Below are 107650 nucleotides of genomic sequence, written 5' to 3' on the forward strand. Positions count from 1 at the left end.
AGGTGTCGATGTCGTGGCTGCCGTCCATGAGCACTTCCGGCTCCACGATCGGAACGATCTTCGCCTCCTGGCACAGGGCCGCGTAGCGGGCGAGCGCATGGGCGTTGGCGCGCAGGGAGGTATAGGACGGGATGTGCCTGGTGGTGTCGATGTCGATCACCGCGCGCCACTTCGCGAAGCGGGCGCCGAGATCGTAATATTCCTTCAGGCGGCCGCCGAGGCCGTCGAGGCCCTCGGTGATGGTCTCGCCCGGGCAGAAGGGCTGGGGCTTGGCGCCCGCGTCCACCTTGATGCCGGGGATGGAGCCGGCCTGCTGGATGAGCGACACCAGCGGGGTGCCGTCCTTGGCCTTCTGGCGGATGGTCTCGTCATAGAGGATCACGCCGGAGATGTACTTGGCCATGGCATCCGAGCGGAACAGCAGCTCGCGGTAGTCGCGGCGGTTGTCCTCGGTGGACTCGACGCCGATGGCGTCGAACCTCTTCTTGATGGTGCCGCTGCTCTCGTCTGCCGCCAGGATGCCCTTGCCGTCGGCCACCATTTTCTGCGCGATCGCGTCGAGCTCAGCCGTCATTGCTTCACCTGCCTTTTTGCCGCCCCTCGGCGGGGATTGAAACCGGAGCGTGGCACCCCGGCCGGATCTTTGAGCGTCTTCGAGCGGACCGGCCCCCGCGGTGCGCTGTAGGCCGCGCTCCTGCAAGTGCCGAAATCGTCCCCCGGTTCCCGACGGGGGCCTCGCTCGAAAGCGCCCGCCGCGGCGGACCGGGCGGGCGCAGTTTTCGTCATTTCATCATGCAGTGCAACATCAGCGCCGCAGGGCCTCCACGCCCGGTAGCGCCTTGCCTTCGAGCCACTCGAGGAAGGCGCCGCCGGCCGTCGACACGTAGGAGAAGTCGTTGGCGGTGCCCGCATGGTTGAGGGCCGCCACCGTATCGCCGCCGCCGGCCACCGAGAGCACCTTCCCCTTGCGGGTCAGGTCGCCCACGTAGCGGGCCACCGCCACCGTGGCGGCATCGAAGGGCGTCATCTCGAACGCGCCGAACGGGCCGTTCCAGACCACGGTCTTCGCGCCGTCGAGCTTCTGCCGCACCACGGCGACCGTCTCCGGGCCGGCGTCGAGGATCATCTCGTCGTCGGCCACCTCGTCGACGCCCACCACGCGGTGCGCGGCGTTGGCCTTGAACTCCCTGGCCACCACCGCGTCCACCGGCAGCACGATCTCGCAGCCGGCCGCCTTGGCCTTCCCGAGGATGTCGCGGGCGGTGTCGGCAAGGTCGTGCTCGCACAGCGACTTGCCCACCTTCTTGCCGAGGGCGGCGAGGAAGGTGTTGGCCATGCCGCCGCCGATCACCAGGACATCCACCTTCTTCACGAGATTGCCGAGCAATTCGAGCTTGGTGGACACCTTGGAGCCGCCCACCACGGCGAGCACGGGGCGCTGCGGCGCCTCGAGAGCCTTGGTGAGCGCCACGATCTCGCCTTCCATGGAGCGGCCGGCATAGGCCGGCAGCCGGTGGGCGAGGCCCTCGGTGGAGGCGTGGGCGCGATGGGCGGTGGAGAAGGCGTCGTTCACATAGACGTCGCCAAGGCGCGCGAGGGCCTCGACGAAATCGGGGGCGTTCTTCTCCTCGCCCGCGTGGAAGCGGGTGTTCTCCAGCACGATCACCTCGCCGGAGGCGAGGCGGGAGATGGCGGTGGAGGCCTCGTCGCCGACGCAGTCGGCGGCGAAGGCGACCTTGCACCCGAGCTGGCCTTCCAGGGCCTTGGCCACGGGGGCGAGCGACTGGCTCTCGTCGCGGCCCTTGGGCCGCCCGAAGTGGGCCAGCAGCACGGCCTTGCCGCCCCTGTCCGTGATGGCACGGATGGTGGGCAGGATGGCCTTGAGGCGGGTGTCGTCGGTGACGCGCCCGCTCTCCATGGGGACATTCAGGTCGACACGGACGAGGACCCGCTTTTCAGCAAGGTCCGCGTCGTCGAGCGTGCGGAAGGCGGACATGGTGGCGCCTCCTCTTCCCGCTCAACCGAGCTTGCCCATGGCGACGGCGGTGTCGCTCATGCGGTTGGAGAAGCCCCATTCGTTATCGTACCACGACAGCACCCGCACCAGCGTGCCTTCCATGACCTTGGTCTGGTCGAGGTGGAAGGTGGAGGAGTTGGGGTTGTGGTTGAAGTCGATGGAGACGTTGGGCTGGTCGGTGAAGCCGAGGATGCCCTTCAGCTCCTGCGACGCCGCGGCGATGATCGCCGCGTTGATCTCCTCCTTGGAGGTCGTGCGCTTGGCCACGAACTTCAGGTCGATCACCGAGACGTTCGGGGTCGGCACGCGGATGGAGGTGCCGTCCAGCTTGCCGGCGAGCTCGGGAAGCACCAGGCCCACCGCCTTGGCCGCGCCGGTGGAGGTGGGGATCATGGACATGGCCGCCGCGCGGGCGCGGTAGAGGTCCTTGTGCATGGTGTCCAGCGTGGGCTGGTCGCCGGTATAGGCGTGGATGGTGGTCATGAAGCCCTTCTCGATGCCTACCGCATCGTTGAGGACCTTGGCCACCGGGGCGAGGCAGTTGGTGGTGCAGGAGGCGTTGGAGACGACGAGGTGCTCGGGGGAAAGCTTCTCGTGGTTCACGCCGTACACGACCGTGAGGTCGGCGCCGTCGGCCGGGGCCGAGACCAGCACGCGCTTCGCGCCGGCCGTGAGGTGCGCGGCGGCCTTGTCGCGGGACGTGAAGATGCCGGTGCACTCGAGCGCGATGTCCACGCCCAGCTCCTTGTGGGGCAGCTCGGCGGGATTGCGCACCGCAGTGACCTTGATGGGGCCGCGGCCCACGTCGATGGTATCTCCGGCGACCTTGACCTCGCCGGGGAAGCGGCCATGCACGCTGTCGAAGCGGAAGAGGTGGGCGTTCGTCTCCACCGGGCCGAGGTCGTTGATCGCCACCACCTCGATATCGGTGCGGCCCGATTCGATGATCGCGCGCAGCACGTTACGACCGATGCGACCGAAACCGTTGATGGCCACCTTGACGCTCATAATGGGTCCTCCTTGAGCCGGCTTGAAGCCCGGCCTCTTAAGAATAGCGATCCGCGCGCGGGCCAATCCCGCAGCGCAGCTTCCTCGCGCCCCGCCGTGCGCCGGTGATCAGTCCTGCCGCAGGAGGTCGAGCGCGCGCGCCGCAACCTTGTCCGCGGTAATGCCGAAATGGGCGTAAAGCTCCTTTGCGGGCGCGCTGGCGCCGAACGAGGTCATTCCCACGAAGGCGGCATCCGAACCGACGATGGCGTCCCACCCCATGCGGATGGCGGCTTCCACCGCCACCTTGGCCGGAGCGTCCCCGATCACCTTTGCCCGCTCTGCGGCGGGCCTTTCGAGGAACAGTTCGAACGAAGGGATGGAGACGACGCGGGTGGGCACACCCTGCGCCTCCAGAAGCTTTGCGGCCTCCACCGCGATGGACACTTCCGAGCCGGTGGCGAACAGGCTGGCCTGCGCCTTCGCGGAGGCCGCGACGATCTCATACGCGCCGCCCGCCGCGAGGTTCTCGTCCGTCGCCGCGCCGCGCAGCAGCGGCAGGTTCTGGCGCGAGAGGATCAGCGCGGAGGGCCGATCCGCGGACTGTAGCGCAATCTGCCAGCATTCCGCCGTCTCCACCGTGTCGCAGGGGCGCAGCACGAGAAGGCCGGGAATGGCGCGCAGAGCGGCCAGGTGCTCCACCGGCTGGTGGGTGGGGCCGTCCTCGCCGAGGCCGATGGAATCGTGGGTCAGCACGTGGACCACCCGCTCGCCCATCAGCGCCGCGAGGCGGATGGAGGGACGGCAGTAGTCCGAGAACACCAGGAAGCCGCCGGAGAAGGGGATGACACCCCTGTGCAGGGCCATGCCGTTCATGGCGGCGGCCATGCCGTGCTCGCGCACGCCGTAGTGCACGAAGGTGCCGGAGAAATCGTCCGGCGTGATGGACTTCGCGCCCTTGGCCTTGGTGTTGTTGGAGCCGGTGAGGTCGGCCGAGCCGCCGATCATCTCCGGCACCGCTTCCGTGATGACGTCCAGCACCAGCTCGGAGGACTTGCGGGTCGCAACCGCCCCGCCGTCCTTCACGGCCTTTTCCTTCACGGCGAGGATGGCGGCGCCGAGCGCCTGCGGCAGGGCGCCGGCCATGCGGCGCTCGAACTCGGCGCGGTCGGCGGCGGGCAGGGCGGCGAGCCGTGCGTCCCATGCGGCGCGGGCCTCGGCGCCGGCGGCGCCGGCGGCGCGCCAGCCGGTGAGCACGTCGGAGGGGATCTCGAACGGCGCCGCTTCCCAGCCGAGGGCGGCGCGGGTGGCGGCGATCTCCTCGGCGCCGAGGGGCGAGCCGTGCACCTTCTCCGAGCCCGCCTTCTTGGGCGAGCCGAAGCCGATGGTGGTGCGGCAGGCGATCAGCGTCGGCCGGTCGGACGCCTTGGCGGCCTCGATGGCGGCGAGGATGGCCTCCGGATCGTGCCCGTCGATGCGGGTGGTGGCCCAGCCGGAGGCGGCGAAGCGCGCGAGCTGGTCGGTGGAGCCGGAGATGGAGGTGGCGCCGTCGATGGAGATCTTGTTGTCGTCCCACATCACCACGAGCTTGGAGAGCTTCAGGTGGCCGGCGAGGTCCGCCGCCTCCTGGCTGATGCCCTCCATGAGGTCGCCGTCGGAGCAGAGCACGTAGGTGTGGTGGTCCACCACGTCCGTGCCGAAGCGGGCGGCGAGCAGGCGCTCGGCCATGGCCATGCCCACGGCGGTGGCGATGCCCTGGCCCAGCGGGCCGGTGGTGGTCTCGATGCCTTCGGTGACGAAGTTCTCGGGATGGCCGGGGGTCAGCGATCCGAGCTTCCGGAAGCGCTTGATCTCCTCGATCGTCACCTTCTCGTACCCCGCCAGGTGGAGCACGGAATAAAGCAGCATGGAGCCGTGGCCGGCGGAGAGCACGAAGCGGTCGCGATCGGGCCAGAAGGGGCGGGTGGGATCGAACTTCAGCACCTTGGTGAACAGCACCGTGGCGATGTCCGCAGCGCCCATGGGCAGCCCGGGATGCCCGCTGTTGGCGGCTTCCACGGCGTCCATCGAGAGGAACCGGATGGCGTTGGCCATGCGGTCATGGCTGGTGCGGCTCAGCATGAATTCGGTGTCTCCAGCGCCGGTTGCGGACGCTCGGCCCCGCTGCAGGAGGGTCTGCGCGGTGGCGGCAGCGACCGTGGCGGCCGCCTTGATATCAAGCCCCATGGGGCTGTCAAACCTGCCCTGTGGCCGAAGGTCAAGCGGAGCCGGCGCCTGCCGGGCGCGCTGCATCGTCGCGGCGCGGCGGTGGCTGCTGCGCTGCGGCAAATCCAAAACGTTTCAGTGCAACCGGGCCGTGTCGCACGCGCCGATAACGATCTGTTGGGCATGGAGCCATCACGCCTGTGTTGACAGCCGCTGAGGCAGTGGCGCATCCGCGTCCGACTCGGCTACACTTTTGCGATGTACGCGCTGAAGCACCGCCCGCCGTTGCAGGACGCCCCCATCGAGGCCGCGACCCGTCGGCTTCATGCGGCCATCGACGCCCTCACCGACGCGATCGAGCGCCGGCGTGACGCCGATCGCCACCAGGAGGCGCTCCTCGCCCAACTCCACGCCCTCGGGAACGACCGGGCGCGGCTTGCCGCCGAGCTGGATATGGCGAAGGCCGAGGCTGGCGACGTGGAGGAAGCCGGCCGCGAGGTCATGCGCCGCCTCGACGTGGCCATGGGCACCATCCGCGACGTGCTCGCGACCCACGGCGGCTGAGCCATGCCGCACGTTTCCGTGACCATCGCCGGGCGCCAGTACCGGATGGCCTGCGACGAGGGGCAGGAAGAGCACCTCATCCGCCTCGCCCACGACATCGACAGCCGCATTTCCCAGCTGCGCACCGCCTTCGGCGAGATCGGCGACCAGCGGCTCGTGGTCATGGCCGCCATCACCATCGCCGACGAGCTGGCCGAGGCGCGCTCGCGCATCCGCGCGCTGGAAAGCGACATCGAGAGCCAGCGGGATGCCCGCGCCTCCGCCATCGCCCGCATCGAGGCGAGCGAGGAGGAGGTGGCCCGCACCATCGACGCCGTGGCCGAGCGGATCGAGCAGCTGGTCTCCCATCTCGCGCCCAAGGAGCGCGGCACGGTGGGCATGGGCTGACGGGGCTGAAGGGGGGGCGACCGCGCCCAGCGGGGCATGCCCTCTTCCGGCTGACCCTCCCTCGCGCCCCGGCGTCTTTCCTTCGTGCTCCGGCTGCGCCGTCGCTTGTCCGGGGCACGAGGTGCCTTTGTCGCCGACGCCCGCCTTTTCAGGCCAGGCCAAGGCAGGACCGGCCGCACGGAATGCGCCGCGGCGGACAGAAGCGCCATCCATCCACAGGCACGGGGCTGGCGCCGGAGCGTCATCGCCCCTACATTGGGAGAGCGGGGCTGCGGGGCTCGTTAGGAGACATTTCCCCGGGGCCTTATCGATCCTTAAGGGAGCTGTCCCTGACCTCGCCTCTGGGCTTGGACACACGGCGCCCACCTACGTTGTAGGTTTCCCGGGATCGACCTCCGACGGCTACTGTGGCTCCGCACGTCCCTTTCCTCCCTGCATGCCCTTCCTCTCTCCTGTTCCGCCGATGGATCTGGCTGCCGAAAAAAGGCGCCTGCGCGCCGAGGCGCTGGGGCGCCGCACCGCCATGGGCGATGAGGCCCGCGCCGAGGCCTCCCGCCGCGCGGCGGCCAATGCCCTTTCCGCCATCGGCCCCGTGGACGGGCGCACCATCGCCTTGTTCGCCTCCTTCCGGGACGAGATCGACACCGCCCCGCTGGCCGACGCCCTGCGCCGGGCCGGCGCCCGTCTCGCCTTGCCGGTGATCGTCGCGCGCGGCCAGCCGCTGCGGTTCCGCCTGTGGGAGAGCCATGCGACGCTCGCCCCCGCCGGCGCCTATCGCATCCCCGAGCCGGGCCCGGAGGCGCCGCAGGTGACGCCCGACGTGGTGCTGGTGCCGCTCGCCGCTTTCGACCGCCGCGGCTTCCGCATCGGCTACGGCGCCGGCTTCTATGACCGCACCCTCCAGATCCTGCGGCAAGAAAATACCGTCCAGGCCATCGGCTTCGCCCTCGCGTGCCAGGAAGTGAGCGCGGCGCCCGCCGAGCCCCATGACGAGCCGGTGGACATGATGGTAACGGAGAGCGAGATCATCTCCTGCGCCCGCGCGCGCTGACGCCATTGCGTTGCGTCGCCTACCCGGATTTTCCCATGCGTATTCTGTTCCTCGGTGATGTGGTCGGCCGCCAGGGCCGGGAGATCGTCACCTCGCGCCTGCCCGGCCTCGTCGCGGCCTGGAAGCTGGACCTGGTGGTGGTGAACGGGGAGAACGCCGCGGGCGGCTTCGGCATCACGGAAGCCATCTACGAGGACCTGCGCGCCGCCGGCGCCGATGCGGTGACGCTGGGCAACCATGCCTTCGACCAGCGCGACGCCCTCGTCTTCATCGAGCGCGCGCCGGCTTTGGTGCGGCCCATGAACTATCCCGCCGGCACACCTGGCCGCGGCGCCGCCCTGGTGGAGGCCAAGAACGGCGCGCGGGTGCTGGTGCTCAACGTCATGGGCCGGGTGTTCATGGACCCGCTGGACGATCCCTTCGCGGCGCTGGACCGGGCGCTGGACGCGGCCGCGCTGGGCGAGATGGTGGATGCGGTGATCGTCGACGTGCACGCCGAGACCACCAGCGAGAAGCAGGCCATCGGCCATCATTGCGACGGCCGCGCCTCCCTCGTGGTGGGCACCCACACCCATGTGCCCACCGCCGACCATCGCATCCTCGCCGGCGGCACCGCCTACATGACGGATGCCGGCATGTGCGGCGCCTATGACGGGGTGATCGGCATGGACAAGGAGGAGCCGCTGCGGCGCTTCACCCGCAAGCTCGCCTCGGGCCGGTTCGAGCCGGCGGCGGGGCCGGCGGCGCTGTCCGGCGTGGCGGTGGAGACGGACGACCGCACCGGCCTTGCCCGGCGCGTCGCCGCCGTGCGCCTCGGCGCGGGGCTGGAGGAGGCGCGGCCGGCGTTCTGGGAATAGGCCGCGGGGCGGGGCGCCCGCCCCATGCTGCACCCGCTTCCTTGCACTTTTTCCTTCCTCCCGCCTATAAGGCCGGCATCAGTCAACAACCCCCGGTCCGGGCGGCGCTGCAGCGGCAGCGCGCGGGGCCGGCTTCAAGGAACGGTGGCGGCCATGGCCGGGCATTCGCAATTCAAGAACATCATGCACCGCAAGGGCCGGCAGGATGCGGTGCGCTCCAAGCTGTTCTCCAAGCTGGCGCGCGAGATCACGGTCTCGGCCAAGATGGGCCTGCCCGATCCGAACATGAACGCGCGCCTGCGCGCCGCCATCCTCGCGGCCCGCGCCGAGAACATGCCGAAGGACAATATCGAGCGCGCCATCAAGAAGGCGGCCGGGGCCGACACGGAGAATTACGAGGAGATCCGCTACGAGGGCTATGGCCCGGGCGGCGTGGCGGTGATCGTCGAGGCGCTGACCGACAACCGCAACCGCACCGCCTCGGAGGTGCGCTCCTATTTCACCAAGTCCGGCGGCAACCTCGCCGAGACGGGCGCGGTGTCCTTCATGTTCGACCGCGTGGGCGTGATCGAGTTCGCGCCCGAGAAGGCGGATGCCGACGCCATGATGGAAGCCGCCATCGAGGCCGGCGCCGACGACGTGACGTCCTCCGAGGACGGCCATGAGGTGGTGTGCGCCGCCGAGAACCTCTCGGAGGTGCAGCGCGCCCTGGAAGCCAAGTTCGGCGAGCCGAAGAAGGCCGCCCTGGTGTGGCGGCCGCAAAATACCATCGCCGTGGACGACGACACGGGCGAGAAGCTGCTGCGCCTCGTGGAGACGCTGGAAGACAATGACGACGTGCAGAACGTCACCGCCAATTTCGAGCTGTCGGACGCCCTGCTTGCCAAGATGAGCGCCTGAGGCCGCGGGCCGGGGCGCCGGCGCCCCGCGGGCCCGGACGGGGCAAAGAAAAAGGCGGCCCTCGGGCCGCCTTTGTCATGTCCGGTCGGCTTCGGCCCGGCTCAGGCGGCCAGCGCGGTGGCCATGGACTTCAGCTCCTCGATGGCGGCGTCGATCTCGGCCCGCTGGCGCTCAAGCTGGGCGAGCTGGGTCAGGCAGCGGTCCCGCGACAGGGACAGGCCGGCTTCCTCGCCTTCATGGGCGGCGACGAGCGCGCGGATCTCGGCAAGGGTGAAGCCGAGGTGCTTGCCCTTCAGGATCACGGCGAGGCGGCGGCGGTCGGCCTCGGAATACAGGCGGGTCATGCCGTCGCGGCGGGGGGAGATGAGGCCCTTGTCCTCATAGAAGCGCAGCGCGCGCAGCGTGATGCTGAACTCGCGCGAAAGATCGCCGATGGTGAACATCACCTCCCGCGTCGCGTCGCCCACCGGCGTGGTCGCTACGGCGTGGGAAGAACCGAAGCCCTGCTCGAACGAATTTGCATCCATTCCCGTTTTCCCCTGCAGTCCGCCGCCTTCAGGCATGCGGCAAACGGTTTCATCGTGGGTGAAGGCGGCGGAGTGGACAGGGTCCGCTCTGCATGCCGCTAGGTCCACATGCCTAGCTGGCCCACCGCCGCGGCGGCAGGTTCGAGGGGCTACCGTTGGGGAAAGTAACAGTTACGAGGCCTCTGGAATCAGCACTTTAACGGCCTGTTTACCAACTTCCGAAAGTCTCTGTTCAGTGAATCATCGCAGGACGAGCATGGTAAATAGGCACCGTGAGTGCTGGGCCATGCTGCAGGGAGGCCGGTATGGAGCGGATGGAGCGCACGGCCCAGGCAGGTGGCGCAGCAGGCGCGGCGGCCCGCGTGACGACCATGCGGCCGCGTCAGGAGCCGGCCATTCCTGACGTTCCGGCATGGGATGTGGTGGACATTCCGGTGGCGGCCATCGAGGCGCTGCGCGATGAGGTGAGCGCGCTGCGGGCGCGCCTCTCGGACGCGGCCCCCCGCCGCGCCGTGGTGGAGATGGACAGGGCCATCACCCTGCTCAACCGCCGGGTGGAGGACATTCGCGAGGCCGGGACGGCCGGCGCGCAGGGCCGGGAGGAGGCGCTCGCCCACGAGCTCGCGGAGCTGAAGGCGGCCGTCGGGACCTTGCTGCGCAACGATCGGCTGAAGGCTGTCGACGCCGGCCTCGAGGCCTTGTCCCGCAAGATCGACCTCATGGGCGCGAAGGCGGTGGACCCGGTGGAGATCGCCCGCCTGCACACCCAGCTCGCCGAGCTGACCGACCTGGTGGCCCGGGCGGTGACCGGCCCGGGCGGCACCCGCGCCCTGCATCTGCTGTCCGAGCGCCTCGCCGCCTGCGCCGAGGACATCGCCCGTGCCAGCGAGGCCGCGGCCCGGCGCATGGCCGACGCCGCCGGGACCTTCGAGCGCAATGCCGCGGCTCTGCTCGACCGGGTGGAGCACCTGGAAGCCCGCGCCCGCGCGGGTGATTCGGCCGCGGCGGAGGATCTCCAGCATTCGCTGCTCTTGGCCCTGGAGCAGGTGCACCGGCGCCTTGATTCGGTGTCCAGCGAGGTGGGCCGGCAGGTGGCTGCCCTCTCCCCCGCCATCGCCGCCGAGCTGACCGGGCGGCTCGACGCCCTTCTGGCGCGAATCACCGCAGCGGAGGCTGCCGGCAAGGCTGCTGTGGCGCCGCTTGCGGACGTGGTCGAACGCCATCTTCTCGCGCTCACCGAGCAATTCCGCGACACCCACGCCCGCCTCGGCCGGCTGGACACCATCGAAACCTCGCTCCAGCGCATGGTGGAGGAGATGCGGCAGGTGCGCGAGACCACCCACAGCGCCGCCACCGAGGCGGTGCGGGCGGTGACGGCCAAGGTCTCGGAGGATTCCGCCGGCCCGGCGGTGGTCGGCCTCAAGCGCGGCCTTGCCGCCCTGGAGGCCCGGCAGGACGAGATCGAGCGCCGCGCCGGCGAGTTTCTCGCCGGTGAGCTGGAGCTGGAGCTTCAGGACGTGGCCGTGTCCCTTGGCCGCGACGGGGACGGCAGCTTTGCCCCCCGGACGGCGAGCCACGCCCCCCGTTCCACCCCGCAGCCCGAGGCGCGTGAGGATCCGGCCCTCTGGGCGGAGGCGATCCGCCCCGCCGAGCAGAAGGCCGCTCCCGCCTTCGAGGCGGGGGAGCTGCGCGCCGCCCAGGCCGCCCCCTCCGGGCCGGGCGACGTTCCGTGGCCCCGCGCCCGCAGGGCGCCCGCCGAAGGGCCGGGCGGCGCCGATCCGCGCCCCCGCGTCAACGAGCGCAAGGGCGCGAAGCCCAGGCGGGAGCGCCGCGCCCAGAAGGGCGGCTTCCTGTCCGGCCGGCTCGCCAGCAAGCGGCAGGTGGCCATGGTGGCCCTGATCGCCGGCGCCACCACCGTCTTTGCCGGCACGGCCGTGGGCCTTGCCTGGCGGAACGGGCCGGATCTGGTCGCCAGCATGAATTCGGCGGTGCGCCGCCTGGCCGCGCCAGCGGTCGCCGGGGTGAGCAGCACCGAGCTTCCCGCCGCCACCGGCTCGGCCGCGCTGCAGAGCGCCGCCCGTGCCGGCGACCCCGCCGCCGCCTTCGCGGTGGCGAATCGATTTGCCGATGCCGGCGACCTCGACGCGGCAGTGAAGTGGCTGGCCCAGGCCATGGCCCAGGGCTCCGCCCCCGCCGCTTACCGGCTCGGCGCGCTCTACGAGGCGGCCGGCCGCGACCTCGGCGAGGCGCGGCGCTTCTATGAATGGGCGGCGACGCAGGGCAACGTGCGCGCCATGCACGCCCTCGCCATGCTGCTGTCCGAAGGCCGCGGGTCCCTCGCCCCCGGCAAGCCCGACTGGGACGGGGCGGTCCGCTGGTTCCGCATCGCCGCGGAGCTCGGCCACCGCGACAGCCAGTACAATCTCGGCGTGGTCTACGCCCGCGGCCTCGGCGTCGCGGCGGACCTGGGCGAGGCCTGGAAGTGGCTGTGCCTCGCCGCCAACCAGGGCGACGACGACAGCGCCTCCAAGCGCGACATCATTGCCCGCGACGCGGACCCCGAAACCCTCGCCCGCGCCCAGAAGGCGGTGGCCGCCTTCGTGCCCGGCAAGCCGAGCCCGGCCGCCAACCAGGTAGAGCTGCGCCCCGAATGGACGGACGTCGCGCCGGCGCCGGGCGTCGCCTCTTCCTCCGCCGCGCCGAGCAAGCCCCTGCGGGTGGCGAGCCGGACCACCCCGGCCGCCAATGAGGCGCCCGCCAAATGAGCCGCCGGCCAGGTGAGACGCGGGCCAACCGAAGCGCCAGCCGCGTCAGCCGCCATCCCCGTGGACCACGCTGCAGCCTGACCTTGGCCGCAGTCTTCCCCGGTCCAGGCGGCCGCCCCTTTCGCCGCCGGGCCGGCTGACGCACCCTGCCGCCATGGAACCCAACGCGATTCGCATCATCGGCCTCGACCCGGGACTGCGGCGCACCGGCTGGGGCGTCATCGACGTCTGCGGCTCGCGCCTCGCCTTCGTCGGCTGCGGCACCATCCTGCCGCCCGAGGATGCGCCCATGGGCGAGCGGCTCGCCACGTTGCACCGCCAGCTCGCGGCCGTGCTCGAGCGCTTCACTCCCCACGAGGCGGCGGTGGAGGAAACCTTCGTGAACATGAACCCCTCCTCCACCCTCAAGCTCGGGCAGGCGCGCGGGGTGGTCATGCTGGCCCCCGCGCAGTTCGGGCTGAGTGTGGCGGAATATGCGCCGCTGCTGGTGAAGAAGAGCGTGGTCGGCGCCGGGCGCGCGGAGAAGGCGCAGGTGCGCATGATGGTCTCCATCCTCCTGCCCAAGGCGACGCCGGAGACCGAGGATGCCTCTGACGCCCTCGCCGTCGCCATTACCCATGCCCATCACCGCGGCGCGGCTGCGCGGGCGCGCGCTGCGCTGTAGGATGGCGCGCGGGTTTCTTTTCCGGTTTCGGGGCGGGCATGATCGAGGGATATCTGGCGCTGGTGGCGGCCGCGGCCTTCACCGGGATCGCCTTCTACATCAACGCGGTGGAGCAGCCGGCGCGGCTCGCCTTGGGGGATGCGGCGGCGCTGCGCCAATGGGTGGCGGCCTACCGGCGCGGCTTCATCCTGATGGCCGGCCTGACGGTGACGGGCGCGCTGTTCGGGGCGGCGGCCTTCGGCAGCGAGGGCGACTGGCACTGGCTGGCCGGCGCGGTGCTGCTCATCGCCAACTGGCCCTATACCCATATCGGGGTGGCGCCCACCAACCAGCGCCTCCTCGCCACCGCGGAGGCCGCGGCCGGCGGCGACACGCGGCGGCTGATCGAGAACTGGGGGCAGCTGCATATGGTGCGCACGGGCCTCGGCGCCCTCGCCACCCTCGTGTTCTTCTGGGCCGCGATCACCTAGAGCGCGATCCGATCATCCGGAACCGCGGAGCGGTTCCGCCCTCTAACTTATGGAATAGAGACGGATTGATTGCTCCTATTGAAGCGCCCCGGCGACGCGATAGGGGCAAATCCGGCTCTCGCATGAAGCAAGAGAACGCGTTCGTCCGGCCGCCTCGCGATGCGGACGCAGATGCGCGGGCCCTGAAAGGCGTCTCATGATCGGCAAGCTCAAGGGCGTCGTGGACGCGATCTACGATGACCACCTCATCCTCGACGTGCACGGCGTCGGCTATCTGGTGCACTGCTCCACCCGCACCCTCTCGGGCCTCAAGGGCGAGGGCGAGGCAGCGGTGCTGTTTATCGAGACCCATGTGCGGGAGGACCAGATCCGCCTGTTCGGCTTCACCTCGGAGGCGGAGCGGGACTGGTTCCGCCTGCTGCAGGGGGTGCAGGGCATCGGCACCAAGACCGCGCTCGCCGTGCTCTCCACGCTCAACCCCTCGGAGCTGGGGCAGGCCATCGCGCTCGGGGACAAGACCACCGTGGCCCGCGCCCCCGGGGTCGGCCCGCGGGTGGCGATGCGCATCGTCACCGAGTTGAAGGACAAGATGCCGGCGTTCGGTTCCGGCAGCGTGTCGCTGGCCGACATCGGCGGCGCACCTGTCGCCCCGGCCACGGGCGGCGCGGCGGCGGATGCAGTCTCGGCCCTGGTGAATCTCGGCTATGGCGCGCCCCAGGCCAATGCCGCCATCGCCGCGGCCTTGCGTGCCGCAGGGGAGGGGGCGGCGACGGAGACGCTCATCCGCCTCGGCCTGAAGGAACTGGCCAAGTAGGTTGCGGGTTTGGGATGCGTGTCGTATTTAAAGCGACACGTGTCGCACGGGATGGAATGAGATGGATCCGGTGGGAATGGGAGCGGAAGCGCCGGAGGAGGTCGTTCGGGTCGCAGAGCTTCTGGGAGGGGAGCAGGTGCTCCATCGTCAGGTCGTGACACCCCTCGATGCCCATTGGACGCTCCGCGCAGGACTGCCGAGCGAGGCGTTGTCGCATGTGATGGGAAACCTGTCGGTCGTGAACCGGGAGACCTTCCTGGACATGGGGGTGGGCATTCACGAGCGTACCATGCAGCGCAAGCAGCGCATGCAGGCGATGCTGGATCCGGAGCAGAGCCGGCGGCTGTGGACGTTCGCCGATATCCTTGCCAGGGCCACCGACGTGCTCGGCTCGCAGGAAGAGGCCGAGCGTTGGCTGCTGCGCCCGGCGCTTGCACTCGAGCAGAACCGGCCCATCGACCTCATCTCCACGCCGGCGGGCGAAGCCCTGGTTCAGGATCTGCTCGGGCGCATGGAATACGGTGTCTACACGTGATGAGCCTGCCGGAGGCCCTCGGGGGGACGGGGCTCGTCGTCTGGCGTCTCGACCAGAACAAGCATGCATCTTCCTGGAACACGGGGCAGGGGGCCTTCCTGAACGGAGGGCGATGGAACCGCCCGGGGACGCGGGCGGTCTATTGCGCCTTCAGTGCCGCCACCGCCGTTCTGGAGGTGGCCGTGCACAAGGGGTTCGGCGCTCTGGACGCCGTGCGGCATACGCTCACTGCCCTCCAGATCCTGGATGCCGCCTCCATAAGGGTCGTTCGGCCCGAGGAGGTGCCCAATGCCAATTGGCTCAGGCCGGGGATGCCGAGTGCGGCGCAGCAGGCGTTCGGCGACGATCTGCTCAACACGCACGCCTTCGTCGCCCTACCCAGCGCCGTCGCACAACGCAGCTGGAACCTGATCTTCGTGGATACCCGCGCGGCAAGCGCCTATCGCTTCCTGCACCAGGAAGATTTCGCCCTCGATACACGCCTCAATCCGCCATCCGCCTGATCGCCCCCTACGGCATGCGGGAGGGCAGGCGCAGTTCCTCTCCGTCCACCGCGAAGCTGCCGTAGCCCTTGTGGTGGATCGTCCGGGGCGCCTTCTGCGCCGGGTCCCGCCAGGCCTTGACCACTTCCAGCACGAACAGGTTGAAGCGGTTGACCAGCCTTGTGTCGATGACCCGGCATTCGAGGTTCGCGAAGCATTCGCGAACCAGCGGCGCGCCGACCATGGCCGCCGGCTGCGGCGTCAGGCCGATGGTGGCGAACTTGTCCACGTCCCGGCCGGAGCAATTGCCCACCGCCACCACCTTCTGCGCCAGCTCCACGGCGGGAATGGCGATCACGCACTCCTTCGTGGCGCGCAGGGCGGCAAAGGAGTGGTCGGCGCCGGAGACGATGCAGGCGATGAGCGGCGGCGTGAACTCCACCATCATGTGCCAGGACATGGTCATGACGTTTGCGTGCCCGTTATGCGCGGTGGTGAGCAGGACCACCGGGCCGGGCTCGATGAGGGTGTAGACCTCGGAGAGCGGCAAATCCTGAAGCTTCGGCTCCTTCATGGGAACCTCCCATTGGCCGCGGCGCATCGGCGGGGCGGTCGGCGGCAGATGCGATCAATATAGGCGCGTTCTGCGCCTTGGGGCCTTGCGGCAGGTCAGGGGAGGGAGCGGGTCGCCGTTCCCCTTCCGTACCGCGGCGGCGCGCTCTACAGTCGCGCGAGTCGCGAGGCCGAAGGAGGCCGCCCCTTTTCCATGAACGCCCGGCCATGAGCACCCGCCTTCTCTCCGGCGAAAAGCGCAGCGAGGATGTCGACACCACCCTGCGCCCCCAGCTCCTGTCGGAGTTCGTGGGGCAGGCGCAGGCGCGCGCCAATCTGGAAGTGTTCATCAAGGCCGCCCGCGCCCGGGGCGAGGCGCTGGACCATGTGCTGTTCGTGGGCCCTCCCGGCCTCGGCAAGACCACGCTGGCGCAGATCATGTCGCGGGAGATGGGGGTGGGCTTCCGCTCCACCTCCGGCCCGGTGATCGCCAAGGCGGGCGACCTCGCCGCCATCCTCACCAATCTGGAAGAGCGGGACGTGCTCTTCATCGACGAGATCCACCGGCTTTCCCCGGCGGTGGAGGAAATCCTCTATCCGGCCATGGAGGATTACGAGCTGGATCTCGTCATCGGCGAGGGGCCGGCCGCCCGCTCGGTGAAGATCTCCTTGCCGAAGTTCACGCTGGTGGGCGCCACCACCCGTTCCGGCCTCCTCACCACGCCGCTGCGCGACCGCTTCGGCATTCCCGTGCGGCTCCAGTTCTACACGGTGGAGGAACTGGAGAAGATCGTGGTGCGCGGCGCGAAGGTGATGGGCATCGCCATCGCCCCGGACGGCGCCACCGAGATCGCCCGCCGCGCGCGGGGCACGCCGCGCATCGCCGGGCGGCTGCTGCGCCGGGTGCGCGACTTCGCCCTCGTGGCCGAGGCGGAGCGGATCGACCGCAAGATCGCCGACCGGGCGTTGTCCGCGCTGGAGGTGGACGCCGCCGGGCTCGACGCCATGGACCGGCGCTATCTCACCGTCATCGCCGAATTCTACGGCGGCGGCCCGGTGGGGGTGGACACGCTGGCGGCGGCGCTTTCCGAGCCGCGCGACGCCATCGAGGAGATTGTGGAACCCTTCCTGGTGCAGCAGGGCTTCATCCAGCGGACGCCGCGCGGACGCCTGCTTACCGCCACCGCCTTCCGCCACCTGGGCCTGCCGGAGCCGCAGGCGGTGCGGCAGATGCCCCTGTTCGACCCGGGCGAGGCGGCGGACGAATAGGGATTTGTCCCTCGCCGCCTTATCCTGCGCGCCCCTGTCCCTCCCGGCGGCCGAAAAGACTTCCGGCCGCTGCCGCCCCAATGTAAATCAAATTCACATGAGCTGGACCCGAAACGGCGAGACGCGCTCCTACCATCACGGCAACCTCAAGGAAGCCCTGATGCGGGCGACGCTCGACCTCATCGTCGAGAAGGGCATCGCCGGCGTCACCTTCGCCGAGGCGGCGCGGCGCGCCGGCGTGAGCGCGGCGGCGCCCTACCGCCATTTCCGCGACCGGGACGAGATGCTGGCGGCGGTGGCCACCGTCGGGTTCGAGCGGCTCGCCGATGCCCTCGCCGCCGCCTGGCAGGGCGGCCGCCCGCGGCCGGCCGCGGCCTATGAGCGGGTGGGGCGCGCCTATCTCGATTTTGCCCGCCGCAACCCCGCCGAATACGTCGCCATGTTCGAATCCGGCCTGCCGGCGGAAGCGCACGAGGGGCTGAAGCAGGCGGGCGACCGCGCCTTCGGCGTGCTGCGCGAGGCGGCGGAAGTTCTGGTCTCGCACATTCCCGGGCCGGGCCGCCCGCCGGCGCTGATGGTGGCGCTCCACACCTGGTCGCTGGCCCATGGCGTCGCCTCCCTGTTCGGCCGGGCAGACACCTCCCGCCGCAAGCTGCCCATGGGCCCCGAGGAGCTGCTGGAAGCCGGCTTCCTGGTCTATCTGAAGGGCCTCGGCGCCCCCTCCGACTGATCCGCTGCAACCGGTGGCATTGACAACGGGCGGACCCGGGCCCATATATGTGAATGTTATTAACATTAACCGGGACGGCAGCCATGGAGCTCGCTTACAAGGTCGACAGCTACGGCAAGCCGGCGTGGATCGTGCTCACGGTTCTGGCCTTCATGGCCTGGTGGCCGCTGGGTCTCGCGCTCCTCGCCTTCGCCATCGGGAGCGGGAGGTTCGGATGCGGCCGGCGCGGTTTCAGCCGCTGGCAGGAGCAGGGAGCAGATGCGATGAGGAACGGTTTCGGGCATGGCTTCGGCTGCTGGACGCGCCCCACGCCCTCCAGCGGCAACCGCGCCTTCGACGAGTACCGGCAGGACACGCTCCGCCGCCTCGAGGAGGAGCAGAAGGAGTTCAAGGACTTCCTCGAGCGACTCCGGCAGGCCAAGGACAAGGCCGAGTTCGACCAGTTCATGGCCGACCGCCGCCGCCGCTCCGGCGAGCCGGACGCCGAGGCCCCCAGCGGCAACTGAGCGCGGGGCGCCCCGGCAACGCCCCCCAGCCGGCCCCCGCTTCAGCCGCCGCCGCGCCCCGGATCCCCTCCGGGGCGCGGCTTTCTCGTTTCGGTCCGGCGGGAGGGGCGGCCGGCGGGATCGTCATTTGCGCCGTTCGGCGCGGTTCACTTGCCGCCCGGCCTCGGTTATGAGGGCGGCATGATCGAGCGCCCAAATCCCTCTTCGTCCGATCCGCACCTCCATCTCGCCGGCCGGCTCGTCCCCGGCGGGCATTCCATGCATGTGCGCGTCTATTACGAGGACACGGACTTCTCCGGCATCGTCTACCACGCCAACTACCTGCGCTTCATGGAGCGCGGCCGCTCGGACTACATGCGGCTCCTCGGCGTGTTCCAGGGCGAGCTGTTCGAGCAGGCGGCGGCGGAGGCCCCCGGCTTCCATTTCGTCGTGCGCTCCATGCAGATCGACTTCCTCAAGCCCGCCCGCATCGACGACGTGCTGGAGGTGGTCACCCTCTCCAAGGACGTGGCGGGCGCCTCCATCACCCTGTTGCAGCAGGTGAAGCGGGACGGGGAGCTCCTGATCTCCGCGCTGGTGCGCGTGGCCTTCGTGTCCGAGGGCCGGGCCAAGCGCATTCCCGACGCCCTGCGCAAGGTGACGCAGGACCACGCCCGCGAGACGGAAGCCCTCGCGCCGGAACGGCGCTGAATCCGCGCCTTCTTTGGCCGGCGAAGGCCGGCGCTAACCGGTCATTAAGCCTGATCGTGCACAGGTTCTCCCGTGTGCTGCGGCACTGTTGCATCGCAGCGGGGATCGGCGCGCCCGTCAAAGTTTGGACAGACTCGGTGGTTCAAAGAGCCTTCCAAACCTGAACGGCGGCGCGGTTTCCTCGCGCGGCGACGGGCCGGGCCGGGAGCCGGCGGCCTGAAGCACGGCCGTTTCCGGCGGATCGAAGAACGCAAGCCCGTCTCTCCCGCGAGAGAGGCAGCGGAGCCGAGAATGACAGACCAGACGCGCCGTTCCGGCATCGTGTCCCATCCTCGGGCAGCCCGTTCCGGGGCGCCCCGGCGGGCCCTTGCGCGCGGTGTCGCGGCGGCGATGCTGATGCTCGCCGTGTCCGCGCCGGCCCTGGCGCAGGACGTGGCTCCCGCCGCTGTGCCGTCCACCGACATCTCCTTCCTCGGCCTGTTCCTGCAGGCCCATTTCGTCGTGAAGCTGGTGATGCTGGGCCTGATCGCCGCCTCGGTGTGGGTGTGGGCCATCGTCGTCGACAAATGGATGCTGTTCGCCCGCAACAAGCGGGAGATGGACCGGTTCGAGCAGGTGTTCTGGTCCGGCCAGAGCCTGGAGGACCTCTACCGCACCATCGCCGGGCGCTCGAATCATGGCATGGCGGCCATCTTCGTCGCCGCCATGCGCGAGTGGAAGCGCACCTACGAGGGCGGCGCCCGGTCGCTGGGCGGCCTCAACCAGCGCCTCGACAAGGTAATGAACGTGACCATCACCCGCGAGGTGGAGCGGCTGGAGAAGGGTCTCCTGGTGCTGGCCACCGTGGGCTCGGCGGGCCCGTTCATCGGCCTGTTCGGCACGGTGTGGGGCATCATGACCAGCTTCCAGTCCATCGCCGCCTCGAAGAACACGTCCCTGGCCGTGGTGGCGCCGGGCATCGCGGAAGCCCTGTTCGCGACCGCGATGGGCCTCATTGCCGCCATCCCCGCGACGATTTTCTACAACAAGTTCATTTCCCAGGTCGGGCGTCAGGCGCAGAGGCTGGAAGGATTCTCGGACGAGTTCTCCGCCATTCTCTCGCGCCAGATCGACGAGCAGCGGGGCTGATCCATGGGCATGGCGGGAGGAGGCGCGGGAGGGTGGCAGAGCCGGCGCTCGCGCCGCAAGTCCACGCCCGTGATGGCCGAGATCAACGTGACGCCCATGGTGGACGTCATGCTGGTGCTGCTCATCATCTTCATGGTGGCGGCGCCGCTTTTGACGGTGGGCGTGCCGGTGGACCTGCCGCAGACCCAGGCGGGCGCGGTGAACCAGGACAACAAGGAACCCATCGTCCTCACGGTGAACGACAAGGGCCTCATCTTCCTCGGCGGCAACACCAACGAGATCAAGTATGAGGATCTGGTCCCGAAGTTGCAGGCGATGACGCAGGCGCGCGGCAATCCCGACGAGCGGATCTTCGTGCGCGGCGACAAGCAGGCGAACTACGGGCAGGTGATGAAGATCATGGGCCGCCTTTCCGGCGCCGGCTTCAAGCACGTGGCCCTCGTGACCGAGGTGGAGCAGGGAGGCTGATGGTCCAGATTCGTCCCGGCCTTGTGGCATCGACGCTCGCCCATGGGGGCGTGCTGCTGCTTACCCTGGTGTCCTTCACCGGGGCGAAGCCGTTCGAGCCCATGACCGAGACGGTGCCGGTGGACGTGGTTTCCGCCACCGACCTGTCGAAGATGATGCGCGGCACCAAGAGCGCCCCCAAGGCCGACAAGCCCAAGCAGGTGGCCGAGAAGGTGGACCCCACCCCGACGCCGGTGGAGGACCCCAAGCTCAAGGTGAGCGACAAGCCGCCGGTGGAGGCCACCGCCCCGCCGCCGCCGCCTCCGCCCCCGCCGCCGAAGGTGGACACGCCCGCCCCGCCGAAGGCCGAGCAGGCGCCCCCCAAGGAACTGGCGGACGTCTCCCTGAAGCAGGAGCAGAAGAAGGAGGAGAAGCCCAAGGAGGAGGCCAAGGCCGAGCCCGCGGCCGCCCCGCTGCCCCCGCGCAAGCCGGCCCCGCCGAAGGAGCAGCCCAAGCCCTTGGACTCCAACGCGCAGCCGCGCGACGTCTCCACCGACGAGATCAAGCAGCTGCTGGACAAGCGCACGCCCCAGCGCCAGGCCTCCGCCGCGCCCACCCCCTCGACCACCGGGTCGCTGGGCAGCCAGACCGGGTCTTCGGCCACGCTGAGCGCCAGCATCATCGACGCGCTCAAGAGCCGCATCAATTCCTGCTGGGCGCCGCCGCAGATCCCGTTCGACCAGTCGGTGGCGGTGGTGGTCCGCTTCAGCCTGGGCCGGGATGGTGCCGTCTCCGTCCGGCCGCGCATCGTCAGCACCGATCCGGCCGGCTCGCCTTACGCCCAGGCCTATGGCGAGAGCGGCATCCGCGCCATTGTCGCATGCGCGCCCTATACCTTCCTGCCTGTCGCCCAATATGACCTGTGGTCGGAGATCGACTTCCGGTTCACGTCGGACGACGCCCGCCAGCTCACCGCCCGCCGATGACCGGCCGCCGCCGCCCGGCGCGCCCGTGCATCCATCAAGATTTCTGAGAGGACCAATGACCCCGCCCGCGCAGCCCTTCCGCCTGGATCGCCGGCGCTTCATCGCCGCCGGCGCAACCTGCCTCGCCGGGCTCGCCACCCCGGCGGGAGCGGCGCCGCTGCAGCTGGACCTGAAGGCCGGCGCGCCCACCCCCATCCCCATCGCCGTCACCGATTTCATCGGCGAGGCGGAGCAGGGGCGGGCGATCTCCGGCGTCATCTCCGCCAACCTCAAGCGCTGCGGCCTGTTCGCCCCCATCGATCCCAAGGCGTTCGTGGAGCAGATCAGCAATCCCGACACGCCCCGCTTCCAGGACTGGCGCGTCATCAATGCCCAGGCCCTCGTCACCGGCCGCGTCACCCGCCAGTCGGACGGGCGCTTCCAGGTGGTGTTCCGCCTGTGGGACGTGGTGGGCGGCCAGCAGCTCGCCGCCCAGCAGTTCGTGGCCCAGCCCGACAACTGGCGGCGTATCGCCCACATCATCTCCGATGCGGTCTATGAGCGGCTCACCGGCGAAAAGGGCTATTTCGACACCCGCATCGTGTTCGTCGACGAGAGCGGGCAGAAGGAGCGCCGCGTCAAGCGTCTCGCCATCATGGACCAGGACGGCGCCAACGTGAGCTATCTCAGCCGCGGCGATTCGCTGGTGCTGACCCCGCGCTTCTCGCCGACGAGCCAGGAAATCACCTACATGTCCTACGGGCAGACCGACCCGCGGGTCTTCCTGCTCAACATCGAGACCGGCCAGCGCGAGATCGTCGGCAACTTCCCGGGCATGAGCTTCTCGCCGCGCTTCGCCCCCGACGGGCAGCGGGTGATCATGAGCCTGCAGCAGGGCGGCAATTCCAACATCTTCGTCATGGACCTGCGCTCGCGCGCCACGACGCGGCTCACCGACACCGCCGCCATCGACACCGCGCCCTGCTATTCGCCGGACGGCCGGCAGATCTGCTTCGAGAGCGACCGCGGCGGCTCCTCGCAGATCTACATCATGAATGCCGACGGCTCGAACCAGCGGCGCATCTCGTTCGGCAATGCCCGCTACTCGACGCCCGTGTGGTCGCCGCGCGGCGACTGGATCGCCTTCACCCGCCAGGCGGAAGGCCGCTTCGCCATCGGCGTCATGCGCACCGACGGCTCGGGCGAGCGCGTGCTGACCGAGGGCTATCACAACGAGGGGCCGACCTTCTGCCCCAACGGCCGTGTCATCATGTTCTTCCGCGATCCGGGCGGCGCCGCCGGCCCCTCGCTCTATACGGTGGACGTCACCGGCTACAACGAGCAGCGCCTGCCGACCCCCGGCTACGCCTCCGACCCGGCCTGGTCGCCCCTGCGCTCCTGAGCCGGTTTGCTGCACGGAAAAGATCGGGCGCGCGGCGAGATCCGCGCGCCCTTTTTCTTTGCCCGCATGGCGTCCTGTTGCGCCTGAGCAACACCCTAGACCCGAGTGGCCTGCCCCGAGGCCTGCCCTCAGCCCTGCACCCCCTCGCCATGATGACGCCACGAGACGGCATCAGTGAAGGTGCGCCGGACGGGTCGACATCGTCCCTTCGTCCGGCAGCCCCGAACCGTCGCGCGGTTCCCTCCCGGGTCCGGGAGGGCGGTGGCGCATGCGCCGCGGCGGGCACGACACTAACGGCTCGGAAACCATGGCGCGCGCGAATGGATGCGCGCCGCGCCTTTCGGGCTCCATACGGCGGCTTCGGGCCGTGCACGGAACGTTCGCTTAACCGGACGGCTGCTAGACGAAAGCCTCCGGTCCAGCGTTGAGAAGGGAGATACCGGAATGCGTTTCCTCAGGTTTGCTCGCGGCTTCCGGTTCGCGGCTCTTTTCGGCTTCGCGCTGGCGCTCGCCGCGTGCTCGAACAATCCGAACCAGAATGCGGCCGGCCTCAACGGCGCGGGCGGTCCTCCCGGTTCGCCGCAGGAATTCGTGGTGGCGGTGGGCGACCGCGTGTTCTTCGAGAGCGACCAGACCGACCTCACCCCCCAGGCCCGCGCGACCCTCGATCGCCAGGCCCAGTGGCTGCAGCAGTGGAACCGCTACACCTTCACCATCGAAGGCCATGCGGACGAGCGCGGCACTCGCGAATACAACATCGCCCTCGGCGCCCGCCGCGCCCAGTCGGTGCGCGACTATCTGGCGGCCCGCGGCATCGACCCCGCCCGCATGCGCACCATCTCCTACGGCAAGGAGCGCCCGGTGGCGGTTTGCAACGACATCTCCTGCTGGTCGCAGAACCGTCGCGCCGTCACCGTGCTGAACGCCGGCGGCGCCTGATCCTGCGCCCCTGCGGGGGCGGGACTTCGGGAACGAGAGGGCCGGTGCCGTTCGCGGTCACCGGCCCTCTCGTTTTCGTGTTTGCCCGCCGCGCCGCGCGGGTGGGCCCCGCCACCGGGACGCGCCTTGTGCGTGCCTTCGCCAAACCCTTGCGGAGTCACACTTTGGACGCGATCGCCGCTCTATTCTGATCGGGCCCGGGACACCGTCCCGGCGCGCTTGCCCCAACTCCCATTTCGAGCCACAAGCCTTCGCTCATGACGATCCGCCCGCCGCTGATGGGAGCCCTTGCTCTCCTCATGAGTGTTCTCAGCCTGCCGGCTGCCGCCCAGAATGACGGCGGCCTGTTCGGCAACATCTTCAAGCCACCGGCGGCGACGCAGGAACCGGCCAATGCCGCCGCGGAGACGGAGCTGGTCGCGCGGATGGACCGGCTGGAAGCCACCATCCGCCAGCTCACCGGCCAGGTGGAGCAGCTGCAGTTCCGCAACCAGCAGCTGGAGGAAAAGGTCCGCCGCCTGGAGGAGGGCGGGGCGGCCGCAGCCGCCGCCCCCGCCGGTGCCCGCGCCCCGGCGGTTCTTCCCCCCGCCGGCCGGCCCCCGGCCGCACCCCCGGGCAAGAGGTCCGACGCCTTTGACCCGGCGGTGGATCCTGCGGCGCCGGGGGCGCCCCAGCCCCTCGGCTCGCCCGCCAGCGCTTCCGTCACCGCGCCGCGGGTGGATGTGCCGGGGGCGACGCGTCCCGCTTCGACCGGCGCCCCGGCGGGCGCCCAGCCGGGGATCCAGGCTGGCGCCCCCCTCGGCACGCAGGTGGCGGCGCTGCCGTCGGGCGGCGGCACCGCCCGCGATCTCTACGAGGCGGGGCAGGCCCAGCTCCAGCGCCAGGACTATGCCGGCGCGGAGCAGACCTTCCGCCAGCTGCTCCAGGCCCACGCCAGCGACCGGCTGGTGCCGGACGCCACCTTCATGGTGGGGGAGACCCTGTTCCTGCGGCAGAACTACAAGGATGCCGCGGACTTCTTCCTGGACGTGACCACCAAATTCCCCAATTCCACCCGCGCGCCCGAGGCGCTTCTGCGCGTGGGCCAGTCGCTGGCGATCCTCGGTGAGAAGGAAACCGCCTGCGTGACCTTCCAGCAGGTGGACCGCAAGTATCCGCGCGCGCCGTCGCCCATCCGCCAGGCGGTGGAGCAGGAAATCAAGCGTGTGGGATGCTGAAGGCTCCGGCCCCGTCCGCGATGATGCGCTCCCGTCCCTGTTCACCGGCTTCGCAGCTTATCCCCGCATCCTGATCGCAGTGTCCGGTGGACCGGATTCCACCGCGCTCCTGCATCTGGCCGCCCGCTGGCGCGGGTCCCGCGCCGCCGGCCCCGACCTTCTCGCCGCCACCGTGGACCACGGCCTGCGCCCCGCTTCCGCCGCCGAAGCCGCGGCGGTGGCGGAGGTGGCGGCACACCTCGGCATTCCCCACCGCATCCTTCCGTGGACCGGGGCCAAGCCCCTGCGGGGCATTCAGGAAGCCGCGCGGGAGGCCCGCTACGCTCTGCTGCTGGAGGCCGCGCGCGCGGCCGGCGCCCCCGCCGTGGCCCTTGCCCATACCCTCGACGACCAGGCGGAAACGGTGCTGTTCCGCCTCGCCCGCGGCTCCGGCCTCACCGGCCTCGCCGGCATGCGGGCGGTGACGGCGCGCGACGGGGTCGCCCTGCTGCGGCCGCTGCTGTCCCTCCCCAAGGCGCGCCTCGTGGCGACGGTGGAAGCCGCCGGCCTGCCCTACATGAGCGACCCCTCCAATACCGATTCCCGCTTCGCCCGGCCGCGCCTGCGCACCTTCATGCCCGCGCTGGCCGCCGAGGGGCTTGATGCGCGCCGCCTCGCCACCTTCGCCCGCAGGGCGGCGCGGGCCGACGCGGCGCTGGAGGCGGCCGCCGACGCGGCCATGGCCAGCCTTTCCGCCGACCCCGGCCCGCGAGGAGGGCTGGCCTTCGAGCTCGCCGGCTTCTCCCGCCTGCCGGCGGAGATCGCCCTGCGCCTCCTCGGCCGGGCCATCGCCGCGGCGGGGACGGAGGGGCCGGTCGAGCTCGCCAAGCTCGAAGCTCTGCTGGAGGCCGTTCCGGCGGGATTGAACGGCGCAACTGCTCCATTTCGCCGCACCCTGGCGGGGGCGCTGGTGGCGATCCGTGGTCGCACCCTCGTGGTAACCGCGGCGCCGCCCCGGCGGGCAAAGGAAGGAACAGTGCCAATTTCAGGGGTCGAGGCGCCGCCTGTCCTTGGCAAGAAGGGGCCTCGCACCTAAATTAGGGGCCGGACGGTGAGGCAGGCCCCGCCGACGGCGACCGTGTGCGGAGGCATCCCCTTCCTTATGGTAAGGCGTCGAAACGGGCCGGCTCTGGCCGTCCCCACGAGGGTTCAATGAACGCCAATCTACGCAATTTCGCCCTTTGGGTGATCATCGTCCTGCTGCTTCTGGCGCTGTTCTCGCTGTTCAACAGCCCTGGACAGCGGTCGAACGCGAACGAGATTTCCTTCTCGCAGCTTCTGAACGACGTCGACGCCGGCAAGGTGCGCGAAGTTGTGATTGAGGGGCCGAACATCACCGGCACCTATTCCGACCGCTCGGGCACGTTCCAGACCTACGCGCCGAACGATCCGTCCCTCGTGCAGCGGCTCTACGGCAAGGGCGTGCAGATCACCGCGCGCGCCCCGTCGGATACCGTGCCGTGGTTCGTGAGCCTGCTGGTCTCCTGGCTGCCTTTCCTGGCGCTGATCGGCGTGTGGATCTTCGTCTCGCGGCAGATGCAGGGCACCGGCGGCAAGGCCATGGGCTTCGGCAAGAGCCGCGCGAAGCTGCTCACCGAGGCGCACGGCCGGGTGACCTTCGACGACGTGGCCGGCATCGACGAGGCCAAGAGCGACCTCACCGAGATCGTGGAATTCCTGCGCGACCCGCAGAAGTTCCAGCGCCTCGGCGGGCGCATTCCGCGCGGCGTGCTGCTGGTCGGCCCGCCCGGCACCGGCAAGACGCTGCTCGCCCGCGCCATCGCCGGCGAGGCCAACGTGCCCTTCTTCACCATCTCGGGCTCCGACTTCGTGGAGATGTTCGTGGGCGTCGGCGCGAGCCGCGTGCGCGACATGTTCGAGCAGGCGAAGAAGAACGCCCCGTGCATCATCTTCATCGACGAGATCGACGCGGTGGGCCGCCACCGCGGCGCCGGCCTCGGCGGCGGCAATGACGAGCGCGAGCAGACCCTCAACCAGCTGCTGGTGGAGATGGACGGCTTCGAGGCGAACGAGGGCATCATCCTCATCGCCGCCACCAACCGTCCCGACGTGCTCGACCCGGCGCTGCTGCGTCCCGGCCGCTTCGACCGCCAGGTCATCGTGCCGAACCCGGACGTGGTGGGTCGCGAGCAGATCTTGAAGGTGCATGCCCGCAAGATCCCGGTCGCTCCCGACGTGAACCTGAAGGTGATCGCCCGCGGCACCCCCGGCTTCTCCGGCGCGGACCTCGCCAACCTCTGCAACGAGGCGGCGCTGATGGCGGCCCGGCGCAACAAGCGCATGGTCACCATGGCCGAGTTCGAGGACGCCAAGGACAAGGTGATGATGGGCGCCGAGCGTCGCTCCCTCGTGATGACCGAGGAAGAGAAGATGCTCACCGCCTATCACGAGGGCGGCCATGCGGTGGTGGCGCTGAACGTCCCGGCCACCGATCCGGTGCACAAGGCCACCATCATCCCGCGCGGCCGCGCGCTGGGCATGGTCATGCAGCTTCCGGAGCGCGACAAGCTCTCCATGAGCTACGAGCAGATGACCTCGCGCCTCGCCATCATGATGGGCGGGCGCGTGGCGGAGGAACTGGTGTTCGGTCCCGAAAAGGTGACCTCGGGCGCCGCCTCCGACATCGAGCAGGCCACCCGCCTCGCCAAGATGATGGTGACGCGCTGGGGCTTCTCGGACCTGCTCGGCCAGGTGGCCTATGGCGAGAACAACGAAGACGTGTTTCTCGGCATGTCCATGCAGCGTCACCAGAACGTGTCGGAAGCCACGGCCCAGACCATCGACAAGGAGGTCCGGCGCCTGGTGGACGAGGGCTACGCGGAGGCCAAGCGCATCCTCACCGAGAAGTATGAGGGCCTGGAGACCCTCGCGCGCGGGCTGCTCGAATACGAGACCCTCTCGGGTGACGAGATCATCGACCTGCTCGACGGCAAGACGCCCAACCGGGAAAGCGTGATCGAGCCCTCGAACCCCCGCGGCTCGGCCATTCCCACCACCAAGCGCCCCCGTCCCGGCGGCGCCGGCGGCTCCATCGAGCCCCAGCCGCAGGCCTGAGGGCTCGCGACGGACGCAATGAGGAAACGCCCGCGTATGCGGGCGTTTTCTTTTTGGGCCGCGGCGGGGCAAGCATGAGCCGGCGCGGGATGCGCGCGGAAGTGCGGCGCGTATCCGGAAGCCACCCGGCAGCCTTCGCTCGCTTGTCTTCAAATCGGACGGGGGAGGGGCCGGTCGACGGTGGTCGCCGCGCGTGCCGTGCCGCCCCTCCATCTCCGAGGCCGAGGTGGGGCAGGGCCCTGGCCTCGCCGGGCGGCGGCTTCATCCCCGCAACCCGGGCCCCTGGCTCGCAAGGGGCGAGGGGAGGTGCCGGGAGGTCGGCGCCCCGCGACACCGGAGCCATCGACAGCGCAAGCGGGGCGAGGCAGAACCGATCCATGTCCCTCCTCGCCCGCACCTCCATTGTCTCGGCGGCGACGCTGGCCTCGCGCGTGCTTGGCTTCGTGCGCGATGCCGCCACCGCCGCCGTGCTCGGCGTGGGGCCGGTGGCGGATGCGCTGGTGGCGGCGCTGGCGTTGCCGTTGCTCGCCCGGCGGCTGCTGGCCGAGGGGGCCTTCAACCTCGCCTTCATCCCCGCCCTCGCCCGCGCGGAGGGGGAGGGGCATGACGGGCCCCGCCGCCTCGCCGCGGCGACCCTGCTGCTGCTGCTGGGCGCGCTGGTCGCCTTCGCCGTCGTGGCGGCCGTCTTCATGCCGCAGGTGATCGGCGTGCTCGCGCCCGGCTTCGAGCGCGGCGGGGAGCGGGCGGATGTCGCCATATGGTGCGGCCGGGTGGCGGTGCTCTATCTGCCGCTGGCGGGGCTCGCCGCCGTCTACGGCGGGGTGGCCAACGGCGCCCATCGCGTGCTGCTGCCGGCGCTGGCGCCGGTGGCGGCCAACCTTACCGTGCTCGCCGTCATCGCCGCCTTGGTGCGCGACGGGCTGGTGGCGAGCGACCTGGCTGCCCTGGCCATCGCCGCCGCCACGGTGGCGGCCGGCGTCGCGCAGCTGGCGCTGATGATGATCGCCGCGCGCGCCTGTCCGGCCGGGCCGGCCCTGGCGGCCAGCCTGCCCTGGCGTGCAGCCCTGGGGGTCATGCGCGCGGCCTTTCCGGCGCTGCTGCTGGCGGGCATGAGCCAGTTCCGGCTCATCCTCGTGGCCGCCGCCGTCTCCGTCAGCCCGGGCGCGGTGGCGGCCCTCAATTACGCCCAGCGGCTGATGGACCTGCCCCTCGGCCTGGTGGGCGCCAGCGCGGGGGCGGTGCTGGTGCCGGCGCTGATGCGGCGCGGCGCGCAGGATGCGCCGGAAGCGGCCGGCCGCGCGCTGGTGGCGGCGCTCGCCTTCGCCCTGCCGGCGGCGGTGGGGCTGGCGGTGCTGGCCCATCCCATCGTGGTCGTCTTGTTCCAGCGCGGCAGCTTCGATGCGCAGGATGCGCAGCTCACCGGCGCGCTGCTCGCGGTGCTTGCCCTGTCGCTTCCGGCACAGGGGCTGGAGCGTATCCTCTCCGCCACCGCCTCGACCTCCGGCCACATGGCCGCGGCGGAACGCATTGCCCTGGGCTCGCTCGGCGTCTGCCTTGTGGCGGCGTTCGGGCTCGGCGCCTTGTTCGGGCCTCTGGCGGCGGCGGGGGCGGTGGCCCTTTCCGCTTTTTCCTCCCTTCTGATGCTCGGCGGCGTGCTGGTGCGCGCCGGCGCGCTTGCCTTTTCGGCGCCGGCGCTGGGCCTCGCCGGCGGGCTGTTCGTGGCGAGCCTGACGATGGGCGGGGGCGTGACGCTGCTGGCGGGAGCATGGCCGGTGCCCGAGGCCGGCCTCGCCGCGCTGGTGCGCCTTGGTGCCCTCATCGGCGGCGGAATGGCGCTCTATGGCGGGGCGGCGCTGGCCCTGAAGGCGCTGCTGCCGAAGACGACGCCCGCCCGATAAGGCGCGATCCGGGCAAGGAGCGCGATTTGCCCGGTGAATCGCCCTTCGCCTTCCGGCGAGCGCGCGTGTGCTCCAGGCACCCCCGGCCCCTTGCGTCGTCAGGCGGGGGGTGGCATGACGCGGCCCATCGTCTTCCCCCGGTCCGGCCGTGTCGCGGCCTCCGGAATCCACCCCTGCGGAGGGCCGTGCGGGGCCGGGCGTTCTGTCCGGCCGTGGACCGGCTTGCCGCAAGGCCTGTTCGAGCGGCGGGCCCGCTCATGTTGGAGGTCGCCATGGCGGCGGTCGCAGAACGCGTGTTTTCCGGCGTGCAGCCCACGGGCAATCTGCACCTCGGCAATTATCTCGGCGCCATCAAGCGCTTCGTGGAGCTGCAGAAGAGCCACGAGTGCATCTATTGCGTGGTGGACCTCCACGCCATCACCGTCTGGCAGGATCCCGAGGAGCTGAAGCGCCACACCCGCGAGGTGACGGCCGCCTTCATCGCCTGCGGCATCGATCCGGAAGCCCATGTGGTGTTCAACCAGAGCCAGGTGTCCGGCCATGCGGAACTGGCGTGGATCTTCAATTGCGTGGCCCGCATGGGCTGGCTCAACCGCATGACGCAGTTCAAGGAAAAGGCCGGCAAGGACCGCGAGAACGTCTCGGTGGGCCTGTTCGCCTATCCGGACCTCATGGCGGCCGACATCCTGCTCTACCGCGCCACCCATGTGCCGGTGGGCGAGGACCAGAAGCAGCACCTCGAGCTGACGCGGGACATCGCGCAGAAGTTCAACACGGATTTCGCCCCCTCCATCGCTGCCGGCGGCCACGGCGAGGGCTATTTCCCGCTGACCGAGCCGCTCATCGCCGGCCCCGCCACCCGCGTGATGAGCCTGCGCGACGGCTCGAAGAAGATGTCGAAGTCCGACGCCTCCGACTTCTCCCGCATCAACCTGACCGACGACCGCGACGCCATCGCCTCCAAGGTGCGCAAGGCGAAGACCGATCCCGAACCCCTTCCCTCCGAAGAGGAAGGGCTGAAGGGCCGGCCCGAGGCAGACAATCTCGTGGGCATCTTCGCGGCCCTGTCGGATACGGCGAAGGCTGATGTGCTCAACACCTTCGGCGGCTCCCAGTTCTCCGCCTTCAAGGGGGCGCTGGTGGACCTCGCGGTGGACAAGCTCGGGCCCATCGGCGGCGAGATGCAGCGCCTGATGGCCGACCCCGCCGCCATCGACGCCATCCTCATCGACGGCGCCGACCGGGCGCGGGTGATCGCCGACCAGACCATCGCCGACGTGAAGGACATCATGGGCATGGTGCGCGGCTGAGGCTCCCGCCCGCCGGGCTGTCACAAACAAAAGGACCGCCGTGCGGAATGCACGGCGGTCTTTTTCGTTTCAGCGGTCCGCGCGGACGATCACGTCCATCAGCTCCGCCACCTTGCGGCGCTGGTCCTCCGCGTCGCCGGAGCGGATGGCGTGCTCCACGCAATGGGCCACATGGTCCCGCAGCACCTCCTCCTCCACCCGCTTCAGGGCGGCGCGGGCGGCGGACAGCTGGGTGATGACATCGATGCAGTAACGGTCCTCCTCCACCATGCGGGAGAGGCCGCGCACCTGGCCCTCGATGCGGCTCAGGCGCCTGAGAACCTGTTCTTTGGTCGGGCTGCGCATGGCTTGCCATATACCCCCACTGGGTATATTTAACAAGCCAGATACCCCCCGGGGGTTATTTTGCCGTCTTGAAGATGAGCCAACGCAAGGCCATTTCGCGCAAAATGGCCTTCTGCTGGCGCCACCTGTTTGCGGAGCTGCCCCATGGCCCACGATCCTTCGTCCCATGATCATTCTTCCCACGATCATGCTGGCGCGTCCGACTGCTGCGGCGGCAAGGCTCCGCCCCCGCTCGACCTCTCGGCTGCGCCGGCCGCCGCCGCAGGCTCGTGCTGCGGCTCGGAGCCCCCGCCGCTGGATCTTTCCGCGGCGCCCGCCGCCGTCGCGCTGCCCGAGACGGTGAAGGACCCCGTCTGCGGCATGGACGTGAAGACGGACCCGGCGGCAGGCAAGCCCTCGACCACCTACAAGGGCCAGACGTTCTTCTTCTGCTGCAACGGCTGCAAGACCAAGTTCGAGGCCGAGCCGGAGACCTATCTGGCACCGGTGAAGGACCCCGTCTGCGGCATGATGGTGGAGCCGGGCAAGGCGAAGTATTCCGCCCGCCACGAGAAGAAGCCCTATTTCTTCTGCTCCTCCTCCTGCGAGACCAAGTTCAAGGCCGACCCCGTGCGCTACGTGGGCGGGGAGGCGCCACCCCCGCCGCCGGCAGACGTACCGGAAGGCACCATCTACACCTGCCCCATGGACCCGCAGATCCGGCAGATCGGCCCCGGCATCTGCCCCATCTGCGGCATGGCGCTGGAGCCGGAGATCGTCACCCTCGACGAAGGGCCGAACGAAGAGCTCGCGGACATGACGCGGCGCTTCTGGATCGGCCTGGTGCTGACCCTGCCCGTGTTCGCGCTGGAGATGGGCCAGCATCTGCTCGGCCTGCACCTGCTGCCGCAGCAAACCTCCAACTACGTGCAGTTCCTGCTCGCGACGCCGGTGGTGCTGTGGGTGGGCAAGCCCTTCTTCGAGCGCGGCTGGCTGTCGCTGAAGACGCGCAACCTCAACATGTTCACCCTCATCGCCATGGGCACGGGGGTGGCCTATCTCTATTCGCTGGTGGGCACTTTCGCCCCCGGCCTGTTCCCGCACGATTTCCAAGCCCATGAGGGCGGCATGCCGGTCTATTTCGAGGCGGCCGCCGTCATCACGGTCCTGGTGGCGCTCGGGCAGGTGCTGGAATTGCGCGCCCGCGAGCAGACCTCCGGGGCCATCAAGGCGCTCCTCTCGCTGGCGCCCAAGACCGCGCTGCGCATCCGCGCCGACGGCACGGACGAGGAGATCGACCTCGGCCTCGTCGCCCCCGGCGACCTGCTGCGCGTGCGCCCCGGCGAGAAGGTGCCGGTGGACGGCACCGTCGCCGAAGGCCGCGCCGTGGTGGACGAGAGCCTCGTCACCGGCGAGTCGCTCCCCGTCAGCAAGGAGAAGGGCGAGAAGGTCATCGGCGGCACGGTGAATTCCTCCGGCGCCTTCACCCTGAAGGCGGAGAAGGTGGGCCGCGACACCCTGCTCGCGCAGATCGTGCAGATGGTGGCCCAGGCCCAGCGCTCCCGCGCGCCCATCCAGCGCCTGGCGGATCAGGTCTCCGGCTGGTTCGTGCCGCTGGTGTTCGCCGCCGCCGTCATCGCCTTCGCGGTGTGGATGGCGGTGGGGCCGGAGCCGCGCCTCACCTTCGCGCTGATGGCCGCGGTGTCGGTGCTCATCATCGCCTGCCCCTGCGCGCTCGGCCTCGCCACCCCCATGTCGGTGATGGTGGGGGTGGGCCGTGGCGCCCAGCTCGGCGTGCTGGTGAAGAATGCCGAGGCGCTGGAGCGCATGGAGAAGGTGGACGCGGTGGTGGTGGACAAGACCGGCACCCTCACCGTGGGCAAGCCCAAGGTGGTGGCCCTCAAGGCGTTCAACGGCAGGTCTGAGGACGAGGTGCTGCGCCTCGCCGCCAGCCTGGAGCGCGCCAGCGAGCATCCCCTCGCCACCGCCATCGTGCAGGAGGCGCGTGCGCGCGAGCTCACCCTCGTCGAGCCGGCGGGGGTCGAGAGCCCGGCCGGCAAGGGCATCCTCGGCACGGTGGAGGGGCACGCGGTGGCCGTGGGTCATGCGGCCTTCATGAGCGAGCATGGCATCCACACCGACCACCACACCGGGGTCGCGGAGGGCTACCGGCGCGAGGGCGCGACCGCCGTCTTCGTGGCGGTGGATGGCCGGGCCGCGGGCCTCGTCGCCATTGCCGATCCGGTGAAGGACACCACCGAGGCCGCCCTGCAGGCCCTCGCCCGCGACGGGGTGCGGGTGGTGATGATCACCGGCGACAACCGCACCACCGCCCTTGCGGTGGCCAAGCGGCTCGGCATCACCGAGGTGGAGGCGGAGGTGCTGCCCGGCCGCAAGGCCGAGATGGTGCAGCGCCTGCGCCAGGAGGGCCACGTGGTGGCCATGGCCGGCGACGGGGTGAACGATGCGCCCGCCCTCGCCGTGGCCGACGTGGGCATCGCCATGGGCACTGGCACGGACATCGCCATGGAGAGCGCGGGCATCACCCTGCTGAAGGGCGATCTCGCCGGCATCGCCCATGCGCGCGGCCTGTCGCGGGCCACCATGGCCAACATCCGGCGCAACCTCGTGTTCGCCTTCCTCTACAATGCCGCGGGCGTGCCCATTGCCGCCGGCCTGCTCTACCCGAGCCTCGGCCTGCTGCTCTCGCCCATGGTGGCGGCGGCGGCGATGGCGCTTTCCTCCGTGAGCGTCATCAGCAATGCATTGCTGCTGCGCGGCTGGCGGCCGCGGTAGGGGCTCCGGAGGGCGCACCGGCTCGAAGCCCCGCGCGGCCGGCGCGTCATGGCCGGCGGTGATGGTCGGAGCGGGCCTTCGCTCGCCCCAGCCCCGGCGTCTCATGGCCGGACTTGTCCGGCCACCCGCGCCGCCGCCGGGGGCTCTCTCCACGGGCCCCCGCAACCTCCCGTTCCGAGCTCGCGGAGGCCCGGACCAAGGCCAGGCATGACGCGCGGAGATGGACTGGCTCGCACGGTGCGGCCGCCGCATGCTTTACGATGCGCCACCGCCGGCCGATCATGGACCGGGGAGGGGGAGGGGTGCGGATCGGCTCATATCTCAGGCAGGCTGGCGGCCGGGCGGCCGGGGCGGCACGGGCCCTGGGCTCGGGCGTGCTGGGCCTTGCGCTTCCGCCCACCTGCATCTCATGCGGCGACATCACCGGCGTGGCGGGCGGCCTGTGCGGGACGTGCTGGAGCAAGCTCTCCTTCATCAGCCGGCCGTTCTGCGAGCGCACCGGCGCGCCCTTCGTGCACGACGCCGGCCTGACCATCCATCCGGACGCGCTGGACGATCCGCCCGCCTTCGACCGGGCTCGCGCCGCCGTGACCTTCGATGCGGTGGCGCGCGACCTCGTGCACAAGCTGAAATATGCCGACCGGCTGGACCTCGCCGCCCCTCTGGCCCGCATGATGGCGCAGGCAGGGGGGGACGTGCTGCCCGATGCGGACCTCCTGCTCCCCGTGCCCTTGCATCCTTTCCGTCTGTGGCGGCGGCGGTTCAACCAGGCCGCGCTCCTCGGCCGGCACCTGTCGCGGGCGACCGGGGTGCCCCAGCGCGCAGACCTGCTGAAGCGGCGCCGCGTCACATCCTCGCAGACCCGCCTCGGCAAGATGGAGCGGCGGGAGAACGTGGCCGGCGCCTTCGCGCTCTGCGGCAATGCAGCATCGGTGCTGGCCGGCCGCCGGGTCCTTCTGGTGGATGACGTCTACACGACGGGCGCGACGCTGGACGCCTGCGCCCGCGTCCTGCGTCGGGCGGGGGTCTCGGGGGTGGATGCCCTGACGTTCGCGCGGGTTGTCGATTTCGCGTGAACCCTTATGATGCGACGCTTTCGTGACGGTGCCCCACCGTCGCGCAACCCCCCGCTCGTGACATCATGAAGCCCATCGAAATCTACACCAAGAGCTACTGTCCCTATTGCCATTCCGCCAAGGAATTGCTGCGCCGCAAGGGGCTGACCTTCACCGAGATCGACGTCACCACCGACAAGGAAGGCCAGCAGGAGATGATCCGGCGGGCCAACGGCCGCACCAGCGTGCCGCAGATCTTCATCGGCGAGACCCATGTGGGCGGCTGCGATGATCTCTACGCGCTGGAGGAGGCCGGCCGGCTCGACGCGCTCGCCGCGTGAGTCGGGCTGCGTCCACGCGCCTGTTCGCGGGCCGGAACCCGTGCGAAACTGAGACGGCATCCCATCTGTCCATGACGGCGCCCCGGCGCCGGGGGCGCTTGGACGGATCGGGCCGAAGTTCCGCGCCGAAGAGTTCCGCGCCGAAGACGAAGAGCGAGCACCAATGACCTCCGCCGACCTGTCGGGAACCCTCCGCGTCGCCCTCGTGCAGCTGCGCAGCGGGCGGGAGCCCGCCGCCAACCTGGAGGCGGCCTCGGCCCTCGTGCGCGAAGCCGCCCGCGAGGGCGCCCGCTATGTGCAGACCCCCGAGGTGACCAACCTCATGGAGCTGGACCGGCAGGTGCTGTTCGGCAAGCTCAAGGAGGAGGAGGCCGACGAGACGCTGAAGGCGTTCCGCGATCTCGCCCGCGAGCTCGGAATCTTCCTCCATGTGGGCTCCCTCGCCCTCAAGGTGGCCGAGACGAAGGCGGTCAACCGCGCGTTCCTCCTCTCCCCGGAGGGGGAGATCGTCGCCCGCTACGACAAGATCCACATGTTCGACGTGGATCTCGGCAATGGCGAGAGCTACCGCGAATCCTCCGCCTACCGCCCCGGCGAGCGCGCCATCCTGGCGGATCTGGACGGCATCCGCCTCGGCCTCACCATCTGCTACGACCTGCGCTTTCCCTCCCTCTACCGCGCGCTGGCGGAGGGGGGCGCCTCGGTGCTCACCGTGCCGTCCGCTTTCACGCGGCCTACGGGCGAGGCCCACTGGCACGTGCTGCTGCGCGCCCGCGCCATCGAGAACGGCGCCTATGTGCTGGCCGCGGCCCAGGGCGGCAAGCACGAGAACGGCCGCGAGACCTTCGGGCATTCGCTGGTGGTCGATCCCTGGGGCCGGGTGATCGCCGAGGGGGGCACCGATCCCGGTGTCATCCTCGCCGAGCTCGACCTCAAGGAGGTCGCCTCCGCCCGCGCCCGCGTTCCCTCCCTCTCCAATGGCCGCAGGTTCGAGATCGCCGAGCCCGGCCAGGTGAGCCATCTTTCGGGCCACCTCAGCGTGGTCAGGGCCTCGTCATGATCCGCTACACCCTCAACTGCGTCTCCGGGCACCGGTTCGAGAGCTGGTTCCCCTCATCCGCGAGCTTCGACGCCCAGCAGACGCGCGGCCTCGTCACCTGCCCCGCCTGCGGCTCGGTCCAGGTGGAGAAGGCGGTGATGGCCCCCTCCGTCGCCCGCACCGACCGCGCCGCCGCACCCGCGCCCGCCGCGGCTCCCGCCGAGCCCGCCGCCGGGGACGCGGCCGTGCCCATGATGACGCGGCCGGACGGCGAGCTGCGTGCGCTCATGCGCCAGCTGCGCGAGCACATCGTCAACACGTCCGATTATGTGGGGGAGGACTTCGCCGACCTTGCCCGCAAGATGCACGACGGCGAGATCGAGCACCGCTCCATCTACGGCGAGGCCACCGTGGAGGAGGTCAAGTCCCTCCACGAGGACGAGGTGGAGGTGTTCCCCCTGCCGGTGCTGCCGGACGAGCGGAACTGAGGCGCCTCACGCCTCTCGCGCCGCCACCATGAAATAGTTCACGCCCAGGTCCTCGGTCAGGCGGAAGTCGCCGGAGAAGGGCTCGTAGGCGAGGCCCACCTTCTCGCGGGCGGAAAAGCCGGCGGCGGCCAGCGTCGCCTCCAGCTCCTCGGGGGTGATGAACTTGTCCCAATGGTGGGTGCCCGGCGGCAGCCAGCGCAGCACGTATTCGGCGCCGACGATGGCCAGCGCGAAGCTCTTGGCGGTGCGGTTGAGGGTGGAGAGCACCAGCACGCCCCCCTCGGCCACCAGCCGGCCGGCGGTGCGCACGAACAGGGCCACGTCCGCCACGTGCTCCACCACCTCCAGCGCCACCACCACGTCGAAACGGGTGCCGCGCTCCGCCAGCTCCTCGGCGGTGATGGCCTCGTAGGCGACGGAGACACCGGTGCTCGCGGCATGGGCGCGGGCGATCTCTACATTGCCGGGGGCGGGGTCGATGCCCGTCACCTCCCCTCCCATCCGCGCCAGCGGCTCGGAGAGCAGGCCGCCGCCGCAGCCGATGTCGAGGATGGACAGGCCCTTCAGCGGGCGCAGCGCGCGCGCGTCGTGACCGAAATGGCGCACCAGCGCATCGCGCAGGAAGGAGAGGCGCGCCGGGTTCATGGCATGGAGCGGGGCCATCTTGCCCTTCTCGTTCCACCATTCGGCGCCCAGCGCATCGAAGCGGGCGACCTCGGCCGGATCGACGGTGGCGTTCATCTCAGGCATGGCGCTCTCCTTCACTTCCGAGACTTAAGGGGCGCCGGGCCGCCCGGCAAGGCACGGGGCCCGTCCGGCGCGGTCTTGTCCGGAGGCACCCAGGCGGGGGGCTGGAAGAAACCTGAGGCGCAAGGCAATCCGGCGGGGGTGGATGGCCGGGACCAGCCCGGCCACGACGGCGCGGGATGGACGTTCGCGGGGCGGAAGCGTCCGCCCCGGGACAGTCCGGACAGGCGCCCGTGGAAAGGTCCCCTCACCCGAGCGGGACCGGCTCCAGGAAGATCAGCTCGCTTTCGTCATAGGCGCGGCGCTCGATCTCGCGGAAGCCGTCCGGTGTCACGAAGGCGCCGGTGCGCTCCTCCACCACCAGGAGCGCGTCCGGGGCGAGCCAGCCGCCCGCAAGGGCGCCGGAGATCGCCAGCTCGGCGAGCCCCTTGCCATAGGGGGGATCGCAGAAGACGAGGGAATAGGCCTCCCCCGGTCCCATCTCGCCGAGGCGGGTGGCGTCGCGCCGGAAGATCCGGGTGACGCCGGTGAGGCCGAGGGCCTCCACATTGTCGCGGATGAGGCCGCGCGCCTCGGCCGCCTCCTCCACGAACAAGGCGAAGCGTGCCCCGCGCGACAGCGCCTCAAGGCTGAGCGCGCCGGTGCCGGCGAACAGGTCCAGCACCCGCGCGTTCTCGCAGGGGTCGCCGTAGGCATGCGCGAGCATGTTGAACAGGCTCTCGCGCAGCCGGTCCGAGGTGGGCCGGGTGAGGCTGGAGGAGGGGCCCTTCAGCGTGCGCCCCTTCCACGTGCCGCCGACGATGCGCATGACGGGTCAGGCGCCCGTTCAGCGCTTGCCGCGCGGACCGCCGGGCTTGCCACCCGCGGGGCGCCCGCCGGGCTTTCCAGGCCCCTTGCCGGGCCCTTTGCCAAAGCCGCCGGGCTTGCCGCCGCGGCCGGCCGCAGGCTTTCCGGGCCCCTTGCCGGCGAAGCCGCCGGGACGGTCCCCGAACGAGCGCTCGCGCCCGGCCGGCTTGTCACCGAAGCTGCGCTCCCGCGCCGGCCTGTCGCCGAAATCACCGCCGCGGCCTTCCGGCCGGGGACGGGCGCGGGACGGCCGGTCGCCTTCAGGCCGGTCGCCGCCGAAGCTGCGGCTACGCGGGGGCCTGTCGCTGAAATCGCCACCACGGCCTTCCGGCCGGGGCCGGGCACGGGACGGCCGGTCCCCTTCAGGCCGGTCGCCGCCGAAGCTGCGGCCGCGCGGGGGCCTGTCGCCGAAGTCGCCGCCACGGCCTTCCGGCCGGGGGCGGGCGCGGGACGGCCGGTCGCCCTCGGGCCGGTCGCCGCCGAAGCTGCGGCCGCGCGGGGGCCTGTCGCCGAAATCGCCACCGCGGCCTTCCGGCCGGGGACGGGCGCGGGACGGCCGGTCGCCTTCAGGCCGGTCGCCGCCGAAGCTGCGGCCGCGCGGGGGCTTGTCGCCGAAATCGCCGCCACGGCCTTCCGGCCGGGGGCGGAAGGCGCGTTCACCCTGCGGGCGCTCGCCCTCGCGGCGGGGGCCGGAGCGCTTGAAGCTGCCTTCGTCGTCATAGCGGCGCGGGCGTTCCTCCCGCTCGCCGGAACGGGTGGGGCGCCGGCGGAAGTCTTCCTTCTCCTCGCGCGGGGCTCGGCCTCGCGGGGCGTCGTCGCGGAAGGGCGGGCGCCCTTCCGAACGGCGGGGCCGCTCGGCGGGACCGTCCTCGCGGCTGCGGCGGAAAGGACGGGCGGAGGCCTCCTCGGCACCGGGGCGGCCGGTGGCGCGGCTGCCGGCGCGGCCCTTGGGTCCGGCCCCGCGCGCGGGCGCCTCGCCCTTCGGCGCGAGCACGCGCTCCACCTTCACGGTGCGGCCCTTGCGGTCGGCCACGGTGCCGACGCGCTCGGTGCCGCGCTCCTCGCTCGCGCGGCGGCGCGGACGCGGGCCGGCGGGGTGGATGAAATCCTCCACCGGCGCATCGAAGGCCTGCGGCTCGCGGGAGCTGCGGCGGGCCGCGGCCTTCAGGCCGCCGGACTTCTCGGCCATCGCCTGCTTGCGGCCGGCGGGACGATAGGCGGGGCGAACCGGAGCCTCCTCCACCTCGCGTTCCACCAGCGGGCCGGCGAAATCGGCCCCGGCGGCGGCTGCGAGGTCGGCGCCGATCTGGTCGCGCAGCACGCGGGTGCGCACCTCCTCCACGCCGCCTTCCGGGATCTCGCCCAGCTGGAAGGGACCGTAGGAGACGCGGATCAGGCGGTTCACCTGCAGCCCCAGCGCGCCCAGCACGTTGCGGATCTCGCGGTTCTTGCCCTCGCGCAGGGAGACGGTGATCCAGGCATTGGCGCCCTGCACGCGGTCGAGGGTGGCCTCGATGGGCCCGTATTCCACGCCCTCCACCGTGATGCCCTTGAGCAGGGTGTCGAGCTGCGCCTGGTCGATCTCGCCATTGGCGCGCACGCGGTAGCGGCGCAGCCAGGCGGTCTCCGGCAGCTCCAGCACGCGGGCGAGGCCACCGTCGTTGGTGAGCAGCAGCAGGCCTTCGGAATTCAGGTCCAGCCGGCCGATGCTCACGAGGCGCGGCAGGCCCTTCGGCAGGATCTCGAACAGGGTGGTGCGCCCCTCCGGGTCGCGGTTGGTGGTCACCACGCCCCTGGGCTTGTGGTAGATGAAGAGGCGGGTACGCTCGCGCTCCGGCAGGGGCTCCCCGTCGATGGTGATCTTGTCCTGCGCCGTCACGGTGACGGCGGGGCTCGCCAGCACCTCGCCGTTCACGGCGACGCGGCCGGCCTCGATCCATTCCTCGATCTCACGGCGCGAGCCGAGCCCGGCGCGGGCCACGACCTTGGCGATGCGCTCGGCCTCCTTCGGAGGGGCGGCGGGAAGTTCACGCTTCTGGCGCGGAACGCGGTTCTTGTCCTTGCGGGGCGGTGATGTGCGCGGCATGGGGCGTCTATAGCGTTTTCCAGCGAATTGGGCACCGGTTCGCGTGAAGAAAACGCATCAACGCAAAGATCTCGAGCATTTCCACGATTCAACGAAGCGGGGAAATGCTCTAGCACAGCAGGACCGGCGCGGCGAGCGCGGGATGGGCAGGGGCACAATGTCGGGAACCTTCATGCAGATGGCGCTCAACGAGGCGCGGGCCGCCGCGGAGCGTGGGGAGGTACCGGTGGGTGCCGTTCTGGTGCGCGGCAACGAGGTGATCGCCCGCGACGGCAACCGCACCCGCGAGCTCAACGATCCCACGGCCCATGCCGAGATGCTGGTGGTGCGCGCCGCCGGCGGGCGGCTGAAGTCCGAGCGGCTCACCAATTGCGATCTCTACGTGACGCTGGAGCCCTGCGCCATGTGCGCGGCCGCCATCTCCTTCGCCCGCATCCGCCGGCTCTATTTCGGCGCCTCCGATCCCAAGGGCGGCGGGGTGGAGAATGGCGCGCGCTTTTATTCCCAGCCCACCTGCCACCACGTGCCGGAAGTCTATGGCGGCATCGCCGAGCGGCAGGCGGCGGAGGTGCTGAAGGCCTTCTTCCAGGAGCGGCGCTAGCCGCTCGACCTTGTTTCCAGGGAGCGGCGCTAGCCGCTCGACCTTGTTTCCAGGGAGCGGCGCTAGCCGCTCGGTCGTCTTTTTAGAGGCGGCGTCAGCCGCTCGATCCGGCGCCCGGCGACGCCGGCCTTCATGGGCAGCGCTGGAGCGGGCCGTTCCAGCCGTCGCGGTTCATCTGGTAGCGGAGCATGCCTTTGGCGAGGCGGGCGGTGACGACGGTCTTCTCCGCCTCATCCACACCGTAGGTGCAGGCGCCGCGCCAACGCACGGTATCGCCGTTGCGCGAGACGCTGGTGAAATCGCAGTAGAAGTCCTCCCCCGAGAGGTGCATGGGCTCCACCACGATGGTGGAGAGGGGACGCCCGCATTTTCCGGGCGTCGCCCAGGTGCCGATGATGCTCTCCGCTGCCGATGCCCCCGCGCCCGGACAGGCGGCCGCGAGGATCAGCGGGAGGAGGCGTGCGCCCAGCCATCGCATGTCTTCCGTCTCCTTCATCCCGGCACGCTTGTGCACGCCTGCCCCGGAGGGGCGGGCCGTGGCTCCCGGCACCTTACCGGCACATGCACAAGGCTTCGGACGCCTGGTCGTTCCAAGCGCTGCCCACGTATTTGTAGCTGCGGTTGGAGCGGAAGTGCGCGCCCCCTTCGTTGACGTGCTGCCACAGGGTGATCGTGCAGCCCCGCGTGACCTTGAAGGAGGAGATCTGGTCGTTCCACGAGGGCTCGTAGATCACGCTCTCGCAGCCGGGGCCGTGGCCGTTGGTGGTGCAGCCCAGGCTCTCGCCCTGCACCATCTTCATGCGCTCCAGATTGTGCAGCGTGTATCCGGAGCCGCCGTAGTCGCGGTGCTGGAAGATGCGGCAGCCGGCTTCCGCGGCATGGGGCACGAGGTAGAAGGCCGCGGCGAGCATGGCGCCGAGCGCCAAGGCGGGCAGGTTCATGTATCTGGTCATGGCGACCCCTCCGTCCGTCCTGCGACGGATCGTGATGATGTGGACAGGTGCGATGTCGTCCGGCGGCGAAGGTCGTTCGCTGCGCGGTCGGGTCTCCGGATCGCCCTCCACCTCTCTGGATGGAGACGGATTCCGCGCGCATCGGGCGCCCGTGGGCGGCTCGGTGCGGGCGGGTCCGGTTCTGGCGGGCGACCGGAGCGATCAAGGGCCGGAAGGGCCGGGCGCGGGCAGGCACGACGATGCGTGGATCTCGGGCGCGCGGGACCTTGCCGGTCGTGGCCGCATCCTAGGCCGGCCGCGGGGGATGACATCCACCGTTTGAGGGATGGCTGCCTTTCGGAAAGGCGGGATCGGGTTTCTTTCCGTCGGCAGGGAAGACGGCGGCAAGGAAAAGGCCCGGCTGGCGGCCGGGCCTCGCATGACGCCGGACCCTCGGCGCGGGAGCGCCGGGGGCGCCTCAGCTTTCCGCGAGGAAGGGCATCACCGCCCGCAGCATTGCCTCGGGCGCTTCCTCGCAGACGAAATGGCCCGCCTCCACCCCCGTGCCGTCGAGCTTCGGCGCGAAGGCCGTCCAGGCCTCCAGCGGACTTACGCCGCGGCTGGGAATGCCTGCCGAGCCCCACAGGACGAAGACCGGGCAGGAGAGGGTGCGGGCGGCGGCGAGGTCCGCCTCGTCATGGGCGAGGTCGATGGTGGCGCCGGCGCGGTAGTCCTCGCACATGGCGTGGAGCCGGTCCGGGGAGGAGATGGCGGCGCGGTACTGCACCATGGCGCGCGGATCGAAGGCGGAAAGGTCCTTGGCGGCGGTCCAGCTGGCCATGGTCCAGTCGAGGAACCAGGCCGGATGGGCGCCGATCAGCTTCTCCGGCAGGGGCTTCGGCTGGGCGAGCATGGACCAGTGGTAGACCTGCAGCGCCCGCGCCCGGTCCATCTTGTGCCACATGACGTAGGTGGGGACGATGTCGAGCACCACCAGCGCATCGAGCCGGCCGGGATGGTCGAGGCCGAGCCGGTAGCCGGCCCGCGCGCCCCGGTCGTGGCCCATGAGGGAGAAGTGGGCGAAGCCCAGATGCTCCATCACCTCCACCATGGCGGCGGCCATGGCGCGCTTGGAATAGGGGGCATGGTCCGCCCCCTCCACCGGCGCCGCGCTCCAGCCGTAGCCGGGCAGGTCGGGGATGACCAGCGTGTGCTGCTCGGCGAGCTTCGGCGCCACCTTGTGCCACATGACGTGGCTTTGCGGGAAGCCGTGGAGCAGGAGGAGCGGGGATCCCTTGCCGCCCTGCCGCAGGAAGATGCGGCCCGCCTTGGTGTCCACATAATGGGAATCGAAGCCGGGGAAGAGGTCTGAGGCGTCGGTCATGCGGGAGCTCCTGGTTCCTGGGTCCCGCGCCGGCACCGGGCGAGGAACGGGCGGGGCGATGCCGGGGGAAAGGCGCGCGGCGGGGCGCGCCCTCCCGTGGCGCTGCATCGGTCGAAGAGCGGGCGAGGGGGATCAGTCGAACACTTCGTCCGCCGCCGTGATCAGCCCGAGATTAGGCGATGTGGCACAGAAGGCGGCGAGCTTCTCGGCATTCTTCACGAACTTGTCCGTGTCGATGACGGGCGAGGCGTCCTCGTCCTTGTAGTAAGCGTCGAGCCAGGTAAGGATGATTGAGATCGTCGTCTTGTCGCTGTTGATGAATTGCTGGCAGGTCATGGTGGACAAATCCCACTTTTCCGCTGCCGCAGGGCTCAGACCGGCGATGAGCACGGCCAGGGCGAGCACATGTTTCATGCTTCCTCCCCCTTCTCTTGGGCCGTCCATGCGGCCGACGCGGGCATCATGCGCCCCGGTCCACGCAAATGCCAGAATGCCCGCCTGCAAGCCGTCGCCGCCAGCGCGGGGGCGCTATCTGGCGCCGAGCACCGCTGCGCAGGCGTCCGGCAGGTCGGCAAGGGTTATGGGCGGCTTCGGCTTCGCCGGTTCCTTCTCGGGCTTGGGATGCAGCACCTCGTCGGTGAACCACCAGTCCAGATCCGATCCGCAGCCCTCGCCCACGGGCGGGGCCTCCTGCGGCCGGCATTCCGGGCTGTCGGCGGGGCAGGTGAGGCGCACGTGCATGTGGTAGTCGTGCCCCCAGTAGGGCCGCACCTTGGCGAGGAAGCCGCGGTCGCCCGTCGCCTCCCGGCACAGGGCCTTCTTGATGGCGGCGTTGACGAAGATGCGCTCCACCCGCGGATCGCGCGCCGCGGCGCGGATCACCTTCCAGGTGTCGGGCCGCCAGTTGGCGGGGTCGATGTCGCGGCGGTCGGCGCGTACCATCATGGAGGCGGAAAGCTTCTCCCGCTCGTCACGCGTCAGCTCGCGGCCGGGGCTCGGGGTCAGCCAGATGTCGGCGTCGAGGCCGATCTGGTGGGAGGCGTGGCCGGTGAGCATGGGGCCGCCGCGGGGCTGGGCCATGTCGCCCACCAGGATGCCGTGCCAGCCGGACACCTTCGGCACCTCGCCGGAGAAGCGCTCCAGGAAGGCCACGAGGTCCGGATGGCCCCAGTTGCGGTTGCGGGACAGGCGCATGACCTGCCAGCTGGGCCCGTTCACCGGCAGCGCCTCGCCGCCCGCAAGGCAGCCCTTGGAATAGAAGCCGATGGACCGGGCGGCGAGCGGCGCCGGGCCCTCCGCGCGGCCGAACAGTTCCTTGGCCGGCGTGGCGCCCGCCGGGGGGCCGCTTGCGGGCCTGGCGGCGGCGGGCTTGCCCGGCACCGGTGCCGGCGGCTGCTGGGCGGCGGCCGGCCGGGCGAGCGCGAGGCCGATGAGCGCGGCGGCGAGCAGCAGCGCGGTGCGGCCGGGGGCCATCAGCCCTCCACCTTGTGAGTCATCACCACGAAGCCCCCGGCGTTCCGCGTGCCGGGATGGGCCGGCAGATCGGTGACGAGCAGGGTGGTGCCCGGCAGGGCGAGGGCCGAGACCTGCTTGTTGATGGAGGCGTCCACCGTCACCCGGGCGAGGGATTGCTGGGCGATGCCGGCGGGTGTCTTGCCTTCGTAGGAGATGGCGCTCCAGCGCGGCGGGCCGCCGTTCTTGGCCGCGAGCACATAGACGACGTTGCCGAGCGGCGCCGCCGGGTCGGCGATGGCGACGGGGCCCTGCAGCGCCGTCTGCCCGCCGCGCAGCACGGTGATGGTCCTGTCCGCGCCGCTCACCACCATGGAGATGGGCTCGGTGGTGGGGGCATTGTCCTGTGGCGCGCCCTGGCCGGTGGCGGAGACCGCGAGCTGCTCGTCCAGCCCCTCGCTCATCACGAGACCGGGGTGCAGCACGTCTTCCGGCGCGGAGTGGCTGTTGGCGATGATCACCGGCGTGCCCACGTGGGTGATGCCGAACACGAGCTTGGAGAAGGCGAGCGGCAGGTGCACGCAGCCGTGGGAGGAGGGATAGCCCGGCAGCCCGCCCGCATGGAGCGCCACCCCCGACCAGGTGAGACGCTCCGTGTAGGGCATGGAGGCGTTGTTGTAGATGGAAGAGTGGTGCTCCACGTCCTTGCCGAGGATGGTGAAGACGCCGGTGGGCGTCTCGTGCCCGTCCTTGCCCGTGGAGACGGTGGACGCACCGATCCGCACGCCGTTGCGGTAGACGAAGCAGCGCTGGTCGTCGAGGTTCACCACGATGGCGACGAAGCCGTCCGGCGCGCGCTCGGGATACCACACCCACTCGCCGGGCTTGAGCCCCTTGATGGCGGTGATGTCCGGGTCGTTGGCGGCGAAAGCGGGCAGGAGGGCATCGGCGACGAGCCCGCCCGCGAGCGCGACGGCAAGCTTCACGGCGCCGCGCCGGCTGAGGTGAAGGATATCTGGCATGGCATGTCCCCCAACGTGCGAATCGGCCGTCTGTGCCTATCTGTGGCGCGGCCGGCGCGGCCTGTCCATGCGCGGTGGAGGAAAGGGGCGGGTGCCTGAACCCCTCACCCGGTCATCGGGATGATGTCGGCCACCTCGATCCCGTCCGGGTCGATGCGGCAGACGAGGCCGATGGCCTCCACCCCCGCCGCCCTCGCCAGATCGAAGGCCCGGCCGTAGCCGGGGTCGAGATCGCGGGCGAGGCCGATGCGCCCGGCCGAGCCGATCTGGCTCAGGTAGACCATCACCGCCCGGTTGCCCTTCTGGGCCTCGGCGGCAAGCTCGTCGAGGTGCTTCGCCCCGCGGGCGGTCACGCAGTCCGGGAATTCCGCATGGCCCGGCGCGCGCATGAGGTGGACGTTCTTCACCTCCACCAGGCACAGGGGCTTCGCCTCGTCCTCCAGCTGGATGTCGATGCGGCTCGACTTGCCGTATTTCACCTCCCGCCGCATGCGGGCGTAGCCGGCGAGCGCCGGCACATGGCCCGCGGCGATGGCCTCGGCGACGAGGAGGTTGGGGTGCATGGTGTTGACCCCCACCAGCTCCGGTCCGGCGCCGAAATCGGCCTCCACCAGCTCCCAGCTCAGGGCGAGCTTGCGGTTGGGATTGGACGAGCGCGACAGCCACACCCGGCTGCCCGGGGCATCGAGCCCCAGCATGGCGCCGGAATTGGCCACGTGGGCGGTGGTCTCGGTGCCATCCTCCAGCACCACGTCGGCGAGGAAGCGCTTGTAGCGCCGCACCAGGCGGCCTTCGATGAGCGGCGTGGCGAAGCGCATCAGCCGTTTGCCGGTCCGCCGCCGGGGCCGTCGCTGATGCCGTCGCTGATGCCGTCGCTCCTGCCGTGAAGGCAGATGAGGGTCTGCGTGGCGGTGGCGCAATGGATGCGCCCGCCCGCCGCCTCGGCATAGACATCCACCCGCACGATGGTGAGCGTGCGGCCTGCGCGCGTCACATGGCCCACGGCCACGAGCCGCTCGCCCTTGCCGGGCGCCATGATGTTGATCTTGTACTCCACGGTCAGCACCGTGGAGCCCGCCGGGAACAGGGTGAAGGCCGCATAGCCGCCGGCCGTGTCGGCGATGGCGCCGATGGAGCCGCCGTGGAAGAAGCCGTGCTGCTGGGTGACGCCCGGCGCATAGGGCAGCACCACCTCCACCCGCCCCGGCTCCACCGTCCCGAGGACGGCGCCGATGGTGCTCATGAAGGGCTGGCGCGCGAAGCTCTCGCGCACCTTGGTCTCGAAGAAGGGATCTTGGGGAGTGAGGGCAGGTTCGGTCATCGCGGGCGGGGCTTTCTCCTGGAGAGCGAACATAGCCGATCATGCGGTGCGCGCACCCTTTCGTGTTTCGCCGCATGGGGTGGCCGGACACCGCTTCCGGGTCGCGCCTTGACTCCGTCGCCGCGTTCCGGAATCTATAAGAACAAATAGAGAACAAGAGAGGCGGTCGTGCCGTCACGTTCCACGGATGCATCCCGCTCCGCGGCCGATGTCGCGCGTCTGCGGCAGGGCCTGCGGGCGGCCATCTCGGCCATCGAGCGGGGCGAGGCGCCGCCGGGGGCGGGCGGGGATTTCTCCCTGGGGGAGGCGCCCGCGCGCCTGCCGTTGGGCGTCGCGCCGGTGGATGCGGCCCTCGGCGGCGGCCTGCTCCTCGGGGGGCTGCACGAGGTGTCGGCCCCGGCGGCCGATGCCGGCGTGCTCGGGGCCTTTGCCCTGGGGCTTGCCGCCTGCGCGGTGATGGCGTGCCGCCGGCCTCTGCTCCTGGTGCAGCAGGACCTGGTGCCGTGGGAGGCGGGCGCCTTCTACGCGCCGGGGCTTGCCGCCTTCGGCCTTTCTCCCGGCGCGCTGCTCCTGGTGCGGGTGCGCCGGCCGCAGGACGTTCTGTACGTGATGGAGGAGGGGTTGAAATGCGCCGGTCTCGCCGCCGTTCTCGGGGAAGTGGCCTCGCCTTTGCCGGATGCGCTCACGGCCACGCGGCGCCTCTCCCTCGCGGCGCGGGGGCAGGGCATCCTCGGCCTCATCGCGCGCCACACGATGGCCTGCGAGCCCTGCGCGGCGGTGAGCCGCTGGGTGGTCTCGCCCTTGCCGAGCCCGGCGCCGGACGGCCTGGGCGGGCTCGGGGTGCCGCGTGCCCGCGTCCGGCTCGTGCGCAACCGCTTCGGGCCGCCCGGCAACTGGCCGCTCGCCTTCGCCGGGGGGCAGTTCCACCTCGCGCCGGACGGGGAGGCGCATCATGAGCGCGGCGACGCCACTTCTTCCGGCCGTTCCGGGCCGGCGCTACCTCAGCCTCAGCCTGCCGCTCCTGGCCACGGATCGCCTCGAACGGCGGGTGTCGCCTGAGGACCGGGCCCGCCCGCGCGTCACCGTCATGGCTGATAAGGGGGCGCTGCGCCTCGTCGCCCTGAATGGGGCCGCCGCCGCGCTCGGCCTCGCGCCGGGCCTCGCGCTGGCCGATGCGCGGGCGCGCTTCCCCGACCTTCTGGTGAGCGAGGCCGAGCCCGAGGCGGAGGCGCGGCTGCTCGCCCGCTTCGCCGATGCCTGCGAGCGCTACACCCCCCTCCTCGCCCTCGACGGGCCGGAGGGGCTGCTGCTGGACGTCACCGGCTGCGCGCATCTGTTCGGGGACGAGGCGGGGCTGGTGCGCGACCTTCTCCGGCGCGTGGGCGGGCAGGGCTTTGCTGCCCGCGCGGCGCTCGCCTCCACGGCCGGCGCCGCCTTCGCCCTCGCCCGTTTTTCGGGCCGGGGGGAGCGGCGCGCGGGCGCCGGCGTGGTAGTGCCGGAGGAGGAGGCCCTCGCCCCGCTCCTCGCGCCCTTGCCGCTGGCGGCGCTCCGGCTGGAGGCGGCAACCCTCGGCGCCCTGGTGCGGCTGGGCTTCGGCACGGTGGGCGACCTCATCGGCAAGCCCCGCGCGCCCCTTGCCGCCCGCTTCGGCGCGGGGCTGCTGGAGCGCCTCGACGCCGCGCTGGGCACCGCTCCGGTGGCGGTGGACTATCGCTTCGCACCCCCCGTCTTCTGCGCCGAGCGCAACCTGTTCGAGCCGGTGGAGCGGGTGGAGGACGTGCTGGGCCTCACCGTGAAGCTCGCCGCCACCCTGGAGACCGCGCTGGAGCGCCACGGGGTGGGGGCGCGGCGGCTCGACCTCGCCTTGTTCCGCGTGGACGGGGAGGTGACGCGGCTCATGGTGGGGACTGGACGCCCCCTGCGCGCGCCGGAGGCGATCCGCCGCCTGTTCGCGGAGAAAATCGCCGCCCTCACCAGCCTCGACCCCGGCTTCGGCTTCGATCTCCTGCGCCTCGCCGTGCGGGAGGCCGCCCCCATGGCCGAGCATCAGTCCGGCTTTGCCGCCGCGACCGATGGGGCGGAGGCGCTCGACGGCCTCATCGACCGCCTCTCCATCCGCTTCGGCGCGCGGCAGGTGCAGGTGCTCCGGATGGAGGACCGCCACTGGCCCGACAGCGCGAGCCACGCCGTCCCGGCGCAGGGCCTGTGTGCATCTTCCCTCATGGCGGCGGCGACCGAGGTGGCCGGGGCGGGGGCGATGCCGCTCGCGGCGGCATGGCCGCCGGTCGAGGCCCTCGATCCGCCGCCTGCCTCGCCTGCGCCCCGGCCCGGGGGCACCCCGGCCTCCGCCGTTTTACCGGCCGCCTTCCGGCTCATGCCGCGCACCGGCGCGGTTGCCCTGACGGGTGGGGCGGGGTGGGGGAGCGGCCCTGCACGGGCCTTGAAGGCCGTCCCCGCGTCCCGGTCGCCGATGGCGCGTCTTTCGCCGGCAGAAGGGGAGGGCGGCGCGCCGACGCGTTCAGCCGCGACCGCCTTCGCCTCTTCCCCGCCGGGCGAGGCCGGGGAGGGGGGACATGGCCCGGTCGGCGCCGCGGAGCCCGGCGCCCGGCCGGGCGGGAGACCGCTGGCGGGGGGCTCCGCCGCGGCCGCCCTGCTGTTCGATGCCGCCCGCGCCGGGCTCGACGTGCCGCGTCCTTCCGAAGCGGGCCGGGGCGCGCGGAGGCCGGCCCTGCCCGTGACCGGGGCTCGCACCCACGGCTCCGGTCCCGACACCTGCGGTCCGGAGCGGCCGCTGCGCCTGTTCGAGACGCCGGAGCCGGTGGAGGCGGTGGCCGAGGTGCCGGATGGCCCGCCCGTACAGTTCCGTTGGCGACGGCGGCTCCACGAGGTGGCCCGCGTCGAGGGGCCCGAGCGCATCGCCGCCGAATGGTGGCGCCGGGGGCCGGATGCGCCCCTGGTCCCCACCCGCGACTATTTCCGGGTGGAAACGCGGGAGGGCCATCGTTTCTGGCTGTTCCGCGCCGGCCTCTACGAGCGGGAGGCCGGGGTGCCGCGCTGGTTCCTCCACGGCCTGTTCGGGTGACGGCCATGGCTGATACCCGCCCCGGTGCGCCCGCCGCCCCGATCATCCCGTTCCCGGCCGAGCCGGCCCCGCGCGCCCCGGTGCAGGCGACGCCGGCCCCGCCCTTCGTGGAGCTGGCCGTCACCACCAGCTTCTCCTTCCTCCATGGCGGCTCGCATCCGGAGGATTATGTGGCGGAGGCGCTCGCCCTCGGCCATCGCGGCATCGGCATCGCTGATCGCAACACCCTCGCCGGGGTGGTGCGCGCCCATGCCATGGCCAGGGCCCACGGCCTGCCGCTGGCGGTGGGCGCCCGCCTCGTCTTCGCCGACGGCACGCCGGACATTCTCGCCTATCCCGGCGACCGTGCCGCCTATGGCCGGCTGTGCCGCCTGCTCACCGCCGGCAACATGCGGGCGCAGAAGGGCGAATGCCACCTGGGCCTGGACGATCTCCTCGCCTGGCAGGAGGGGATGTGCCTCGCGGTGATGCCGCCCCGCCGCCTGCCGGAGGCATTCGGCGGTTTCCTCGATCGCCTGGTTGAGGCCGCCCCCGGCCGGGTCTGGCTCGCCGCCCCACTTTCCCACCGGGGGGACGATGCCCGCCGCCTGGGGCGGCTCGGGCAGGTGGCGCGTGCGGCGGGCGTGCGGCTCCTCGCCACGTCCGACGCGCTCTACCACGCGCCCGGGCAGCGGGCGGTGCAGGATGTGCTCACCGCCATCCGCCACCACGTGCCGCTGGATGCCGCCGGCGGCCGGCTGGAGGCGAACGCCGAGCGGCACCTGAAGGGCGCCGCCGAGATGGCCCGCCTCTACCGCGCCGCGCCGGAGGCGGTGGCGGAGACCCATGCCTTCTTTTCCCGGCTCGCCTTCAGCCTCGGTGACCTGAAGCCGTCCTATCCGCGCGAGAACCGGGAAGGCTACGCCAGCCCCCAGGCGGCGCTGGAGTCCCTCGCCTGGGCAGGGGCGCACGCCCATTACGGGGAACGCGTGCCGGAGAAGGTGGAGAAGGCGCTGCGCCACGAGCTCGACCTCATCGGCCGGCTGAACTACGCGCCCTATTTCCTCACGGTGGACGAGATCGTCCGCTTCGCGCGGAGCAGGGACATCCTGTGCCAGGGGCGGGGTTCGGCGGCCAATTCCGCGGTGTGCTTCTGCATGGGCATCACGGACGTGGACCCCATGTGCTCCAACCTGCTGTTCGAGCGCTTCATCTCCGAGGAGCGCGGCGAGCCGCCGGACATCGACATCGATTTCGAGCACGAGCGGCGCGGCGAGGTGCTGGCCTTCGTCTACCAGCGCTACGGCGCCGCCCATGCGGGGCTCGCCGCCACCACCATCACCTATCGCTCCCGCTCGGCGGTGCGCGAGGTGGGCAAGGCCTTCGGCCTCTCCGACGATACGGTCGGGGCGCTCGCGGGCTCCATCTGGGGCTGGTCGTCGGGCGGCGTGCCGGAGGAGGAGGCGCGCCGCCTGGGCCTTGATCCCGCCGATCCGCGCCTCGCTCATGTGCTGGCGCTGACGAAGGCGCTCATCGGCTTTCCGCGCCACCTCTCCCAGCACGTGGGCGGCATGGTGGTGACCCACGACCGGCTCGACGAGACCGTGCCCCTCACCCGCTCCGCCATGGACGAGCGGCCCATCATCGAATGGAACAAGGACGACCTGGAGGCCGTGGGCCTGCTCAAGGTGGATATCCTCGCCCTCGGCATGCTCACCGCGGTGAAGAAATGCTTCGGCCTGCTGCAGGCGCATTACGGGCAGAAGATGGAGCGCATCCGCGACCCCGCCTTCGGCGACGGTCGCGTCTATGCCATGCTGCAGCGGGCGGATTCCATCGGCGTGTTCCAGGTGGAGAGCCGGGCGCAGCAGACCATGCTGCCGCGGCTCCGGCCCGACAAATTCGAGGATCTGGTGGTGGAGGTGGCCATCGTGCGGCCCGGCCCCATCCAGGGCGGCATGGTGCATCCCTATCTGAGGCGGCGGCAGGGCCTCGATCCGGTCCGTTACCCTTCGCCGGCGCTGGAGGAGGTGTTGCGGCCGACCCTCGGCGTGCCCCTGTTCCAGGAGCAGGCCATGCAGATCGCCATCGTCGGGGCGGGCTTCTCCCCCGGCGAGGCGGATGCGCTGCGCCGGGCCATGGCCACCTTCAAGCGGGTGGGCACCATCGGCACATTCCACGACAAGCTCATCGACGGCATGATCGGCAACGGCTACGAGCGCGCGTTCGCCGAGAGCCTGTGGAAGCAGATCGAGGGGTTCGGCTCCTACGGCTTCCCCCAGTCCCATGCGGAGAGCTTCGCCCTCATCGTCTACTGCTCGGCCTGGCTGAAATGCCATTATCCGGACGTGTTCGCCGCCGGGCTCCTGAATGCGTGGCCCATGGGCTTCTACGCTCCCGCTCAATTGGTGCGCGACGCGCAGGAGCACGGGGTGGAGGTGCGCCCGGTGGATGTGAACGCCTCCTTCTGGGACCACACGCTGGAACAGGAGGCGGACGTGGCGGGCGCGCCGTCCCCCGCCGCCCGGCGCCTCCATCCCCGCCATCGCGACATGACGGGCGATGTGAGGACCACCCATGCCCTGCGCCTCGGCCTGCGGCAGATCGAGGGGCTGAAGGCGGAGGAGGCCGGGCGCCTCGTGGAGCAGCGCGGGGCGGGCTATGATTCCATCCGCGATCTGTGGCTGCGCACGGGCCTTGCGCCGGCGACGCTGGAGCGCCTCGCCGATGCGGACGCCTTCCGCTCCCTCGGCCTCGACCGGCGGGCGGCGCTGTGGGCCATCAAGGGCCTGCGCCGCTCCGGGGACAAGGACGACCTGCCTTTGTTCCGCGCCGCCGCCACCGCCCGCGAGCCCGACATGGAGCTGGCGCCCCTTCTCCCCGGCGCGCAGGTGATCGCCGACTACCGGCACCTTCGGCTGTCGCTGAAGTCCCACCCGCTCGCCTTCCTGCGGCCCGAGCTCGCCCGGCGGGGCGTGATGCCGGCGGGGCGGCTCGACGAGATGAAGAGCGGGCGCCGCCTCACCCTCGCCGGCCTCGTGCTGGTGCGCCAGCGGCCGGGCACGGCGAGCGGCGTCATCTTCATGACCCTCGAGGACGAGGAGGCGTGGGCCAACGTGATCGTCTGGCCGCGGGTGTTCGAGGCGTTCCGGCCGCAGGTGCTCGGCGCACGCCTCGTGGCGGTGACGGGGCGGCTGCAGAACGAGCAGGGCGTGATCCATCTCGTGGCGGAGAAGATCGAGGACTGGAGCGCCCTCATCACCTCGCTGGACACCCACGCCGGCCCTCTCGACCCTTCCATGCCGGCCGACGAGGGCCGGCGCGGGCCGCCGGGGCGGGACACGCGGGAGAAGGAGCCGCGCCTGCCGACGCCCCTCGCCGCCAGCCCCGCGCCGGACTTCCGCACGCCGGATCCCCGTGCCGCTTTGCCGAAAGGCCGGAACTTCCATTGATGCCGCGATGGGAGGGCCTGCCCCCGTCCTTTGCCCGAGCCTGCGCGGGGCTTGAGCGAAGCCACCTGGAATACGCCTTCGGCGCGGGTCGAAGACCGGGGTCGCGGGCATGACGGACGAGAGGGCGGCGGCCGGTCCCGCCCCTTGGCCCCGTTCCACGGGGAGGCGGCCGGTCTTTGGATGTCGCCTGCGCTACCGTGGCGCGGCCGGTCTTCCGGTCGGCGCATTGACAGGCTCCCGCCCGCCGCCTCACTTCAGCCGGCGGCAGGTGCGCCGCGAACACGCCGGGGCGCCATGAGCTATCTCTATCTTCTCATTGCCATCACCGCCGAGGTGGTGGCCACCTCCGCCCTCAAGTCGGCGGAAGGGTTCACCCGGCTCGGGCCATCGCTGCTGGTGGCGGCGGGCTATGGCATCGCCTTCTTTTTCCTGTCGCTCACCCTGCGGGTGCTGCCGGTGGGCATCGCCTACGCCATCTGGTCAGGGGTGGGTATCGTGATGGTGACGGGCATCGCCTGGATCTATTACGGCCAGCACCTGGACATGCCCGCCATGGTCGGACTCGGGCTCATCATCGCCGGCGTGCTGGTGATCAACCTGCTGTCCAGGTCCGTGGCGCACTAAAAAGGCGAAAGGCGGCGCCTTGCGGCGCCGCCTTCCAGGTCCCGGGGCAGACGGGAAGAGAGCATTTTCGGGCGAAGTGGAAACCGGTTCGCCTGACGAAATTGCATCTGCACGATGAGATCGAGGGCCTCCCCGATGCCATGAGGCGGGGAGGCGCCCAGATCAGCTGGCTTCCAGCTCCGGCTCCGCTTCCGCTGCGACGCTCGGCAGCAGCCAGTCGAACAGGCGGCCGGTGGCAAGGCGCTGGGCCTGGAGCACGGCGCCGGCCATGCCCTGCGCGTCGGCGGTCGCTTCCTGGGCCAGCGAGAGCGCGGTGGGGAAGGGCGCGGTGAGCTCCGCCACCACCTCGTCGGTGTCGAAGGACAGCTCCGCGTCGAATTTCTTCGCAATCTGCTGCATGCGCCGGTTATGGGCGAGGCAGTTCATGCACAGGGTGCGGATGCCGCGGTTACGGGCTGTCAGGATCACGCGCTCAAGCAGCAGGGTGCCGAGCCCGTGGTTCTGGAACTCGCGCTCCACGCTGAAGGCGGCCTCCGCCTCGCCGGGCAGCACGTCCCCCATGGGATAGAGCTCGGCGGCGGCGCGCAGTTCGCCGTCGACGAAACAGCCGTGAACGATCGCGCCCGTGCGGAAGACCCGCGAGGCGTAGCGTTCGATGAATTCGGCAGATACCGCTGAGCCGAACCTGAACCGGCGGCTCTCCGTGTCGAGCCTCAGGAGGTGATCGCGAAAAATCGCGGCCTCTCCGGTCCACAGCTTGCGGATGATCCCCGGTGCGACCTCATGGGTCATTTTTCTGGTTCTCCAGACTGGCGTCTTGGAAAGCCCTCGGGTTCCTCCGCGACGGAATTTAGGTGCATTGCAGCAAAGGTCAATGGGGCTGACCTTCACCAATAGGGAAGGTTCCTTCCGGAAATTCATCTCATTCCGGATATCTCTATGACCTAAAATGATTAAATCGCGCTATGCGCGAGGCGCAGCCGTGCCGCGCCGCAGCATCAGGGCTATGCCTCCAGATGGCCGCAATAAGCCGGCGCCACGCACTAATTTTCATTTATCGCACGAGGATGGCCCTGAAATCATTGACGTTGGTCAAGGTCGGGCCGGTGACCACGAGCCGGTCGAGGGCGGCGAAGAAGCTGTAGCCGTCATTGTTGGCAAGGTAGGCATCCGGCTTCACGCCGCGCGCCGCCGCTTCCTCGAGGATGCTCGAATCGAACCAGGCGCCGGCATTGTCCTCCGTACCGTCCACGCCGTCCGTATCGCAGGAGACGGCGGAGATGCCCTGCCGCCCCTTCAGCGCGATGGCGAGGGCGAGCAGGAATTCCACGCTGCGTCCGCCGCGCCCCTTGCCCCGCACGGTCACGGTGGTCTCGCCGCCGGAGAGCAGCACGCAGGGCGCCGCCGCCGGCAGGCCGTGCTCCTTGGCGCAATTGGCGATGCCGGCGAAGACGATGGCCGCCTCCCGTGCTTCGCCCTCGATGGCGTCGCCGAGGATGAGGGGGGTGATGCCGAACCCCCTGGCCTTCGCTTCCGCCGCCTTCAGGGCCATCATCGGCGTGGCGATCATGTGCACCTCCTGGCCGGGGATGGGATCGCCGGAGACGGTGTTGGCGCGGATGATCTTCTCCAGCTTCTGCGTCACCTCGATGCCCCAGGTGCGCATCAGGCCGAGCACGGCCTCAGGGTCGGACGCTTCCGGTACGGTGGGGCCGGAGCCGATGGCGGCCGGGTCGTCCCCCGGCACGTCGGAGATGAGGTAGGTCACCGCCCGCGCCGGGGCGATGGCGGCGGCAAGCCGGCCGCCCTTGATGGCGGAGACGGACTTGCGCACCCGGTTCATGACGCCGATGGGCGCGCCGGACTTCAGCAGCGCGGCGTTCAGCGCCTGCTTGTCCGCCAGCGTCAGGCCCTCGGCCGGCAGGGTGAGCAGGGAGGACGCGCCGCCGGACATGAGGCACACCACCAGATCGTTCGGCCCCGCGCTCCGTGCCAGCTCCAGGATGCGGCGGGCGGCGTCGAGGCCCGCCTGGTCCGGCACCGGGTGGGCGGCCTCCACGATCTCGATGTGCTGCGTCTCGCAGCCGTGGCCGTAGCGGGTGACGATGAGGCCCTCGCAGGGGTGGCCCCACTCCTCCTCGAAGGCGCGGGCCATGCGGGCGGAGGCCTTGCCGGCGCCGATGACGATGGTGCGTCCCCCCTTGCTCTCGTCGGGCGGGGCGGGCAGGCGGTCCCTGAACTTGCCTTCCGGCAGCGCCGCGGCCAGCGCCGCGTCGAACAGGCCGAGGAGGATGTCCCGGTCGGAAAGGGTGGTCGGCGACATGGCGTTCTCCCGCTCCCGCCAGCGCCGGGCGGGTTCTTCTCGTTCCGTTCCGCCTGTAGCGAGGCTCCGTCTTCCTATCAATGCCCCGGGGGCGAAAGGCAGCTTTAATGCCGCGGAGAAGGTGAGACGGGGATGCCGGCCGCGTGCATCGGCGCGCGCGAGCGCCTATATGCGGCCCATGACCCCGACCGCCGCCAGCGAACGCACCCATCTCGTCTTCGACCGCGCCCTGGTCCGCCGACGCCTTGCCCGTGCGGCGTGGCTCGGAGCCGAGCCGTTCCTGCTGGAGCGCGCGGCCGAGGACATGGCGGACCGGCTCGCGGCGGTGAAGCGCCGGTTCGAGACCGCCGTGGACCTTGGCACGCCGACCGATGCGGTGGCCCGCGCGCTCGCCGGCCATGCGGCGGTGGGGCATCTGATGCGCGCCGCCCCGCTCGCCGCGGGAGCGCCGGACGTGGTGGCGGACGAGGAGGCCCTGCCGTTCGCCCCCGGCACGCTCGATCTCGTGGTCTCCGCCTTGTCGCTGCAGATGGCGAATGACCTGCCCGGCGTGCTTGCCCAGGTGCGCCGGACGCTCAGGCCGGACGGCCTGTTCCTCGCCGCGCTGCTGGGAGGCTCCAGCCTGACCGAGCTGAGGCAGGCCTTCGCCATCGCCGAGAGCGAGACGACGGGCGGCATCTCTCCCCGCGTCGCCCCCTTTGCGGACGTGCGCGACCTCGGCGCGCTGCTGCAGCGGGCGGGCTTTGCCTTGCCGGTGACGGACGTGGACCGGGTGGTGGTGCGCTATTCCTCGCCCTTTACCTTGTTCTCGGACCTCCGGCGCATGGGCGCGGCGAACGCGCTCGCCGAGCGCCGGCGCGTGCCGCTGCGCCGGGCGACCCTGCTGCGTGCGGCGGAGGTCTATGCCGAGCGATTCGCAGACCCTGACGGCAAGGTGCGCGCCACTTTCGAGATCGTGTTCCTTTCCGGCTGGGCGCCCCACGAGAGCCAGCAGAAGCCGCTGCGCCCCGGCTCCGCCCGGATGCGCCTTGCCGAAGCTCTGGGCGCGAAGGAAGTGCCGCTTCCCCCCTCCGGCGACGAGCGGGATTGAGCGGGCGCCATCCCGTCTCTATTCAGAACACGGCCTCCGCCACGGCGGCCGGTGAACGGGGGAGAGGGGATGAGCGGGCAGGCGAGCCAAGGCGGGCGGGAAGAAGCGCTTCTGATCGATGGGTTTTCCCACATCCTGCCCATCACCACGCGGTGGATGGACGTGGACGTCTACGGCCACGTGAACAACGTGGTCTATTATTCCTACTTCGACACGGTGGTGAACGAGCATCTGGTCTCCGCCGGGGTGCTGGACCCGCAGACGAGCCCGATCATCGGCCTCGTGGTGGAGACGCGCTGCAGCTATTTCCGCAGCCTCACCTATCCGGCGCCGGTGAAGGCGGCCATGCGGGTGACGAAGCTCGGCTCCTCCTCGGTGCGCTACCAGATCGCCCTGTTCCAGGGGGATGATCCGCGCGCCGCCGCGCAGGGGCATTTCGTCCACGTCTATGTGGAGCGCGCCACCCAGCGGCCGGTGCCGATCCCCGACACGGTGAGGGCGCTGCTCCAGGCCCTGGCGGTGTAGGCAAGCGTTCCGGACCCGCCGGGGGCTGGAGAATCGCACGCCCGAAACGAACATGCCCCGGACGAGCCGGGGCATGAGGAGCCTTGAAAGCCTCGGGCCGAGATCAGCAGATGTACTGGGCGCCGTTCACGGTCATGGTCGAGCCGGTGATGAAGCCGGCCTCGTCGGAGGCGAGGAAGAGCACGGCGCGGGCGATGTCCTCCGGCTCGCCGAGACGGCCAACCGGGATGGTGGCGACGATCTTCGCAAGCGCCTCGGCGGGCACCGCCTTCACCATTTCGGTGGCGATGTAGCCGGGGGCGATGGCATTCACCGTGATGCCGAGCTTGGCATTCTCCTGGGCGAGCGCCTTCACGAAGCCGATCTCGCCGGCCTTGGCGGCGGAATAATTGGTCTGGCCGAACTGGCCCTTCTGCCCGTTGATGGACGAGATGCAGATGATGCGGCCGAACTTGCGGTCGCGCATGCCCTCGATCACCGGGCGGGTCATGTTGAAGGCGGAGTTGAGGTTGGTGTTGATCACCGCGCTCCACTGCTCCAGCGACATCTTGTGGAACTGGCCGTCGCGGGTGATGCCCGCGTTGTTCACCAGCACCTCCACCGGGCCGAGGTCGGCTTCCACCTTGGCGATGCCCGCCTTGCAGGATTCGAAATCGGACACGTCCCACTTGTAGGCGGGAATACCAGTCTTCTCGGTGAAGGCCTTGGCGGCCTCCTCGTTGCCCGCGAAGTTGGCGGCAACGGTGTAGCCGGCAGCCTTCAGAGCCACCGAAATCGCCTCACCGATTCCACGCGTGCCGCCCGTGACCAACGCGACGCGTCCCATGGTTCCCTCCTTCACTCTGGTTGGCCCGACCTGACCATCAACCCCTTGTCCGGAGCGGGTCGAGCCACACCCCGGCGGTGTCTACCAACTTCATTGTTCCGTTTGGAAACAGCGGGCCGCGATGGAAAGTCGCGGCCTTTAGTTGTGCGCGTTAAAATTGTGCACACACATCTTTTGCGCAGCCGGCGCGAAGCCCGGCTGCGCAAAAGCACTTGGCGGAATGTTGGCGCTCAGTCCCGCGCGAGGCACATGGCGATGCCCATGCCGCCGCCGATGCACAGGGTGGCGAGGCCCTTCTTGGCGTCGCGCTTCTGCATCTCGTGCAGCAGCGTCACCAGGATGCGGGTGCCGGAAGCGCCGATGGGGTGGCCGATGGCGATGGCGCCGCCGTTGACATTCACCTTGGAGGTATCCCAGCCGAGGCCCTTGTTCACGGCGATGGCCTGGGCGGCGAAGGCCTCGTTGGCCTCGATGAGGTCGAGGTCGGAGGGGCTCCAGCCGGCCTTCTCCAGCGCCAGCTTGGCGGCGGGGATCGGGCCCGTGCCCATGACGGACGGATCGACGCCAGCCTGCGCCCAGGAGACGATGCGGGCGAGAGGCGTCTTGCCCTCGGCCTTGGCCTTGGCGGCGCTCATGAGCACCACGGCGGCGGCGCCGTCATTGATGCCGGAGGCGTTGCCGGCGGTCACCGTGCCGTCCTTGGCGAAGGCGGGCTTGAGCTTCTGCATGGCGTCGAGGGTGGCGCCATGGCGGATGTACTCGTCATTCTCCACCACCACGTCGCCCTTGCGGGTCGAGATGGTGACGGGGGCGATCTCGTCCTTGAAGCGCCCGGCCTTCTGGGCCGCTTCCGCCTTGTTCTGGGAGGCGACGGCGAACTCGTCCTGCTCGACGCGGGTGATCTGGAATTCCTTGGCCACGTTCTCGGCGGTCACGCCCATGTGGTAGCCGTTGAAGGCATCCCACAGGCCGTCCTTGATCATGGTGTCCACGAAGGCGAGGTCGCCCATGCGCTGGCCGTTGCGCAGGTGCGCCGCGTGGGTGGACTGGCTCATGGATTCCTGGCCGCCGGCCACCACCACGTCGCTGTCGCCGTTGGCGATGGCCTGGGCGCCGAGCGCCACCGAGCGCAGGCCCGAGCCGCACACCATCTGCACCTCGTAGGCGGGGCTGGTGATGGGCACACCGGCCTTCAGCGAGGCCTGGCGAGCCGGGTTCTGGCCCTGGCCGGCGGTGAGCACCTGGCCCAGAATCACCTCGCTGACGGCCTCGGTGGGCACGCCCGCGCGCTCCAGCGCAGCCTTGATGGCGATGGCGCCCAGCTCGTGGGCCGGCAGCGGCGCCAGGGCGCCGTTGAACGACCCCACCGGGGTGCGCGCTGCGGAGACGATGACGACCTCGTCCTTCATGGGTGTCTCTCCTGGGAATATGCAGCGGGCGGCCTTGCGCCTCGCTGGATTGGACCGTTGGGCAAGCAGCTTCGGGTATTAGCCTGCCTGCGTGGCAACCGTGCGTCGGCGGAAGGGCGTGGCGCGGGTGCGGCGCAGGAGAGCCGGGGCAAATCGGACCGTGGCGAGTGGGCGTGGACCTTCAGCTTCTATCGTGGCCGGGCCGGACCATGTGTCAATGACCCACCGCATGGCAAGGGGCCGGCGCCTCGGGCGAGATTGAACCTTCGTCGGCGACATGCCTGGGGATGCGTTGCGAAAGGTTGATGCGCGGCGCACACAAAGTGGTAGCTCTGCACTTGGAAACGCCTTAACCTGCGGCTTCGCGCAAGGAAAACGGATGACCGGACGATGGCAAAATCGCAAGAGCCAGTCACCATCAAGAAATACGCCAACCGCCGTCTCTACAACACGGGGACCAGCACCTACGTGACCCTCGAAGATCTCGCCAACATGGTGAAGGAGGGCGAGGATTTCGTGGTGTATGATGCCAAGAATGGCGAGGACATTACCCATTCCGTCCTGACGCAGATCATCTTCGAACAGGAAAACAAGGGGCAGAACCTTCTGCCCATCGCCTTCCTGCGCCAGATTATCCGCTTCTACGGCGACAGCATGCAGATGCTCGTACCGCGATACCTCGAAGCGTCCATCGACAGTTTCACGAAGGACCAGGAGAAGTTTCGCGACCATGTCGCCAAGACGCTGACGGGTGGCGGATTCGTCGGTGGCCTCGACGACCATGTTCGTCGCAACATGGACATGTTCGAGCGCGCCTTCCACATGTTCCTGCCGTTCCCAAAGGGGGAAGAGCCGGCAGTTCCCGGTGCCGTGCCCGCCGCGCCGCCGCCTGCGGCCCCGTCCGCGCCCACCGATGAGCTGGACGTGCTGAAGAAGCAGATGGCGGACATGCAGGCCAAGCTGGAACAGCTGGTGCCGAGGAGCGAGCCTGCGCCGGAGCCGAAGACCGGCACCGACGACGGCCGCTGAGCTGCACGGCGACTCATATTCCCCGCGCCGCGCCCGTCGGTGCGGGGCAAGCCCTCCCTGATGCGCCGCTGGAGCACGCAAGCATCCGCCTGCATTGTAAGCGCGGCATGTTCTGCCCGCCCGATCTCAGCCTCGCAGGCCACTGCCCACAGGCGTAGCGCTGGCGCAGGGAGGCTCAGGGGCGTTTCCTGAACGCAGACATGTGGAGGAATGCTCCCGAGCAATGCGGGCGGGCTTCGCCTTGCTGTGCGAGGTGAAGCGGATGGTGCCGGCTCTTGAGCGCCGGCCGAGGGCGACCTGACGCCTTTCGCAAAGGAGCGAGCGTGTCCAAGGTTGCCCTGCGGGCCTCTTATGGCAGCTTCCGGCCGGGCCGGGTTTTTGCGACCGGCTACTCGCGCGGGTCGATGGCCACGTCCCGCTGGGCCGTGCGGATCGACACGGAGAAGCCGGCCACCACGTCCAGCAGCATCACGCACAGAAGCAGCGCGAAGGTGGAGTTGCCGGCCTGCGGCACCAGCAGGAATTCCGCCAGCGTCGCCGTGAACAGCAGCATGGAGAGCATGTGATCGATGATGGAGCGGGAGGTGATCCGCGTCGCCTTCACGATCTCGAAGAAGAGAAAGAACAGGCTGAGGGCGATGAAGCCTTCCGACCAGCTGATCGTCCACTGCGCGCCCGACATCATCTGGAGCGAGGACAGGTGTGCGCTCCAGTCCGTTCCTGGCATCAGGAACACGACGATGTTGTAGATGGCGAGGGGAATGATCAGCAGCGGAATCGGCGTCAGCATGTGTGCTCCTCGGACCGCCCGGCCACGGACGCACGAATCGCTCGCCCGTCGCTGCGGCGCGATGCGATGGGTCGCACATTGCGCCGCGAAAGTCACGGCTCCGCCGCCGCAGGGCGCGGCGCAGCGGGGTCGCTCGATCTTGAGAGGTCGGCGCTTGATCCAAGGCCGTTCGTTACGGCCGCGTGGCGCCCTGGTGCGGAAACCGAATCCGGATCCCAGCCGAAGGGCCGGCGCGGGGCGCCGGCTCCCTGATGCCTTACCGGGCGGCTGCGCGAGGCAGTCCAGCCGCGACGTCAGGCGGCGTTCAGGCTTCCGCCTTGGGCTTCAGGATCTGGCGACCCCGGTACATGCCGGTCTTGAGGTCGACATGGTGCGGACGGCGCAGCTCGCCCGAATCCTTGTCCTCCACATAGGTGGGCTGCTTCAGCGCGTCGGCCGAGCGGCGCATGCCGCGACGGGACGGCGAGGTTTTTCTCTTGGGGACAGCCATGTCCAAACTCCTGACGACGGAACGTGCCGAGCACGCCTTGCGAACTTGTGATCGGAATGCGGGCCGTCGAGCATGAGTGCGCCCCGCTGCGGCGGATCGCGCGGGGCTCGCCGAACTGCCAGCATTCCCGATTGAAGGCGCGCCTTATACAGGCCCCGGGGGGGGAACGAAAGCCCCGATCGGCGATTTGTCAGGACGAGATGCCCCAACAATGCCCTCTTGTCAGCGGAAAGCAGCTAAGCGAGGTTGCGCCCCGCTTCGGGAAAGACCGAAGACATCCGAGGAAACCGGACCCATGATGCGTTCCGCCTATACCCCGATTTTTGCCGCCGTGCTTGCCGCGTCCGTGTCCGTCGTGTCGGTCGGCGCCGCGCTCGCGCAGGGTGCGACACCGGCCAAGCCTGCGCCGGCGGCTCCGGCGGCTGCGGCTCCGGCTGCTTCGGACCCGGTGGTTGCCACCGTGAATGGTACACCGATCCGCGCCAGCGATGTGGCGATCGCCATTGAGGACATTGGCGGTGGCCTGCCCCCGCAGTTGCAGGGGCCCCAGCGGGACGAATATGTCCTCTCCTTCCTCACCGACATGACCCTGCTTTCCAAGGCGGCCGAGGCCCAGAAGCTCGACCAGTCGCCGGACTTCCAGCAGCGCCTCGCCTATCTGCGGACCAAGGCGCTCATGGAAACCCTCATGACGCAGGAAGCCAAGAAGGCTGTCACCGACGAGTTGAAGCGCAAGACCTACGACGAGTTCGTCAAGTCGTCCCCGGCCGAGGCCGAGGTACACGCCCGCCACATTCTGGTGGAGGACGAGGCCAAGGCGAAGGAGATCGCCAAGAAAGCCAAGGCCGGCGAGGACTTCGCCAAGCTCGCCAAGGAAAACTCCAAGGACAGCGCCGAGGACGGCGGCGACCTCGGCTACTTCACCAAGGAGCAGATGGTGCCGGAGTTCGCCGAGGCGGCCTTCAAGCTGGAGAAGGGCCAGGTCTCCGATCCGGTGAAGACCCAGTTCGGCTGGCACGTCATCAAGGTCGAGGACAAGCGCACGAAGCCCGTTCCCACCTATGACCAGGTGGAGAGCCAGGTGGAGCAGTACCTCGTGCGCAAGGCGCAGGCGGACATGGTCACCAAGCTGCGCGCCGACGCCAAGGTGGAGAAGACCGCCGCCCCGGCCGCGGCTCCCGCCCAGCCGGTTGCCCCGGCTCCGGCGGCCGATCCCGCCAAGAAGTGAGCTTTCGGCGCGTCGCGCCGCACGCGATCCGAAGGGGCGCTCCGGCGCCCCTTTTCTTTGCCCGGCGGGCTGAACTCATGCCCGCGGCTGAGGCGGCGCCGCTTCCCGTGTCGCGGCCTCACGCCTCCTCGAGGCCGGCCTTCGCCTTGGCGAGGAGCTGGGCCGAATCGGCAAGGGCGTCCTTTCCGGCATCGTGCACCAGCGCGCCGAAGCTGCCGGTGAGGGCGGCGCACACGCCCATGGCGCTCACCTCCTCGCGGATGTCGCCGCTCCACTTGATATCCACCGCCACGTCGCGCCCGCCGAGGGCGGCGGCGAGGGCAGGGGCCTTGGAGAGGTCCGCCTCCACATCGCGGAAGCGGATGGTGAAGCCCGCGTCCTCCCCGTCCAGGGTGCAGGGCAGGTAGCCGGAGGTTTCGAAAGGCACGTAGCCGTCGTCCAGCACCAGCTTCAGCTTCAGGCCGTCGACGGCCTTTTGCAGCGCGTCGCGGGCGGGAACGTCGGCACGGGAGAGATAGCAGGTCCGGGCGCGCGCCATGGCGGCTCCTCCAATTGCGCAAAAATAAGCATCGCTGCCGCAAAGGACCGGCAGCCGGGCTGAGAAACGCGCGGAGCTTAAGACGAGACGCGGCGGCCGCAAAGCGGCGTTCGCAGCAGCAGCCATGGGGTCCAAACGCAAGAACGCCCGGCGCGGGGGACCGCGCCGGGCGTTCTCGGGAGACGGGTTGGCCGCGAAGCGGCTCAGATCATCGCCATGCCGCCGTTCACATGCAGCGTCTGGCCGGTGACATAGGCCGCCTCGTCGGAGGCGAGGTAGACGCAGGCGGCGGCGATATCCTCCGGCGTGCCGAGCTTGGCGGCCGGCACGGCCTTCAGGATGCTCTCCCGCTGCTTCTCGTTGAGCGCGTCGGTCATGGGCGTGGCGATGAAGCCGGGGGCGATGCAGTTCACCGTCACGCCGCGCGAGGCCACTTCCTGCGCCAGCGACTTGGACATGCCGATCATGCCGGCCTTGGCGGCGGCGTAGTTGCCCTGCCCCGCATTGCCGGTGACGCCGACGATGGAGGTGATGGAGATGATGCGGCCGGAGCGGCGCCGCATCATGGTGCGCACGGCAGCGCGCGACAGGCGGAAGGCGGCGGTGAGGTTGACCGCGATCACCTGGTCCCACGCCTCGTCGGAGAGGCGCATGAAGATGTTGTCGCGGGTGATGCCGGCGTTGTTGACGAGGATGTCCACGTGCCCGCCCAGCGCCTCCTCGGCGGCCGGCACCAGCTTCTCCACCTCTTCCGTGCTGCCGAGGTTGCAGGGCAGCACCACGATGCGGGCGCCGCCCACCTCGGCCGCAAGGGCGTCCAGCGCCTCGCGGCGGGTGCCGGAGATGGCGACGGTCGCCCCCTGGGCATGGAGCGCCTTGGCGATCGCGCCGCCGATGCCGCCGGTGGCGCCGGTGACGAGCGCGGTCTTGCCGGTCAAATCGAACATGTCAGCCCCCAGTCCTTCTTGGGTGTCACGGCTTGAACGCCGCTGGGTCTTGGTCTTCTCCCGGCGCAGGGGGCGCCGGACATGAGGGCGCCCTCGCCCGGAAGGCTCCGGGGAGGGCGCATAGCATAAAAGCGCGCGGTCAGGCGGCGGAAGCAGCCGCGTCGCGGGCGGCGATGAAGGCCGCCACGTCCTCGGGCGTGCCCACGGCGCTCGCGGCGATGGACTTGTCGATGCGCTTCACCAGGCCGCACAGCACCTTGCCGGCGCCCACCTCGACCACGCGGCTCACGCCCGCGCCGGCCATGTAGATGATGCTCTCGCGCCAGCGCACGGTGCCGGTCACCTGCTCCACCAGCAGGCGCACGATCTCGGCGGGATCGGTCACCGGGGAGGCGCGCACGTTCGCCACCACCGGCACGCGGGGGGTCATCACGGTGGAGCCGGAGAGGGCCACTTCCATGGCTTCGGCGGCCGGGCCCATCAGGCGGCAATGGAAGGGGGCGGACACGGGGAGAAGCACGGCCTTCAGGGCCCCCCTCTCCTTGGCGATGAGGATGGCGCGCTCCACGGCGGCCTTGGTGCCGGAGACCACCACCTGGCCGGGGGCGTTGTCGTTCGCCGCCTCGCACACCTCGTCGCCGGCCGCCTCGGCGGCCACGGCGACCGCCTGGTCGTAATCGAGGCCGAGCAGGGCGGCCATGGCGCCTTGGCCCACCGGCACCGCATCCTGCATGGCGCGGCCGCGGATGCGCAGGAGCCGCGCCGCCTCGGTGACGGTGAGGGCGCCGGCGGCCGCGAGGGCGGAGTATTCGCCGAGGGAATGGCCGGCCACGAAGGCGGCGTCCCGGGCGAGATCGAGCCCGGCCTCGGTCTCCAGCACGCGGAGGGCGGCAATAGATACCGCCATGAGCGCCGGCTGGGCATTGGCGGTGAGGGTGAGGGCCTCGGCGGGACCTTCCCACATCACGCGGGTCAGATGCTCGTTCAGCGCGGCATCCACCTCGTCGAACACCGCCTTGGCGGCCGCGAAATTGTCGGCGAGCGCCTTGCCCATGCCCACGACCTGGCTGCCCTGGCCGGGGAAGAGAAAGGCGGTATGAGACCCTGTACGCGGCCCATCCGTCATGGCGCGGCCCTCCTATTGAAAATTGGGGAGGGGAGAGACACCGGGAATGTGGGCGAGTCAAGGCGGGCCGGCTTGACTTTGCGGAAGGAGGGGCGTTTGCCTCTTCAGCTTCACAATTTGCGCATACGCCTCCCGCGAAAGTCGTGCACGGGTCGTGAACGAAACCGGGCTATCTTCGCCCGGAACAAACATGGAAAGTGGTTCGTCGTGAAGGCCTCCTGGGGATTTCTCGCTTTCGTCGCCGTCGGCCTCGCGGGTCTCGCGCCGGCCGCAGGCCAGACCCTGTCGCCGGCCACCGGCGCCACCCGGCCCGCCGCGACCATGACGCCCGGCGGAGGCTACGCCGCGGCACAGGTTGCCTCCGAGCCCCCCGCGCCGGCCGCCGGCGCACCCGCCATGGCCGCGCCCGCTGCGGAGCCGGCCTCCGCCGGCACCTCGCCGCAGCATCTCGTGGCCTATTCCTCCGCCCATGTGGATGGCTCCTACATCGCCATCACCTTCGACGACGGACCGAATCCCGAGACCACCCCGCGCCTGCTGAAGATGCTGGAGCAGCGGGGCATCAAGGCCACCTTCTTCGTGCTCGGCAGCCGCGCCACCGCCTCGCCCCAGATCATCAAGCAGATGATCGCCCAGGGGCACGAGGTGGCCAACCATTCCTGGGATCATCCCCAGCTGCCGAAGATCCCCGTCGCCGCCGCCGACAAGCAGATCGGTGACACCAACGCCGCTATCGAGCAGATCACCGGCAAGTCGCCCTCCAATGTGCGCCCGCCCTATGGGGCCATGACGCCGGCCCTGCGCGCGCATCTGCGCGAGAAGTTCGGCTCCACCTTCATCTACTGGTCGGTCGATCCCCTCGACTGGAAGGACCGCAACCCGCAGGTCATCCACGACCGGATCGTGTCCCACGTCCACCCGGGCGCGATCATCCTCGCCCATGACATCCACCCCACGACGGTGGACGCCATGCCGAAGACGCTCGATGACCTTCTCGCCAAGGGCTACAAGTTCGTGACGGTGTCGCAGCTCATCGCCATGAACAAGTCGGTGCCCGAGCCGAAGGTGGCCCTGAACACCGCGACGGCCCAGAAGAAGAAGCCGAAGCCGGCAGGCGGGGCTGCGGCGTCCGCAACGGCCAAGCCTGCGTCCGCCAAGCCAGCGTCTGCGAAGCCTGCGTCCGCCACCACCGGTTCCACCAAGCCCGCCACCTCCGCGCCGCGTCCGCCGGGCAGCGTCGGCCTGTTCTGAGATCGCGCCGGGGTGTTGCGCCCGGCGGCGGGTCGGCGCCTTCGGGGCGGCTCCGTCTGATCGCCGTGCGCCCCGGTCTTATGGGGCCGGGGGCTTCGGCTGCGCCAGCATCAGGCGTCGCCAGGCGCGGGGCGGCATGCCCTTCCAGCCCCGGAACGCCCGCGAGAAATGAGCGACATCGGCAAAGCCGAGTTCCAGCGCCACGGCGGCTACCGAGAGCTGCCCGTGCCGCAGCAGCAGTTCCGCTTCTTCTTCCATCACATCGCGCAGCAGCGTCTCGAATGTGATGCCGCGCGTGCCCAGCCGGCGTTGCAGGGTGCGTTGCGAGAGGCCCAGACGCCCGGCGAGCGCGGGGAGAGAGGGGCGTCGCTCTAGGAGCTGAAGGGCGATGAGGTGGCGGGCGAGGGCGACGAGATCGTCCGCGATCGGCGCCGGTGGCATGTCCGGCGCAGGCATGCGGGGGAGACGGCGCGGGTTGGGTGCGCACAAATGTTCGGCGGGAAAGCTCAAAAGAGCGATGGAATGCCGTGACAGCTCCGCGCCGAGGGCCAGCTCCACCGCCGCCCGCCCCGTCACCGGTGCCCCGGAGACCGCGGCCCGGTGCGGCGTGAAGCCGGGGCCGAGGAAGCGCCGCAACAGGTCCAGCATGTAGCCGAGGGCCAGGAGCTCGTTCATCTGGCGTCCGACGTCGGACGCATCCGTGACCCGATAGGTCCAGTACGCCTTCTCCCCCTCGGCGATGAGCTCAAGGCGCGTCGAGGACTGCAGCATGCGGCCCATCATTCCGTTGGTCCGGGCGATGGCCGCATCGAGGCGGTCGGCCGAGAGTACGGACTGCCCCAGGGCGCCGAGCCCGGGCACGCCCGCCTCCATCGACAGACGCGCGGCAAGGGCCGGGTCGCCGATCTCGCGTGCGGCACAGGCCAGCAGGCGCAGCTGGTCGCGCAGCAGAATGAAGCGCTCGGGCTGCTCGATCAGCCGGAGCGGCAGGTCGGCCGCGCGGAACACGCGGGCCGGGGAGCCGCCCGCCCGCTCCACCGCATCCGCGACCGGCCCCATCGAGCGGGCCTTGGTCAGTCCCAGCACGGCCATGCTCACGTCCGTCCGGATGGCGCCAAATGGCAAGACCCCGCGCATGTCCCACCGTCATCCTCCCGACGGCGGCGAAGACCGCGCCAAAACGATCAGGGACGGAACGCACATGAGCAAATTCTGTGAAACGATCGATCACACGCAGGTGGCGGAAGCCTTGCGGGCGGCCATCGCCGGTGCGCCGGCGGTGGTCCGTGCGGGGACCGTGATGCAGCTTCCGGCCCACGAGGCGGGATGGGAGGACACACGGCTCCTGCTCGCCCGTGGGGAGGAGGTCTCGCTGTTGTCCCGGGGCGTGGTCTGGATTTCCCGGGCGCTTGGCCTGGGCGTCGACGGAAAGCTGTCCCTCTGGTACCGCGTCGGCGACGGGCCCATCGCCAAGGCCATCGACGCGACCACGAGCTTTGTGGCGGACCGCGACGGCCCGCTGATGGTCATCGCCCGCCTCTCGGGGGATTGGATCGACGAAACGGGACGCTTCGACCCGGCGTCCACGCTGGAAGGCGGCGCGCTCTGCGTCGCTGCTGTGGCATGGAGGGACTCCGCGGCCGCCGGCCTTCCAATCTTCGCCGAGGGCGACACGACGGGGCTCGCCGCCAACGAGGCCGCGCGCATCGCAGCGGCCCGCCCGCTGCCGCGGGGCTGGGGGCCCCTGTGGCGGGTGGGGCAGACCTCCATCTTCTGCGAGGCGGTGGAGGAAGGGGCGGTTCCGCGCATTGCCTGCCGCTGCCGGCAGGACGCGGGAATCCTGAAGTATCCGCTCGACCTGCCGCTCGCGGCCGACGTGGAGCTCGCGTGGGACTGGCGGGTGGAGCAACTGCCCTCGCTGGTGGCCGAGGATACCGTGCCCACGCACGACTATCTGTCCATCGCGGTGGAGTTCGACAACGGCCAGGACGTGACCTATTTCTGGAGCGCAAGCCTGCCGGTGGGCACGACCTTCCGCTGCCCGCTGCCGGGGTGGGACAAGGTGGAGACGCACATCGCCGTGCGGTCCGGGCGCGTGGGGCTCGGGGCCTGGACGAGCGAGCGTCGGTCCGTCCTCGCTGACTACCGGGCTGCCGTCGGCGGGCCGGACGCGGCGCGAATCGTCGGCGTCTGGCTGATCGCCCTCAGCGCGTTCCAGCGCGGCGAGGGGGTCTGCGAGTTCGCATGCATCCGCCTCGGCCACGCTGGTGGCGAGCTGAGGGTGGCTCCCTGGGACCTGATGCGGCCCTAGACCGCGCACGTTGCGGGGCGGGGTCGACGCCGGCGAGCCCCGCCCGCCTTGCCTTCCGCGCCAAACCTGCTATACGCCCCGCTTCCGTCGCACCCGGCCGGGGGCTGAACGGACGGTCTTTCTTTGCCTCGGCGTCCTACCACGCACGGCAAGGGCAGGCAGGGTCGCAAGACCCGTCGTCCCGTGTCCCCGCCTTCCGAGCTTCGCGCCTTTCCGAAAGGCAAGAAGGGCTTGGCGCCGGTGGATGGAAGATGAAAACCGAAAGGCAGTGAACACATGCCGCTTTACGAGCACGTGTTCCTCGCGCGCCAGGACGTGACGGCGCAGCAGGTCGAGGAACTCACCACCCGCTTCAAGGGTGTCATCGAGGCGAATGGCGGCTCGGTCGGCAAGACCGAGTATTGGGGCGTGAAGTCCCTCACCTATCGCATCAACAAGAACCGCAAGGCGCACTTCACGCTCCTGAACATCACCGCCCCGGCGGCGGCGATCCAGGAGCTGGAGCGCCAGCAGCGCATCGACGAGGACGTGCTGCGCGTCCTCACCCTGCGCGTCGAGGAGCACGAGGAGGGTCCCTCCGCCATGCTTCAGAAGCGTGACCGCGACGACCGTGGCGAGCGCGGTGACCGCGGCGATCGCGGTGATCGTGGCGACCGCTTCGGTGGCCGCGAGGACCGTCCGCGCCGTCCGCGCGTGACTGAAGAGACCCAGGCCGAGGAGGAGAACTGATGGCTTTCGCATCGTCCGGTGGTGCCGGCGGCGGCCAGCGCCGTCCCTTCTTCCGTCGTCGCAAGACCTGCCCGTTCTCCGGCCCCAACGCGCCGAAGATCGATTACAAGGACGTGCGTCTCCTGCAGCGCTACATCTCCGAGCGTGGCAAGATCGTCCCCTCGCGCATCACGGCGGTGTCCGCCAAGAAGCAGCGCGAGCTGTCCGCCGCCATCAAGCGCGCGCGGTTCCTGGGCCTGCTGCCCTTCGTGATCCGCTGAGATCCTTCGCCTGCCCCCCTCGGGGCAGGCGGCCTTCGTCATAAATGGCGACGCGCCGCGGGGAATGAGCCCCGGGGTGCCTGCTGGGGTGGTCCACAAGAGCCGCCTCTAACCGCGCGAGCGGGACAGCTTGTCGATATGGGACCGATCCTGATCATAGCCCTGGCCGCGGGTGCGGCCTCTGCGCTTCTCGCCGTCGGTGCCGCGGCGGGCTCGATCATGGCTGCCCCGCTTTTCTACCTGTCGCCTCTGCCGGTGGTGATCGCCGGCATCGCCTTCTCGCCGCTCGCCGCTTTTCTCGCGGTGATGGTCGCGGGCGCGGGCCTCGCGCTGACATTCGGCGGCGCCGCATTGTTCCCCTACATCCTCGGGCTTGGCGGGCCGGCCTTCGGCCTGTCCTATGCCGCCATGCTCGCCCGCCCGGACCCAGCTGCCCGGGACGGGCTGGTCTGGTTTCCCGTGGGCGGGCTGGTGCTGATCGCGGCCGCCTTCTCCACCCTCGCCGTCGCCGTGACCCTGTTCACCCTGGGCGGCGGCTATGATGCCTACCGCGCGGCTACGGTTGCCTTGGTGGAAGCCGTGTTCTCGAGCCAGGGGCTGCCGCAGGGCTCGCTCGGCAGGGAATATGACCCATCCGTCCTCGGCGTCCTGTTCGCGCACGCGCTGCCGGGGCTTGCCGCAACCACCATCATGGTGGCGCAGCTCGGTTGCCTTTATCTCGCCGCCCGTGCGGCGCTGATCTCCGGCCGGCTGAAGCGGCCGTGGCCGTCCATCGCCACCTTCCGGCTGCCGGCGGCGACCTCGCTCGTGCTTGCGGTGGCCATCGGCCTCAGCATGGCGGGGTCCATCCTGGGCCTGTCGGCATCTGCGGCGGCGGCGACGCTGGTGTGCGCCTATGCGCTGGCGGGCTTCGCGGTGGTGCACGCCGTCACGGCGGGGCATTCGGCTCGCTTCCTCGTCCTGGCGGCGCTGTGGCTCACCGCGCTGGTGCTGGGGTGGCCGGTGCTGGCCATGGCGGTGCTCGGCTTTGTCGACGGCATGTTCGATTTCCGCTCCCGCCTGGCCGCGGGGAACGGACCACCGGCGGCCAACGACCGCTGATCCCTTTCAATTCCAGATCCTGAACAACACGAGACAAGGAGAACCAAGATGGACGTCATTCTTCTCGAGCGCGTCGCCAAGCTCGGCCAGATGGGCGAAGTGGTGAAGGTGCGCGACGGCTACGCCCGCAACTTCCTGCTGCCGAACGGCAAGGCCCTGCGCGCCACCAAGGCGAACAAGGACCGCTTCGAGAGCATGAAGATCGAGCTCGAGGCCCGCAACCTGGAGCGCCGCAAGGACGCCGAGGCCGTGGCCGAGAAGCTGAATGGCCAGGCTGTGGTGATGCTTCGCCAGGCGGGCGAGAGCGGCCAGCTCTACGGCTCCGTCTCCACCCGCGACATCGCCGATGGCTTCACCGCCGCCGGCTTCCATCTCGATCGCCAGCAGGTGGTCCTCAACCACCCCATCAAGACCCTCGGCCTGCACATCGTCCCGGTGACGCTGCACCCGGAGGTCGAGGTGACCGTGCAGGTGAACGTCGCCCGCAACGCCGAGGAGGCCGAGCGCCAGGCCCGCGGCGAGGACGTGCGCACCGCCCGTGACGAGGACGCCGAGATCGAGGCCGAGCTCGCCATTGAGCGGGCCGAAGTCGCCGCCGAGCTGGCGGCCGAGGAAGGCACCGAGGCCTGAGGCCTTTCCGCTTCCGTCCTGAACGGGGGCAGGTCTGCGGAGTTGTGAGCGGCGTCCCGGCCTGGCCGGGGCGCCGTTTACCGTTTGTGGCCCTCTCGCGCACCGCTTCGGGGCCGCGCTCGCGGTGACGTGAGGTGTCGCCGTCGCTGTCGCGATTTCGACATATTGCGATGCCGCAGGGTTGATGGTTTCATGAAACCAGTTGCGGGCATCCGGCAGGATCGCTCCGGTTGGCCGTGCCCAGCGCGGCAGGCATGAACCGAAGTGAGCCCACTGACGTTGTCGCTGGAGCGGAGCTTTGTCGCGCGGTTGAGCCTCCGCACAGTCGGGTTTTCTGCGCCGGATGCAGGAGAAAGGACCTGAACTGACGACGGACGGAGACTGCCGATGGAGCGCTTGCTGGAAAGTGCCTTGCAAGGGGTCTTGCAACGGGTGGTCGTGAAGGGTGCCCTGGAGGTGACCACCGCCTCCGGCCGCACGCTCCATGTGGGGAGCGCGCCTCCGGGACCGGCGCCGGTCGCCGTGCGCATCACCTGCCCGGCGGCCGAGCGCGGCATCATCCTCGATCCGGAGCTGAAGCTCGGCGAAGCCTATATGGACGGCACGCTGGTGGTGGAGCGCGGCAGCATCGCCGACTTCCTCGATCTGGTCATGTCGCAGCCCTGCGCGGTCAATCCCACGGCGCCGGCGAAGCTGTTCTATTTGCTGCGGCGGGTGTCGCGCCGCGTCGTCCAGTTCAATCCGCGCGGGCGCTCGCAACGCAATGTGGCGCACCATTACGACATCGACGGGCGCCTCTATTCCCTCTTCCTCGACCACGACCGGCAGTACAGCTGCGCCTATTTCGAGCATGAGGGCCAGAGCCTCGACGATGCCCAGCTGGCCAAGAAGCGCCATATCGCGGCCAAGCTGGTGCTCGACCGCAAGGACATGTCGGTGCTTGACATCGGCTCCGGCTGGGGTGGCCTCGGCCTCTATCTCGCCGAGCAGGCGGGGGCGAAGGTCTCGGGCGTCACCCTGTCGAAGGAGCAGCTGGCGCTCGCCCGTACCCGTGCCGCCGAACGCGGCCTTTCGGAACGCGTGAGCTTCGAGCTGCGCGACTATCGCGACGTTGAGGGCCCGTTCGACCGCATTGTCTCGGTAGGCATGTTCGAGCATGTGGGCGTCGACCATTTCGGCGCCTTCTTCCGCAAGGCGCGGAGCCTGCTGAAGGAGGATGGGGTAATGTTGCTGCACGCCATCGGCAGGTCCGACCCCCCGGGCGTCACCAACCCCTTCATCGCCAGGTACATCTTCCCCGGCGGCTACATTCCGGCCCTGTCGGAGGTGCTGCCGCAGATCGAGAAGGCGGGGCTCGTCGTCACCGACATCGAGCTGCTGCGCCTGCATTATGCCGAGACGCTGAAGGCCTGGCGCCAGCGCTTCCTCGCCCGCTGGGAGGAGGCCGTGCGCCTGACCGACGAGCGGTTCTGCCGGATGTGGGAATTCTACCTCGCCGCCAGCGAGATGGGCTTCCGCCACCAGGGCCTCAACGTGTTCCAGATCCAGCTTGCCCGCCGGCAGGAGGCGGTGCCGCTGACGCGCGCCTATCTGGAAATGGCGGAGGAGCGCCTGCGCAAGGCGGAGGCGGCAGCCCGGACGCCCTTGCGGCTCGCCGGTGAGTAGGCGCGCGGCCAGGGTGCCTTCAGTGGCGGGGATGCCCGGCCGGATGCCCGGGCATCCGGCTTCGCCTCAGACGAAGTAAAGCAGCGTGAGCAGGGCGAAGCACGGCACCAGGAAGCCGATCGACCACAGCATGTAGCCGAAGAAGCTCGGCATCTTCACGCCGCGGTGGCGGGCGATGGAGAGCACCATGAAGTTCGGAGCATTGCCGATATAGGTCATGGCGCCCATGAAGACGGCGCCGGCCGAGATCGCCTCCAGCGTCACCGCCATCGGCCCCATGAGCTGGTGGGGGTCGCCGCCAGCGAGGTTGAAGAAGACGAGATAGGTGGGCGCGTTGTCGAGGAAGGCGGAGAGCGCGCCGGTCAGCCAGAAGTACCACACGTTCACCGGCTGCCCGTCCGGTCCCGTCACCAGCGCCACGAGGGGCGAGAAGGCACCGTTCGCGCCCGCCTTCAGGATGGCGATTACCGGGATGATGGTGAGGAAGATGGCGGCGAACAGCTTCGCCACCTCCCGGATGGGCTCCCAGTCGAAGCCGTTGCGCTCGCGCAGCAGCTGGGGGGTGATGAGGAGGGAGATCCCGGCAAACAGCAGGAGGAGGACGTCGCGCGCGATCCACTGCAGCTCCACGCGGGTGCCGTAGACGTCGAAGGTGATGCCGGGCTTCCACAGGGCGCTGATGAGGATGGCGCCGATGATGCCGCCGAGCAGCGGGATGTTCTGCGCCCCGCGCAGGCCAAGGCCTTCCGTCTCCGGCGTGCGGTCGACCCGCGGGGGATGGGCCCCCTCCTTCGCGTAGAAATACTTGTCGATGAGGTAATAGGCGACGAGCAGGATGCCTGCGATCACCGCCGTGTCATGCAGCAGGTGCGTGGAGGTCCAGAAGAAGTTCACGCCCTTGAGGAAGCCGAGGAACAGCGGCGGATCGCCCAGCGGCGTCAGGGAGCCACCGATGTTCGACACCAGGAAGATGAAGAACACCACCGTGTGCACATTGTGCCGCCGCTCGTCATTGGCGCGGAGCAGGGGGCGGATGAGCACCATGGAGGCGCCGGTGGTGCCGATGAGGCTGGCGATGACCGTGCCGATGGCGAGGATGATGGTATTGGTTTCCGGCGTGCCCTTCAGGTTGCCGGCGACGAGAATGCCGCCGGACACGGTGAAGAGGGCGAACAGCAGGACGATGAAGGGGATGTATTCGAGCAGCGCCGTGTGCACCACCTCATGCGCCGTGGCCGAGGGGCCGTAGGTCAGCGCGAAGGGCACAGCAAAGGCGAGGGCCCAGAACAGCGCCACCTTGCCGTAATGGTGGTGCCAGAAATGCGGGGCCAGCAACGGAAACAGCGCGATGGACAGAAGCATGCCCGCGAATGGGATGGCCCACAAAGGCGAGAGCTTCGCCCCGTTGAGCACCGGCACCCCGTCCGCCGCCAGCGCGGGGGCGGCGGCGATGAGCAGGAGACCTATGGCAGCAGCTCCGCAAGCGAAGATCTTCCCGCAACGGTACGCCGCCATTGCCACCCTCCAGATTGCCCGATGGATTTGATGGACGATCGCGCGGCGTGAGGCAAGGCCGCAGCGTGCGCCGCGCCACCATATGACACAGGGGAATGAACCGGCCGCGTGCCGGGTGTCGCCGCGGCGCCATGGCCCGCTGGGCGGGGAGGGGAGAAAGGTTGACCCGCGGGCGCGTTTCTGTCCTAGTCCCGCCCGTTTTTACCCCCGACGGACCCATGACCCAAGATCGCTCTCAGGACAAGGCGCAGGATCGCTACAACGCCCGCGAAGCCGAACCCAAGTGGCAGAAGACCTGGGCCGAGCGCGGCATCTTCCGCACGCGCAATGACGACCCGCGCCCGAAATTCTTCGTCATGGAGATGTTCCCCTATCCGTCGGGGCGCATCCACATCGGTCACGGCCGCAACTATGTGATGGGCGACGTGCTCGCGCGCTACAAGCGCATGCAGGGCTTCAACGTGCTCCATCCCATGGGCTGGGATGCCTTCGGCCTGCCGGCCGAGAATGCCGCCATCGAGCGCGGCATCCACCCCAAGAGCTGGACCTACGAGAACATCGCCTCCATGCGCGAGCAGTTGCAGCTGCTCGGCCTCTCGCTCGACTGGAACCGCGAGATCGCCACCTGCGACCCGTCCTATTATGTGGAGCAGCAGCGCATCTTCCTCGACTTCCTGGACCACGGACTCGCCTATCGCAAGGAGAGCGAGGTCAACTGGGACCCGGTGGACAACACCGTGCTCGCCAACGAGCAGGTGATCGATGGGCGCGGTTGGCGCTCGGGCGCCATCGTGGAGCGGCGCAAGCTCTCCCAATGGTTCCTGCGCATTACCGATTTCGCCCAGGAGCTGCTGGACGCCATCGACACGCTGGACCGCTGGCCCGACAAGGTGCGCCTCATGCAGCGCAACTGGATCGGCCGCTCGGAAGGTCTCGAGGTGCTGTTCGAGTTTGCCAAGGGCTCTGTCGCCTCCGGCAAGCTGCCCGCGGCCACCCGGGCGGTGAAGGTCTACACCACCCGCCCCGACACCCTGTTCGGCGCCTCCTTCCTCGCCCTGTCGCCGGACCATCCGCTGGTGCGGCACATGGCGGGCACGGATGCGGCCCTGTCCGAGTTCGTGGCCGAGTGCAAGCGCGGCGGCACCTCGGCCGAGGAGATCGAGACCCAGGAGAAGAAGGGCTTCTTCACCGGCCTTGAGGTCGTCCATCCGCTGGACGCCGGCCGCACCGTGCCCGTGTACGTCGCCAATTTCGTGCTGATGGACTATGGCACCGGCGCCATCTTCGGCTGCCCGGCGCACGACCAGCGCGATTTCGACTTCGCCACCAAGTACCGGCTGCCCATCACCCCGGTGGTGCTGCCTCCGGACGCCGACCCCGCCACCTTCTCGGTGGCCGAGGGGCCCTATGACGGCGACGGCACATTGTTCAACTCCGGCTTCATGGACGGCATGAGCGTGCCGGACGCCAAGGAGGCCGTGGCCCGCCAGCTGGAGCGCTTCCGCGTGGGCGACGAGGCGCAGGGCACGCGCCGCGTGAACTTCCGCCTGCGCGACTGGGGAATCTCCCGCCAGCGCTACTGGGGGTGCCCCATCCCGGTCATCCATTGCGACGACTGCGGTCCGGTGGGCGTGCCCCGCGACCAGCTGCCGGTGGAACTGCCGGACGACGTGACCTTCGACCGTCCCGGCAACCCGCTGGACCGGGCCAAGGCCTGGCGCGACGTGCCATGCCCCAAATGCGGCAAGCCGTCCCGGCGCGAGACGGACACCATGGACACCTTCGTGGATTCGTCCTGGTATTTCCTGCGCTATGCCTCGGACAATGTGGAGAAGCCGCTGGACAAGGCGGCGGTCAGCCACTGGCTGCCGGTGGACCAGTATATCGGCGGCATCGAGCACGCGATCCTGCACCTGCTCTATTCGCGCTTCTTCACCCGCGCGCTCAGGAAATGCGGCCGGGTGGACCTGGAGGAGCCGTTCGCCGGCCTCTTCACCCAGGGCATGATCGTCCACGAGACCTACAAGGACGCCGACGGCAAGTGGCTGTTCCCGGAGGAGGTCAAGCTTCTCGGCAACGGCAAGGCGGTGAAGATCGCCGACGGCACCCCCGTCACCGTCTCCCCGCCGGAGAAGATGTCCAAGTCCAAGCGCAACGTGGTGGCGCCCGAGGTGGTGGCGGATACCTACGGCGTGGACTGCGCCCGCTGGTTCATGCTCTCCGACACCCCGCCCGAGCGCGACAGCGAGTGGACCCAGGGTGGCATCGAGGGCGCCTGGCGCTTCGTGCAGCGCGTGTGGCGCTTGGTGCATGAGGGGGTGGAGCTCGGCGCGGCGAAGGATGCGCCGAAGCCGGACGCCTTCGGCGAGGTGGCCCTCGGCCTGCGCCGGGCCGCCCACGGGCTGGTCGCCACGGTCGCGGAGGACATCGAGCGCCTGCGCTTCAATGTGGCGGTCGCCCACGTCCACGAGTTCGCCAACGGCTTCGGCGCGGCCATCGCCACGGCCCGTGCGGCCGGCGACGTTCCGGCGGATCTCGCCTTCGCCCTGCGCGAAGCCGCGCAGATGCTGGCCTCCGTGGTCGCTCCCATGGTGCCGCACCTCGCCGAGGAGTGCTGGGTGGCCCTCGGCCACGACACGCTGATGGCGCAGGCCTCCTGGCCTGCGACCGAGGCCGACCTGCTCCGGCAGGACACGGTCACACTTCCGATCCAGATCAATGGCAAGAAGCGCGACGACATCGTCGTCCCGCGCGAGGCCACCCCGGCGGAAGTGGAAGCGGCGGTGCTGAAACTCGAAAGCGTGCAGCGGGCTCTCGACGGGCGCGCGCCAAAGCGTATCATCGTGGTGCCGCAGAGGATCGTGAATGTCGTTGCCTGATCCCTCGTCCCTCGCAGTCCGCCCCGTGCGCCTTCTCGCTCGGCTCGCGGTGGTGTGCGCGCTCGCGGGCGCGCTCGCCGGCTGCTTCCAGCCCATGTATGCGCAAAATTCCACGGTGGGCGGGCCAGCGCTGCTCGACCGCTTCAAGGATGTGGAGATCGTCCAGATCCAGGGGCGCCTCGGCAACGAGGTGCGCAACGATCTCATCTTCGCCCTGACGGGTGGCGAGGGGAATCCGAAGGGCGCGCCGCTGCAGATGATCATCTCCGTGGATACCTCGACCTCCACGGCGCTGGTGAATTCGGCCTCCGGCCTGCCGGAGAACCAGATCGTGCGGGTGTCCGCCAACTGGCGGCTGATCAAGGCGGGCGACGAAAAGAAGAAGCCCGTCGCCGAGGGCTTGGCCTCCGGCACCGCCACGATCGACACCAGCGACCAGCGCTTCGCCAATTACAGCGCCGGCATCGACGCGGAGAAGCGCGCGGCCCGCTCCGTGGCGGACCAGATCAAGGCGCAGCTCGCGGCGCACTTCATCCGCACGGCCAACGCCGCTCCCGGCTCCGGAAGCTGACCCATGGTCGCGGTGCGCCCCGGCGACGCCGAGGCGGCGCTCGCCAGGCGCGACCCGTCGAAGTGCGTCATTCTTATCTTCGGGCCGGATACGGGTCTGGTGCATGAGCGTGCCCAGGGCCTCGTGCGCCGGGTGGTGCCCGATGCGCAGGATCCCTTCGCCCTGGTGCGCCTGGAAGGCGACGAGATCGCCTCCGACCCGCGTCGGCTGATCGACGAGACCTCCACCATCGGCCTGTTCGGTGGCGAGCGGGTGGTGTGGGTGCGCGCCGGCAGCCGCAACATCGTCCCCGCTCTCCAGCCCGTGCTCTCCAATCCCAGCGATGCGCTGGTGGTGGTGGAGGCTGGCGACCTGAAGAAGGGGGCTCCCTTGCGCAGCCTGTGCGAGGGCGCGGCCAATGCGCTTGCCATCGCCTGCTACGCCGATACCGAGCGGGACCTCGCCCGCCTCGTCGACGGCATGATGGCCGAAGCCGGCCTTGCCATAGACCGGGATGCGAAGGAGCTGCTGGTTTCCCTCATCGGCGGCGACCGCATGGCCTCGCGCGGCGAGATCTCCAAGCTCATCCTCTATGCGCAGGGCATGAGCCGGGTCAGCGCCGAGGATGTGCGGACTATCGTCGGCGATGCCTCGGCCCTCGCGCTTGATGACGTGGTGGATTCCGCTTTGGCTGGCGACCCGCGTGAGGCGCTGCTTGCCCTTACCAAGGCGTTTGGTGCGGCGACCCGGCCCGATGCGGTGCTGGGCGCATTGCTGCGGGCGCTGTCGTCCCTGCACCAGATGGCGCTCCAGGTGGCATCGGGCGCCAGTGCGGAGCAGGTGGTCAATTCGGCCCGGCCGCAGGTGCATTTTTCCCGCAAGCCCAAGCTGGAGAAGGCGTTGCGCGCCCTCGATCCCGACCGCTGCATGAAGGCGCTGCTGGCGGTGGACGATGCGGTCCTCGCCGGCCGGCGTAATGCCGGCCTCAGCCCCGCCATCTGCGAGCGGGTGGTGCTGCAGGTCGCCCAGCTCGCGGGGCGGCGGCGGTAGGCCGCCCCTCCCGGCTCAAGCCGGCGCATCGCCCAGCTTCAGCGCGCGGAAATGCCCCTTCGCCTGCAGCCACGCCAGGGCGAGGAGGCCCGGCAGCCCGGCCACGGCGGTAAGGATGAAGAAGAGCGGCCAGCCCGATGCCTCGGCGATGGCGCCGCTGGAGGAGCCGAGCAGGGTGCGCCCCACGGCGGTGAGCGCGGTCAGCAGCGCATATTGGGTCGCCGTGTGCTCGCGCGCGCCGCACAAGGCGGAGAGATAGGCGACGAAGATCACCGTGCCGATGGCGCTGGTGAAGTTCTCGATCAGGATCACGCCGGTGAGCACCGCGGCATTCGGCCCCGCATAGGCCTGCGCGGTGAAGCCGAGGTTGGAGGTGATCTGCAGCACGCCGGAGATCCACAGGCAGGTGATGAGCGGATAGGCGCGGGCGAAATAGGCGCCCACGAAGCTGCCGGCGATGGTGCCGCCGAAGCCCACTACCTTCACGATCTCCACATAGGTCTGCTTGCTGAAGCCGATGTCCAGCACGAACGGCCCGGTGAGCACGCCGGCGAAGGCATCGCAGAATTTGAACAGCATCACGAACAGCAGGATCATCACCGCCTGGTCGCGGCGGAGGAACTCGCTGAACGCTCCCACCGTGGTGGCGATCAGCCGGTGTCCGGTGCCCTCGTCCGCCGCCCGTTCCGGTGCCTTCGGCTCGCGGGCGAACAGGGTGGCGAGGATGCCGATGGCGACGCACGCCGCCGCGATCATGTAGCCCCAGAACCAGCTGGTGCCGCGCGGCAGGCCGAGGGCTTCCTCCAGGAAGGCCACCAGGGCGATGACGCCCGCGCCGGTGGCCAGCATGGCGATGCGGTAGCCGGTGACATAGCCCGCCATGCCGGCGGCCTGCTCGCTGGAGCTGTCCAGCCGCTCCACGCGGAAGGCGTCGACGGCGATGTCCTGCGTCGCCGAGGCGATGGTGACCGCGAGAGCGCAGGCGGCGACGGCGAAGGGCGAGGCGATGGGGTCCTGCAGCGCAAGGGCGGAGATGGCGGCGATCAGCACGATCTGGCACGCCAGCAGCCACCCGCGCCGCCGGCCCATGAGGCGCGAGAGAAGAGGCACGTCCACCGCGTCGAGCACTGGCGCCCACAGGAATTTCAGGGTGTAGGGCAGGCCGACAAGGCTGAAGAGGCCGATGGCGGTGAGCGTCACCCCCACGTCCTTCATCCACAGGGAGAGCGTGCCGCCCGTCAGCGCCAGTGGCAGGCCCGAGGAAAAGCCGAGCAGGCTGACGGTGAGCACGTCGCGCCTGGTGTAGAGCGCGATGGCATCCTTCAGGGACCGGCGCTGCGGTCCGGTGGCGGCGGTCGGGCTGAGGCTTTGCTCGGTCATGTGGATCCTTCGGCCGTTCCCGGGACTCCGGGCGGCATGCCGTGGCGGGACGCAGCGCGCGGCGCACCGGTCCCAACCCGCTTTATGACCATGACCGGTGAAAAGGTCCCTACCGGGGCGGCGCAGGCCGCAGCCTTCTGGTCACGCCTGGTGCTGGCTCCAGAGCCCCGTCTCCACCTTGGACACGGCGATCACGGCCTGGGTCCGGCTTTCCACCCCGAGCTTCTGCAGGATGGCGGAGACGTGGGCCTTCACCGTCGCCTCGGAGACGGAGAGCTCGTAGGCGATCTGCTTGTTGAGCCGGCCTTCGGACAGCATCATGAGCACGCGCACCTGCTGCGGCGTCAGCGTGGCGAGGCGGGCGATGATCGCGTCGGTCTCGGCGTCCGCCTTGGCGTTGAGGCTGATGTCCGGCGGCACGAAGGTCTCGCCCTTCAGCACGCCGGCGATGGCGTCGCGCATGTTGCCGACGCCCATGGTCTTGGGAATGAAGCCGGAGGCACCGAGGTCGAGGCAACGGCGGATCACCGCCGATTCTTCATTGCCGGAAACCACCACCACCGGGATCGCGGTGTATTGCGCCCTGAGGTAGATGAGGCCGGAGAACCCGCGCGCGCCAGGCATTGTGAGGTCGAGCAGCACGAGGTCGAAATCCGGATCGCGCTCGAGAAGCGCGGTGAGGTCGTCGAAGGTGCCGACTTCCTCGATCCCCGCGTCTGCGTGACCGCCCAGGACCGCTTCCCTCAGGGCGCCGCGGAACAGGGGATGATCGTCGGCGATGACGAGGCGCAGGGCGCTCCCGGCGTCTTCTCCCAATGCTCTTCCTCCCCCCGAGCGGCTTCTGCCTGTTGTTCCGCAAGGACAAGCAGGCCATGGCGAATCGGTTTCGCCGATCATCCGTCCATGGCGAAGCCGTGACAAGCTGCTCAGGTGATATGCCCCGTCGCGCCCGTGAACGCCAGCACAACCTCGCGCCGGTGCGGCCGCGCGCGATGCTCGATCAGGTAGATGCCCTGCCAGGTGCCGAGTGTCATTCGCCCGCCCGACACCGGAATGGACAGGCTGGTGTCGCTCAGCAGGGTGCGGACATGGGCCGGCATGTCGTCCGGGCCCTCGGTGTCATGGACCCAGCCGAAGTCGCGCGGGGCAAGGCTGCGGAGCGCCGTGATCAGGTCGGTGCGCACGTCCGGGTCCGCATTTTCCTGGATGGTGAGGGAGGCGGAGGTGTGCCGGCACAGTAAAGTGAGCACCCCCATGGAGGCGCCGATCTCGGCGAGGAAGGCGGAGGCCTCGTTGGTGATCTCGGTGAAGCCCTCGCCGGATGTGTCCACCGATAGCCGGGCCTGCACATGGCGGACCTCGGCCGCCGCTGTCGCGGGAGTGCGGGTGATGCGCGCCATGCCTCTCATGCTCCTTCACGCCGGCTTGCGTCGGCCGGCTGCCCCACGTACCTCTTGTGGCGCCTCATGTCCCGCGCCTGCCGGTTCCCCATCGCCGCCGTCCTCGCTCGAAGGTGCCCGTCCATGTCGAAGCTCGTCCTCGATCCCGCCGTCTTCTCGGAAGCTGCGGTCGCCCTCGACACACGGATGGTGAATGACGCCATCGTCAAGGCGCTCGGCGCGATTCCGGATCGGTGGGCCGTGCCGCTGGCGGTCATCCGCGCCGCCCGGCTCGCGGGCAAGGGCCCCTTTCCGTTGCCCCCGGAGAGCCCGCGCGCCCGCATCGAGACCATTCCCGGCCCGCGCGGCCCCGTGCCGGTGCGGATCCTGATGCCGGACGGCGACCCCAAGGGGGTCTATCTCCATATCCACGGCGGCGGCTGGACGCTGGGCTCGGCGCGGGAGAACGAGGGGCTGACGGACCGCATCGCGACCAACTGCGGCCTCGCCGTCGTCTCCGTGGACTACGCGCTTGCCCCGGAGGAGCCCTATCCCGCCGGTCCCGACGACTGCGAGGCGGCGGCTCTCTGGCTGGTGAAGGAAGGCAGGGCGCGCTTCGGCACCGAGCGTTTCGTGATCGGCGGCGAATCGGGCGGGGCGACCCTTTCGGTGGCAACGCTGGTGCGCCTGCGCGACAAGCACCGCCTCACGCCCTTCTCGGCGGCGGTGCTCACGGCCGGCTGCTACGACCTGCGCCTCACCCCCTCCGCCCGCCAGTGGGGGGACCTGCCGCTGGTGCTGAACACCCGCGACATCAATTTCTTCGTCGGCAATTATCTGCGCCTTGCGGGCAAGGCTGAAGATCCGGACGTTTCCCCGCTGCTCGCGGACCTCAAGGGCCTGCCCAGGGCGCTGTTCTCCGTCGGCACCCGCGACGCGCTGCTGGACGACACGCTGTTCATGGCCAGCGCCTGGATGGCGGCGGGCAACGGGGCCGCGCTCGATGTCTATCCGGGCGGCTGCCACGTCTTCATTGGCTTCCCCGGCTCCATCACCGACCAGGCGCTGAAGCGCATCGATGCTTTCCTGAGCGATTTCTGAGCACGGGCCGGGCGATTAACCCGAAGAAAGGGAGCGCGTTATCCGATCTGGCTGCGGGTGCAATCAGGTCGGCGCGGGTCCTAGAGCCGCTCCTGCCCGTTGGGGGCCCGATACTCCTCGATCATGGAGCGCAGGCGCCGGTAGAAGTGCTCCATGTAGGAGAAGGCCCGGTCGAGGTCGGACATGTCCGGCGGGGTCCCCGGCGCGGGCGGCACCGGAGGTCGCGGCTGGGCGGCGCCGGCGCTGCGCAGGGCATCGAGCTCGGCCTGGAGGCGGGCGATCTCGGCCTCGTAGGCGTCGCGGCTGTCAGGCACCGCCTCGCAGGCAAATCCCCTCGGCCCCTTCGCGCACAGGGACACGCGGCCGGTTTCCCGGTCAAGCTTCAGCGCGCCGCCGTCCACCGGGGCGAAGGAGAAGCGCGGGGCCGTGGTTTCCGCAGCCGCCGGCGCCTGGGCGGCCGCCGGCAAGGCCACCACGGGGCCGGCGAGGAGCGCGGACAGCGCAAGGGTGCCCACAGGAGCGGCCGGACGGATCATAAGCGCCTCCACACACGCAGCGGGCCCGCGCCCGCCATGCGAATGCGGGACATATAGGGGCTGATCCGGGCCGCAAGGGGGCGGGCTCGCCCTAGGGAATGGCCCGGAACGGCGCGCGGCCGCTGGCGAGGGCGTCCTCCAGCAGGTCGAGGCGGTCCTGGCCCCAGAACACCTCGCCGTCGAGCACATAGGAGGGGGCGCCGAACACGTCCGCGGCCAGGGCCTTGTCGCGGTTCGCTGCGTAGATGGCTTCCGCCGCCTCGCCCTGCGCCCCGGCCACCAGCTCGGCGCCGGGCAGGCCCAGCGCGTCGGCCATGGCGGCGATGACCGCGGGATCGGCGAGGTTCTCCTCCCGCTGCCAGACGCCGGAAAAGATGCGGCCCGCCAGCTCCGCCACCGGCAGTCCCGCCTCCAGGGCGGCGATGAGGGTGCGGTCCGCCAGGGCGCCGTCGAATGGCCAGAACTTCGGGTGGATGTTGATCTCCACCCCACGCTTCAGGCCCCAGCGCTGCAGCTCCACCAGGCGGTAGCGCTGGCGCTCCGGCGCGCGCTTCGCCAGCGGCAGGCCGCCCGTCTGGGCGAAGATGGGCCCGAGCAAGACGGGGCGGAAGACGACCTCGGCCCCGTGGCGTTTCGCCAGGTCCATGAAGGGGTTATGGCCGAGGAAGGTCCACGGGCTGACGCTTGAGAAATAATAATCGATGGCGCGGGGCATAAGGGATGGCCGGGGGCAGGGCAGGGACGGGCCGCCATCCTAGACACACCGGCGGGCACGGCAAGGGTGGGTGGGACGGGTCACCGGCGGGGACCCCGCTCGGGCCCGGCCCGTTGTCCCTGCGGATCGCCTTTAAACCATGCGCTTGTCCCGCGCTTGACAGGCTGGAGCCAGGGGGGCCCTCTGGGGAAAGCGCATGGGCACTTGCAGGAGGCCTCATGGGCGGGGAGCATCATGCGGAGCTGATGAGGCTCCAGTCGGAACTGTCGAATGCGGCGCTGAAGTCGGCCATGTCGAGGGGTTCGGCATCGGCGGCGGACGAGGAGGGGCCCGTCGCCGGGCTGGCGTCGGGCGTGCGGCGGGTGGTGCGCCCCAACCCCTTGCTCAGCCTTGCGGCGGCCTTCCTGGTGGGGGCCGTGGTGGGCGCGCTGCTGCGGCCGGTTCGGCTCCGGGGGATGGGGCGGGAGGATAGGAACCTTCGATGAATATCGACCAGCTTTCGCGAAACTTGAGGATTCTCGCGCGCACCAACGCCATCATCGCCGAGATCCACCTGCGCCATTTCGCGGCGCGGGCGGGGCTGTTCGCGTTTGCGGCGCTGGTGGCGGGCTTCAGCGTGGTGATGCTGGGGGGGGCGCTTTTTCTCGCACTGGAACAATCGCTTGGCCCCATCTGGGCTGCGGCGTCGGTGGGCGGGGGCGGGCTGCTTCTGGCTATCCTGGTGGCGGTGGTCGGGGCGCTGATGAAGCCTCCGCGGGAACTGGCCCTGGCCAATCAGGTGAGCCAGTCGGCGCTCGATGCGGTCTCCGCCGACCTCAAGGCCACGTCCGCTAGCCTGTCGAGCTTTGCCAGCTTCACCGCGGTTCCGAGTTTGGTGCTGCCGCTTTTGACCATGCTGCTCAAGGCCTTCCGCGGCAAGCCGAAGGCCTGAGCCGCGCGCCTGCCGGGTTTCGACACCTTCGGCGATGTCAGGCCGGGATTCGGCGAAACCCGCCTTTGACGATGGGTTGAGGTATTTTAATGCCATCACCCCCGGTCTTTGGCCGGGGCCGGGGAGACCGGCCAAGGGGGCTCCCTCAGACGCCCCGCGATCTCATGCCTTGCGCACCCAGCGGCCGGTCTCTTCCTGCTGCCAGTAGGTGAGCTCGTGGCCCTGGGCCTTGGCCTCCCGCCAGCGCTCCCGCGCCTTGGCCACCTGCTCGTCGTCCCGCCCGTCGAACAAATGGACGATGCGGGCATAGGGCGTGGCGTCGGCCAGCGGCACGGCATCCACCAGGAAGCGCACCTGCGCCCCGTTGGGGTTGGCCTCCGAGGTGGCAAGCAGGATGGGCTGGCGCTCGGGCGATGGCTGGGCCTCCGTGCCGTGGGGCAGGAAGGAGGCCTCGCTATAGGTCCACAGATGGGCGTCGAGCGCATCGCGCCGCTCCGCCGAGCCGCACTGCACCACGCACCGCCAGCCGCGCTCCAGCGACTTCTCGAGCAGCGTGGGCAGCACCGCCTCAAGGGGGCGGCGTTCGAGGTGGTAGAAGAGGATCTCGGTCAAAATCCCACTCTTCAAATTCGACTAAACGTGTATGATGCCATTGTGCAACCTTTTGCTGCATCAGGGGGCGGCGATGGTCAGGGGCATCCTTTCGCTCAGTCTTGTCTTTCTAACGGCTCTTCCGGCGATGGCTCAAGGCGTGGCAGCCGGCTGTCCGGATCCCAAGCTCATTACGAAATGCGTGGCTTGTAGTGACAACAGGAGTTTCGTCTGTCCGGGCCAGCCAGTCGGGCCGAGATCGGTTACCGACGTCACCTTTGCTAACGATGGTGTCATGTTCAGTGTTCCGGATAAACTCACGGATTTTCAGGTTCAGGGCGTCATAAAAGATCTGAACAAAAAACGATCCGGAGGTGTCGACGATCCGATCAAGAGAAGCCTTGATAAGATATTCTTGGCACCGGAAAAGTAAGATGTACTATCTTCAATATATTAAGGCGAGCCTGTTGTTCGGGTTTGTGCCATTCTTTCTAACCGCGACGGGTGGTGTCGTTCTCGCATGTGCTGCGGGGCTTCTGTTGCGCAGGGCCGCCCGCGATGTGGCGCCGGTCGCGTTCGCGTTCGCTGCGGTGGGCGCGACCACCGGATTGTTCATGGGCGCCAGCCGGGACAGTGTGGTGGGGGCGGTGGTTCCCGCTTTTCTTACCTTCGTCTCGGGGCTTGCCGTCTATCAGTTCGCAAAACACGACGACACGTTCGAGAAATGGCGCTTCGCGATTCCGCTGGCGACGGCAGGCATGTTCGCCGCTGCGGTCTCAGCCGCAGCATTCGGCGCAGCAATGCGCAAGCATGCTGAACAGGTCGCCGAGGATAGCGCAAGGCAGCGCCTGCGGTTCGAGAAGGTGGAGCTGCCGCTGGAGCTGGCCAACCTCCGCAAGCAGCTGGGCCTGCCGCCGGAGGCCCCGAAGGACGATGGTGGGAAGGACGGCGATACCCAAGGAGGCGCGCCCAGGGCGGGCGCGCCGAAGGAGAAGGCCGAGGGGAAATAGCTCCCTCGGCCTCCGGCCTCATCCCTCGTAATTGTCCTTCACCAGCTGGTCGAGCAGGCGCACGCCCCAGCCCGAGCCCCAGCTCTTGTTGATGTCGCTGGCCGGCGAGGACATGGCCGTGCCGGCCACGTCGAGATGCGCCCAGGGGGTCTTCTCCACGAAGCGCTGGAGGAACTGGGCGGCGGTGATGGAGCCGGCGTTGCGGCCGCCGGTGTTCTTCATGTCGGCGAACTTCGAGTCGATCAGCTTGTCGTATTCCGGGCCCAGCGGCAGGCGCCAAACCCGCTCACCGGTCTCCTGGCCGGCCTTGGCGAGGCGCTCGGACAAGGCGTCGTCGTTGGAGAACAGGCCGGCATATTCCGAGCCCAGCGCCACCAGGATCGCGCCCGTCAGCGTGGCGAGGTCGATCATGAACTTGGGCTTGAAGCGCTCCTTGGCGTACCAGAGCACGTCGCACAGCACGAGCCGGCCTTCGGCGTCGGTGTTGATGATCTCGATGGTCTGGCCGGAAAGCGAGGTGACGATGTCGCCGGGGCGCTGGGCGGCGCCGTCGGGCATGTTCTCCACCAGGCCGATGAGGCCCACCGCGTTCACCTTCGCCTTGCGGGCGGCCAGCGCATAGAGCAGGCCGGTGACGCAGGCGGCGCCGCCCATGTCGCCCTTCATGTCCTCCATGCCGGCGGCCGGCTTGATGGAGATGCCGCCGGTGTCGAAGGTGACGCCCTTGCCGATGAAGGCCACCGGGGCCTCATCCTTGGGGCCGCCGTTCCAGCGCATCACCACCACGCGGCTTTCCTTGATGGAACCCTGGCCGACACCCAGCAGCGCCCTGAGGCCGGCGCGGGAGAGGGCCTCGTCGTCCAGCACCTCCACCTCCACGCCCACGGCGGAGAGGTGCTCCTCGGCACGGCGGGCGAATTCCGGCGGGTCGAGCACGTTGGCGGGCTCGTTCACGAGATCCCGGGCGAACAGCACGCCGTCACCCACCGCGTCGCGGGCGATGGCGGCCTTCTTGCTGCCCGCCTCGTCGGAGACGAGCAGGGTGACGGCGAGGCCGGCGCGCTCGTTCTCGTCCTTCTTCTTGGTCTTGTAGCGATCGAAGCTGTAGCTGCGCAGGCGGATGCCCAGCGCCACATCGGCCGCCGCCTCGGCGGCGATCTTGGTGCCGGGCAGGTCGAGCAGCACGCTCGCCTCGCGGGCGGAGGCGGGGATCTTCCCGGCGATCAGGCCGCCGAGCTTCAGGAAATCCGACGCCTTCAGATCACCCGCCTTGCCCACGGAGATGACCACGAGCCGCGGCGCATCGAGGCCGGCGGGGGCGAGCAGGTCCACCGTGCTCCAGGCCTTGCCCTTGAAGCGCTCGGCATCGAAGGCGCGGGTGAGGGCGGCATCCGCCCCCTTCAGCACCTTCTGCGTCTGCGTGCCGAAGGCGAGGCTCTCGTCGGTGAGCACGATCAGCACGCCCTTGGGTGCCGCGGTGAGCCTCGCGAACGAGAGGGTGACGGGTTCGGACATGCAGCGCTCCGGGGGCAGGATGGGCTTCGAGGGAATCGATCTCTCGCCCTTTTCTCTAGACCCGCCGGCGGCGCGGTGGAACCGCCCATGGCGTCGCGCGGCCTGCCGTCAGGTCCGGGGTTCAGGGCCAAGCCTTAGATAGGTGCCAGGCGGGGGATGGGAAGGGCGGGCGGTTGCATTTCCCGAGGAGCGGCGGGACGATCCGCGCGGCTTAGGACCAGCGCGGCGCAGCCGGAACGCCGATCCGGCGGCCGGGGAAAAGTCCGCGCGGCGGGGGATCATCCTGCGGCGGGGGAAACGGGGCGGGCTCTTGCCCCTGCGGCGCACCCTCGGCCGGCGCGGGCCCTCCTTCCCGCTGGTGCCGCCGTCGGCCGGGGCGGAGGGGACGTTCCGGGCGCGCGCCATGTCCGGGATTCGCAAGGGCGCCGCCCCAAAAGGAAAGGGGGCGCCGAGCGCCCCCTTCCGCAAGTGTACCAAGGCCGGGATGGCGCGTCTCACTCGGCGGCGGCTTCCTCGGTGCCGGCGGCGGCCTTCTCGGCCTTCTCCTTGGCACGCTCCTTGGCCTTCTCGCCGGGCTCGGCCTTCTTCGGGTTATTGCGGGCCTCGCGCTTCAGCAGGCCGGCGGCGTCCAGGAAGCGGGCGACGCGGTCGGTGGGCTGGGCGCCCTTCTCGAGCCAGGCCTTGGCCTTCTCGACGTCGAGCACCACGCGGGTCTCGGCGTCCTTGGCCAGCAGCGGATTGAAGGTGCCGATCTTCTCGATGAAGCGGCCGTCGCGGGGAGAGCGGGCGTCGGCGATCACGATGCGGTAGTAGGGACGCTTCTTGGCGCCGCCGCGGGCGAGACGGATCTTGAGGGACATGGTGTTTTCCTTTTGATTCGAAACTGTTGTTCGGTTTGGTTGAGTCTCGGTGCCGTCATGCCCCGGCTTGTCCGGAAGTCGGCTGTTGCCGACTTCCGTCTCGAAGGCCGGAACTCGGGAACATCCGAGTTCCGGGGCATCCACCCTGCGGCGCGCCCGACCTTTCGAGGTCGGGGCCTGGCCTTGCGTGGACCCCCCGGACACGCCGGGGGGTGACGGCGGTTCTAGAGGGCGTCACTTCTTCTTGCCGGGCCCTCCCAGTCCAGGAAGGCCCTTCGGCAGGCCGGGCAGGCCGCCGGGGAACTTGGCGGGCAGCCCGCCGCCGGGCAGGCCGGGGAAGTTCGGGGGCAGGCCGGCGCCGGGACCGCCCGGCATGCCGCCCTTGCCCATCTTCTCCGCCATGTCCTGCAGCATCTCGGGGGAGGGGCCGCCCCCGCCGAAGCCCATCATGTTGGCAAGGCCGGCCAGCGGGCCGCGCTTGCCGGCAGCGCCGCCCATGGCCTTCATCACGTCGGCCATCTGGCGGTGCATCTTGAGGAGGCGGTTGATGTCCTCCACCTTCGCGCCGGCACCGGCGGCGATGCGGCGCTTGCGCGAGGCATCGAGCAGCTTGGGCGCGCGGCGCTCCTTCGGCGTCATCGAGTTGATGATGGCCACCTGCCGCTTGAACACCTTGTCGTCGAGATTGGCGGAGGCGATCTGGTTCTTCACCTTGGCGACGCCGGGCAAAAGGCCCATGAGCCCGCCGAGCCCGCCCATCTTCTCCATCTGCTGGAGCTGGCCGCGCAGGTCGTCGAGGTCGAAGGTGCCCTTGCGCATGCGCTCGGCGGTGATCTTCGCCTTCTCGAGGTCGATGGCCTCGGCGGCCTTCTCCACGAGGGCGACCACGTCGCCCATGCCGAGGATGCGGCCCGCCACGCGGTGGGGATCGAAATCCTCCAGCGCGTCCATCTTCTCGCCGGTGCCGAGCAGCTTGATGGGCTTGCCGGTGACCGCGCGCATGGAGAGCGCGGCGCCGCCGCGGCCGTCGCCGTCGGCTCTCGTCAGCACGATGCCGGTGAGGCCCACGCGGCCGTCGAACGCCTTGGCGGTGTTCACCGCGTCCTGGCCGGTGAGGCTGTCGGCGACGAGCAGCACCTCGTGCGGGCCGGTGACGGCCTTCACCTCGGCCACCTCGGCCATGAGGGCCTCGTCCAGCGTCACGCGGCCGGCGGTGTCCAGCATCACCACGTCGTAGCCGCCGAGCTTCGCCGCCTCGATGGCGCGCTTGGCGATCTGCACGGCAGACTGGCCGGCGACGATGGGAAGGGTCGCGACCTCCACCTGCTTGCCGAGGGTGGCCAGCTGCTCCATGGCCGCCGGGCGGCGGGTGTCGAGCGAGGCCATCAGCACCTTGCGCTTGCCGCGTTCGGTGAGTCGCTTGGCGATCTTGGCGGTGGAGGTGGTCTTGCCCGAGCCCTGGAGGCCGACCATCAGGATCGGCACCGGGGCGGGGGCGTTCAGGTCGATGGGGTCGGCGTCGGAGCCCAGGGTCGCCACGAGCTCGTCGTGGACGATCTTCACCACCATCTGGCCGGGGGTGACGGACTTGATGACCTCCACGCCCACGGCGCGCTGGCGCACCCGGTCGGTGAAGGAGCGCACCACGTCGAGGGCCACGTCCGCCTCGATCAGCGCCCGGCGGACCTCGCGCATGGCCTCGCCGACGTCGGCTTCGGTGAGGGCGCCGCGCCGCTTCAGCTTGTCGAGTATGCCGCCGAGGCGGTCGGAAAGGGTATCGAACATGGGCGTCCGTGTGGTTTGGCTTCACATCGGCCGGCCTTGCGCCCCACCGCGCGCCGGCGCGCAAGCCAACGCAGATCGCGCCCGAGGGCGCATCGCGCTGTCGGGCGGTGACCTCCGGACCCTCGGTCCGGTCGGCGGATCGGCATGGCCGTCCTTGTGAAGGACGAGGCTGTTAACAGGTTTGGGCCGGCAAGGCAAATCTCCGGCCCGCGCGCGCCTCAGGCGCGGATCGCCGCGCCGGCGAGCGCCACCGCGAGGAAGGCGAGCCACAGGGCCGCCGCCCGCCGGTAGAGGATCGGCGTTCCTGCCTTGCCACGGTTGAGCACGGCGCCCCCGCCGGCCCAGATGAGCGCTACCCCCAGGATCGATGCCGCGAACAGGCCGAGGTGGAGGGGGAACTCCGGCGCTGCGCCGCGCGGCAGCAGGGTGAGGCCGATGATGAGCCCCTTGGGGTTCAGCAGGGTGGTGACGAACACGCGCCGCGCCGTCACCGCGCCCTCTTCCGCCGCTTCCGCCCGGATGCGCCACAGCTTCACGGCGAGGACGGCCACCCAGCCCGCAGCGGCGAGCTTCACCGCGCTGGCGACCAGCGGCTCGCGGGCGAGGAACTCGGCCCCGAACACGGCGAGCGGCACGGTGACGAGGAGATAGGCGCAAAGCTCCGCCGGCATCAGGCGCACGGACCGCGCGAGCCCTGCCGACGCGCCGGAGAGGGCGAGCAGGGTGTTGGTGGGGCCGGGCGTGAGCAGCAGGCCCCAGATGGCGAAGAGAAAGGCGAGCGTGCCCATGGATGCGGTGTCTTGGAATGCGGTGTCTTGTGGTGCGGTGCTCTGGGGCGCTGACGTCTGCGGTGCGTCCTGGAAGGCAGGCGGCATCGCGGCTGTCCGCCGGGGGCGCACTCTAGGCAAAGGCGGCGGCACGGCCAACCGATGCCGGTGTCACATCCGGTGTCACATCCGTTGTCACATGGGGATATCCCTTAGGCCCCGCGCCGAATGCAGGCATAGTACGCGGCGCGCACCCAACCGCGGATCCGCCGGATACCGGCACGGGAGGAAGCATGTCTGAAACGGCCCCGCCCACCACGCCGCCTGTTTCCACGCAGATCATCCCCTTCCCGGACGACTTCCGGATCGCCGAGATCGCCACCAACGGCACCACCATCCATGTCCGCGTCGGCGGCCAGGGGCCGGCGGTGGTCCTGCTGCACGGCTATGGCGAGACCGGCGACATGTGGGGCGCGCTCGCCGCCGCGCTGGCGCCCCGCCACACCGTGGTGGTGCCGGACCTCAGGGGCATGGGCCTGTCGGCCAAGCCGGACGGCGGCTACGACAAGAAGACCCAGGCGGGCGACGTGGCCGGCGTGCTCGACGCGCTGAAGATCGACACCGCCGCCCTCGTCACCCACGACATCGGCAACATGGTGGGCTTCGCCTTCGCCGCGCTCCACCGCGACCGGGTAACGAAATTCGCCCTCATCGACGCCCCGGTGCCCGGCGTCGGCCCGTGGGAGGAGATCCTCAAGAACCCGCTCCTCTGGCATTTCCGCTTCGGCGGGCCGGACATGGAGCGGCTGGTGGCCGGGCGCGAGCGCATCTATCTCGACCGCTTCTGGAACGAATTTTCCGCCGACCCCAGCCATTTCGGCGAGGCCGCGCGGCAGCACTACGCCGCGCTCTATGCCCTGCCGGGCGCCATGCGCGCCGGCTTCGCCCAGTTCGCCGCCTTCGACCAGGACGCCATCGACAACAAGGCCTTCCTCGCCGAGGGCAAGCTTACGGTGCCGGTGCTGGCGCTCGGGGGTGAGAAGTCGTTCGGCCTTGCCATGGCGGACATCATGAAGTTCGCCGCGACAGATGTTCAGGGCGGCGTCGTTCCCGGCAGCGGGCACTGGATCATGGAGGAGAATCCGGCCGCCACCGTCGCGCTGGTGGAGCCTTTCCTCGCTCGGGCGTGAGCCGCCGGCTCCGCCTGCCCCCGACAGGGGGGCTTCCGGCGGCCGCGCGGAATTTGGCCTGCCCCGCTCCCGCTTGCTGGGGCATGTCCCCGTTTCACGGAAACGGGACAATGCTCCAAATCATGCTCAAGCTCTTTGCCGACGCCTTTTCTTCACGCGAACCGGTATCCACCGCGCTCGAAAATGCCCTAGCTTGGCGGCGGCGCACGCGACGGCGGAAGGATGCCATGACCGCAGAGCAGATCGACGATCCCCGCGGCTCGGCTGCCGCCTCTCCCGACCGCCGCACTGTCATGGCCGCTGGCGCTGCCGTGGTGCTCGGCCAGGTCGGGCTCGGCCCGGTGCTTGGCACCACCGCCGCCAAGGCCGCCGGGCCGGTGCGCAAGATCGCGCTGGAGGAGCATTTCTCCACGCCCGAGCTCGCCAGGCGGAACATCGCGCGGCCGACGCAGAGCGACGCCATCTTCGCCGAGATCGAGCGCCGCCTCGCCGATTTCGGCGCGCTGCGGCTGGAGACCATGGACAAGGCGGGCATCGACCTCGCCGTCCTGTCGGTGACGACGCCCGGTGTGCAAGCGGAGACGGACACGAACACCGCCGTCACCCTCGCCAGGCAGGCGAACGACATGCTCGCCCGCGAGGTGCAGAAGCAGCCGAAGCGCTACGCCGGCTTCGCGCACCTGCCCCTCCAGGACCCGAAGATTGCGGCGGACGAGCTGGAGCGTGCGGTGAAGGAGCTCGGCTTCAAGGGCGCGCTCATCAACGGCCAGACCAACGGCGTCTACCTCGATGCCGACGTCAACCTGCCGTTCTGGGAGCGCGTGAACGCGCTGGAGGTCCCGATCTACCTGCATCCGGGCGACCTTCCCGACCATCCGGCCATGTTCGCCGGGCGGCCGGAGCTGAACGGGGCGGTCTGGGCCTGGACCGCGGACACCGCGACGCACGCCCTGCGCCTCGTCTTCGGCGGCACCTTCAGGCGCTTCCCGAAGGTGCGCCTCCTTCTTGGCCATATGGGCGAGACCCTGCCCTACATCCTCTGGCGGTTCGACAGTCGCTGGCAGATGGAGGTGGGCAAGACCCTGCCGGAGGACGAATTGCCCTCCACCATCATCCGCCGGCACGTGGCCATCACCACCTCCGGCGTCTGCGACCCCGCCTCCCTCGCCCAGGCCATCGCCGCGCTCGGCGAGGATTCGGTCATGTTCTCGGTGGACTATCCCTACGAGGACACGCAGGTCGCGGCGAAATTCATCGAGGCCGCGCCTCTCTCCGACGCGGTGCGGGCGAAAGTCTGCCATGGCAACGCGGAACGGATCCTGAAGCTTTGAGCCCGGCGGCCGCGGCGCGGGGGCGCTGACCGTCGGCCCTTCTCGCGCCGTCGCGACGCGTGATAAAGGAGACCGACCAAGGAGAAACCCCATGCCCGAGAACAACGAGCTCACGCGCTTCTTCGGCGGATCGCCCGCCTGGGTGCTGGTGCGCCTCGTCCTCCTCTCGGTGGTGGTGGGCGTCATCATGGCGGCGCTGGGGATCGACCCGCGCAACATCCTCTCCAGCCTGGAGCGGCTGGTGCGCAGCCTGTTCAATTTCAGCTTCGAGGCGTTCGAGCGCCTGTGGCGCTACTTCCTGCTGGGGGCGGTGGTGGTGGTCCCGCTGTGGATCCTCATGCGCGTGTTCGGCCGTCGCTGACGATCGCGCGGCCCTTTGCCGATGAACCGCCCTCGATGAGCCTTCCGCCATGTCCCTGACGCACGCGGCGCCTGCCGTCACCCACCGGCGCGTGCTCGCCATCGCGCTGCCCATGACGGTGGCCCACCTCACCACGCCCCTGCTCGGGGTGGTGGACGCGGCGGTGGTGGGGCGGCTGGGGGACGCCGCGCTGCTGGGCGGCGTGGCGCTGGCCGCCGTCATCTTCGACATGCTGTTCTGGGTATTCGGCTTCCTGCGCATGGGCACGGTGGGCCTCGCCGCCCAGGCGCTGGGCCGGCGCGACGGGGTGGAAGAGCGCGCCGTGCTGGCCCGCGCCCTTTTGCTGGCGGGGGCGCTCGGCCTGCTCCTCGTGGCGCTGCAGGCGCCCATCGCCCACGCGGCCCTGGCCCTTGCCGGGGCGAGCGAGGGGGTGAGCGCGGCGGTCCGGGACTATTACGCCGTGCGCATCTTCGCCGCGCCCTTCACGCTGGCGAACTATGTGGTGCTGGGCTGGCTGGTGGGGCTCGGCCGCACCGGCCGGGCGCTGGCGCTGCAAGTGGGGGTGAACCTCCTCAACATGGGGCTCAGCGTCGTCCTCGTGCTCGGCGCCGGCTGGGGCGTGAAGGGGGCGGCGGCGGGCACGCTGGTGGCGGAGATGGCCGGCACGCTCGCCGGCCTCGTCCTGTGCCGGAGGATGCTGGGCGGCGCCTTCGCCGTGCCGCGGGCGGTGCTGCTGGACAAGGCGCGCCTCGCCGAGGCCTTCCTGCTCAACCGCGACATCATGATCCGCACGGCGGCGCTGATGTTCGCCTTCTCCTTCTTCGCCGCCCAGGGGGCGCGGGCCGGGGACGTGACGCTGGCCGCCAACGCCATCCTCCAGAACATGGTGATGGTGGCGGCCTATTTCCTCGACGGCTTCGCCACCGCCGCCGAGCAGATCTGCGGCTCCGCCGTGGGGGCGCGGCGGCGGGCCGACTTCTCCGCCGGGGTGCGGCTGGCCCTCGTCTGGGGCATGGTCTTCGCCGTGGCGGCCTGCCTCATCTATCTCGTGACCGGGCCGGGCATCGTCGATGCCATGACCACCAATCCCGAGGTGCGGGCGGCGGCGCGCACCTTCCTCGTCTATGCCGCGCTGCTGCCGGTGGCGGGGGTGTGCGCCTATGCGTTCGACGGGGTGTATATCGGCGCGCTCTGGTCGCGCGACATGCGCAACCTCATGCTGGTCTCCCTCGCCGTCTACCTGGTCGCGTGGTGGGGGCTGCGCGGGTTCGGCAACCACGGCCTGTGGCTCGCCTTCCTCGCCTTCCTCCTCGCCCGCGGCGGCCTCCAGGCCCTGCGCCTGCCGGCGCTGCTGAAGCGGACCTTCGGCTGAGGGCTATTCCATCTCCGGGAAGGCGTGCGCCCCGTCCGCGCCCAGTGGCAGGTCCTTCACCCAGGCCACCGCGGAGAGGGGCAGCGGGCCATAAAGGTGGGGGAAGAGATCGCCCCCGCGGGAGGGCTCCCATTTCAGCGCGGCGCCGAGGGGGGCGACCTCCACCGCCACCAGCTTCAGCCCGGCCTGCCCGGCGAAGTGCCGGCGCGCCGTCTCCTGCGCCTGGGCGGCGGTGGAGAAATGGATGAAGCCATCCTGATGGTCCACCTGCGCACCCGCGAACACACCCTTGGCCTCGGCCTCCGCCCACAGGTCGGCGGGGCAGATCTTGTAGACGACGCGGGAGACATTCTGGGGCATCGGCGGGCTCCGGGGACATGCCCGGCCTGTTCCCCGCGAGGGGAGCCGGCTCTGGCGGGCCGGCTCCCATACGCGAGCGTGAACGGACAGGCAACTGATTGCGACCTCTGGTTGCATAAGGACTGAAGTCCTGTACAAACAGGGAACAAATTCTTATTGTGCGTGGGCGCGGCCGGGCCTGCCCGGTTGTGGAGCGCGATCTGGTCAAGTTGCTTCAATTTGACCGGTGAATCGCCCTCTACACGTGAAGAAAGAGAATGCGTCACCCGATCTGATTGCTGTGCAAGCAGATCGGGGTGTGCTCCAGCGGCGAGGACGGCGGAACCCCATGCTCACCCACGGCCAGGTCTGGCGGGCGATCGACCAGCTCGCGGAGCAGCACGGATTGTCCACCTCCGCGCTGGCGCGGCGGGCGGGCCTCGATCCCACCACCTTCAACCGGTCGAAGCGCATCACCACGGACGGGCGGCCGCGCTGGCCCTCCACCGAGAGCATCGCCAAGGCGCTCGCCGCCACCGGCACCAGCGCCGAGCTGTTCTTCGCCCTCATGGCGCCGGAGGGGTCGCGCCATTCCGATCCCGGCGGCTTCGCCGAGGAGACGCAGCCCCTGAAGGGGCCGCTCCACGCCATCCCGCAGATCGGCTTCGCCCAGGCCGGTTCCGGTGGCTTCTTCGACGACGCCGGCTTTCCCGTGGGCGCGGGGTGGGACGAGATCGCCTTCCCGGAGGTGGAGGACACCCACGCTTATGCCCTGGAGATCGCCGGGGATTCCATGGAGCCGGTCTATCGCGACGGGGACATCGTGGTGGTCTCGCCCGCCGCCTCGGTGCGTCGCGGCGACCGGGTGGTGCTGAAGACCAAGGAGGGCGAGGTGCTGGCCAAGGAGCTGGTGCGCAAGACCGCCCGCCACGTGGAGCTGCGCTCCCTCAACCCGGCCCACGAGGACCGGCAGATTCCGCTGGATCAGGTGGACTGGATGGCGCGGATCGTCTGGGCGAGCCAGTGAGGTGCCTCAGGGGCTCGCCCATGGGATGCATTCGCGGGCAAAAATTATCAGCGGCATCCCGCAGAAAACAGTCCATAACGCCATGGTAAAGAATAGAGTTTTTCTAAATTCTTTTGGCTTATTTCGCGTGTGGTGAAGTGGATTTTGCGTCCGAAAATGTAGCGGGTTGATCGCGTTTTTTTCGCGATCCAGAGAGTCGCGAATATAGCGCTCGGTTCTGCTCCAGAACACTGCCCGATATATAATTATAAGCGTGGCTATACCTGCGATGAGCAAGGCGCCCCATATCGGCCCCGGGTTAGTCGAGAAAATCTGACTTGGGGGAAGCCACGCCGGGCAGCGGGTGGATGACGGATCGATCGCAAGGACGATCCAAAGGCAGGCGCCATACAGGATAAAGCTGCTCGCTGCCGCAACGCGTGTGATCCACCGGCAGTAGGCGGAATCGATCTCACCCATGGTTTCGAAGCTCATCGCGCTTACTCGCGGGGGCAGTCATCTCAAGCTGTCACCCTACCCCAGCAACGCCTCCAGCGTCTCCAGCCGGTCCGCCTCTCCCGGCGGCTTGTCCCACCTGAGGCGGGCGATGCGGGGGAAGCGCATGGCGACGCCGGAGCGGTGGCGGGTGGAGCGGGCGAGGCCCTCGAAGGCCACCTCCAGCACGAGCCCCGCCTCCTTCTCGTGCACCACCTCGCGCACCGGGCCGAAGCGATTGACAGTGAAGCGCCGCACGAAGGCGTCGATCTGCTTCAGCTCCTCGTCGGTGAAGCCGAAATAGGCCTTGCCCACGGGCACCAGCACGTCCGCCCCGTCCTCGCCGTCCGTCCACACCCCGAAGGTGTAGTCCGAATAGAAGGAGGAGCGCTTGCCGTGGCCACGCTGGGCATACATGAGCACCGCATCCACCGTGTGCGGGTCGCGCTTCCATTTCCACCACGGGCCCTTGGGGCGGCCGGGCAGGTAAAGGCTGTCGGCGCGCTTGATCATCACCCCTTCCACCGCCCCGGCATCCGCTCCCGCGCCGGCGGCGGCGGGATCGCGGCGGGCGGCGGTGAGGTCCTCCCAGCCTGAGAAGGCGACCAAAGGCGAGAGGTCGACGCGCGCGCTGCCGAGCCGCCCGACCAGCGCCTCGAGCCGCGCGCGGCGAACCGTGAAAGGCCGCTCGCGCAGGTCCTCGCCGTCCTCCACCAGCAGATCGTAGGCACGGATGTGGGCAGGGAATTCCGCCATCATCTTCACGCTCACGGACTTCCGGTTCAGGCGCTGCTGGAGCACGTTGAAGGGCTCCACCCGACCCCCGCGCACGATGAGCAGTTCCCCGTCCATGGCGCCGTCGAAGGCGATGGCCTCGGCGAGGTCGGGGAAGGCCTCGGAGATGTCCTCCCCCGTGCGGGAATAGAGCCGGGTGACGCGCTGCCCGTCCGGCCCCGTGCCTGCCACCGCCTGCACGCGGATGCCGTCCCATTTCCATTCGGCGCGGAAGTCGCCGGGGGCGAGGTCCGTGAAGTCGGCCTCCTCGATGGCGTGGGCCAGCATCACCGGGCGGAAGGGGGCGGGGTTCGAGGTGTGAGGCCGCGGCCCGCGGGCCTCCACCCAGGCGAACAGGCTTTCATAGGGCGGCTCCAGCCCCGGCCACACCAGCTCCACCTCGTCCGGCGTCACCGTGGTGAGGCCCTGCCCGAGGCTCGCCACCGCGGTCTTGGCGAGGCGGGCGGAGGCGCCCACCCGCATGGCGCCGGTGATCAGCTTCAGGAGCGCCCAGCGCCCGGTCTCGTCGAGGCCGTCCAGCCAGTCGCCGAGGCGGCGGGGCAGGGCGCTCTTCGAGAGGGTGGAAAGGCCGTGGACGATCTCCGAGAGCAGCGGGGCATGGGCGGGCGCGCCCCCTCCCTTTGGCCACATGAGGGCGACGGTCTCGGAGAGGTCGCCCACATAATCGTAAGACATCTCGAACAGCACCGGGTCCGCCCGCTCCATGATGAGCTGACGCACCAGGGCCGGCTTGGCATTGGCGAAGGACAGCGCCCCCGTCAGCGCGGCGAGCGCGAGGCCCCGCTCCGGGTCGGGCGTCGAGCGGAAATAGTCCGCCATGAGGCGGATCTTCGCATTGCGCGAGGCCTCGTAGGACATGCGGTCGAGCAGGGCTGCGAAGCGGTTCATGCCCCGCCCTCCGGGGCCGGCACCGCCGGCTCCTCGTCCTCCTCGCCGTAGCCCACCATGTGGAGGGGGAGGGCGCGCAACTGCCGGGTGTGGGCCCAATGCACCAGCGCATCCTCGGCGCCGTGGGTGACCCACACCTCCTCGCAGCCCGTGGCGCGGATGGAGGCGGTGAGCCCGTCCCAGTCCGCATGGTCGGAGACCACCAGCGGCAGCTCCACGCCGCGCTGCCGGGCCCGGGCGCGCACGCGCATCCAGCCGGAGGCGAAGCAGGTGATGGGATCGGCGAAGTGCCGCGCCCACAGGTCGGTCATACAGTGGGGCGGGGCGATCACCACCGCTCCGGCGAAGGCGGATTTCGGCACCCCCTTCACCGGGACGATCTCACCCAGGGCGATGCCCCGGCTCGCGTAATAATCGGTGATGGCGGTGAGCGCGCCGTGCACATAAATGGGCGCCGCGTGCCCCGCCGCGCGCATCAGCGCCATCATGCGCTGGGCCTTGCCCAGCGAATAGGCGCCGACGATGTGCGTGCGTTCCGGGAAGATGCGCACGGAGGACAGCAGCTTGTCCGTCTCCGCCGCAGCATCCGGGTGGCGGAACACCGGCAGGCCGAAGGTGGCCTCGCTGACGAAGACATGGCAGCGCACGGGCTCGAACGGTGCGCAGGTGGGGTCGGCGGCGTCCTTGTAGTCGCCGGACACCACGATCACCAGCCCGTCCTTCTCGATGCGGACCTGGGCCGAGCCGAGCACGTGGCCGGCCGGGTGCAGGCTCACCGTCACGCCGTTGAGGGTGACGCTCTCCCCGTAGCGGAGCGCCTGGGTGCCGCCGGCGAAGGTCTCCCCCAGCCGCAGGGCCATGATGTCCAGCGTCTCGCGGGTGGCGAGCACATGGCCGTGGCCGGCGCGGGCGTGGTCCGAATGGCCGTGGGTGATCACGCAGCGCGGCACGGCACGCGTCGCGTCCACGTAGAAGTCCCCCGCGGGGGAATAGAGGCCCTTCGGCGAGGGGCAGAGGAGGTCTTCCGGGCGCATGTCTTTATGAAGCGGCTCGGGACCTATATGGGAAGCGCGCATCCCTTTCGCGAGGCGTCCCGTGGCCCTTTCCGCCTATACGGCATCATCCGGAGATCCGGTTCTCGACCGGCGGCTCGACTGGGCGCGCGCCTTCCTCGCCGAGCAGGACTTTTCCGCGGCCGCCGAGCTGCTGGCGGAGACGGTGGTCGATGCGCCGCACTTCGCCGCCGCCTGGTTCCTGCTGGGGGAGGCGCGCGCGGCCCTCGGCGAGACGGCAGACGCCGCCGAGGCCTTCGCCCATGCCCGCGCCCTCGATCCGGATGACGCGCTGGGGGCCGGGCTGCACCTCGCCCGTCTCGGCGGCGCGCCGGCGGAAGGCGCCATGTCGGCGGCCTATGTGCGCACCCTGTTCGACCAATATGCCGACCGCTTCGATACCGCATTGCGCGAGAAGCTGGCCTATCGCGGGCCGGAGCTGCTGTTCGATGCGGTGGGGCGGGCCTGCGCCGCGCGCGGGCGGGCGCCGGCCTTCGCCGCGGGGATCGACCTCGGCTGCGGCACCGGCCTCGCCGGCGTGCTGTTCGCGCCCATCACCGGGCGGCTCACCGGCGTCGACCTCTCCCCCGCCATGCTGGAGAAGGCTGCGGCCCTCGGCCTTTACGCGGCGCTGGAGGCGGGCGAGATGGGCGCGGTGCTGGAGGGGGCGCCGGATGGTCGCCTCGACCTGGTGCTGGCGGCGGACGCGCTCTGCTACGTCGGCGACCTGGCCCCCATTTTCCGCGCCGCGCGGCGGGCGCTGTCCGCCGACGGCCTGTTCGCCTTCACGCTGGAGACCCATGGCGGGGAGGGCGTGCTGCTGCGCGACACCCTGCGCTATGCCCATGCCGCGGCGCAGGTGCGCACCCTGGCGGCGGAGGCCGGGTTCGTCCCGGTGCTGATGGAGGAGGCCTCCACCCGCTCCGAGAAGGGCGTGCCGGTGCCGGGCCTCGTGTGCGTTCTGGCGCGGGGCTGAGGGGCGTTCCGGCCCCTGCGGTCGCCGGGGCATGGCGTTCTCTCGCGGAACCGCCCGCATGCCGCGGCCGGCGGGAGCGTCGGCGGAAGGAGAGCCCGGCCCCGGCGCAGGGGATATCGACGGCTTCGCCGACTTTTCCCCGGGCCCCGGATCGGCGCTCCACCTGTGGTGTCGCGGGTCCGGGGAGCGGGGGAGGGCGCGGCGCCTCAGCTCACCGGCAGGCTGAAGGGCTCGCCCTCGAAGGCGTCGGCGCCGCGGCCGATGGAATGGATGGCGGCGACCATCCGTCCCTCGCGCCGCAGCGCGGCATCCGCCAGCGCGACGATGCGCGGGTTGGGCGTCGCGGTGGGCGAGGCGTGGCGCAGGCGCTGGGCCAGCTCCAGCTCGTTCCGCTCCGGCAGAAGGGTGCACAGCGTGGCGTAGGCCGCGGCGGTGGAGCGCGAGATGCCGGCGTAGCAATGGATCACCAGCGGCGTCTGGCGCGGCCAGGCATGCACGAACTCGAACAATTCGTGCATGTGCGCCTCGCCGGGCGCCACCATGCCCTCGATCTCCTCGGCGATGTCGTTGATGCCGAGGAAGAGGTGGTTCGTGGGGTCCACGTTGCTGGGGCGGGTGAAGACCGTGCCGCCGTTGATCAGCGTGATGACATGCCGCGCGCCGGTGGCCTCGACCGTTTCGTGCAGCTTGGCGAGGGAGCAGACATGGATCATGGCTTCAGCTCCTCGAAGCGTTTCAGAAACCGCGCCTTTGCGGTTTCCGCCTCCCATGGGGTGAGATAATCCTTTTCCAGCGCAGCGTCGAGGCGGGCCGGCTGGCCGAAGAAGCCTTTCGCCTCCTCCGCCGAGAAGCCGGCGAGGCGCGTCGCCTCGAAATAGGCGGCGGCGCGATCGGCGGCCTTCACGATCTTGATGAGGGCGTCCGGCCAGATCGTGGGCAGGGAGAAGCGGACCGCGATGGCCGCGAGCAGCCGCGCCTCCACGCTCTTGTAGTCGCCGCCCAGCACCGCCTTGAAGGGCGAGATCATGTCGCCGATGACGTACTCCGGTGCGTCGTGCAGCAGCACGCACAGGCGCCAGCGGGGGTCGAGGTCCGGATGGCTGCGGCGGGAGAGGCGCTCCACCAGCAGCGAGTGCTGGGCCACGGAGAAGATGTTGGCGCCGGAGGTCTGCCCGTTCCAGCGGGCGACGCGGGCGAGGCCGTGGGCGATGTCCTCGATTTCCACGTCCAGGGGGGACGGGTCCAGCAGGTCCAGCCGCCGGCCGGAGAGCATGCGCTGCCAGGCGCGGGGGGCGCTCGCGCGGCTTTTGGGAGAAACCCGAGGCGCAGCCGAAGGGCCGCTCCTGGCGGCCCGGGACCCGACGGCGGTGTCTGCTTCAGCGGCGCGGGGCGACGTGGCGCGGCCGGGGGCAGGCGCGTCGACGGGGGATCGGGCGGGGGACGCGGTCGTCGCGTCCTTGGTCTTGTCAGTCACGAATCGCATGGCTCCGCTGGCGGAGCGAAGGTAAGCTCCGCCCGACGTATCACAAGCCGCCCGTCACGGGCCGCCGCAGCCCCGACGAGACCAGCCTTCATGTCCGACTCCCCTGTGACCGAAGCCGTGCCGGTGCGGCCGACGCTCGCCGCCAGCGCGGCGGTGTTCCGCGGCCCGCTGGTGCTGCTCGCCCGGCGCGCCGCCAATCCCGGGGCCGGGCTCTGGAGCCTGCCGGGCGGGCGCGTGGAGCCGGGGGAGACGCTGGCCGAGGCCGCCGCCCGGGAGGTGATGGAGGAGGTGGGCGTCGCCGCCGAGATCCTCGGCCTCGCCGCCGCCCGCGACATCATCGTGCGCGACCGGGAGGGGGCGCTGAAGGCCCATTTCGTGGTGGTCGCCCATGCCGCGCGCTGGCGCGCCGGCGAGCCGCAGGTGGGCGAGGAGGCGGCCGAGGTGGGCTGGTTCCGCCCCAACGAGGTGGCGGCCCTGCCCACCACCGAGGGGCTCGCGGAGGTGGTGGCGCAGGCCGCCCGCCTCGTGCTCGATCTTGACCCGCCGCCCGCGCCGCCGCAGGAGTGAGGGGGGAGCCCCCGCATCATGCGCATCGCCATCGCCTGTTTCGCCGCCGTCCTCGTTCTTTCCGGCCCCGCCCGTGCGGCGGCGCCGTCGGAAGGGGCGCCGCCGCCCTATGACGGTGACCTGATGCGGCTCGCCGAGATCCTCGGCGCGCTCCATTACCTGCGACCCTTGTGCGGCGCCGCCGGGGAGGCGCAGAAATGGCGCAACGAGATGCAGGGCTTCATCGATACCGAGCAGCCCTCCGACACCCGGCGGGCCAAGATCATCGCCTCCTTCAACCGCGGCTACTCCAGCTATGCGGAGGTCTACCGCACCTGCACGCCAGCCGCGCGCTTCGCGGTGGACCGGCAGCTGGAGGAAGGCTCGCGCCTGGCCCACGACATCGTGGTGCGGTACGGCGGTAACTGATTCCTGCTGTTAACCTTTTGGTTAGAACCGGCCTGAACGCCCCGGCGAAGCATGCTAGACATTCCCTTGCGCCGGTGTTCCGCGGCGCGGAGGCCCAAGACGTGTCCACTTTGCCGACCCCCGCCATTGAGCTTCCTGAAATCTCGGACATGGCCGCGGACGACCGCCACGCCGCGCTCACCTATCTGAACGATGCGTGGGTGGAGGCCGTGCGCGAGGGGCTGGACGAGGATTGCCTGATCCAGGCGGCGCTGTTCACCGCGCTGCGCAGCCTTGTCGCCACCTATGGCGAGGCCGCGAGCGCCGAATTCATCGGCCGCGTGGCCGAGCGGGTCGCGGCCGGGGAATATACGGTGGCCGGCCTCAAGCACTGAGGCGTGGAGGGCCGGGACAAACCCGGCCATGACGGTTCGAGATGGGTGGCCGCGCGCCCAGGCGGCGGCGGGCGGGCAGCTTCAAACAGGCGCCAATTCAAACAGGCGCCGAGCGCTTCACGTCTTCTCGACGAACGTCTCCAGCACCCGTTTCTCGCCCGCCTTGTCGAACAGCACGGTGAGCTTGTTGCCATCGATGCCGGTGATTTCGCCATAGCCGAACTTGATGTGGAACACCCGCTCCCCCGGCTTGAAGGCGGACGGCGCGCCGGTGGAGCTGGCGATCAGCGTGCCCTCGATGACCGTCGGCCCGCCGCGCCGGCCCCCGCCCGCGTCATAGCTTTTGCCACCGCGTTCGGAGAAGCCGCCCGAGGACCCGCCCGAAAAGCCGCCTCCCGGCCGGGCGCGGCTCGCCTGCGCCCGCTGCCAGCCGGGGGTGGAATAGGATGAGGCGGCGAACGGCTCGGCCCGGTCGAACCGGCTCTGTCCATAGCTGTTGCCGCCGTAGCTGGAGCCGCCCCAGCCCGCGCCGCCCCGGCTCTCCTCCACCCGCACATGGGCGTCGGGCAATTCGTCGAGGAAGCGGGAAGGCACGGTGGAATTCCACATGCCGTGGATGCGCCGGTTGGAGGCGAACCAGATGCGCGCCGAGGCCCGGGCGCGGGTGATGCCCACATAGGCGAGGCGGCGTTCCTCCTCCAGCCCCGCCTTGCCCTGCTCGTCCAGCGCCCGCTGGTGGGGGAACAGGCCCTCCTCCCAGCCGGGCAGGAAGACGGTGTCAAATTCCAGGCCCTTGGCGGAATGCAGCGTCATCACCTGCACCGCGTCCTCGCCGGCGCCGTTGTCGGCATCCATGACGAGGGAGATGTGCTCCAGGAAGCCGGGGAGGTTCTCGAACGGCTCCATGGAGCGCACCAGCTCCTTGAGGTTCTCCAGCCGCCCCGCGGCCTCGGCAGAACGGTCCTTCTGCCACATCTCCGTATAGCCGCTCTCGTCCAGAACGATCTCGGCGAGCTCGGTGTGGGGCAGGGCGCGCGCCTGCTCGCGCCAGCGATCGAACGCCTCGATGAGGCCGCGCAGGGTGCCGCGCACCTTGGGCTTCAGCTCCTCGCTCTGGGTGAGGACGCGGGCCGCCTCCTGCAGGGGCAGGCCGGCGGCGCGGGCGACATCGTGGATCTGCTTGACGGTGGCATCGCCGATGCCGCGTTTCGGCACGTT

109 protein-coding genes and 1 other RNA gene (2 of these 110 cut by a window edge) are annotated in these 107650 nt (G+C 70.1%); 64 read left to right on the top strand and 46 right to left on the bottom strand.

The genetic code is table 11. The features are described from left to right. The 4 genes from V5F59_RS05540 to tkt all read right to left on the bottom strand — a co-directional run. A protein-coding gene (locus V5F59_RS05540; RefSeq protein WP_393983133.1) for a class I fructose-bisphosphate aldolase crosses the window boundary here: on the bottom strand, positions 1–574 show its 5' portion. Its footprint begins 452 nt before the window's first position; only the first 574 of its 1026 coding nucleotides appear in the window; it begins with the start codon at positions 572–574; its stop codon lies off the left edge, out of view. A 231-nt stretch (positions 575–805) separates the two neighbouring features. Continuing rightward, positions 806–1996: a phosphoglycerate kinase gene (locus tag V5F59_RS05545; protein WP_393983134.1), complete on the bottom strand. Its 1191-nt coding sequence runs from the start codon at positions 1994–1996 to the stop codon at positions 806–808. A gap of 21 nt (positions 1997–2017) precedes the next feature. Next, positions 2018–3025: a type I glyceraldehyde-3-phosphate dehydrogenase gene (gene gap, locus V5F59_RS05550; protein ID WP_393983135.1), complete on the bottom strand. Its 1008-nt coding sequence runs from the start codon at positions 3023–3025 to the stop codon at positions 2018–2020. A 108-nt stretch (positions 3026–3133) separates the two neighbouring features. Then, the gene (gene tkt, locus V5F59_RS05555) at positions 3134–5125 is read right to left on the bottom strand and encodes a transketolase (protein ID WP_393983136.1); all 1992 of its coding nucleotides are present in this window, start codon (positions 5123–5125) and stop codon (positions 3134–3136) included. A gap of 342 nt (positions 5126–5467) precedes the next feature. Here tkt and V5F59_RS05560 point away from each other — a divergent pair, with 342 nt between their 5' ends. The 6 genes from V5F59_RS05560 (at position 5468) to V5F59_RS05585 (ending at position 8968) form a co-directional block, all read left to right on the top strand. Beyond that, positions 5468–5773, top strand: a complete 306-nt coding sequence (locus tag V5F59_RS05560; protein ID WP_393983137.1) for a DUF4164 domain-containing protein — start codon at positions 5468–5470, stop codon at positions 5771–5773. Between the two features lie 3 nt (positions 5774–5776). After that, a complete protein-coding gene (locus tag V5F59_RS05565) occupies positions 5777–6160 on the top strand; it encodes a cell division protein ZapA (RefSeq protein ID WP_393983138.1) in 384 nt (127 codons plus the stop codon). A gap of 263 nt (positions 6161–6423) precedes the next feature. Beyond that, positions 6424–6578: non-coding RNA, 6S RNA (ssrS, locus tag V5F59_RS05570), on the top strand. Positions 6579–6623: 45 nt separating this feature from the next. After that, positions 6624–7211 (top strand): 5-formyltetrahydrofolate cyclo-ligase, encoded by a 588-nt coding sequence (locus V5F59_RS05575; RefSeq protein WP_393983139.1) that lies wholly within the window; start codon positions 6624–6626, stop codon positions 7209–7211. Between the two features lie 35 nt (positions 7212–7246). Beyond that, positions 7247–8068 carry a TIGR00282 family metallophosphoesterase gene (locus tag V5F59_RS05580; protein WP_393983140.1) on the top strand — a complete coding sequence of 274 codons (822 nt, stop codon included), beginning with the start codon at positions 7247–7249 and terminating at the stop codon, positions 8066–8068. Positions 8069–8221: 153 nt separating this feature from the next. Further along, a complete protein-coding gene (locus V5F59_RS05585) occupies positions 8222–8968 on the top strand; it encodes a YebC/PmpR family DNA-binding transcriptional regulator (RefSeq protein ID WP_393983141.1) in 747 nt (248 codons plus the stop codon). Positions 8969–9069: 101 nt separating this feature from the next. Here V5F59_RS05585 and V5F59_RS05590 read toward each other — a convergent pair whose 3' ends face one another. Continuing rightward, a complete protein-coding gene (locus V5F59_RS05590; protein WP_393983142.1) occupies positions 9070–9495 on the bottom strand; it encodes a MerR family transcriptional regulator in 426 nt (141 codons plus the stop codon). 305 nt (positions 9496–9800) lie between these two features. Here V5F59_RS05590 and V5F59_RS05595 point away from each other — a divergent pair, with 305 nt between their 5' ends. From V5F59_RS05595 to V5F59_RS05620, 6 genes are all read left to right on the top strand, one after another. Then, on the top strand, positions 9801–12260 hold the full coding sequence (locus V5F59_RS05595; protein WP_393983143.1) for a hypothetical protein: 2460 nt from the start codon (positions 9801–9803) through the stop codon (positions 12258–12260). Positions 12261–12414: 154 nt separating this feature from the next. Beyond that, positions 12415–12924 carry a crossover junction endodeoxyribonuclease RuvC gene (gene ruvC, locus V5F59_RS05600; protein WP_393983144.1) on the top strand — a complete coding sequence of 170 codons (510 nt, stop codon included), beginning with the start codon at positions 12415–12417 and terminating at the stop codon, positions 12922–12924. Between the two features lie 38 nt (positions 12925–12962). Continuing rightward, positions 12963–13394 carry an anthrone oxygenase family protein gene (locus V5F59_RS05605; RefSeq protein WP_393983145.1) on the top strand — a complete coding sequence of 144 codons (432 nt, stop codon included), beginning with the start codon at positions 12963–12965 and terminating at the stop codon, positions 13392–13394. Between the two features lie 196 nt (positions 13395–13590). After that, complete coding sequence (ruvA, locus tag V5F59_RS05610) at positions 13591–14208, top strand: Holliday junction branch migration protein RuvA (protein WP_393983146.1); 618 nt, start codon at positions 13591–13593, stop codon at positions 14206–14208. A gap of 61 nt (positions 14209–14269) precedes the next feature. Beyond that, a complete protein-coding gene (locus V5F59_RS05615; protein WP_393983147.1) occupies positions 14270–14743 on the top strand; it encodes an Xre family toxin-antitoxin system antitoxin in 474 nt (157 codons plus the stop codon). Next, a complete protein-coding gene (locus V5F59_RS05620) occupies positions 14740–15246 on the top strand; it encodes an RES family NAD+ phosphorylase (protein WP_393983148.1) in 507 nt (168 codons plus the stop codon). Before V5F59_RS05615 ends, V5F59_RS05620 begins: the two co-directional genes overlap by 4 nt. A 7-nt stretch (positions 15247–15253) precedes the next feature. On the opposite strand, the gene V5F59_RS05625 is transcribed toward V5F59_RS05620, so the two are convergent. Further along, complete coding sequence (locus V5F59_RS05625) at positions 15254–15799, bottom strand: flavin reductase family protein (RefSeq protein WP_393983149.1); 546 nt, start codon at positions 15797–15799, stop codon at positions 15254–15256. 206 nt (positions 15800–16005) lie between these two features. On the opposite strand from V5F59_RS05625, the gene ruvB reads away from it, so the two are divergent. From ruvB to trpS, 14 genes are all read left to right on the top strand, one after another. Then, entirely contained in the window at positions 16006–17046 is a 1041-nt protein-coding gene (ruvB, locus tag V5F59_RS05630; protein WP_393983150.1) for a Holliday junction branch migration DNA helicase RuvB, read from the top strand. A 97-nt stretch (positions 17047–17143) separates the two neighbouring features. Continuing rightward, positions 17144–17776: a TetR/AcrR family transcriptional regulator gene (locus V5F59_RS05635; protein WP_393983151.1), complete on the top strand. Its 633-nt coding sequence runs from the start codon at positions 17144–17146 to the stop codon at positions 17774–17776. A gap of 83 nt (positions 17777–17859) precedes the next feature. Next, entirely contained in the window at positions 17860–18282 is a 423-nt protein-coding gene (locus V5F59_RS05640) for a DUF2852 domain-containing protein (protein WP_393983152.1), read from the top strand. A gap of 180 nt (positions 18283–18462) precedes the next feature. After that, positions 18463–18972: a tol-pal system-associated acyl-CoA thioesterase gene (ybgC, locus tag V5F59_RS05645; protein ID WP_393983153.1), complete on the top strand. Its 510-nt coding sequence runs from the start codon at positions 18463–18465 to the stop codon at positions 18970–18972. Between the two features lie 396 nt (positions 18973–19368). Then, positions 19369–20100 carry a protein TolQ gene (gene tolQ / locus V5F59_RS05650; protein ID WP_393983171.1) on the top strand — a complete coding sequence of 244 codons (732 nt, stop codon included), beginning with the start codon at positions 19369–19371 and terminating at the stop codon, positions 20098–20100. Positions 20101–20103: 3 nt separating this feature from the next. Beyond that, the gene (gene tolR / locus V5F59_RS05655; protein WP_393983154.1) at positions 20104–20568 is read left to right on the top strand and encodes a protein TolR; all 465 of its coding nucleotides are present in this window, start codon (positions 20104–20106) and stop codon (positions 20566–20568) included. Then, entirely contained in the window at positions 20568–21533 is a 966-nt protein-coding gene (gene tolA / locus V5F59_RS05660; protein WP_393983155.1) for a cell envelope integrity protein TolA, read from the top strand. The genes tolR and tolA overlap by 1 nt, the downstream gene beginning before the upstream one ends. A 55-nt stretch (positions 21534–21588) precedes the next feature. Beyond that, entirely contained in the window at positions 21589–22914 is a 1326-nt protein-coding gene (tolB, locus tag V5F59_RS05665; protein ID WP_393983156.1) for a Tol-Pal system beta propeller repeat protein TolB, read from the top strand. Positions 22915–23358: 444 nt separating this feature from the next. Then, positions 23359–23853 carry a peptidoglycan-associated lipoprotein Pal gene (gene pal, locus V5F59_RS05670; RefSeq protein ID WP_393983157.1) on the top strand — a complete coding sequence of 165 codons (495 nt, stop codon included), beginning with the start codon at positions 23359–23361 and terminating at the stop codon, positions 23851–23853. Between the two features lie 299 nt (positions 23854–24152). Further along, positions 24153–25070 (top strand): tol-pal system protein YbgF, encoded by a 918-nt coding sequence (ybgF, locus tag V5F59_RS05675; RefSeq protein WP_393983158.1) that lies wholly within the window; start codon positions 24153–24155, stop codon positions 25068–25070. Further along, on the top strand, positions 25057–26145 hold the full coding sequence (gene tilS / locus V5F59_RS05680) for a tRNA lysidine(34) synthetase TilS (RefSeq protein ID WP_393983159.1): 1089 nt from the start codon (positions 25057–25059) through the stop codon (positions 26143–26145). Before ybgF ends, tilS begins: the two co-directional genes overlap by 14 nt. Positions 26146–26261: 116 nt before the next feature. After that, a complete protein-coding gene (gene ftsH, locus V5F59_RS05685; RefSeq protein ID WP_393983160.1) occupies positions 26262–28184 on the top strand; it encodes an ATP-dependent zinc metalloprotease FtsH in 1923 nt (640 codons plus the stop codon). Positions 28185–28561: 377 nt separating this feature from the next. After that, positions 28562–30082: a murein biosynthesis integral membrane protein MurJ gene (murJ, locus tag V5F59_RS05690; protein WP_393983161.1), complete on the top strand. Its 1521-nt coding sequence runs from the start codon at positions 28562–28564 to the stop codon at positions 30080–30082. A 272-nt stretch (positions 30083–30354) separates the two neighbouring features. After that, positions 30355–31392 (top strand): tryptophan--tRNA ligase, encoded by a 1038-nt coding sequence (gene trpS / locus V5F59_RS05695; RefSeq protein WP_393983162.1) that lies wholly within the window; start codon positions 30355–30357, stop codon positions 31390–31392. A gap of 69 nt (positions 31393–31461) precedes the next feature. Here trpS and V5F59_RS05700 read toward each other — a convergent pair whose 3' ends face one another. Continuing rightward, positions 31462–31737 carry a metal-sensitive transcriptional regulator gene (locus V5F59_RS05700; RefSeq protein WP_393983163.1) on the bottom strand — a complete coding sequence of 92 codons (276 nt, stop codon included), beginning with the start codon at positions 31735–31737 and terminating at the stop codon, positions 31462–31464. 144 nt (positions 31738–31881) lie between these two features. Here V5F59_RS05700 and V5F59_RS05705 point away from each other — a divergent pair, with 144 nt between their 5' ends. The 5 genes from V5F59_RS05705 to V5F59_RS05725 all read left to right on the top strand — a co-directional run bounded on the left by V5F59_RS05705 (position 31882) and on the right by V5F59_RS05725 (position 37435). Further along, positions 31882–34512, top strand: coding sequence for a heavy metal translocating P-type ATPase (locus V5F59_RS05705; RefSeq protein ID WP_393983164.1), 2631 nt, complete (start codon positions 31882–31884; stop codon positions 34510–34512). A gap of 302 nt (positions 34513–34814) precedes the next feature. Then, on the top strand, positions 34815–35588 hold the full coding sequence (locus V5F59_RS05710) for a ComF family protein (RefSeq protein ID WP_393983165.1): 774 nt from the start codon (positions 34815–34817) through the stop codon (positions 35586–35588). A gap of 65 nt (positions 35589–35653) precedes the next feature. Further along, positions 35654–35908, top strand: coding sequence for a glutaredoxin 3 (gene grxC, locus V5F59_RS05715; RefSeq protein WP_393983166.1), 255 nt, complete (start codon positions 35654–35656; stop codon positions 35906–35908). 163 nt (positions 35909–36071) lie between these two features. Next, positions 36072–36968, top strand: a complete 897-nt coding sequence (locus V5F59_RS05720) for a carbon-nitrogen hydrolase family protein (protein ID WP_393983167.1) — start codon at positions 36072–36074, stop codon at positions 36966–36968. Next, a complete protein-coding gene (locus V5F59_RS05725) occupies positions 36965–37435 on the top strand; it encodes a DUF1178 family protein (protein ID WP_393983168.1) in 471 nt (156 codons plus the stop codon). The genes V5F59_RS05720 and V5F59_RS05725 overlap by 4 nt, the downstream gene beginning before the upstream one ends. Before the next feature lie 6 nt (positions 37436–37441). Here V5F59_RS05725 and ubiG read toward each other — a convergent pair whose 3' ends face one another. From ubiG to V5F59_RS05740, 3 genes are all read right to left on the bottom strand, one after another. After that, entirely contained in the window at positions 37442–38185 is a 744-nt protein-coding gene (gene ubiG / locus V5F59_RS05730; RefSeq protein ID WP_393983169.1) for a bifunctional 2-polyprenyl-6-hydroxyphenol methylase/3-demethylubiquinol 3-O-methyltransferase UbiG, read from the bottom strand. 244 nt (positions 38186–38429) lie between these two features. Then, positions 38430–38990 carry a 16S rRNA (guanine(966)-N(2))-methyltransferase RsmD gene (rsmD, locus tag V5F59_RS05735; protein WP_393983170.1) on the bottom strand — a complete coding sequence of 187 codons (561 nt, stop codon included), beginning with the start codon at positions 38988–38990 and terminating at the stop codon, positions 38430–38432. Positions 38991–39008: 18 nt separating this feature from the next. Beyond that, a complete protein-coding gene (locus V5F59_RS05740; RefSeq protein ID WP_509211190.1) occupies positions 39009–41114 on the bottom strand; it encodes a pseudouridine synthase in 2106 nt (701 codons plus the stop codon). 157 nt (positions 41115–41271) lie between these two features. Between V5F59_RS05740 and V5F59_RS05745 the strand changes: the two genes are divergently transcribed. After that, on the top strand, positions 41272–41715 hold the full coding sequence (locus tag V5F59_RS05745; protein ID WP_393982298.1) for a nucleoside deaminase: 444 nt from the start codon (positions 41272–41274) through the stop codon (positions 41713–41715). A 130-nt stretch (positions 41716–41845) separates the two neighbouring features. Here the strand turns inward: V5F59_RS05745 and V5F59_RS05750 are convergent, their stop codons facing one another. From V5F59_RS05750 to V5F59_RS05785, 8 genes are all read right to left on the bottom strand, one after another. Further along, positions 41846–42211, bottom strand: a complete 366-nt coding sequence (locus tag V5F59_RS05750; protein WP_509211191.1) for a hypothetical protein — start codon at positions 42209–42211, stop codon at positions 41846–41848. A gap of 55 nt (positions 42212–42266) precedes the next feature. Beyond that, positions 42267–42668 (bottom strand): hypothetical protein, encoded by a 402-nt coding sequence (locus V5F59_RS05755; RefSeq protein ID WP_393982296.1) that lies wholly within the window; start codon positions 42666–42668, stop codon positions 42267–42269. Between the two features lie 457 nt (positions 42669–43125). After that, a complete protein-coding gene (locus V5F59_RS05760) occupies positions 43126–44031 on the bottom strand; it encodes an alpha/beta fold hydrolase (protein ID WP_393982295.1) in 906 nt (301 codons plus the stop codon). Positions 44032–44163: 132 nt separating this feature from the next. Beyond that, on the bottom strand, positions 44164–44445 hold the full coding sequence (locus tag V5F59_RS05765) for an HdeA/HdeB family chaperone (RefSeq protein WP_393982294.1): 282 nt from the start codon (positions 44443–44445) through the stop codon (positions 44164–44166). 114 nt (positions 44446–44559) lie between these two features. Then, positions 44560–45504, bottom strand: a complete 945-nt coding sequence (gene mepA / locus V5F59_RS05770; RefSeq protein ID WP_393982293.1) for a penicillin-insensitive murein endopeptidase — start codon at positions 45502–45504, stop codon at positions 44560–44562. Next, positions 45504–46505 carry a L,D-transpeptidase gene (locus V5F59_RS05775; protein ID WP_393982292.1) on the bottom strand — a complete coding sequence of 334 codons (1002 nt, stop codon included), beginning with the start codon at positions 46503–46505 and terminating at the stop codon, positions 45504–45506. The genes mepA and V5F59_RS05775 overlap by 1 nt, the downstream gene beginning before the upstream one ends. A 104-nt stretch (positions 46506–46609) precedes the next feature. Then, entirely contained in the window at positions 46610–47323 is a 714-nt protein-coding gene (sfsA, locus tag V5F59_RS05780; protein WP_393982291.1) for a DNA/RNA nuclease SfsA, read from the bottom strand. Then, complete coding sequence (locus V5F59_RS05785; RefSeq protein WP_393982290.1) at positions 47323–47826, bottom strand: PaaI family thioesterase; 504 nt, start codon at positions 47824–47826, stop codon at positions 47323–47325. The genes sfsA and V5F59_RS05785 overlap by 1 nt, the downstream gene beginning before the upstream one ends. Positions 47827–47994: 168 nt before the next feature. On the opposite strand from V5F59_RS05785, the gene V5F59_RS05790 reads away from it, so the two are divergent. From V5F59_RS05790 to V5F59_RS05805, 4 genes are all read left to right on the top strand, one after another. Then, on the top strand, positions 47995–48885 hold the full coding sequence (locus V5F59_RS05790) for an ImuA family protein (protein WP_393982289.1): 891 nt from the start codon (positions 47995–47997) through the stop codon (positions 48883–48885). Continuing rightward, positions 48779–50908 (top strand): DUF6504 family protein, encoded by a 2130-nt coding sequence (locus V5F59_RS05795; protein WP_393982288.1) that lies wholly within the window; start codon positions 48779–48781, stop codon positions 50906–50908. Before V5F59_RS05790 ends, V5F59_RS05795 begins: the two co-directional genes overlap by 107 nt. A gap of 5 nt (positions 50909–50913) precedes the next feature. Next, positions 50914–54339, top strand: coding sequence for an error-prone DNA polymerase (locus V5F59_RS05800; protein WP_393982287.1), 3426 nt, complete (start codon positions 50914–50916; stop codon positions 54337–54339). Positions 54340–54633: 294 nt separating this feature from the next. Continuing rightward, the gene (locus V5F59_RS05805) at positions 54634–54963 is read left to right on the top strand and encodes a DMT family transporter (RefSeq protein WP_393982286.1); all 330 of its coding nucleotides are present in this window, start codon (positions 54634–54636) and stop codon (positions 54961–54963) included. Positions 54964–55125: 162 nt separating this feature from the next. On the opposite strand, the gene V5F59_RS05810 is transcribed toward V5F59_RS05805, so the two are convergent. Beyond that, positions 55126–55755: a GNAT family N-acetyltransferase gene (locus tag V5F59_RS05810; RefSeq protein ID WP_393982285.1), complete on the bottom strand. Its 630-nt coding sequence runs from the start codon at positions 55753–55755 to the stop codon at positions 55126–55128. 262 nt (positions 55756–56017) lie between these two features. Continuing rightward, positions 56018–57286: a glycerate kinase type-2 family protein gene (locus tag V5F59_RS05815; protein ID WP_393982284.1), complete on the bottom strand. Its 1269-nt coding sequence runs from the start codon at positions 57284–57286 to the stop codon at positions 56018–56020. 169 nt (positions 57287–57455) lie between these two features. Between V5F59_RS05815 and V5F59_RS05820 the strand changes: the two genes are divergently transcribed. Both V5F59_RS05820 and V5F59_RS05825 read left to right on the top strand, forming a co-directional pair. Beyond that, entirely contained in the window at positions 57456–58376 is a 921-nt protein-coding gene (locus V5F59_RS05820) for a class I SAM-dependent methyltransferase (protein WP_393982283.1), read from the top strand. Positions 58377–58445: 69 nt separating this feature from the next. Beyond that, positions 58446–58901 carry an acyl-CoA thioesterase gene (locus V5F59_RS05825; protein ID WP_393982282.1) on the top strand — a complete coding sequence of 152 codons (456 nt, stop codon included), beginning with the start codon at positions 58446–58448 and terminating at the stop codon, positions 58899–58901. Between the two features lie 103 nt (positions 58902–59004). Here V5F59_RS05825 and phbB read toward each other — a convergent pair whose 3' ends face one another. Continuing rightward, positions 59005–59727 (bottom strand): acetoacetyl-CoA reductase, encoded by a 723-nt coding sequence (gene phbB / locus V5F59_RS05830; protein WP_393982281.1) that lies wholly within the window; start codon positions 59725–59727, stop codon positions 59005–59007. A 230-nt stretch (positions 59728–59957) separates the two neighbouring features. Continuing rightward, entirely contained in the window at positions 59958–61136 is a 1179-nt protein-coding gene (locus V5F59_RS05835; RefSeq protein ID WP_393982280.1) for an acetyl-CoA C-acetyltransferase, read from the bottom strand. A 390-nt stretch (positions 61137–61526) separates the two neighbouring features. Between V5F59_RS05835 and phaR the strand changes: the two genes are divergently transcribed. Further along, positions 61527–62165, top strand: coding sequence for a polyhydroxyalkanoate synthesis repressor PhaR (gene phaR, locus V5F59_RS05840; protein WP_393982279.1), 639 nt, complete (start codon positions 61527–61529; stop codon positions 62163–62165). A gap of 388 nt (positions 62166–62553) precedes the next feature. Here phaR and V5F59_RS05845 read toward each other — a convergent pair whose 3' ends face one another. Together V5F59_RS05845 and rpmF are read right to left on the bottom strand one after the other, a co-directional pair. Continuing rightward, on the bottom strand, positions 62554–62955 hold the full coding sequence (locus V5F59_RS05845; RefSeq protein WP_393982278.1) for a hypothetical protein: 402 nt from the start codon (positions 62953–62955) through the stop codon (positions 62554–62556). 304 nt (positions 62956–63259) lie between these two features. Then, a complete protein-coding gene (gene rpmF / locus V5F59_RS05850; protein ID WP_024279215.1) occupies positions 63260–63445 on the bottom strand; it encodes a 50S ribosomal protein L32 in 186 nt (61 codons plus the stop codon). A 295-nt stretch (positions 63446–63740) separates the two neighbouring features. Between rpmF and V5F59_RS05855 the strand changes: the two genes are divergently transcribed. Further along, positions 63741–64673, top strand: coding sequence for a peptidylprolyl isomerase (locus V5F59_RS05855; RefSeq protein ID WP_393982277.1), 933 nt, complete (start codon positions 63741–63743; stop codon positions 64671–64673). A 118-nt stretch (positions 64674–64791) separates the two neighbouring features. Here V5F59_RS05855 and V5F59_RS05860 read toward each other — a convergent pair whose 3' ends face one another. From V5F59_RS05860 to fabD, 3 genes are all read right to left on the bottom strand, one after another. Beyond that, positions 64792–65211, bottom strand: coding sequence for a hypothetical protein (locus V5F59_RS05860; protein ID WP_393982276.1), 420 nt, complete (start codon positions 65209–65211; stop codon positions 64792–64794). Positions 65212–65414: 203 nt separating this feature from the next. Beyond that, on the bottom strand, positions 65415–66158 hold the full coding sequence (gene fabG / locus V5F59_RS05865) for a 3-oxoacyl-[acyl-carrier-protein] reductase (protein ID WP_393982275.1): 744 nt from the start codon (positions 66156–66158) through the stop codon (positions 65415–65417). Between the two features lie 139 nt (positions 66159–66297). Beyond that, positions 66298–67284 (bottom strand): ACP S-malonyltransferase, encoded by a 987-nt coding sequence (fabD, locus tag V5F59_RS05870; RefSeq protein ID WP_393982274.1) that lies wholly within the window; start codon positions 67282–67284, stop codon positions 66298–66300. A 207-nt stretch (positions 67285–67491) separates the two neighbouring features. Here fabD and V5F59_RS05875 point away from each other — a divergent pair, with 207 nt between their 5' ends. Continuing rightward, positions 67492–68535, top strand: coding sequence for a polysaccharide deacetylase family protein (locus V5F59_RS05875; RefSeq protein WP_393982273.1), 1044 nt, complete (start codon positions 67492–67494; stop codon positions 68533–68535). Between the two features lie 78 nt (positions 68536–68613). Here V5F59_RS05875 and V5F59_RS05880 read toward each other — a convergent pair whose 3' ends face one another. Next, a complete protein-coding gene (locus tag V5F59_RS05880; protein WP_393982272.1) occupies positions 68614–69627 on the bottom strand; it encodes a helix-turn-helix domain-containing protein in 1014 nt (337 codons plus the stop codon). A 109-nt stretch (positions 69628–69736) separates the two neighbouring features. Between V5F59_RS05880 and V5F59_RS05885 the strand changes: the two genes are divergently transcribed. The 6 genes from V5F59_RS05885 to V5F59_RS05910 all read left to right on the top strand — a co-directional run bounded on the left by V5F59_RS05885 (position 69737) and on the right by V5F59_RS05910 (position 75231). Beyond that, positions 69737–70846, top strand: coding sequence for a DUF3047 domain-containing protein (locus V5F59_RS05885; protein WP_393982271.1), 1110 nt, complete (start codon positions 69737–69739; stop codon positions 70844–70846). Positions 70847–71122: 276 nt separating this feature from the next. Then, entirely contained in the window at positions 71123–71575 is a 453-nt protein-coding gene (gene rpsF, locus V5F59_RS05890) for a 30S ribosomal protein S6 (RefSeq protein WP_393982270.1), read from the top strand. Continuing rightward, positions 71575–71835 carry a 30S ribosomal protein S18 gene (gene rpsR / locus V5F59_RS05895; RefSeq protein ID WP_168456403.1) on the top strand — a complete coding sequence of 87 codons (261 nt, stop codon included), beginning with the start codon at positions 71575–71577 and terminating at the stop codon, positions 71833–71835. Before rpsF ends, rpsR begins: the two co-directional genes overlap by 1 nt. A gap of 219 nt (positions 71836–72054) precedes the next feature. Then, the gene (locus V5F59_RS05900) at positions 72055–72936 is read left to right on the top strand and encodes a YybS family protein (RefSeq protein WP_393982269.1); all 882 of its coding nucleotides are present in this window, start codon (positions 72055–72057) and stop codon (positions 72934–72936) included. Between the two features lie 48 nt (positions 72937–72984). After that, entirely contained in the window at positions 72985–73566 is a 582-nt protein-coding gene (gene rplI / locus V5F59_RS05905; RefSeq protein ID WP_393982268.1) for a 50S ribosomal protein L9, read from the top strand. A gap of 387 nt (positions 73567–73953) precedes the next feature. Next, the gene (locus V5F59_RS05910) at positions 73954–75231 is read left to right on the top strand and encodes a cyclopropane fatty acid synthase (protein WP_393982267.1); all 1278 of its coding nucleotides are present in this window, start codon (positions 73954–73956) and stop codon (positions 75229–75231) included. Between the two features lie 66 nt (positions 75232–75297). On the opposite strand, the gene V5F59_RS05915 is transcribed toward V5F59_RS05910, so the two are convergent. Then, positions 75298–76746: a sodium:proton antiporter gene (locus tag V5F59_RS05915; protein WP_393982266.1), complete on the bottom strand. Its 1449-nt coding sequence runs from the start codon at positions 76744–76746 to the stop codon at positions 75298–75300. 218 nt (positions 76747–76964) lie between these two features. On the opposite strand from V5F59_RS05915, the gene leuS reads away from it, so the two are divergent. From leuS to holA, 3 genes are read left to right on the top strand one after another with little or no spacing between them, the layout of a single operon-like run. Continuing rightward, positions 76965–79625, top strand: a complete 2661-nt coding sequence (gene leuS, locus V5F59_RS05920) for a leucine--tRNA ligase (RefSeq protein WP_393982265.1) — start codon at positions 76965–76967, stop codon at positions 79623–79625. Beyond that, positions 79612–80196 (top strand): LPS assembly lipoprotein LptE, encoded by a 585-nt coding sequence (gene lptE / locus V5F59_RS05925; protein ID WP_393982264.1) that lies wholly within the window; start codon positions 79612–79614, stop codon positions 80194–80196. Before leuS ends, lptE begins: the two co-directional genes overlap by 14 nt. Before the next feature lie 3 nt (positions 80197–80199). Next, positions 80200–81225 (top strand): DNA polymerase III subunit delta, encoded by a 1026-nt coding sequence (gene holA / locus V5F59_RS05930; RefSeq protein WP_393982263.1) that lies wholly within the window; start codon positions 80200–80202, stop codon positions 81223–81225. Between the two features lie 15 nt (positions 81226–81240). On the opposite strand, the gene V5F59_RS05935 is transcribed toward holA, so the two are convergent. The 3 genes from V5F59_RS05935 to V5F59_RS05945 form a co-directional block, all read right to left on the bottom strand. Then, a complete protein-coding gene (locus V5F59_RS05935) occupies positions 81241–82605 on the bottom strand; it encodes an AmpG family muropeptide MFS transporter (protein ID WP_393982262.1) in 1365 nt (454 codons plus the stop codon). A 141-nt stretch (positions 82606–82746) separates the two neighbouring features. Continuing rightward, positions 82747–83421, bottom strand: coding sequence for a LuxR C-terminal-related transcriptional regulator (locus V5F59_RS05940; RefSeq protein ID WP_393982261.1), 675 nt, complete (start codon positions 83419–83421; stop codon positions 82747–82749). Positions 83422–83531: 110 nt separating this feature from the next. Continuing rightward, positions 83532–84005, bottom strand: coding sequence for a secondary thiamine-phosphate synthase enzyme YjbQ (locus tag V5F59_RS05945; protein ID WP_393982260.1), 474 nt, complete (start codon positions 84003–84005; stop codon positions 83532–83534). Between the two features lie 123 nt (positions 84006–84128). Between V5F59_RS05945 and V5F59_RS05950 the strand changes: the two genes are divergently transcribed. Next, positions 84129–85085: an alpha/beta hydrolase gene (locus V5F59_RS05950; protein WP_393982259.1), complete on the top strand. Its 957-nt coding sequence runs from the start codon at positions 84129–84131 to the stop codon at positions 85083–85085. Positions 85086–85165: 80 nt separating this feature from the next. Here V5F59_RS05950 and V5F59_RS05955 read toward each other — a convergent pair whose 3' ends face one another. Further along, positions 85166–85621 (bottom strand): hypothetical protein, encoded by a 456-nt coding sequence (locus V5F59_RS05955; RefSeq protein ID WP_393982258.1) that lies wholly within the window; start codon positions 85619–85621, stop codon positions 85166–85168. Positions 85622–85712: 91 nt separating this feature from the next. Next, on the bottom strand, positions 85713–86336 hold the full coding sequence (locus V5F59_RS05960) for a 2-hydroxychromene-2-carboxylate isomerase (RefSeq protein ID WP_393982257.1): 624 nt from the start codon (positions 86334–86336) through the stop codon (positions 85713–85715). A gap of 218 nt (positions 86337–86554) precedes the next feature. On the opposite strand from V5F59_RS05960, the gene V5F59_RS05965 reads away from it, so the two are divergent. Then, on the top strand, positions 86555–86821 hold the full coding sequence (locus V5F59_RS05965; protein ID WP_393982256.1) for a hypothetical protein: 267 nt from the start codon (positions 86555–86557) through the stop codon (positions 86819–86821). Then, positions 86818–87267, top strand: coding sequence for a hypothetical protein (locus tag V5F59_RS05970; RefSeq protein WP_393982255.1), 450 nt, complete (start codon positions 86818–86820; stop codon positions 87265–87267). Before V5F59_RS05965 ends, V5F59_RS05970 begins: the two co-directional genes overlap by 4 nt. 162 nt (positions 87268–87429) lie before the next feature. Here the strand turns inward: V5F59_RS05970 and V5F59_RS05975 are convergent, their stop codons facing one another. Next, positions 87430–87879: a DNA polymerase III subunit chi gene (locus tag V5F59_RS05975; RefSeq protein ID WP_393982254.1), complete on the bottom strand. Its 450-nt coding sequence runs from the start codon at positions 87877–87879 to the stop codon at positions 87430–87432. Positions 87880–87952: 73 nt separating this feature from the next. Between V5F59_RS05975 and V5F59_RS05980 the strand changes: the two genes are divergently transcribed. Both V5F59_RS05980 and V5F59_RS05985 read left to right on the top strand, forming a co-directional pair. Further along, the gene (locus V5F59_RS05980; protein ID WP_393982253.1) at positions 87953–88291 is read left to right on the top strand and encodes a hypothetical protein; all 339 of its coding nucleotides are present in this window, start codon (positions 87953–87955) and stop codon (positions 88289–88291) included. Between the two features lies 1 nt (position 88292). Continuing rightward, positions 88293–88868, top strand: a complete 576-nt coding sequence (locus tag V5F59_RS05985; protein WP_393982252.1) for a hypothetical protein — start codon at positions 88293–88295, stop codon at positions 88866–88868. Positions 88869–88886: 18 nt separating this feature from the next. Here the strand turns inward: V5F59_RS05985 and V5F59_RS05990 are convergent, their stop codons facing one another. The 4 genes from V5F59_RS05990 to V5F59_RS06005 form a co-directional block, all read right to left on the bottom strand. Beyond that, positions 88887–90383 carry a leucyl aminopeptidase gene (locus V5F59_RS05990; RefSeq protein ID WP_393982251.1) on the bottom strand — a complete coding sequence of 499 codons (1497 nt, stop codon included), beginning with the start codon at positions 90381–90383 and terminating at the stop codon, positions 88887–88889. Between the two features lie 494 nt (positions 90384–90877). Then, positions 90878–91243, bottom strand: a complete 366-nt coding sequence (rpsP, locus tag V5F59_RS05995) for a 30S ribosomal protein S16 (protein WP_393982250.1) — start codon at positions 91241–91243, stop codon at positions 90878–90880. A 234-nt stretch (positions 91244–91477) separates the two neighbouring features. Next, complete coding sequence (gene ffh / locus V5F59_RS06000; protein WP_393982249.1) at positions 91478–93028, bottom strand: signal recognition particle protein; 1551 nt, start codon at positions 93026–93028, stop codon at positions 91478–91480. A gap of 218 nt (positions 93029–93246) precedes the next feature. Then, entirely contained in the window at positions 93247–93816 is a 570-nt protein-coding gene (locus V5F59_RS06005; RefSeq protein WP_393982248.1) for a LysE family translocator, read from the bottom strand. 272 nt (positions 93817–94088) lie between these two features. Here V5F59_RS06005 and V5F59_RS06010 point away from each other — a divergent pair, with 272 nt between their 5' ends. From V5F59_RS06010 to V5F59_RS06025, 4 genes are all read left to right on the top strand, one after another. Next, entirely contained in the window at positions 94089–94985 is an 897-nt protein-coding gene (locus V5F59_RS06010) for an alpha/beta fold hydrolase (protein ID WP_393982247.1), read from the top strand. Positions 94986–95212: 227 nt separating this feature from the next. Next, the gene (locus V5F59_RS06015) at positions 95213–96316 is read left to right on the top strand and encodes an amidohydrolase family protein (protein ID WP_393982246.1); all 1104 of its coding nucleotides are present in this window, start codon (positions 95213–95215) and stop codon (positions 96314–96316) included. Between the two features lie 91 nt (positions 96317–96407). Continuing rightward, complete coding sequence (locus V5F59_RS06020) at positions 96408–96677, top strand: DUF6460 domain-containing protein (protein WP_393982245.1); 270 nt, start codon at positions 96408–96410, stop codon at positions 96675–96677. Between the two features lie 49 nt (positions 96678–96726). Continuing rightward, positions 96727–98049 (top strand): MATE family efflux transporter, encoded by a 1323-nt coding sequence (locus V5F59_RS06025; RefSeq protein WP_393982244.1) that lies wholly within the window; start codon positions 96727–96729, stop codon positions 98047–98049. A gap of 3 nt (positions 98050–98052) precedes the next feature. Here V5F59_RS06025 and V5F59_RS06030 read toward each other — a convergent pair whose 3' ends face one another. Then, positions 98053–98409, bottom strand: a complete 357-nt coding sequence (locus V5F59_RS06030; protein ID WP_393982243.1) for a DUF952 domain-containing protein — start codon at positions 98407–98409, stop codon at positions 98053–98055. 328 nt (positions 98410–98737) lie between these two features. On the opposite strand from V5F59_RS06030, the gene V5F59_RS06035 reads away from it, so the two are divergent. Beyond that, positions 98738–99415 (top strand): S24 family peptidase, encoded by a 678-nt coding sequence (locus tag V5F59_RS06035; protein WP_393982242.1) that lies wholly within the window; start codon positions 98738–98740, stop codon positions 99413–99415. Between the two features lie 6 nt (positions 99416–99421). Here V5F59_RS06035 and V5F59_RS06040 read toward each other — a convergent pair whose 3' ends face one another. From V5F59_RS06040 to V5F59_RS06050, 3 genes are read right to left on the bottom strand one after another with little or no spacing between them, the layout of a single operon-like run. Continuing rightward, positions 99422–99889, bottom strand: coding sequence for a hypothetical protein (locus V5F59_RS06040; RefSeq protein WP_393982241.1), 468 nt, complete (start codon positions 99887–99889; stop codon positions 99422–99424). Between the two features lie 39 nt (positions 99890–99928). After that, a complete protein-coding gene (locus tag V5F59_RS06045) occupies positions 99929–101572 on the bottom strand; it encodes a cisplatin damage response ATP-dependent DNA ligase (protein ID WP_393982240.1) in 1644 nt (547 codons plus the stop codon). After that, positions 101569–102606, bottom strand: coding sequence for a ligase-associated DNA damage response exonuclease (locus V5F59_RS06050; protein ID WP_393982239.1), 1038 nt, complete (start codon positions 102604–102606; stop codon positions 101569–101571). The genes V5F59_RS06045 and V5F59_RS06050 overlap by 4 nt, the downstream gene beginning before the upstream one ends. A gap of 61 nt (positions 102607–102667) precedes the next feature. On the opposite strand from V5F59_RS06050, the gene V5F59_RS06055 reads away from it, so the two are divergent. Beyond that, positions 102668–103600 (top strand): class I SAM-dependent DNA methyltransferase, encoded by a 933-nt coding sequence (locus tag V5F59_RS06055; RefSeq protein WP_393982238.1) that lies wholly within the window; start codon positions 102668–102670, stop codon positions 103598–103600. 206 nt (positions 103601–103806) lie between these two features. Here the strand turns inward: V5F59_RS06055 and V5F59_RS06060 are convergent, their stop codons facing one another. Both V5F59_RS06060 and V5F59_RS06065 read right to left on the bottom strand, forming a co-directional pair. Continuing rightward, the gene (locus V5F59_RS06060) at positions 103807–104313 is read right to left on the bottom strand and encodes a tyrosine phosphatase family protein (protein ID WP_393982237.1); all 507 of its coding nucleotides are present in this window, start codon (positions 104311–104313) and stop codon (positions 103807–103809) included. Then, positions 104310–104873: an HD domain-containing protein gene (locus tag V5F59_RS06065; RefSeq protein ID WP_393982236.1), complete on the bottom strand. Its 564-nt coding sequence runs from the start codon at positions 104871–104873 to the stop codon at positions 104310–104312. Before V5F59_RS06065 ends, V5F59_RS06060 begins: the two co-directional genes overlap by 4 nt. 300 nt (positions 104874–105173) lie before the next feature. Here V5F59_RS06065 and V5F59_RS06070 point away from each other — a divergent pair, with 300 nt between their 5' ends. The 3 genes from V5F59_RS06070 (at position 105174) to V5F59_RS06080 (ending at position 106432) form a co-directional block, all read left to right on the top strand. Further along, a complete protein-coding gene (locus tag V5F59_RS06070; RefSeq protein ID WP_393982235.1) occupies positions 105174–105650 on the top strand; it encodes an NUDIX hydrolase in 477 nt (158 codons plus the stop codon). Positions 105651–105668: 18 nt separating this feature from the next. Beyond that, positions 105669–106058, top strand: a complete 390-nt coding sequence (locus V5F59_RS06075; protein ID WP_393982234.1) for a TIGR02301 family protein — start codon at positions 105669–105671, stop codon at positions 106056–106058. 101 nt (positions 106059–106159) lie between these two features. Next, positions 106160–106432: a hypothetical protein gene (locus V5F59_RS06080; RefSeq protein ID WP_393982233.1), complete on the top strand. Its 273-nt coding sequence runs from the start codon at positions 106160–106162 to the stop codon at positions 106430–106432. 117 nt (positions 106433–106549) lie between these two features. Here V5F59_RS06080 and V5F59_RS06085 read toward each other — a convergent pair whose 3' ends face one another. Continuing rightward, positions 106550–107650: the 3' end of an ATP-dependent helicase gene (locus V5F59_RS06085; protein ID WP_393982303.1), read on the bottom strand. The gene runs 1344 nt beyond the window's last position; only the last 1101 of its 2445 coding nucleotides appear in the window; the start codon falls outside the window, past its right edge; it ends in the stop codon at positions 106550–106552.

Origin of the sequence: Xanthobacter nonsaccharivorans (genome assembly GCF_043194755.2) — a bacterium.
Classification (GTDB): Bacteria; Pseudomonadota; Alphaproteobacteria; order Rhizobiales; family Xanthobacteraceae; genus Xanthobacter; species Xanthobacter autotrophicus_G.

What these genes read in the sequence shown, in the direction of transcription:
- V5F59_RS05745 (WP_393982298.1), top strand. Translation starts at nt 41,272, where the DNA reads ATGTCGGGAACCTTCATGCAGATGGCGCTCAACGAGGCGCGGGCCGCC.
- V5F59_RS05960 (WP_393982257.1), bottom strand. Translation starts at nt 86,336, where the DNA reads ATGCCCCGCGCCATCGATTATTATTTCTCAAGCGTCAGCCCGTGGACC.
- V5F59_RS05795 (WP_393982288.1), top strand. Translation starts at nt 48,779, where the DNA reads ATGAGCGCGGCGACGCCACTTCTTCCGGCCGTTCCGGGCCGGCGCTAC.
- pal (WP_393983157.1), top strand. Translation starts at nt 23,359, where the DNA reads ATGCGTTTCCTCAGGTTTGCTCGCGGCTTCCGGTTCGCGGCTCTTTTC.
- fabD (WP_393982274.1), bottom strand. Translation starts at nt 67,284, where the DNA reads ATGACGGATGGGCCGCGTACAGGGTCTCATACCGCCTTTCTCTTCCCC.
- V5F59_RS06060 (WP_393982237.1), bottom strand. Translation starts at nt 104,313, where the DNA reads ATGATCCATGTCTGCTCCCTCGCCAAGCTGCACGAAACGGTCGAGGCC.
- V5F59_RS05575 (WP_393983139.1), top strand. Translation starts at nt 6,624, where the DNA reads ATGGATCTGGCTGCCGAAAAAAGGCGCCTGCGCGCCGAGGCGCTGGGG.
- V5F59_RS06075 (WP_393982234.1), top strand. Translation starts at nt 105,669, where the DNA reads ATGCGCATCGCCATCGCCTGTTTCGCCGCCGTCCTCGTTCTTTCCGGC.
- V5F59_RS06070 (WP_393982235.1), top strand. Translation starts at nt 105,174, where the DNA reads ATGTCCGACTCCCCTGTGACCGAAGCCGTGCCGGTGCGGCCGACGCTC.
- murJ (WP_393983161.1), top strand. Translation starts at nt 28,562, where the DNA reads ATGTCCCTCCTCGCCCGCACCTCCATTGTCTCGGCGGCGACGCTGGCC.
- V5F59_RS06015 (WP_393982246.1), top strand. Translation starts at nt 95,213, where the DNA reads ATGACCGCAGAGCAGATCGACGATCCCCGCGGCTCGGCTGCCGCCTCT.
- V5F59_RS05700 (WP_393983163.1), bottom strand. Translation starts at nt 31,737, where the DNA reads ATGCGCAGCCCGACCAAAGAACAGGTTCTCAGGCGCCTGAGCCGCATC.
- V5F59_RS06010 (WP_393982247.1), top strand. Translation starts at nt 94,089, where the DNA reads ATGTCTGAAACGGCCCCGCCCACCACGCCGCCTGTTTCCACGCAGATC.
- V5F59_RS05640 (WP_393983152.1), top strand. Translation starts at nt 17,860, where the DNA reads ATGGAGCTCGCTTACAAGGTCGACAGCTACGGCAAGCCGGCGTGGATC.
- leuS (WP_393982265.1), top strand. Translation starts at nt 76,965, where the DNA reads ATGACCCAAGATCGCTCTCAGGACAAGGCGCAGGATCGCTACAACGCC.
- V5F59_RS05765 (WP_393982294.1), bottom strand. Translation starts at nt 44,445, where the DNA reads ATGAAACATGTGCTCGCCCTGGCCGTGCTCATCGCCGGTCTGAGCCCT.
- tolR (WP_393983154.1), top strand. Translation starts at nt 20,104, where the DNA reads ATGGGCATGGCGGGAGGAGGCGCGGGAGGGTGGCAGAGCCGGCGCTCG.
- V5F59_RS05585 (WP_393983141.1), top strand. Translation starts at nt 8,222, where the DNA reads ATGGCCGGGCATTCGCAATTCAAGAACATCATGCACCGCAAGGGCCGG.
- tkt (WP_393983136.1), bottom strand. Translation starts at nt 5,125, where the DNA reads ATGCTGAGCCGCACCAGCCATGACCGCATGGCCAACGCCATCCGGTTC.
- V5F59_RS05990 (WP_393982251.1), bottom strand. Translation starts at nt 90,383, where the DNA reads ATGTCCGAACCCGTCACCCTCTCGTTCGCGAGGCTCACCGCGGCACCC.
- V5F59_RS05860 (WP_393982276.1), bottom strand. Translation starts at nt 65,211, where the DNA reads ATGGCGCGCGCCCGGACCTGCTATCTCTCCCGTGCCGACGTTCCCGCC.
- V5F59_RS05625 (WP_393983149.1), bottom strand. Translation starts at nt 15,799, where the DNA reads ATGAAGGAGCCGAAGCTTCAGGATTTGCCGCTCTCCGAGGTCTACACC.
- V5F59_RS05935 (WP_393982262.1), bottom strand. Translation starts at nt 82,605, where the DNA reads ATGACCGAGCAAAGCCTCAGCCCGACCGCCGCCACCGGACCGCAGCGC.
- trpS (WP_393983162.1), top strand. Translation starts at nt 30,355, where the DNA reads ATGGCGGCGGTCGCAGAACGCGTGTTTTCCGGCGTGCAGCCCACGGGC.
- V5F59_RS05590 (WP_393983142.1), bottom strand. Translation starts at nt 9,495, where the DNA reads ATGGATGCAAATTCGTTCGAGCAGGGCTTCGGTTCTTCCCACGCCGTA.
- V5F59_RS06035 (WP_393982242.1), top strand. Translation starts at nt 98,738, where the DNA reads ATGCTCACCCACGGCCAGGTCTGGCGGGCGATCGACCAGCTCGCGGAG.
- V5F59_RS05985 (WP_393982252.1), top strand. Translation starts at nt 88,293, where the DNA reads ATGTACTATCTTCAATATATTAAGGCGAGCCTGTTGTTCGGGTTTGTG.
- fabG (WP_393982275.1), bottom strand. Translation starts at nt 66,158, where the DNA reads ATGTTCGATTTGACCGGCAAGACCGCGCTCGTCACCGGCGCCACCGGC.
- V5F59_RS06040 (WP_393982241.1), bottom strand. Translation starts at nt 99,889, where the DNA reads ATGAGCTTCGAAACCATGGGTGAGATCGATTCCGCCTACTGCCGGTGG.
- V5F59_RS05755 (WP_393982296.1), bottom strand. Translation starts at nt 42,668, where the DNA reads ATGACCAGATACATGAACCTGCCCGCCTTGGCGCTCGGCGCCATGCTC.
- lptE (WP_393982264.1), top strand. Translation starts at nt 79,612, where the DNA reads ATGTCGTTGCCTGATCCCTCGTCCCTCGCAGTCCGCCCCGTGCGCCTT.
- V5F59_RS06065 (WP_393982236.1), bottom strand. Translation starts at nt 104,873, where the DNA reads ATGCTCTCCGGCCGGCGGCTGGACCTGCTGGACCCGTCCCCCCTGGAC.
- rpsP (WP_393982250.1), bottom strand. Translation starts at nt 91,243, where the DNA reads ATGTCCCTCAAGATCCGTCTCGCCCGCGGCGGCGCCAAGAAGCGTCCC.
- V5F59_RS05880 (WP_393982272.1), bottom strand. Translation starts at nt 69,627, where the DNA reads ATGGCCGTGCTGGGACTGACCAAGGCCCGCTCGATGGGGCCGGTCGCG.
- V5F59_RS05945 (WP_393982260.1), bottom strand. Translation starts at nt 84,005, where the DNA reads ATGGCGCGCATCACCCGCACTCCCGCGACAGCGGCGGCCGAGGTCCGC.
- V5F59_RS06030 (WP_393982243.1), bottom strand. Translation starts at nt 98,409, where the DNA reads ATGCCCCAGAATGTCTCCCGCGTCGTCTACAAGATCTGCCCCGCCGAC.
- V5F59_RS05910 (WP_393982267.1), top strand. Translation starts at nt 73,954, where the DNA reads ATGGAGCGCTTGCTGGAAAGTGCCTTGCAAGGGGTCTTGCAACGGGTG.
- V5F59_RS05955 (WP_393982258.1), bottom strand. Translation starts at nt 85,621, where the DNA reads ATGATCCGTCCGGCCGCTCCTGTGGGCACCCTTGCGCTGTCCGCGCTC.
- gap (WP_393983135.1), bottom strand. Translation starts at nt 3,025, where the DNA reads ATGAGCGTCAAGGTGGCCATCAACGGTTTCGGTCGCATCGGTCGTAAC.
- V5F59_RS06025 (WP_393982244.1), top strand. Translation starts at nt 96,727, where the DNA reads ATGTCCCTGACGCACGCGGCGCCTGCCGTCACCCACCGGCGCGTGCTC.
- V5F59_RS05965 (WP_393982256.1), top strand. Translation starts at nt 86,555, where the DNA reads ATGGGCGGGGAGCATCATGCGGAGCTGATGAGGCTCCAGTCGGAACTG.
- mepA (WP_393982293.1), bottom strand. Translation starts at nt 45,504, where the DNA reads ATGGCCCCCGGCCGCACCGCGCTGCTGCTCGCCGCCGCGCTCATCGGC.
- V5F59_RS05845 (WP_393982278.1), bottom strand. Translation starts at nt 62,955, where the DNA reads ATGCTGACGCCGATTCCGCTGCTGATCATTCCCCTCGCCATCTACAAC.
- V5F59_RS05725 (WP_393983168.1), top strand. Translation starts at nt 36,965, where the DNA reads ATGATCCGCTACACCCTCAACTGCGTCTCCGGGCACCGGTTCGAGAGC.
- rpmF (WP_024279215.1), bottom strand. Translation starts at nt 63,445, where the DNA reads ATGGCTGTCCCCAAGAGAAAAACCTCGCCGTCCCGTCGCGGCATGCGC.
- rsmD (WP_393983170.1), bottom strand. Translation starts at nt 38,990, where the DNA reads ATGCGCATCGTCGGCGGCACGTGGAAGGGGCGCACGCTGAAGGGCCCC.
- tolQ (WP_393983171.1), top strand. Translation starts at nt 19,369, where the DNA reads ATGCTCGCCGTGTCCGCGCCGGCCCTGGCGCAGGACGTGGCTCCCGCC.
- ruvB (WP_393983150.1), top strand. Translation starts at nt 16,006, where the DNA reads ATGAGCACCCGCCTTCTCTCCGGCGAAAAGCGCAGCGAGGATGTCGAC.
- ybgF (WP_393983158.1), top strand. Translation starts at nt 24,153, where the DNA reads ATGAGTGTTCTCAGCCTGCCGGCTGCCGCCCAGAATGACGGCGGCCTG.
- V5F59_RS05705 (WP_393983164.1), top strand. Translation starts at nt 31,882, where the DNA reads ATGGCCCACGATCCTTCGTCCCATGATCATTCTTCCCACGATCATGCT.
- V5F59_RS05915 (WP_393982266.1), bottom strand. Translation starts at nt 76,746, where the DNA reads ATGGCGGCGTACCGTTGCGGGAAGATCTTCGCTTGCGGAGCTGCTGCC.
- V5F59_RS05775 (WP_393982292.1), bottom strand. Translation starts at nt 46,505, where the DNA reads ATGCCAGATATCCTTCACCTCAGCCGGCGCGGCGCCGTGAAGCTTGCC.
- phbB (WP_393982281.1), bottom strand. Translation starts at nt 59,727, where the DNA reads ATGGGACGCGTCGCGTTGGTCACGGGCGGCACGCGTGGAATCGGTGAG.
- V5F59_RS05720 (WP_393983167.1), top strand. Translation starts at nt 36,072, where the DNA reads ATGACCTCCGCCGACCTGTCGGGAACCCTCCGCGTCGCCCTCGTGCAG.
- V5F59_RS05560 (WP_393983137.1), top strand. Translation starts at nt 5,468, where the DNA reads ATGTACGCGCTGAAGCACCGCCCGCCGTTGCAGGACGCCCCCATCGAG.
- V5F59_RS05595 (WP_393983143.1), top strand. Translation starts at nt 9,801, where the DNA reads ATGGAGCGGATGGAGCGCACGGCCCAGGCAGGTGGCGCAGCAGGCGCG.
- V5F59_RS06020 (WP_393982245.1), top strand. Translation starts at nt 96,408, where the DNA reads ATGCCCGAGAACAACGAGCTCACGCGCTTCTTCGGCGGATCGCCCGCC.
- V5F59_RS05615 (WP_393983147.1), top strand. Translation starts at nt 14,270, where the DNA reads ATGGATCCGGTGGGAATGGGAGCGGAAGCGCCGGAGGAGGTCGTTCGG.
- tolB (WP_393983156.1), top strand. Translation starts at nt 21,589, where the DNA reads ATGACCCCGCCCGCGCAGCCCTTCCGCCTGGATCGCCGGCGCTTCATC.
- V5F59_RS05740 (WP_509211190.1), bottom strand. Translation starts at nt 41,114, where the DNA reads ATGCCGCGCACATCACCGCCCCGCAAGGACAAGAACCGCGTTCCGCGC.
- V5F59_RS05885 (WP_393982271.1), top strand. Translation starts at nt 69,737, where the DNA reads ATGAGCAAATTCTGTGAAACGATCGATCACACGCAGGTGGCGGAAGCC.
- V5F59_RS05835 (WP_393982280.1), bottom strand. Translation starts at nt 61,136, where the DNA reads ATGAAGGACGAGGTCGTCATCGTCTCCGCAGCGCGCACCCCGGTGGGG.
- V5F59_RS05970 (WP_393982255.1), top strand. Translation starts at nt 86,818, where the DNA reads ATGAATATCGACCAGCTTTCGCGAAACTTGAGGATTCTCGCGCGCACC.
- V5F59_RS06045 (WP_393982240.1), bottom strand. Translation starts at nt 101,572, where the DNA reads ATGAACCGCTTCGCAGCCCTGCTCGACCGCATGTCCTACGAGGCCTCG.
- V5F59_RS05825 (WP_393982282.1), top strand. Translation starts at nt 58,446, where the DNA reads ATGAGCGGGCAGGCGAGCCAAGGCGGGCGGGAAGAAGCGCTTCTGATC.
- rpsF (WP_393982270.1), top strand. Translation starts at nt 71,123, where the DNA reads ATGCCGCTTTACGAGCACGTGTTCCTCGCGCGCCAGGACGTGACGGCG.
- holA (WP_393982263.1), top strand. Translation starts at nt 80,200, where the DNA reads ATGGTCGCGGTGCGCCCCGGCGACGCCGAGGCGGCGCTCGCCAGGCGC.
- tolA (WP_393983155.1), top strand. Translation starts at nt 20,568, where the DNA reads ATGGTCCAGATTCGTCCCGGCCTTGTGGCATCGACGCTCGCCCATGGG.
- V5F59_RS05545 (WP_393983134.1), bottom strand. Translation starts at nt 1,996, where the DNA reads ATGTCCGCCTTCCGCACGCTCGACGACGCGGACCTTGCTGAAAAGCGG.
- ftsH (WP_393983160.1), top strand. Translation starts at nt 26,262, where the DNA reads ATGAACGCCAATCTACGCAATTTCGCCCTTTGGGTGATCATCGTCCTG.
- V5F59_RS05760 (WP_393982295.1), bottom strand. Translation starts at nt 44,031, where the DNA reads ATGACCGACGCCTCAGACCTCTTCCCCGGCTTCGATTCCCATTATGTG.
- rplI (WP_393982268.1), top strand. Translation starts at nt 72,985, where the DNA reads ATGGACGTCATTCTTCTCGAGCGCGTCGCCAAGCTCGGCCAGATGGGC.
- V5F59_RS05810 (WP_393982285.1), bottom strand. Translation starts at nt 55,755, where the DNA reads ATGACCCATGAGGTCGCACCGGGGATCATCCGCAAGCTGTGGACCGGA.
- ruvA (WP_393983146.1), top strand. Translation starts at nt 13,591, where the DNA reads ATGATCGGCAAGCTCAAGGGCGTCGTGGACGCGATCTACGATGACCAC.
- V5F59_RS05815 (WP_393982284.1), bottom strand. Translation starts at nt 57,286, where the DNA reads ATGTCGCCGACCACCCTTTCCGACCGGGACATCCTCCTCGGCCTGTTC.
- V5F59_RS05605 (WP_393983145.1), top strand. Translation starts at nt 12,963, where the DNA reads ATGATCGAGGGATATCTGGCGCTGGTGGCGGCCGCGGCCTTCACCGGG.
- ruvC (WP_393983144.1), top strand. Translation starts at nt 12,415, where the DNA reads ATGGAACCCAACGCGATTCGCATCATCGGCCTCGACCCGGGACTGCGG.
- V5F59_RS05565 (WP_393983138.1), top strand. Translation starts at nt 5,777, where the DNA reads ATGCCGCACGTTTCCGTGACCATCGCCGGGCGCCAGTACCGGATGGCC.
- V5F59_RS06050 (WP_393982239.1), bottom strand. Translation starts at nt 102,606, where the DNA reads ATGCGCCCGGAAGACCTCCTCTGCCCCTCGCCGAAGGGCCTCTATTCC.
- grxC (WP_393983166.1), top strand. Translation starts at nt 35,654, where the DNA reads ATGAAGCCCATCGAAATCTACACCAAGAGCTACTGTCCCTATTGCCAT.
- ybgC (WP_393983153.1), top strand. Translation starts at nt 18,463, where the DNA reads ATGATCGAGCGCCCAAATCCCTCTTCGTCCGATCCGCACCTCCATCTC.
- V5F59_RS05820 (WP_393982283.1), top strand. Translation starts at nt 57,456, where the DNA reads ATGCGGCCCATGACCCCGACCGCCGCCAGCGAACGCACCCATCTCGTC.
- V5F59_RS05950 (WP_393982259.1), top strand. Translation starts at nt 84,129, where the DNA reads ATGTCGAAGCTCGTCCTCGATCCCGCCGTCTTCTCGGAAGCTGCGGTC.
- V5F59_RS05750 (WP_509211191.1), bottom strand. Translation starts at nt 42,211, where the DNA reads ATGAAGGAGACGGAAGACATGCGATGGCTGGGCGCACGCCTCCTCCCG.
- V5F59_RS05800 (WP_393982287.1), top strand. Translation starts at nt 50,914, where the DNA reads ATGGCTGATACCCGCCCCGGTGCGCCCGCCGCCCCGATCATCCCGTTC.
- ubiG (WP_393983169.1), bottom strand. Translation starts at nt 38,185, where the DNA reads ATGCCTGAGATGAACGCCACCGTCGATCCGGCCGAGGTCGCCCGCTTC.
- V5F59_RS06005 (WP_393982248.1), bottom strand. Translation starts at nt 93,816, where the DNA reads ATGGGCACGCTCGCCTTTCTCTTCGCCATCTGGGGCCTGCTGCTCACG.
- V5F59_RS05980 (WP_393982253.1), top strand. Translation starts at nt 87,953, where the DNA reads ATGGTCAGGGGCATCCTTTCGCTCAGTCTTGTCTTTCTAACGGCTCTT.
- V5F59_RS05855 (WP_393982277.1), top strand. Translation starts at nt 63,741, where the DNA reads ATGATGCGTTCCGCCTATACCCCGATTTTTGCCGCCGTGCTTGCCGCG.
- phaR (WP_393982279.1), top strand. Translation starts at nt 61,527, where the DNA reads ATGGCAAAATCGCAAGAGCCAGTCACCATCAAGAAATACGCCAACCGC.
- ffh (WP_393982249.1), bottom strand. Translation starts at nt 93,028, where the DNA reads ATGTTCGATACCCTTTCCGACCGCCTCGGCGGCATACTCGACAAGCTG.
- rpsR (WP_168456403.1), top strand. Translation starts at nt 71,575, where the DNA reads ATGGCTTTCGCATCGTCCGGTGGTGCCGGCGGCGGCCAGCGCCGTCCC.
- V5F59_RS05805 (WP_393982286.1), top strand. Translation starts at nt 54,634, where the DNA reads ATGAGCTATCTCTATCTTCTCATTGCCATCACCGCCGAGGTGGTGGCC.
- V5F59_RS05635 (WP_393983151.1), top strand. Translation starts at nt 17,144, where the DNA reads ATGAGCTGGACCCGAAACGGCGAGACGCGCTCCTACCATCACGGCAAC.
- V5F59_RS05785 (WP_393982290.1), bottom strand. Translation starts at nt 47,826, where the DNA reads ATGACCGAACCTGCCCTCACTCCCCAAGATCCCTTCTTCGAGACCAAG.
- V5F59_RS05580 (WP_393983140.1), top strand. Translation starts at nt 7,247, where the DNA reads ATGCGTATTCTGTTCCTCGGTGATGTGGTCGGCCGCCAGGGCCGGGAG.
- sfsA (WP_393982291.1), bottom strand. Translation starts at nt 47,323, where the DNA reads ATGCGCTTCGCCACGCCGCTCATCGAAGGCCGCCTGGTGCGGCGCTAC.
- V5F59_RS05900 (WP_393982269.1), top strand. Translation starts at nt 72,055, where the DNA reads ATGGCTGCCCCGCTTTTCTACCTGTCGCCTCTGCCGGTGGTGATCGCC.